The 88148-nt window shown below is 71.6% G+C and carries 88 protein-coding genes and 1 riboswitch (1 of these 89 running past the window's edge); of the genes, 35 read left to right on the top strand and 53 right to left on the bottom strand.

The window, feature by feature from the left end:
- Positions 1-105 precede the first annotated feature (105 nt).
- Both ACFY1P_RS26255 and ACFY1P_RS26250 read right to left on the bottom strand, forming a co-directional pair.
- On the bottom strand, positions 106-2001 hold the full coding sequence (locus tag ACFY1P_RS26255; protein WP_390752021.1) for an ABC transporter ATP-binding protein: 1896 nt from the start codon (positions 1999-2001) through the stop codon (positions 106-108).
- Between the two features lie 110 nt (positions 2002-2111).
- Entirely contained in the window at positions 2112-3845 is a 1734-nt protein-coding gene (locus ACFY1P_RS26250) for an ABC transporter ATP-binding protein (RefSeq protein WP_361534507.1), read from the bottom strand.
- Between the two features lie 146 nt (positions 3846-3991).
- Here ACFY1P_RS26250 and ACFY1P_RS26245 point away from each other — a divergent pair, with 146 nt between their 5' ends.
- From ACFY1P_RS26245 to ACFY1P_RS26220, 6 genes are all read left to right on the top strand, one after another.
- Positions 3992-4267 carry a MoaD/ThiS family protein gene (locus ACFY1P_RS26245; protein WP_361534510.1) on the top strand — a complete coding sequence of 92 codons (276 nt, stop codon included), beginning with the start codon at positions 3992-3994 and terminating at the stop codon, positions 4265-4267.
- A gap of 10 nt (positions 4268-4277) precedes the next feature.
- Positions 4278-5489: a hypothetical protein gene (locus ACFY1P_RS26240; RefSeq protein WP_390752017.1), complete on the top strand. Its 1212-nt coding sequence runs from the start codon at positions 4278-4280 to the stop codon at positions 5487-5489.
- A gap of 102 nt (positions 5490-5591) precedes the next feature.
- Positions 5592-6299, top strand: coding sequence for a DUF2993 domain-containing protein (locus ACFY1P_RS26235; RefSeq protein WP_361534501.1), 708 nt, complete (start codon positions 5592-5594; stop codon positions 6297-6299).
- 675 nt (positions 6300-6974) lie between these two features.
- Positions 6975-7811 (top strand): sulfurtransferase, encoded by an 837-nt coding sequence (locus ACFY1P_RS26230; RefSeq protein WP_361535744.1) that lies wholly within the window; start codon positions 6975-6977, stop codon positions 7809-7811.
- Positions 7812-7839: 28 nt separating this feature from the next.
- Positions 7840-8130, top strand: coding sequence for a DUF1416 domain-containing protein (locus ACFY1P_RS26225; RefSeq protein WP_361535747.1), 291 nt, complete (start codon positions 7840-7842; stop codon positions 8128-8130).
- A 99-nt stretch (positions 8131-8229) separates the two neighbouring features.
- Positions 8230-8487: a DUF3099 domain-containing protein gene (locus tag ACFY1P_RS26220; RefSeq protein WP_361535750.1), complete on the top strand. Its 258-nt coding sequence runs from the start codon at positions 8230-8232 to the stop codon at positions 8485-8487.
- An 826-nt stretch (positions 8488-9313) separates the two neighbouring features.
- Here ACFY1P_RS26220 and ACFY1P_RS26215 read toward each other — a convergent pair.
- Entirely contained in the window at positions 9314-9682 is a 369-nt protein-coding gene (locus ACFY1P_RS26215; RefSeq protein ID WP_361532538.1) for a DsrE family protein, read from the bottom strand.
- Between the two features lie 281 nt (positions 9683-9963).
- On the opposite strand from ACFY1P_RS26215, the gene ACFY1P_RS26210 reads away from it, so the two are divergent.
- The 6 genes from ACFY1P_RS26210 to ACFY1P_RS26185 all read left to right on the top strand — a co-directional run bounded on the left by ACFY1P_RS26210 (position 9964) and on the right by ACFY1P_RS26185 (position 15120).
- On the top strand, positions 9964-10551 hold the full coding sequence (locus tag ACFY1P_RS26210; RefSeq protein WP_361532540.1) for an FABP family protein: 588 nt from the start codon (positions 9964-9966) through the stop codon (positions 10549-10551).
- Between the two features lie 34 nt (positions 10552-10585).
- Positions 10586-10668: riboswitch (cobalamin riboswitch) on the top strand.
- A gap of 117 nt (positions 10669-10785) precedes the next feature.
- Positions 10786-11871, top strand: coding sequence for a FecCD family ABC transporter permease (locus ACFY1P_RS26205; RefSeq protein WP_390752016.1), 1086 nt, complete (start codon positions 10786-10788; stop codon positions 11869-11871).
- Positions 11872-11873: 2 nt separating this feature from the next.
- A complete protein-coding gene (locus ACFY1P_RS26200; protein WP_390752015.1) occupies positions 11874-12647 on the top strand; it encodes an ABC transporter ATP-binding protein in 774 nt (257 codons plus the stop codon).
- Between the two features lie 11 nt (positions 12648-12658).
- A complete protein-coding gene (locus ACFY1P_RS26195; RefSeq protein ID WP_390752014.1) occupies positions 12659-13669 on the top strand; it encodes an ABC transporter substrate-binding protein in 1011 nt (336 codons plus the stop codon).
- A gap of 19 nt (positions 13670-13688) precedes the next feature.
- Complete coding sequence (locus tag ACFY1P_RS26190) at positions 13689-14126, top strand: transcriptional repressor (protein ID WP_361532552.1); 438 nt, start codon at positions 13689-13691, stop codon at positions 14124-14126.
- A gap of 10 nt (positions 14127-14136) precedes the next feature.
- The gene (locus tag ACFY1P_RS26185) at positions 14137-15120 is read left to right on the top strand and encodes a glycine cleavage T C-terminal barrel domain-containing protein (protein ID WP_361532555.1); all 984 of its coding nucleotides are present in this window, start codon (positions 14137-14139) and stop codon (positions 15118-15120) included.
- Positions 15121-15603: 483 nt separating this feature from the next.
- Here ACFY1P_RS26185 and dtd read toward each other — a convergent pair whose 3' ends face one another.
- The gene (dtd, locus tag ACFY1P_RS26180; RefSeq protein WP_361532558.1) at positions 15604-16029 is read right to left on the bottom strand and encodes a D-aminoacyl-tRNA deacylase; all 426 of its coding nucleotides are present in this window, start codon (positions 16027-16029) and stop codon (positions 15604-15606) included.
- A gap of 130 nt (positions 16030-16159) precedes the next feature.
- On the opposite strand from dtd, the gene ACFY1P_RS26175 reads away from it, so the two are divergent.
- Both ACFY1P_RS26175 and ACFY1P_RS26170 read left to right on the top strand, forming a co-directional pair.
- On the top strand, positions 16160-16750 hold the full coding sequence (locus tag ACFY1P_RS26175) for an AmfC protein (RefSeq protein ID WP_361532561.1): 591 nt from the start codon (positions 16160-16162) through the stop codon (positions 16748-16750).
- Positions 16751-16793: 43 nt separating this feature from the next.
- Positions 16794-17780 (top strand): asparaginase, encoded by a 987-nt coding sequence (locus ACFY1P_RS26170; protein ID WP_361532564.1) that lies wholly within the window; start codon positions 16794-16796, stop codon positions 17778-17780.
- A 759-nt stretch (positions 17781-18539) separates the two neighbouring features.
- On the opposite strand, the gene ACFY1P_RS26165 is transcribed toward ACFY1P_RS26170, so the two are convergent.
- Positions 18540-20150, bottom strand: a complete 1611-nt coding sequence (locus ACFY1P_RS26165) for a sigma-70 family RNA polymerase sigma factor (protein WP_390752013.1) — start codon at positions 20148-20150, stop codon at positions 18540-18542.
- A gap of 902 nt (positions 20151-21052) precedes the next feature.
- Between ACFY1P_RS26165 and radA the strand changes: the two genes are divergently transcribed.
- Both radA and disA read left to right on the top strand, forming a co-directional pair.
- A complete protein-coding gene (gene radA, locus ACFY1P_RS26160) occupies positions 21053-22486 on the top strand; it encodes a DNA repair protein RadA (RefSeq protein ID WP_361528705.1) in 1434 nt (477 codons plus the stop codon).
- A 129-nt stretch (positions 22487-22615) separates the two neighbouring features.
- Positions 22616-23740 carry a DNA integrity scanning diadenylate cyclase DisA gene (gene disA / locus ACFY1P_RS26155; RefSeq protein ID WP_116213224.1) on the top strand — a complete coding sequence of 375 codons (1125 nt, stop codon included), beginning with the start codon at positions 22616-22618 and terminating at the stop codon, positions 23738-23740.
- A 76-nt stretch (positions 23741-23816) separates the two neighbouring features.
- Here the strand turns inward: disA and ACFY1P_RS26150 are convergent, their stop codons facing one another.
- The gene (locus ACFY1P_RS26150; RefSeq protein WP_361528702.1) at positions 23817-24647 is read right to left on the bottom strand and encodes a hypothetical protein; all 831 of its coding nucleotides are present in this window, start codon (positions 24645-24647) and stop codon (positions 23817-23819) included.
- A 184-nt stretch (positions 24648-24831) separates the two neighbouring features.
- Here ACFY1P_RS26150 and ACFY1P_RS26145 point away from each other — a divergent pair, with 184 nt between their 5' ends.
- Positions 24832-25413, top strand: a complete 582-nt coding sequence (locus ACFY1P_RS26145; RefSeq protein ID WP_390752012.1) for a phosphatase PAP2 family protein — start codon at positions 24832-24834, stop codon at positions 25411-25413.
- 7 nt (positions 25414-25420) lie between these two features.
- Here the strand turns inward: ACFY1P_RS26145 and ACFY1P_RS26140 are convergent, their stop codons facing one another.
- From ACFY1P_RS26140 to ACFY1P_RS26130, 3 genes are read right to left on the bottom strand one after another with little or no spacing between them, the layout of a single operon-like run.
- Positions 25421-25903 (bottom strand): pyridoxamine 5'-phosphate oxidase, encoded by a 483-nt coding sequence (locus ACFY1P_RS26140; RefSeq protein WP_390752011.1) that lies wholly within the window; start codon positions 25901-25903, stop codon positions 25421-25423.
- Positions 25904-25922: 19 nt separating this feature from the next.
- Complete coding sequence (locus tag ACFY1P_RS26135; RefSeq protein WP_390752020.1) at positions 25923-26546, bottom strand: response regulator; 624 nt, start codon at positions 26544-26546, stop codon at positions 25923-25925.
- Positions 26547-26587: 41 nt separating this feature from the next.
- Positions 26588-28246 (bottom strand): histidine kinase, encoded by a 1659-nt coding sequence (locus tag ACFY1P_RS26130; protein WP_361528694.1) that lies wholly within the window; start codon positions 28244-28246, stop codon positions 26588-26590.
- 106 nt (positions 28247-28352) lie between these two features.
- Here ACFY1P_RS26130 and ACFY1P_RS26125 point away from each other — a divergent pair, with 106 nt between their 5' ends.
- From ACFY1P_RS26125 to cseC, 5 genes are all read left to right on the top strand, one after another.
- Positions 28353-29264, top strand: coding sequence for an A/G-specific adenine glycosylase (locus ACFY1P_RS26125; protein ID WP_361528692.1), 912 nt, complete (start codon positions 28353-28355; stop codon positions 29262-29264).
- A 269-nt stretch (positions 29265-29533) separates the two neighbouring features.
- A complete protein-coding gene (locus tag ACFY1P_RS26120) occupies positions 29534-30082 on the top strand; it encodes a SigE family RNA polymerase sigma factor (protein WP_121801639.1) in 549 nt (182 codons plus the stop codon).
- Entirely contained in the window at positions 30070-30732 is a 663-nt protein-coding gene (locus tag ACFY1P_RS26115) for a hypothetical protein (RefSeq protein WP_361528688.1), read from the top strand. The genes ACFY1P_RS26120 and ACFY1P_RS26115 overlap by 13 nt, the downstream gene beginning before the upstream one ends.
- Positions 30733-30739: 7 nt before the next feature.
- Positions 30740-31441: a two-component system response regulator CseB gene (gene cseB, locus ACFY1P_RS26110; protein WP_361528686.1), complete on the top strand. Its 702-nt coding sequence runs from the start codon at positions 30740-30742 to the stop codon at positions 31439-31441.
- 30 nt (positions 31442-31471) lie between these two features.
- Positions 31472-32773, top strand: a complete 1302-nt coding sequence (gene cseC, locus ACFY1P_RS26105) for a two-component system sensor histidine kinase CseC (protein ID WP_361528684.1) — start codon at positions 31472-31474, stop codon at positions 32771-32773.
- A 94-nt stretch (positions 32774-32867) separates the two neighbouring features.
- Here cseC and ACFY1P_RS26100 read toward each other — a convergent pair whose 3' ends face one another.
- The 3 genes from ACFY1P_RS26100 to ACFY1P_RS26090 form a co-directional block, all read right to left on the bottom strand.
- Complete coding sequence (locus tag ACFY1P_RS26100; protein WP_361528682.1) at positions 32868-33329, bottom strand: VOC family protein; 462 nt, start codon at positions 33327-33329, stop codon at positions 32868-32870.
- Between the two features lie 53 nt (positions 33330-33382).
- Entirely contained in the window at positions 33383-33859 is a 477-nt protein-coding gene (locus ACFY1P_RS26095) for a helix-turn-helix transcriptional regulator (RefSeq protein ID WP_390752010.1), read from the bottom strand.
- Positions 33860-33922: 63 nt separating this feature from the next.
- Positions 33923-34657, bottom strand: a complete 735-nt coding sequence (locus ACFY1P_RS26090) for a M23 family metallopeptidase (RefSeq protein ID WP_361528680.1) — start codon at positions 34655-34657, stop codon at positions 33923-33925.
- Positions 34658-34998: 341 nt separating this feature from the next.
- Between ACFY1P_RS26090 and ACFY1P_RS26085 the strand changes: the two genes are divergently transcribed.
- Positions 34999-35352, top strand: a complete 354-nt coding sequence (locus ACFY1P_RS26085; RefSeq protein ID WP_361528678.1) for a trypco2 family protein — start codon at positions 34999-35001, stop codon at positions 35350-35352.
- Positions 35353-35480: 128 nt separating this feature from the next.
- On the opposite strand, the gene ACFY1P_RS26080 is transcribed toward ACFY1P_RS26085, so the two are convergent.
- The gene (locus tag ACFY1P_RS26080) at positions 35481-38006 is read right to left on the bottom strand and encodes an ATP-dependent Clp protease ATP-binding subunit (protein WP_361528676.1); all 2526 of its coding nucleotides are present in this window, start codon (positions 38004-38006) and stop codon (positions 35481-35483) included.
- Positions 38007-38507: 501 nt separating this feature from the next.
- Here ACFY1P_RS26080 and ACFY1P_RS26075 point away from each other — a divergent pair.
- Positions 38508-39158, top strand: coding sequence for an SCO3374 family protein (locus tag ACFY1P_RS26075; protein WP_361528674.1), 651 nt, complete (start codon positions 38508-38510; stop codon positions 39156-39158).
- Here ACFY1P_RS26075 and ACFY1P_RS26070 read toward each other — a convergent pair.
- The 11 genes from ACFY1P_RS26070 to ACFY1P_RS26020 all read right to left on the bottom strand — a co-directional run bounded on the left by ACFY1P_RS26070 (position 39089) and on the right by ACFY1P_RS26020 (position 47920).
- Entirely contained in the window at positions 39089-39427 is a 339-nt protein-coding gene (locus tag ACFY1P_RS26070; protein ID WP_361528672.1) for an Lsr2 family protein, read from the bottom strand. The genes ACFY1P_RS26075 and ACFY1P_RS26070 overlap by 70 nt on opposite strands.
- Positions 39428-39587: 160 nt before the next feature.
- Positions 39588-40106, bottom strand: a complete 519-nt coding sequence (locus ACFY1P_RS26065) for an amino-acid N-acetyltransferase (protein ID WP_361528670.1) — start codon at positions 40104-40106, stop codon at positions 39588-39590.
- 9 nt (positions 40107-40115) lie between these two features.
- Positions 40116-40511, bottom strand: coding sequence for a BlaI/MecI/CopY family transcriptional regulator (locus ACFY1P_RS26060; RefSeq protein ID WP_361528668.1), 396 nt, complete (start codon positions 40509-40511; stop codon positions 40116-40118).
- 166 nt (positions 40512-40677) lie between these two features.
- Entirely contained in the window at positions 40678-40842 is a 165-nt protein-coding gene (locus ACFY1P_RS26055; protein ID WP_361528666.1) for a hypothetical protein, read from the bottom strand.
- A gap of 67 nt (positions 40843-40909) precedes the next feature.
- Positions 40910-41656 carry a hypothetical protein gene (locus ACFY1P_RS26050; RefSeq protein ID WP_390752009.1) on the bottom strand — a complete coding sequence of 249 codons (747 nt, stop codon included), beginning with the start codon at positions 41654-41656 and terminating at the stop codon, positions 40910-40912.
- 163 nt (positions 41657-41819) lie between these two features.
- A complete protein-coding gene (locus tag ACFY1P_RS26045; RefSeq protein ID WP_361531579.1) occupies positions 41820-42455 on the bottom strand; it encodes a hypothetical protein in 636 nt (211 codons plus the stop codon).
- Between the two features lie 147 nt (positions 42456-42602).
- Entirely contained in the window at positions 42603-43400 is a 798-nt protein-coding gene (locus tag ACFY1P_RS26040; protein WP_361531582.1) for a type III pantothenate kinase, read from the bottom strand.
- Positions 43400-44410: a carboxylating nicotinate-nucleotide diphosphorylase gene (gene nadC / locus ACFY1P_RS26035; RefSeq protein ID WP_390752008.1), complete on the bottom strand. Its 1011-nt coding sequence runs from the start codon at positions 44408-44410 to the stop codon at positions 43400-43402. The genes ACFY1P_RS26040 and nadC overlap by 1 nt, the downstream gene beginning before the upstream one ends.
- A complete protein-coding gene (locus ACFY1P_RS26030) occupies positions 44407-46131 on the bottom strand; it encodes an L-aspartate oxidase (protein WP_361531585.1) in 1725 nt (574 codons plus the stop codon). The genes nadC and ACFY1P_RS26030 overlap by 4 nt, the downstream gene beginning before the upstream one ends.
- Positions 46128-47003 (bottom strand): pantoate--beta-alanine ligase, encoded by an 876-nt coding sequence (panC, locus tag ACFY1P_RS26025; protein ID WP_361531588.1) that lies wholly within the window; start codon positions 47001-47003, stop codon positions 46128-46130. Before panC ends, ACFY1P_RS26030 begins: the two co-directional genes overlap by 4 nt.
- Positions 47000-47920 (bottom strand): DUF2520 domain-containing protein, encoded by a 921-nt coding sequence (locus ACFY1P_RS26020; protein ID WP_361531591.1) that lies wholly within the window; start codon positions 47918-47920, stop codon positions 47000-47002. Before ACFY1P_RS26020 ends, panC begins: the two co-directional genes overlap by 4 nt.
- Positions 47921-48151: 231 nt before the next feature.
- Here ACFY1P_RS26020 and ACFY1P_RS26015 point away from each other — a divergent pair, with 231 nt between their 5' ends.
- Positions 48152-49381 carry a threonine aldolase family protein gene (locus ACFY1P_RS26015; RefSeq protein ID WP_390752019.1) on the top strand — a complete coding sequence of 410 codons (1230 nt, stop codon included), beginning with the start codon at positions 48152-48154 and terminating at the stop codon, positions 49379-49381.
- Here the strand turns inward: ACFY1P_RS26015 and ACFY1P_RS26010 are convergent.
- Complete coding sequence (locus ACFY1P_RS26010; RefSeq protein WP_361531597.1) at positions 49292-49687, bottom strand: hypothetical protein; 396 nt, start codon at positions 49685-49687, stop codon at positions 49292-49294. The genes ACFY1P_RS26015 and ACFY1P_RS26010 overlap by 90 nt on opposite strands.
- Before the next feature lie 98 nt (positions 49688-49785).
- Between ACFY1P_RS26010 and ACFY1P_RS26005 the strand changes: the two genes are divergently transcribed.
- Positions 49786-50871 carry a DUF5937 family protein gene (locus tag ACFY1P_RS26005; RefSeq protein ID WP_361531600.1) on the top strand — a complete coding sequence of 362 codons (1086 nt, stop codon included), beginning with the start codon at positions 49786-49788 and terminating at the stop codon, positions 50869-50871.
- A gap of 75 nt (positions 50872-50946) precedes the next feature.
- On the opposite strand, the gene ACFY1P_RS26000 is transcribed toward ACFY1P_RS26005, so the two are convergent.
- On the bottom strand, positions 50947-51555 hold the full coding sequence (locus ACFY1P_RS26000; RefSeq protein ID WP_390752007.1) for a short chain dehydrogenase: 609 nt from the start codon (positions 51553-51555) through the stop codon (positions 50947-50949).
- Between the two features lie 106 nt (positions 51556-51661).
- Between ACFY1P_RS26000 and ACFY1P_RS25995 the strand changes: the two genes are divergently transcribed.
- Positions 51662-52516, top strand: a complete 855-nt coding sequence (locus tag ACFY1P_RS25995; protein WP_390752006.1) for a LysR family transcriptional regulator — start codon at positions 51662-51664, stop codon at positions 52514-52516.
- 30 nt (positions 52517-52546) lie between these two features.
- Here ACFY1P_RS25995 and ACFY1P_RS25990 read toward each other — a convergent pair whose 3' ends face one another.
- Both ACFY1P_RS25990 and ACFY1P_RS25985 read right to left on the bottom strand, forming a co-directional pair.
- Positions 52547-53224, bottom strand: a complete 678-nt coding sequence (locus ACFY1P_RS25990; RefSeq protein ID WP_361531609.1) for a response regulator transcription factor — start codon at positions 53222-53224, stop codon at positions 52547-52549.
- 106 nt (positions 53225-53330) lie between these two features.
- On the bottom strand, positions 53331-54536 hold the full coding sequence (locus ACFY1P_RS25985) for a sensor histidine kinase (RefSeq protein WP_361531618.1): 1206 nt from the start codon (positions 54534-54536) through the stop codon (positions 53331-53333).
- A 121-nt stretch (positions 54537-54657) separates the two neighbouring features.
- On the opposite strand from ACFY1P_RS25985, the gene ACFY1P_RS25980 reads away from it, so the two are divergent.
- Together ACFY1P_RS25980 and ACFY1P_RS25975 are read left to right on the top strand one after the other, a co-directional pair.
- The gene (locus ACFY1P_RS25980) at positions 54658-55674 is read left to right on the top strand and encodes an SAM-dependent methyltransferase (RefSeq protein ID WP_390752005.1); all 1017 of its coding nucleotides are present in this window, start codon (positions 54658-54660) and stop codon (positions 55672-55674) included.
- A 12-nt stretch (positions 55675-55686) separates the two neighbouring features.
- Positions 55687-56838 (top strand): NADH-quinone oxidoreductase subunit D, encoded by a 1152-nt coding sequence (locus tag ACFY1P_RS25975; protein WP_361535195.1) that lies wholly within the window; start codon positions 55687-55689, stop codon positions 56836-56838.
- 133 nt (positions 56839-56971) lie between these two features.
- On the opposite strand, the gene ACFY1P_RS25970 is transcribed toward ACFY1P_RS25975, so the two are convergent.
- The 4 genes from ACFY1P_RS25970 to ACFY1P_RS25955 all read right to left on the bottom strand — a co-directional run bounded on the left by ACFY1P_RS25970 (position 56972) and on the right by ACFY1P_RS25955 (position 60855).
- The gene (locus ACFY1P_RS25970; RefSeq protein ID WP_390752004.1) at positions 56972-58117 is read right to left on the bottom strand and encodes a hypothetical protein; all 1146 of its coding nucleotides are present in this window, start codon (positions 58115-58117) and stop codon (positions 56972-56974) included.
- A 174-nt stretch (positions 58118-58291) separates the two neighbouring features.
- The gene (locus ACFY1P_RS25965) at positions 58292-59281 is read right to left on the bottom strand and encodes an ABC transporter substrate-binding protein (RefSeq protein WP_390752003.1); all 990 of its coding nucleotides are present in this window, start codon (positions 59279-59281) and stop codon (positions 58292-58294) included.
- A gap of 99 nt (positions 59282-59380) precedes the next feature.
- On the bottom strand, positions 59381-60127 hold the full coding sequence (locus ACFY1P_RS25960) for an ABC transporter permease (RefSeq protein ID WP_390752002.1): 747 nt from the start codon (positions 60125-60127) through the stop codon (positions 59381-59383).
- Positions 60127-60855 carry an ABC transporter permease gene (locus ACFY1P_RS25955; RefSeq protein ID WP_361534570.1) on the bottom strand — a complete coding sequence of 243 codons (729 nt, stop codon included), beginning with the start codon at positions 60853-60855 and terminating at the stop codon, positions 60127-60129. The genes ACFY1P_RS25960 and ACFY1P_RS25955 overlap by 1 nt, the downstream gene beginning before the upstream one ends.
- Before the next feature lie 128 nt (positions 60856-60983).
- Here ACFY1P_RS25955 and ACFY1P_RS25950 point away from each other — a divergent pair, with 128 nt between their 5' ends.
- Complete coding sequence (locus ACFY1P_RS25950) at positions 60984-62156, top strand: ABC transporter ATP-binding protein (RefSeq protein WP_390752001.1); 1173 nt, start codon at positions 60984-60986, stop codon at positions 62154-62156.
- Positions 62157-62295: 139 nt separating this feature from the next.
- Here ACFY1P_RS25950 and ACFY1P_RS25945 read toward each other — a convergent pair whose 3' ends face one another.
- The 6 genes from ACFY1P_RS25945 to ACFY1P_RS25920 all read right to left on the bottom strand — a co-directional run bounded on the left by ACFY1P_RS25945 (position 62296) and on the right by ACFY1P_RS25920 (position 67569).
- Positions 62296-62787 (bottom strand): DUF3180 domain-containing protein, encoded by a 492-nt coding sequence (locus tag ACFY1P_RS25945; protein ID WP_361534576.1) that lies wholly within the window; start codon positions 62785-62787, stop codon positions 62296-62298.
- 82 nt (positions 62788-62869) lie between these two features.
- Positions 62870-63463, bottom strand: coding sequence for a 2-amino-4-hydroxy-6-hydroxymethyldihydropteridine diphosphokinase (gene folK / locus ACFY1P_RS25940; protein ID WP_361534579.1), 594 nt, complete (start codon positions 63461-63463; stop codon positions 62870-62872).
- The gene (gene folB, locus ACFY1P_RS25935) at positions 63460-63819 is read right to left on the bottom strand and encodes a dihydroneopterin aldolase (RefSeq protein WP_301893438.1); all 360 of its coding nucleotides are present in this window, start codon (positions 63817-63819) and stop codon (positions 63460-63462) included. The genes folK and folB overlap by 4 nt, the downstream gene beginning before the upstream one ends.
- A gap of 327 nt (positions 63820-64146) precedes the next feature.
- The gene (locus tag ACFY1P_RS25930) at positions 64147-64638 is read right to left on the bottom strand and encodes a nuclear transport factor 2 family protein (protein WP_361534582.1); all 492 of its coding nucleotides are present in this window, start codon (positions 64636-64638) and stop codon (positions 64147-64149) included.
- Positions 64635-65564, bottom strand: a complete 930-nt coding sequence (gene folP, locus ACFY1P_RS25925; protein WP_390752000.1) for a dihydropteroate synthase — start codon at positions 65562-65564, stop codon at positions 64635-64637. Before folP ends, ACFY1P_RS25930 begins: the two co-directional genes overlap by 4 nt.
- A gap of 154 nt (positions 65565-65718) precedes the next feature.
- A complete protein-coding gene (locus ACFY1P_RS25920) occupies positions 65719-67569 on the bottom strand; it encodes a phosphatidylglycerol lysyltransferase domain-containing protein (RefSeq protein ID WP_361530432.1) in 1851 nt (616 codons plus the stop codon).
- Between the two features lie 168 nt (positions 67570-67737).
- On the opposite strand from ACFY1P_RS25920, the gene ACFY1P_RS25915 reads away from it, so the two are divergent.
- Positions 67738-68847, top strand: a complete 1110-nt coding sequence (locus ACFY1P_RS25915) for an alpha/beta hydrolase-fold protein (RefSeq protein WP_361530429.1) — start codon at positions 67738-67740, stop codon at positions 68845-68847.
- Positions 68848-68951: 104 nt separating this feature from the next.
- Here ACFY1P_RS25915 and folE read toward each other — a convergent pair whose 3' ends face one another.
- From folE to dacB, 6 genes are all read right to left on the bottom strand, one after another.
- Complete coding sequence (gene folE / locus ACFY1P_RS25910) at positions 68952-69560, bottom strand: GTP cyclohydrolase I FolE (RefSeq protein ID WP_361530426.1); 609 nt, start codon at positions 69558-69560, stop codon at positions 68952-68954.
- Positions 69561-69704: 144 nt separating this feature from the next.
- Complete coding sequence (gene ftsH, locus ACFY1P_RS25905; protein WP_361530423.1) at positions 69705-71699, bottom strand: ATP-dependent zinc metalloprotease FtsH; 1995 nt, start codon at positions 71697-71699, stop codon at positions 69705-69707.
- A 247-nt stretch (positions 71700-71946) separates the two neighbouring features.
- Positions 71947-72486 (bottom strand): hypoxanthine phosphoribosyltransferase, encoded by a 540-nt coding sequence (gene hpt, locus ACFY1P_RS25900; protein WP_102918723.1) that lies wholly within the window; start codon positions 72484-72486, stop codon positions 71947-71949.
- Positions 72487-72590: 104 nt separating this feature from the next.
- Positions 72591-73613 carry a tRNA lysidine(34) synthetase TilS gene (gene tilS / locus ACFY1P_RS25895; protein WP_361530420.1) on the bottom strand — a complete coding sequence of 341 codons (1023 nt, stop codon included), beginning with the start codon at positions 73611-73613 and terminating at the stop codon, positions 72591-72593.
- Between the two features lie 187 nt (positions 73614-73800).
- Positions 73801-74934, bottom strand: a complete 1134-nt coding sequence (locus ACFY1P_RS25890; RefSeq protein ID WP_361530417.1) for a zinc-dependent metalloprotease — start codon at positions 74932-74934, stop codon at positions 73801-73803.
- A 448-nt stretch (positions 74935-75382) separates the two neighbouring features.
- Positions 75383-76822 (bottom strand): D-alanyl-D-alanine carboxypeptidase/D-alanyl-D-alanine-endopeptidase, encoded by a 1440-nt coding sequence (gene dacB / locus ACFY1P_RS25885; RefSeq protein ID WP_390751999.1) that lies wholly within the window; start codon positions 76820-76822, stop codon positions 75383-75385.
- Between the two features lie 144 nt (positions 76823-76966).
- On the opposite strand from dacB, the gene ACFY1P_RS25880 reads away from it, so the two are divergent.
- Positions 76967-77464, top strand: coding sequence for an inorganic diphosphatase (locus tag ACFY1P_RS25880; protein WP_045933001.1), 498 nt, complete (start codon positions 76967-76969; stop codon positions 77462-77464).
- An 89-nt stretch (positions 77465-77553) separates the two neighbouring features.
- Here the strand turns inward: ACFY1P_RS25880 and ACFY1P_RS25875 are convergent, their stop codons facing one another.
- Positions 77554-79227, bottom strand: a complete 1674-nt coding sequence (locus ACFY1P_RS25875; RefSeq protein ID WP_390751998.1) for a threonine/serine exporter family protein — start codon at positions 79225-79227, stop codon at positions 77554-77556.
- Positions 79228-79338: 111 nt separating this feature from the next.
- Entirely contained in the window at positions 79339-80097 is a 759-nt protein-coding gene (locus ACFY1P_RS25870) for a VTT domain-containing protein (protein ID WP_361530408.1), read from the bottom strand.
- 225 nt (positions 80098-80322) lie between these two features.
- Here ACFY1P_RS25870 and ACFY1P_RS25865 point away from each other — a divergent pair, with 225 nt between their 5' ends.
- Both ACFY1P_RS25865 and ACFY1P_RS25860 read left to right on the top strand, forming a co-directional pair.
- On the top strand, positions 80323-80688 hold the full coding sequence (locus ACFY1P_RS25865) for a YbjQ family protein (RefSeq protein ID WP_301893448.1): 366 nt from the start codon (positions 80323-80325) through the stop codon (positions 80686-80688).
- A gap of 111 nt (positions 80689-80799) precedes the next feature.
- Positions 80800-82212, top strand: coding sequence for a glutamate decarboxylase (locus ACFY1P_RS25860; RefSeq protein WP_361530405.1), 1413 nt, complete (start codon positions 80800-80802; stop codon positions 82210-82212).
- Between the two features lie 8 nt (positions 82213-82220).
- Here ACFY1P_RS25860 and ACFY1P_RS25855 read toward each other — a convergent pair whose 3' ends face one another.
- From ACFY1P_RS25855 to ACFY1P_RS25840, 4 genes are all read right to left on the bottom strand, one after another.
- Positions 82221-82814: a PadR family transcriptional regulator gene (locus ACFY1P_RS25855; RefSeq protein WP_361530402.1), complete on the bottom strand. Its 594-nt coding sequence runs from the start codon at positions 82812-82814 to the stop codon at positions 82221-82223.
- 565 nt (positions 82815-83379) lie between these two features.
- A complete protein-coding gene (locus tag ACFY1P_RS25850) occupies positions 83380-83916 on the bottom strand; it encodes a DinB family protein (protein ID WP_361528877.1) in 537 nt (178 codons plus the stop codon).
- 77 nt (positions 83917-83993) lie between these two features.
- Positions 83994-85451, bottom strand: coding sequence for an aldehyde dehydrogenase family protein (locus tag ACFY1P_RS25845; RefSeq protein WP_390751997.1), 1458 nt, complete (start codon positions 85449-85451; stop codon positions 83994-83996).
- A gap of 87 nt (positions 85452-85538) precedes the next feature.
- On the bottom strand, positions 85539-86402 hold the full coding sequence (locus ACFY1P_RS25840; RefSeq protein ID WP_361528873.1) for a helix-turn-helix transcriptional regulator: 864 nt from the start codon (positions 86400-86402) through the stop codon (positions 85539-85541).
- Between the two features lie 312 nt (positions 86403-86714).
- Between ACFY1P_RS25840 and ACFY1P_RS25835 the strand changes: the two genes are divergently transcribed.
- On the top strand, positions 86715-87209 hold the full coding sequence (locus ACFY1P_RS25835) for an ATP-binding protein (RefSeq protein ID WP_361528871.1): 495 nt from the start codon (positions 86715-86717) through the stop codon (positions 87207-87209).
- Between the two features lie 19 nt (positions 87210-87228).
- On the opposite strand, the gene ACFY1P_RS25830 is transcribed toward ACFY1P_RS25835, so the two are convergent.
- The 3 genes from ACFY1P_RS25830 to ACFY1P_RS25820 all read right to left on the bottom strand — a co-directional run.
- Positions 87229-87468, bottom strand: a complete 240-nt coding sequence (locus tag ACFY1P_RS25830; protein ID WP_361528869.1) for a DUF397 domain-containing protein — start codon at positions 87466-87468, stop codon at positions 87229-87231.
- Between the two features lie 130 nt (positions 87469-87598).
- On the bottom strand, positions 87599-87841 hold the full coding sequence (gene rpsR / locus ACFY1P_RS25825) for a 30S ribosomal protein S18 (protein WP_361528867.1): 243 nt from the start codon (positions 87839-87841) through the stop codon (positions 87599-87601).
- A 56-nt stretch (positions 87842-87897) separates the two neighbouring features.
- A protein-coding gene (locus ACFY1P_RS25820; RefSeq protein ID WP_390751996.1) for a GTP-binding protein crosses the window boundary here: on the bottom strand, positions 87898-88148 show its 3' portion. 925 nt of this gene lie beyond the right edge of the window; the window shows 251 of its 1176 coding nt (coding positions 926-1176); its start codon lies off the right edge, out of view — the gene reads right to left on this strand; the stop codon is at positions 87898-87900.

Below are 88148 nucleotides of genomic sequence, written 5' to 3'. Positions count from 1 at the left end.
CTCAGCCCGGAGGCCCCACCCCCGGCACCCACCACACACCCAAGCCCGGCCGGCGATTGAGGCCGCCCGCCGCAGGCGCACACAACCCGCACCCGGAAGAGAGGATCAGCCCCCAGCCACCGCCTCCGCGAACTGCGCCGCATACAGCCGCGCGTACGCCCCCTCCGCCTCCAGCAACGCCTCATGCGTGCCCTGCTCCACAATGTGCCCCGACTCCATCACCAAGATCACATCCGCATCGCGAATCGTGGAGAGACGATGCGCGATGACAAAACTCGTACGCCCCGTCCGCAGCTGAGCCATCGCATGCTGGATAAGAACCTCCGTCCGGGTGTCGACAGAGCTCGTCGCCTCGTCCAGGACAAGAATCTCCGGTTCGGCCAGGAACGCACGGGCAATAGTGATCAGCTGCTTCTCGCCGACGCTGACGTTGGAGCCCTCCTCGTCTATGACGGTGTCGTAGCCGTCGGGGAGGGTGCGGACGAAGCGGTCGACGTGGGTCGCCTTCGCGGCCTCGACGATCTTGTCCATGGAGGCCCCCTCCGCACCGTAGGCGATGTTCTCGGCGATGGTGCCGCCGAAGAGCCAGGTGTCCTGGAGGACCATGCCGATGTGGGAGCGCAGTTCCTCGCGCGGCATCTCGGCGATGTCGGCGCCGTCGAGGGTGATGCGGCCTCCGCTCACCTCGTAGAACCGCATGAGCAGATTGACCAGTGTGGTCTTGCCCGCGCCGGTGGGGCCGACGATGGCGACCGTCTGGCCGGGGCTCACGGCCAGCGAGAGGCCGTCGATGAGGGGCTTGTCGGGCTCGTAGCGGAAGGAGACCTCCTCGAAGGCGACCTCGCCGCGCACCGGGCGCGGCTCCGCGGTGGTGGCCGCGTCGGCGGACTGCTCCTCGGCGTCGAGCAGTTCGAAGACGCGCTCGGCGGAGGCGACGCCGGACTGCACGAGGTTGGCCATGGAGGCGACCTGGGTGAGCGGCTGGCTGAACTGCCGCGAATACTGGATGAACGCCTGGACGTCACCGATGGACAGCGAGCCGGAGGCGACGCGCAGCCCGCCGACGACGGCGACGAGCACGTAGTTGATGTTGCCGATGAACATCATCGCGGGCTGGATGATCCCGGAGATGAACTGCGCCTTGAAGCCGGCCGCGTAGAGGTCCTCGTTCTCCTTGCGGAAGATCTCGGCGGACTCCTTCTGCCGGCCGAAGACCTTGACCAGGGAGTGGCCGGTGTACATCTCCTCGATGTGGGCGTTGAGCTTGCCCGTGGTCTTCCACTGCGCGACGAACTGCGGCTGCGCGCGCTTGCCGATGCGGGTCGCCACCATCACGGAGACCGGGACGGTGACCAGCGCGATCAGGGCCAGCAGCCAGGAGATCCAGAACATCATGGCCAGCACGCCCACGATGGTGAGCACGGAGGTGACGATCTGGCTCAGGGTCTGCTGGAAGGTCTGCTGGATGTTGTCGATGTCGTTGGTGGCCCGCGAGAGGACCTCGCCGCGCTGCTGCTTGTCGAAGTAGCTCAGCGGCAGCCGGCCCAGCTTGTCCTCGACCTGCTGGCGCAGCCGGAAGACGGAGCGCTGGACGACGACGGTGGCGATGCGGGCCTGGATGAGCGCGAAGACGGACGCGGCGACGTAGATCAGCAGCACCCAGAGCAGGACGTTGCCGACGGCGTCGAAGTCGATGCCCTTGCCGGGGGTGAAGTCGACGGAGGAGAGCAGGTCGGCGACCTTGCCGTCGCCCTTGCTCCGCATGGCGTCGATGGCCTGGGCCTTGGTCACGTGCTCGGGGAAGCCCCGGCCGACGACGCCGGCGAAGATCAGGTCGGTGGCCCGGCCGAGGATCTTGGGGCCGAGCACGGACAGCGTCACGCTGCCGAGGGTGAGCAGCATGGCCACGGTGATCAGGGCCCGCTCGGGGCGGAGCACGGCCAGCAGCCGCTTGCTGGAGCCGGCGAAGTCCATGGACTTCTCGGTGGGCTGGCCGCCCATGAAGCGGCCGATGCCGGCCGCCGGGGCGGGGCCTCTGCGCGCCGTCCCGCCGGACGGTTCGCCGGGCTGCCCGCCCTTCCCGCCCGGCTGTGCCGGCTTCTCCGGGGACGTCACGCCGCCTCCTCCTCGGTGAGCTGGGAGAGCACGATCTCCCGGTAGGTCTCGTTCGACGCCATCAGTTCGGTGTGGGTGCCGGTGCCGACGACCCGGCCCTCGTCGAGGACGACGATGCGGTCGGCGTCGCGGATGGTGGACACCCGCTGGGCGACGATGACGACGGTGGCGTCCCCGGTCTCGCGGGCCAGCGCGGCGCGCAGCCGCGCGTCGGTGGCGTAGTCGAGCGCGGAGAAGGAGTCGTCGAAGAGATAGATCTCCGGGCGGCGGACCAGGGCGCGGGCGATGGCCAGGCGCTGGCGCTGGCCGCCGGAGACATTGGAGCCGCCCTGGGCGATGGACGCCTCCAGGCCGAGTTCCATGCTCTCGACGAAGTCGCGGGCCTGCGCGGTCTCCAGCGCCTGCCACAGCTCCTCGTCGCTCGCGTCGGGCTTGCCGTAGCGGAGGTTGGAGGCGATGGTCCCGGAGAAGAGATAGGGCTTCTGGGGGACGAATCCGACGGTCTCGGAGATCAACACGGGGTCGATCTCGCGGACGTCCTCGCCGTTGACCAGAACCGTGCCCGCCGTGGCGTCGAAGAGCCGGGGCACCAGGCCCAGCAGCGTGGACTTGCCGCTGCCGGTGGAGCCGATCACGGCGGTGATCTCGCCGGGGCGGGCGACCAGCGAGACGTCCTTGAGCACGGGCTCCTCGGCGCCGGGGTAGCGGAACTCCACGCCGCTGAGCTCCAGGTGGCCCGAGCGGCGCAGCCGGGTGACCGGTGCGGCCGGGGGCACGACGCTGGAGTCGGTGGAGAGGATCTCCTGCACGCGCTCGGCGCAGACCTCGGCGCGCGGCACCATCATGAACATGAAGGTGGCCATCATGACCGACATCAGGATCTGCATGAGATAGCTGAGGAAGGCCGTCAGCGCGCCGATCTCCATGTGGCCGCCGTCGATGCGGTGGCCGCCGAACCACAGGACGGCGATCGAGGAGAGGTTCACGACCAGCATCACCGACGGGAACATCAGCGACATCAGCCGGCCGGCCTTGAGCGAGACGTCCATCAGCTCGGTGTTGGCACCCCCGAAGCGCCGCCGCTCGTGGTTGTCGCGGACGAAGGCGCGGATGACGCGGATGCCGGTGATCTGCTCGCGCAGCACGCGGTTGACCGTGTCGATGCGCTCCTGGACGCCCCGGAAGATCGGCCGCATCCGCCAGATGATCAGCGACACGATGATGCCGAGGACCGGCACGATCACCAGGAGCAGCGCGGACAGCGGCACGTCCTGGTTGAGCGCCATCACGATGCCGCCGACGCACATGATCGGGGCGGAGACCATCAGCGTGAACGCCATCAGGACCAGCATCTGGACCTGCTGGACGTCATTGGTGGTCCGGGTGATCAGCGAGGGCGCGCCGAACTGGCCCACCTCGCGGGAGGAGAAGGACTGCACCCGGTCGAAGACGGCGGCGCGCAGGTCGCGCCCCAGCGCCATGGACGTCCGCGCGCCGAAGTACACGGCGCCCACGGCGCACACGACTTGCACGAGGGTCACACCGAGCATCCAGCCGCCGTAGCGGAGGATGTATCCCGTGTCACCCTTGACGACGCCGCCGTCGATGATGTCCGCGTTGAGGGTGGGCAGGTAGAGCGTGGCGAGCGTCTGGACGAGCTGCAGGAGCACGATCAGCGCGATGGGTTTGGAGTAGGGCCTCAGATACGCCCGCGTAAGTCGTACCAACACACAGGCAGAGTATGTGAGGGGCCCGCCACACGGCCCCTCGTTTTACACGTGGGCGCCGTGACTCCGCATACACCCGTCATCATGGGAGCCGCACATGATGGAAAGGGGTCGCCGTGGCGACGACACAACCGGCGCGGCCGGTGGAGCTGCCGAGGCAGCCGGGGCCGGCGGGCACGATCCGCTACTGGGCCGCGGCGAAGGCCGCCGCGGGCACGGCCGAGGAGCCGTACGCGGCGCGTACGCTCGCGGACGCGCTCGACGCGGCGCGCCGCCGGCACGCCGAGAGCCCCGAATTCGCCCGGGTGCTGCGGCGCTGCTCGTTCCTCGTGGACGGCGACCCGGTCGGCACGCGCGACCACACGACGGTCCAACTGGCCGAGGGCGGCACCGTCGAGGTGCTCCCGCCCTTCGCAGGAGGGTGACCCCGGCACGATGAGCAATCAGCCGCACAACGGATACGGGCAGCGAGAGCCCTACGAACCGTACGAGCCACGTGAGCCGTACGGTCCCTACGACCAGCAGGGCGTACAGCCTCCGGCGCAGCCCGGCTACGACGCCTATCAGCCGTACGACCCGTACGCGCAGCCGCAGCCCCAGCAGCCGCAGAGCCCCGCGGCGTGGCCCACGACGCAGGGCGGGCAACAGGGCTTCGCGCAGCAGGAGCCGGTGACGCAGACCTGGCAGACGCCGACCTGGGACACGCAGACGTGGCAGCAGCCGGTCCCGCCCGTCGCGGACCAGGCCTACGGGGCGTCCTGGCCCGGTGAGCCCGCGCCGGACGGCTCGTACGCGAGCCACGGCGGGCACGTGCCGCAGGGCTCGCCCCTGCCGACGGCCGCGGAGGAACCGGCCGCGCCCGCGGTGCCCGCCGCGCCGGAGCGGCCGATGACCGCCGCCGAGAAGGCGAAGGCGGAGGGCCGTCCGCAGATCCTCGCGCCGGGCTTCCAGCCCGCGGTGCTGACCACCGTCCTCGCGGTCCTGCTGGCGGCGGCCGCGCCGCTCGGGCAGGTCGCGCTGGCCGTGCCGGTGGCACTGCTCCAGGCGGTGACAGCGGCGGGCTGGTTCCGGCTCAACGGCATGTGGCCGGCCCGGCAGGGCATCGCGCTCGCCTTCCTCGGCGGACTGGCCGCCGACATCGGGCTGCTGGCCACCGACGCCGACCAGGCGCCGACCGTGCTCATGGGCACGCTCGGCGTGTGGGTGCTGCTGACACTGGTGCTCCAGCTGCGCAGCCAGGCCTCGCCCGACGAGCGGCTGTACGGCCTGATGGTCGCCGGCGCCTCGGCCGCCCTCACGGTGGTCGCGGCCGGGCACCTGGCCGCGACGACCTCCGACGCCGTCGTGATCGGCGCGGTCGCGGTCGCGGTGACGGCGCTGGCGCGCGCGCTGCCGCTGCCGTCGGTCGCCTCCCCCGTCGTCGCCCTGATCGCGGCCGCGGGCTCGGGCGTAGCCACCGGTCAGCTGACCGGCTTCGGGGCGTCGGCGGCGCTGCTCGCCCTGGCGGCGGGCGTCTGCGCGCTGGCCGGCCTGCGCGCGGCGAGCTACGACTACCCCTCCCGCTTCGTGCACATGACGGCGGGCGTCGCGCTCCCGCTGGCCGCGGCCGCCCCGGCGGTCTACGTGCTCGGCCGGGCCCTCGGCTGATCGTCCACTGATCAGCGGATTCGCCGGTTTTCCGCACCGTCCGGTTAGGCTCCCTGCACAGGCAGGGGGCCTGACCGTGACCCGGGGGAGCGAGAGAAACCGATGCGCGCGCTACGAATAACCCTGATCATCGCCATCGTGCTGGGGGCCCTCTTCGTGGGCGCCGACCGCGTGGCGGTGTACTTCGCCGAGAACCAGGCGGCGGAGAAGATACGCAACTCGCAGAACCTCTCGGGCACCCCCGACGTGTCCATCAAGGGCTTCCCCTTCCTGACCCAGATCGCGAGCTCCTCCCTCGACGAGGTCGACGTGAAGCTCGACGGCGTGACCGCCGGGTCGGGCGACAAGACGGTCCGCGTCACCGGCTTCGACGCCAAGCTCCAGGACGTGAAGATCAACAGCAGCTTCACCTCCGCCGTCGCCGACCGCGCGACGGGCACCGCCCACATCTCCTACGCGGACCTCACCAAGGCCGTGAACGACCCCGCCGTGACGGTCGGCTACGGCGGCACGAACGCGGCGGGCAAGAGCCGGGTGAAGGTGACCGGCAAGGTCTCCGTCATGGGCCAGAGCATGGAGCGCAGCGTCGAGTCGACGGTCTCGATCTCCGGTGGGGACACGATCAGTGTGCGGGCGGAGTCGATTCCCGCGGAGGGGTTTCCTGGTCTGGAGCAGCTGATCCGGCAGAAGATCGATTTTGATCGGAAGATCAGTGGGTTGCCGCGGGGGCTGAAGCTGGATTCTGTTGTGGCGACGGGGGATGGGGTGGATGTGAGGTTGACGGGGGCGCATGTGAATCTGGCGGGGTGAGGGCTGGGGCGCCTGCGGCGGGCTTTGTTCCCCAGCCCCGCCCCTTCCCGGCTGCGTCTGATGTGCGGCTCCGCCGCGTGGGGGGGCTTCGCCCCAGACCCCGCAACACGCTTCGCGCGTTGTCCTCAAACGCCGGACGGGCTGATTTCAGCCCGTCCGGCGTTTGAGGACGCTCCCCCAGACTTCGTCCGGGGGGGACCCCCAAGGGCGCTGGGGTCCGGGGTCTCCCCGGTTTCGGGAAGGGGCGGGGTAGGGGAAAAAATCCAGCCTGCGAGACACACGCGTCCGCACGCCAGGACTCCCTGCACCCCCGACCGCCCTCGCCCTCCCTCCGGACGGCTGACCAACCCCACTCATCCCGCATCCCGGAAGATTCCGTCTCACCATTCAACACACCGGTGACACGCCCGCCCACCCCTCCCTACGATCGACCCATGAAGCGACAGGCGGACCTCACGAAGCGGCGGGCAGTCGACCTGTGCCGCGTCGCCGCCATGCTCTGTCGCCATGTCTGACGGGGGCGCGCACCCGGCACACTTACACCCGCCGCCCGCCCCGCGCTCGTTCCCCCTCGGCCCGTCGAGGCCACCGCACCAACCGCTGCGCGGCACCGCGACGCTCCCCTTCGCCGGAAGCTCACCGCGCACACTTGCAACTGCCCCGGAGGAGAACAGCATGAGCCGCAGTGACGTCCTGGTGGACGCCGACTGGGTACAGGCCCGGATCGACGACCCGAAGACCGTCATCGTCGAGGTCGACGAGGACACCTCGGCCTACGACAAGAACCACATCAAGAACGCGGTCCGGATCGACTGGAAGACCGACCTCCAGGACCCCGTGCGCCGCGACTTCGTCGACCAGGCCGGCTTCGAGAAGCTGCTGTCGGAGAAGGGCATCGCGAACGACGACACCGTCGTCCTCTACGGCGGCAACAACAACTGGTTCGCGGCGTACGCCTATTGGTACTTCAAGCTCTACGGCCACCAGGACGTGAAGCTCCTCGACGGCGGCCGCAAGAAGTGGGAGCTCGACTCCCGCGACCTCGTGGCCGAGGTGCCGCGGCGGGCGCGTACGGACTACCGCGCGCAGCCCCAGGACACCTCGATCCGCGCGTTCCGCGACGACGCGGTGGCGGCCATCGGCACGCTCAACCTCGTCGACGTCCGCTCCCCCGACGAGTTCAGCGGCAAGCTGCTCGCCCCCGCGCACCTCCCGCAGGAGCAGTCGCAGCGCCCCGGCCACATCCCGACCGCGCGCAACATCCCGTGGTCGAAGTCGGCCAACGACGACGGCACGTTCAAGTCGGACGACGAGCTCAAGGCGATCTACGAGGCCGCCGGCGTGGACCTGGCCAAGGACACCATCGCCTACTGCCGCATCGGCGAGCGCTCCGCGCACACGTGGTTCGTACTGCACGAGCTGCTGGGCCAGCCGAACGTGCGCAACTACGACGGCTCCTGGACCGAGTACGGCTCCCTCGTCGGCGTGCCGATCGAGCTCGGCGCCAACTGACCCTTCCCCTCCCCCTCAAGGAACGCTTATGTGTGGAGCAAAGGCCGGCGGCCCCGACGCGACGGCCGTCAAGCCCGGTGAGACCACCATCCAGGGCTCCGTGACCCGCGACGGCGAGCCCGTCACCGGCTACGTCCGACTCCTGGACAGCACCGGCGAGTTCACCGCCGAGGTCCCGACGTCCGCGACCGGACAGTTCCGTTTCTACGCCGCCGAGGGCACCTGGACGCTGCGCGCCCTGGTGTCCGGAGCGACCGCCGACCGCAAGGTCGTCATCGCCGAGAAGGGCGATCTCACGGAGGTCGCCATCGCCGTCTGACGGCACACGTACGGCCGGAGGGCCGCACCCCGGGGTTGGACGCCATGAAGGGGGGTGCGGCCCTTCGCGCCGCCCGCTCCACGGTCGTACGGTGGGTGTATGTACGCGCGGCGGCGCCACTGGTACTTCGCCATGATGGGCACCTGCATCGGCATGTTCGTCCTGGCGTGGGGCGTCGTGCGGCTGTGGTCCGTGCCGGCGGCCGTCGGCATGTGCCTCTTCGCGATGGTCATCCCCCCGGTCGCGGCGATCGTCGCGAACCGGCACGGGCCGGATGATCGCTGGTGGGACGATCCGTCGGGCGATCCCAAGTCGGACGAGTGGTGGGACGAGCTGGACGGTAAGCGGCGGCATTAGGCGGAGCTTGTGTCTTTGACCGCGGGTCTGTCGCGCCTGCGGCGGGCTTGTTCCCCAGCCCCGCCCCTTCCCGGCTGCATCTGATGTGCGGCTCCGCCGCGTGGGGGGCGCTGCCCCAGCCCCCTGGCTGCGGGTAGGTGGACGCCTGCGGCGGGCCTTTTTCCCCTATCCCGCCCCTTCCCGGCTGCGTCTCATTTGCGGCTCCGCCGCGTGGGGGGCGCTGCCCCAGACCCCGAGCTGCGGGCCGGTTCGCCGCCTGCGGCGGGAGCGCCCTGCGGGCGCGTCCTCAGACTCCCCCAGCTACCTCCCCCAGACTCCGTCCGGGGGTGCCCCCAGAGGTGCCCCCAACGGGCTGAAAAACAAAAGCATGGCGCGCCCGGCGAAAAGACAAGACGGCGCACCCGGGCTGGAATGAGCGCCCCGGACGGGCGAAAAGAAGGACACGGCGCACCCCAAAACCTGATCTCGCTCTCCGGCGGGAGGGGGTGGGGTCGGAGGGTGGGGTTCTGGAACGCGGTGCGACTTCAGGGCACCCAATACGTCTTACGGTTCCCGCACCGCGTTCCAGGTTCCCAGCCCGGAGGCCCCACCCCCGACACCCACCACACACCCAGCCCGGCCGGCGTTTGAGGCCGCTCGCCGCAGGCGCAACGGACCCGCACCCAAAAACCGCCCCCGCACCCAGCGGAAAACGCACCGCGTTCCAGGTCCTCAGCCCGGAGGCCCCACCCCCGACACCCACCACACACCCAGCCCGGCCGGCGATTGAGGCCACGCCCGCAAGGGCGTCCAAGCCGCAGGCGCAACCCACCCCCGTCACAACACGTCAGTACACCAACGCCTGCACGTCATCCCCGAGCGCCTCCGCCACAAACACCTGAGCCCCAGCAATCCGCGCCCCCTCGATCAAATCCCGCTCCTCGATATCGCGACGCGCAGCGCACTGCGTGCAGACCGTGATCAGACCCCCACCCACCCGGATCCCCTCGATCAACTCCGGCAGCGGCGCCGCGTGCGGGAGGGAGAACTCCGCCGCCCGCCCCGGCAGCGCGAACCAGGACGCCTCGCCGGTGAGCCACAGGGAGACCTCGACGCCGCTGGCCACGGCGACGGCCGCCACCGTGAACGCCTGGGAGCAGCGCTCGGGCGCGTCCGCGCCCGCCGTGACCTTGAGGACAAGCTTCTTCTTCGCCATGCGATCACTGTAGGGCGGCAGGCGGGGTCCCGGCCGGGGACGCCGACCTCACAGAGCCGCTCCCGACGCGTCCGACTAGACTCGGGGGCGGTCCGTACCCCCTCTCTCCGACCGAGGAGCACGCTCGTGCTTGAGGCAGTCTTCACCACCCTGCTCGTGCTGGTCGCCGTCGGCGTGCTCGCCTTCGCCGGGCTGACCTGGAAGAAGCTCTACCAGGGCCAGCGCTGAACCGAGGCAGCTGACCGTTCTCCCTCACCGTCTCCTACAGATCGTCTGAGCCCATGATCGAGATTCCGTCCGACCTCCACCCGGACCTCGTGCCCCTCGTCTTCCTCCTCGGCAAGTGGGAGGGTGCCGGCGTCGCCGACTTCCCCGGCTCCGAGAAGTGCAACTTCGGGCAGGAAGTCACCTTCACGCACGACGGCCGTGACTTCCTGGAGTACACGTCGCACAGCTGGGTGCTCGACGGCGAGGGCAAGATGGTCCGCCCGCTGGAGACCGAGAGCGGTTACTGGCGGATCGACAAGGACCGCAAGGTCGAGATCGTCATGATCCGCGACCAGGGCGTCGCCGAGGTCTGGTACGGCGAGCTGGCCGACCAGAAGCCGCAGATCGACCTGGCGACGGACGCCGTCGCCCGCACCGCGGCCGCCGGTCCGTACACGGGCGGCAAGCGTCTCTACGGCTACGTCAAGGGCGACCTGATGTGGGTCGGCGAGAAGGCCACCCCCGAGGTGCCGCTGCGCCCCTACATGTCGGCGCACCTGAAGAAGGTCGCCGACCTCAAGGAGTGGGCCGCGAGCCTGCCCGACGACATGCCGGACGGCGTCGCCTTCTTCAACCAGGACGGCACGCCCTACACCGGCTGAGCACGACCCGTACGACTCGAAGAAGCGCCCCGCGGGGGAAGTCCGGTCGAAGTCCGGCGCTGACCCGCAACGGTAGGCGGAAGGTCCCCCCGGGGCCTTCCGCGAGCCCGATCACCCGCGGCGGCGTCAGCTCCTGACAACTCGCCGTGGACTGCGAGGGGACACCCGGGCGCACCGCCGTACCGGGCCGCTCCTTGGTACGTACGGAAGCGGCCCGAGCCGAAGGCGTACCCCGTGGCGACCTCCCTCCAGGCCACCGTGACCACCGGCGCACCGGCGCCACCCCGGCGGCTGCCGCTGCCGCCCCTGCTGGCCGGGCTGGGCGCGGCCCTGCTCGTCTCCCTCGTGTGCGCGGTCGGCCTCGGCGCGGCCGGGGTGAGCTGGGGTGAGACGTTCCGCTTCCTGCGGGCCGGGCTGACCGGCGGGACCATCACACAGGACGAGGTCTCCGCCTACACCATCGTGTGGGAGCTGCGCTTCCCGCGCGCCCTGCTGGCCGCCGTCGTCGGGGCGGGGCTCTCCTCCGTGGGCGTGGCCGTGCAGGCCATGGTCCGCAACGCGCTCGCCGACCCCTTCGTCCTCGGCATCTCCTCGGGCGCGGCCGTCGGCGCCAACGCCGTGCTGCTCTTCGGGGCACTGGGCTCCCTGGGCGTCTGGGCGCTCTCCAGCGCCGCCTTCGCCTCGGCGCTCGCCGCGATGCTGCTCGTCTATCTCGCCGCGCGCACCCCGCAGGGCCTGACGCCGCTGCGGCTGGTGCTGACCGGCTCCGCGATGTACTACGGCTTCTCGGCCGTGACCACCCTGATGGTCTTCAGCGCCGACCGCGGCGAGGCCGCCCGCTCGGCCATGATGTGGCTGCTCGGCAGCCTGGCGGGTGCCACCTGGGCGTCCGTGCCGATCGCCGCCGCGGTCGTGCTGGCCGGGCTCGGGTATCTGCTGTGGACGGCGCGCGGCCTCAACGCCCTGGCCATGGGCGACGAGACGGCCGCGGCGCTCGGCGTCGACCCGGACCGGCTGCGCCGGAAGCTGTTCGTCGTCGCGGCCGCCGTCACCGGTGCCGTGGTCGCCGTCAGCGGCGCGATCGGCTTCGTCGGCCTGATGGTCCCGCACATCACGCGCATGCTCGTCGGCGCCGACCACCGCCGGGTGCTGGCCGTGGCCCCGCTGCTGGGCGCGGTGCTGCTGGTGTGGGTCGACATCGTCTCCCGGCTGCTGCTGGCGCCGGTCGAGCTGCCGGTCGGCGTCATCACCGCGATCATCGGCGTGCCCTGCTTCGTGCTGCTCATGCGCCGCCGCGGCTACACCTTCGGAGGTGCCTGAGCATGCGCGTCGACATCGAGGACCTGTCGGTCGAAATCGCGGGCGCCCGTCTGGTGGAGGACATCGCGCTGCGCGCGGAGTCCGGGCACTTCGTGGGCCTGGTGGGGCCCAACGGCAGCGGCAAGTCCACCCTGCTGCGCTGCGTCTACCGCGCGCTGCGCCCGGCCACCGGCACCGTACGGCTGGACGGCGACGACCTGCACGCGCTGACGTCCCGCGAAGGCGCCCGGCGGCTGGCGGCGCTGCCGCAGGAGTCGGCGAGCGAGTTCGACTTCACCGTCGCGGAGATCGTCGCGATGGGCAGGCTGCCGCACCAGGGCGCCGCCGCGCGGGCCACCGCCGAGGACGGCGCGGTGTGCGCGGCGGCGCTGGAGCGGGTCGGCGCGGGCCACCTCGCCGCGCGCGCCTTCCCCACCCTGTCGGGCGGCGAGAAGCAGCGCGTGCTGATCGCCCGCGCCCTGGCCCAGCAGCCGAAGGTGCTCGTCCTGGACGAGCCCACCAACCACCTGGACATCGCCCAGCAGCTGGAGGTCCTCTCGCTCGTGCGCGGCGCGGGGCTGACGGTCCTGGCCGCGCTGCACGACCTGAACCTGGCCGCCACGCACTGCGACGCGCTGTACGTCATCGCGGGCGGCCGCATCGTCGCCTCCGGCCCGCCGGACACGGTGCTGACCGCCGAGCTGCTGGCCGACGTCTTCGGCGTACGGGCGCACCGCGTGCCGCATCCCGAGTCCGGCGCCACGCGCCTGCTCTTCGACCGCCTCCCGACCCCGTAAGGACCCGCCTCATGCGTGCTCTGCGCACCGCCGTCGCCCTGCTCGCCGCCCTGGCCCTCGCGGGCTGCGGGGCGAAGGTGGCACCGGCCCCCGCCGAGGGAAAGGCTTCCTCGGGCCACTACCCCGTGACCGTGGAGAACTGCGGGGTGCGGACGACGTACGACAACGCCCCGCAGCGGGTGGTCACCAACGACGTCGGCATCGCGGAGATCATGTTCGCGCTCGGCCTGGAGGACCACATGGCGGGCTATGTGGCGCCGGACTACAAGGGCGACCGCCAGTCCGTGCCGTGGAAGGACGGCTACGAGAAGGTGAAGTGGCTGTCCAAGAAGGAGATCACCAAGGAGCTCGTCCTGGACGCCAAGGCCGACCTGGTCTTCGCCGGCTGGAACTACGGCTTCGGCGAGGGCAACGGCTTCACCCCGGCCGCGCTGAAGAAGCTCGGCATCGGCTCGTACGTCCTGACCGAGTCCTGCCACAACGGCACGGGCAGCTCGCGCGGGGTGATGCCGCCGCTGGAGGCGCTCTACGCCGACCTGGCGACGCTGGGCAAGATCTTCGACGTGGAGGACCGGGCCCGCGCGCTGACCGCCGGCTTCAGGAAGCAGGTCGCCGACGCGCGGGCGCGGGTGCCCGCGGACGCCCCGAAGCCCAAGGTCTTCCTCTACGACAGCGGCCAGGACAAGCCCACCACCGCGGGCGCCTACGCGGGCCCGCACGACATCATCACCAAGGCCGGCGGCGACCACGTGATGAAGGACCTCAAGGACTCCTGGACGCAGGTCAGCTGGGAGACGGTCGTGGACCGCGACCCCGACGTCATCGTGATCAACAACTACGGGGACGTGAGCGCGGAGCAGAAGAAGCGCTTCCTGAAGTCCTACGGCCCGCTGGCGAACGTCTCCGCCGTCAAGAACGACCGCATCTTCGTCCTCGACTACGTCGACCTCGTCGAGAGCCCCCGCAACCCCGCGGCCATCGCGGCACTCGCGGGCTTCCTGGAGGGGGTCCGCAGCGCCTGACGCTGCCTAGACTGGTGGGGTGGTGGACACCGACTGGCAGAGCAACCTCCGTAAGCGCGGCTACCGGCTGACGCCGCAGCGCCAGCTCGTCCTGGAAGCGGTCGACCGGCTGGAGCACGCGACGCCGGACGACATCCTCACCGAGGTCCGGCGCACGGCGGGCGGGGTCAACATCTCCACGGTCTACCGGACCCTGGAGCTGCTGGAGGAGCTGGGCCTGGTCAGCCACGCCCACCTCGGGCACGGCGCCCCCACCTACCACCTCGCCGACCGGCACCACCACATACACCTCGTCTGCCGCGACTGCACGACCGTGATCGAGGCCGACCTCTCCGTGGCCGAGCCCTTCACCGCGCGGCTGCGCGAGACCTTCGGCTTCGACACCGACATGAAGCACTTCGCGATCTTCGGCCGGTGCGCCGACTGCTCCTCGAAGGCGGCCGCCGCCGGGTCGTAGGCTTGTGCGCATGCTGCGTCATTCGAAAGCCAGCCCGCTGCTCTCGCTGCCCGGTGCCGTCGCCGCCGAGGCTCCCGACGAGGGCGTCGCCGCGCACTACGGCGACCTCTTCCGCGAGCAGCGCACGCTCGCCGGAGGGTCCGGTCTCGTCGACCTCTCGCACCGCGGCGTCGTCACCGTCACCGGCTCCGACCGGCTGAGCTGGCTGCACCTGCTCATCACCCAGCACGTGAGCGAGCTCCCGGCCGGGCAGGCCACGGAGGCGCTCGTCCTCTCCGCCAACGGCCACATCGAGCACGCGCTCTATCTGGTCGACGACGGCGAGACGACCTGGGCCCACGTCGAGCCCGGCACCCAGGGCGACCTGATCGCCTACCTGGAGAGCATGAAGTTCTTCTACCGCGTCGAGGTCGCCGACCGCACGGACGACTTCGCCGTCGTCCACCTCCCCGCGGGCTCGATCACCGAGGTCCCCGAGGGTGTGCGGGTGCGCGAGACGGCGCACGGCCGCGATCTCTTCCTGCCGCGCGCGCGCCTGGCGGAATTCGCCGCCGCGCACGGCCCGGTGGCGGGCGTGCTCGCGTACGAGGCGCTGCGCGTCGAGGGCCACCGCCCCCGCCTGGGCCTGGAGACCGACCACCGCACCATCCCGCACGAACTGGGCTGGATCGGCACCGCCGTCCACCTCCAGAAGGGCTGCTACCGCGGCCAGGAGACCGTCGCCCGCGTCCACAACCTGGGGAAACCGCCGCGCCGCCTGGTCTTCCTCCACCTGGACGGCAGCGAGGTCTCCCTCCCGCCCCACGGCACGCCGGTCCGCCTGGCCGCGGACGGGCCGGAGGGGCGGCAGATCGGTTTCATCACGACGGCGGCTCGCCATCATGAGCTGGGGCCGATCGCTCTGGCGCTGGTGAAGCGGAATGTCGCGACGGACGCGGGGCTGTTGGTGGGCGAGGCGATGGCTGCTTCGCAGGAGGTGGTGGTGGAGCCGTAGGGTTCGCCGGGGGTTGGGTGCGGGTGCGTTGCGCCTGCGGCGGGCTTTGTTCCCCTACCCCGCCCCTTCCCGGCTGCATCTGAATTTGCGGCTCCGCCGCGTGGGGGGCGCTGCCCCAGACCCCGATGTGCGGGTTCGTCGGCTGACGCGCAGCGCCTGCGGCGCTCGTCTTCAAACTCCCCCAGCTACCTCCCCCAGACTCCGTCCGGGGGTGCCCCCAGAGGTGCCCCCAACGGGCTGAAATTGCGCACCCGCATCAGCCAAATCCAGCCCGTCCGGCGTTTGAGGACACCGCGCGAAGCGCGGTCAAGGGGGTCCGGGGTCTCCCCAGTTCCGGGAAGGGGCGGGGCTGGGGAACAAAGCCCGCCGCAGGCACACTCCAGCCGCACCCGGGCGCGGGTCCGGGGCGGAGCCCCGGCCGCGGCGGAGCCGCGCAACAGATGCTGCGGGAAGGGGCGGGGCTGGGCTGGGGAACAAACCCCCCTACACCTCCACAAGCACCGTGAACGGCCCGTCGTTCGTCAACGACACCTTCATGTCCGCGCCGAAACGCCCCGTCTCCACCCGCGCCCCCAACGCGCGAAGCGCGGAAACCACCGCCCCCACGAGCGGCTCGGCCACAGAACCCGGCGCCGCCCCGTTCCACGTGGGCCGCCGCCCCTTCCGCGCGTCACCGTAGAGAGTGAACTGGGAGATCACCAGCAGCGGCGCCCCCACGTCCGAACAGGACTTCTCGTCCGACAGGATCCGCAGCGACCACAGCTTGCGGGCGAGCTGCGCCGCCTTCTCCTCCGTGTCCTCATGCGTCACTCCGACAAGCACGCACAGGCCCTGTCCGATGATCTCGCCGACGGTCTCGCCGTCCACGGCGACGCTCGCCCCGTCCACCCTCTGCACCACTGCACGCATACGGACCATGATGCCCTGCGTCCATCCAGGGCCGTTCGGGTGGAGAGACCCTGCGCCCGGGCATCACACAGTGGCACGATGCGTGCAGGCGGTGCGTACGCGCACACCGCCCGAGGGGAACGGAAAGCGCATGACCACACCCATTGAGGACGGTCCCATGCTCAAGACAGCGGACAGCCTGCACCCCAGGCCCCCGAGCCAGCGCGCCGGGCGGCTGGCGGACGTCCCCGCGCGGGAGCTGGGCGAGCTGAGCCTGGCGGAGCTGCGCGTGCTGCGCAGGGACGCACAGCGGGACGAGGCGGATCTCAGCTACGTACGCCGCCTCCTCCAGGGCCGCATCGACATCCTGCGGGCCGAGCTGGCACGGCGCGCCGCGCCGGGCGCCCCGGTCATGGCCCGGCTCGTCGTGGAGCGGCTGTCGGAGATCCTCGCGGACGGGCCCTCCACCCAGCGCTCCTCCGCCCGGCACGTGACGCTGGGGACCCCGCACAGCGAGGAGTCCCGGCGGCTCGCCGAGGACATGCTGGCCGAGGTGGAGCTCTCCGACCTCGGTGCCCGCACCGACCCCGAGCTGCTGAGCGGCATGCGCCGCCTGGAGGCGTACGAGCGCCAGGTGTCCGTGCGCCGCCAGGCACTTCAGCGCACGGCCGACGATTGCAGTGCGGAGATCGCCCGCAGGTACCGTGAAGGGGAAGCACAAGTCGACGACCTCCTCTCGTGACCCACCGGGGGCGGTCCGCACCACCTCCCCCGGAAGGCCGACGATGACCTCCTCGACCCTTGAGTCCCCCGCCACGGCCGGCGTCCCCGGCATATCGCCGGTCCTCGCCGAGGTCGTCCGTTCCGGCTTCGTCGAGGGCCACCACCGCGGCTCGCTCGTCATCCTGGCCGCCGACGGCAGCGTAGAGCTGGCGCTGGGCGACGTGACCGCGCCCGTCTACCCGCGCTCCGCGAACAAGCCGATGCAGGCGGCCGCCGTGCTGCGGGCCGGTCTGGAGCTCTCCGGTGAGCGGCTGGCACTGGCCGCGGCCAGCCACTCCGGCGAACCCTTCCATCTCGAGCTGGCGCGGACGATGCTCACGGAGTTCGGCCTCCCCGAGGACGCCCTGCAGACCCCGCCCGACCTGCCCCTCGACCCCGTCGAGGCGGAGGCGTACCTCGCGGCCGGCCACGGCCGCGACCGCGTCACCATGAACTGCTCCGGCAAGCACGCCGCCATGATCGCCGCGTGCGCCGTCAACGGCTGGGACACCGGCTCCTATCTCGCCCCCGACCACCCGCTCCAGCGGCTCGCCCTCCAGGTCGTGGAGGAGACGAGCGGCGAGCGCGTCGCCCACGTCGGTACGGACGGCTGTGGCGCGCCGCTGATGGCGATCTCCCTCACCGGCCTCGCGCGGGCCTTCCGCACCTTCGTCCTCGCCGAGCCGGGCACCCCCGAGCGCCGGGTCGCCGACGCCATGCGCGCCCACCCCGAGTACGTCGCCGGCACGCGCCGCGCCGACACGTGGCTGATGCGCGAGCTCCCCGGCGCCCTCTCCAAGATGGGCGCCGAGGCCGTCCAGGCCGTGGCCCTCCCCGACGGCCGCGCCCTCGCCTTCAAGATCGACGACGGCGCGCTGCGGGCTACTGGGCCGGTGCTGGGGCGGGCGCTGACGTTGCTGGGGGTTGATGTGCCGGCGGTGGAGCGGATGTCTTCGGTTCCGCTTCTGGGTGGGGCGGGGCGGGTGGGGGCTGTGCGGGCGGCTTTCTGATCTTTTGGGTGCGGGTTGTTCGTGCCTGGGGTGGGGTGGGTGCGCTTTCCGCTGGGTGCGGGGGCGGTTCTGGGTGCGGGTCCGATGTCTTGTGCGGGTTGTGTGCGCCTGCGGCGAGCGGCCTCAAACGCCGGCCGGGCTGGGTTTGTGGTGGGTGCCGGGGGTGGCGCCTCCGGGCTGGGAACCTGGAACGCGGTGCGCTTTCCGCTGGGTGCGGGGGCGCTTTTTGGGTGCGGGTTGTGTGCGCCTGCGGCGAGCGGCCTCAAACGCCGGCCGGGCTGGGTTTGTGGTGGGTGCCGGGGGTGGGGCCTCCGGGCTGGGAACCTGGAACGCGGTGCGGGAACCGTAAGACGTATTGGGTGCCCTGAAGTCGCACCGCGTTCCAGAACCCCACCCTCCGACCCCACCCCCTCCCACCGGAGAGCAAGTGCGGGTTGCGGGGTGAGCCTTTCTTTCCGCCCGTCCGGGGCGCTCAGTGCAGCCCGGGCGCGCCACCTTTTCTTTCAGCCCGTTGGGGGCACCTCTGGGGGCACCCCCGGACGGAGTCTGGGGGAGGTAGCTGGGGGAGTTTGAGGACGCGCCCGCAGGGCGCTCCCGCCGCAGGCGCCAACCAGCCCGTAGCCAAGGGGGGCAGCGCCCCCCACGCGGCGGAGCCGCACATCAGACGCAGCCGGGAAGGGGCGGGGTGGGGAACAAGCCCGCCGCAGGCGCCAACAGGCCCGCAGACGGGGGCCTGGGGCACGAGCCCCTCGCGGGGCGTCAGCCCGGCGGCGAGCCGGGAGGTGTCGGTTGGGGGGACGGCTGAGGCGACGGCGAAAGCCGAGGTGTCGGTATCGGCACCGGCCCCCGCCCCTCGATCGTCACCGCCGTACCACCCGGCGCCACAGCCACCCGCGCACTCCACCGCCCAGCCGGCTCGTTCGCCGCGTCGACCTCGACGACGACAGTGATGGACTGCCCGGGCCAGAGCACCCCACCGGTCCGGCTCAACCGCAGCCACGGCGCCTTGGTGGTCATCGACCAGGGAACCGGTTCCCCGCCGCTCGCGGTGAGAGTGATGAGCGTGGTCTTGCCGCTCGGCTGCGCGGTGATCGTGAGCCGCCCGGGGCCCCGCGCGGGTGCCGACGGGGGGCCCGGCAGGGGGACCGCGCTGCCGGAGGGTGAGGGCGGCACCCCGCCGGGCTGTTCCTCGGGTACGGGCACCGGTCTGCCGTCCGGCCCGATCACCGAGACCGACACACCCGGCACCGCGTTTCCGGTCGCCGCACGCGAGCCGATCCGCTTGTCGGCCGGGTCCTCCCCAGGCGGGTAGACGGCAGGGGAGGCGGCCTCCTCGGCGGTGACGGAAGTGGGGTTCTGGGCCTCCCCCGTCGACGGAGCGCCGCGGTAGGCGGCCCACAGGGCGAGCACGGGGGCGGCGACGACGGTGGCGACGACCGTGGTCGTGATCGCGCGGCTGCGAAGGCGGCCGCGGCGCGCGACGCGGTCCTTGGGATCCACGGGAAAGCCCCGACGATCGAAGCGGGGGTACGGGGGCGCGGCGGCCCCCCGCTGCGTACGCGCGCTCACAGCGGCCGACACGGCCGCGTGCACGGCGTCCCGCGGGGCCTCGATGACGGGCAGGGCGGCCGACGAGGCGGAGGTACCGGGCCAGGGTTCGCCCGCGGTGGCCCGCTCGGCCGTACGGCGGCAGTCGGCGCATTCGTCCACGTGCCGGACCAGTTCGCGGCGGAGCGCCGTACCCAGCAGCACCCGGGTGTCGCCCGCGAACCGTGCCACGACCGGGCAGCGGCCCGACTCCACGACGGCCAGCGCGGTCCGGGTGCGCTCGACCTCGCAGGCGGCGCTGGACAGCAGGGTGCGGGCGGCGTCACCTTCCAGCCGGAGCACGGCGGCGACCTCGTGCGCGGAGAGGCCGTGGCGTACGGCCAGTTCGAGCGCTTCGCGCTGCTCGGCGGTGGTCCCGGCAGCCTCGGGCCAGGCGAGCAGGGCGAGCTCCCTGCGGCGGTGCTCGTCGGCGGCCGCGCCCTCACGCTCCCCGGGCTTGCCGCCCGGCTCCGCGAGCCGCCGCAGACAGGCCCAGCGGGCGAGGGCGTAGAGCCAGGAGCGGCGCACGTCGTCCCCGGCGGGCGCCCGGTCGGCGCGCCGCTCCGCGATCGCGAGCACTTCGCCGAGGGCGGCGGTCGCGCTGTCGTGCTCGCACAGCACGGACAGGCAGTAGGTGAACAGGCCGTCGAGGTGGGGGTCGTACTGAAGAGGCGGCCGCTGCACGAGCGTTTCCTGCTCCGTACGGGCCGCGCGCGGCGCCCCGCGGCCTGCGCGGTGCGCGCCGGTGGCGTGCGTGGGGGGCTCGGGCCTCCTGGTCATCATCCCGGCGACGGTAGGCGCGTGGCGGTCCCTCGTTCTCGCTGCCGACGCAGGATTAACCCATTCGGGTGAGCTTCTCGCTCGAAGGGGGTGGCTCCGTGGTCGTGCCGCCGCCTGCGGCGGGCTTGTTCCCGGGCGTACTCACGCACTGGGGCGAGTGCCCCAGCCCCCGGGCGCCGACCGGTGGGCGCCTGCGGCGGTTCCCCCACCCCGCCCTTTCCCGGCTGCGTCTGATGTGCGGCTCCGTCGCGTGGGGGGGCGCTGCCCCCCTTGGCTACGGGCTGGTTGGCGCCTGCGGCGGGCTTCTTCCCCTACCCCCGCCCCTTCCCGAAACTGGGGGCAAGCCCCCAGACCCCCGCAACACGCTTCGCGCGTTGTCCTCAAACTCCCCCAGCTACCTCCCCCAGACTCCGTCCGGGGGTGCCCCCAGAGGTGCCCCCAACGGGCTGAAAAGAACGGCGCGCCCCGAAACAGGGGCGCTGCCCCAGACCCCGAACCTGCACGCCCGTTGCCGCCTACGGCGGGAGCGCACTGCGTGCGCGGGCTGAAAGAAAAGGTGGCGCGCCCGGGCTGCACTGAGCGCCCCGGACGGGCGGAAAGAAAGGCTCACCCCACAACCCGATGTCGCCCTCCGGCGGGAGGGGGTGGGGTCGGAGGGTGGGGTTCTGGAACGCGGTGCGTTCGGCACGGCACTCAATACGCCTTACGGTGCCCGCACCGCGTTCCAGGTTCCCAGCCCGGAGGCCCCCACCCCCGGCACCCACCACAACCCAAGCCCGGCCGGCGATTGAGGCCACGCCCGAAGGGCGTCCCGCCGCAGGCGCGAACCGAGCCGCACCCGACAACGGCGAACCCCACCCCCACCCCGGCCCCCAATGTCAGCACCCCCCGCTACGGTTACCGACATGGCTGCCCGCACCGCACGATCCCCCAAGGACCGCCCCTCCTACCGATGCACGGAATGCGGCTGGACCACCGCGAAGTGGCTCGGGCGGTGCCCCGAGTGTCAGGCGTGGGGGACCGTGGAGGAGTTCGGCGCGCCCGCCGTGCGGACGACCGCGCCGGGGCGGGTGACTTCCGCCGCGTTGCCGATCGGTCAGGTGGACGGCAGGCAGGCCACGGCCCGGAGCACAGGGGTCGACGAGCTGGACCGGGTGCTCGGTGGCGGGCTCGTGCCCGGCGCCGTCGTGCTGCTGGCGGGCGAGCCCGGTGTCGGCAAGTCGACCCTGCTGCTCGATGTCGCGGCCAAGGCCGCCTCCGAGGAGCACCGCACGCTCTATGTGACCGGTGAGGAGTCCGCGAGCCAGGTCCGGCTGCGTGCCGACCGGATCGGCGCGCTCTCGGACCACCTCTATCTGGCGGCCGAGACGGATCTGTCGGCGGTCCTGGGGCACCTCGACACCGTCAAGCCGTCGCTCCTGATCATGGACTCCGTGCAGACGGTGGCCTCGCCGGAGATCGACGGAGCGCCGGGCGGCATGGCGCAGGTGCGCGAGGTGGCGGGCGCGCTGATCCGGGCGTCGAAGGAGCGGGGGATGTCGACGCTGCTGGTCGGCCACGTCACCAAGGACGGCGCGATCGCCGGGCCCCGCCTGCTGGAGCACCTGGTGGACGTGGTGCTGAGCTTCGAGGGCGACCGGCACGCCCGGCTGCGCCTGGTGCGCGGGGTGAAGAACCGCTACGGCGCGACGGACGAGGTCGGCTGTTTCGAGCTGCACGACGAGGGCATCACGGGGCTCGCCGACCCCAGTGGGCTTTTCCTGACCCGGCGCGCCGAGCCCGTGCCGGGCACCTGTCTGACGGTGACGCTGGAGGGCCGCCGCCCCCTGGTCGCCGAGGTGCAGGCGCTGACGGTCGATTCGCAGATCCCCTCGCCCCGCCGCACGACGTCCGGCCTGGAGACGTCCCGGGTGTCGATGATGCTGGCCGTGCTGGAACAGCGCGGGCGCATCAGCGCTCTCGGCAAGCGGGACATCTACAGCGCCACGGTGGGCGGGGTGAAGCTCTCCGAGCCGGCCGCCGACCTCGCCGTCGCGCTCGCGCTCGCCAGCGCCGCGAGCGACACCCCGCTGCCGAAGAACCTGGTGGCCATCGGCGAGGTGGGGCTGGCGGGCGAGGTCCGCCGGGTCACGGGTGTGCAGCGGCGGCTGGCGGAGGCGGCCCGGCTGGGGTTCACCCACGCGCTGGTGCCGGGCGACCCCGGGAAGATCCCCAGCGGGATGCGGGTCCTGGAGGTCGCGGACATAGGCGAGGCGCTTCGAGTGCTGCCCAAGCGGGTACCCCGGGAGAACCGGCGCAAAGCCGGAGCGGACGCCCCGTCGGAACAGAGCCCTGTCTGAACCGGAGGAGAGGCCTCTTTAATAGGCTGGGTGCCGGAATACGCCAGTAGACTTTGCCCTGGTCTCGCCCGTACGTACGGACGGCAGGGCGGCCTGCGGCACCGTTGACCTTGCGACCGGAGGAGTGCAGTGGCAGCCAACGACCGGGCATCGGGCCCCGGCAAGGCCGGGGGTTCCTCCGGTGCCGACGGTCTGATGCGCGCCTCGCTGAGCGCCGTCGCGCCCGGCACGGCCTTGCGCGACGGACTCGAGCGCATTCTTCGTGGCAACACCGGCGGTCTGATCGTCCTGGGCATGGACAAGACCGTCGAGTCGATGTGCACGGGCGGTTTCGTCCTCGATGTGGAGTTCACGGCCACCCGGCTGCGTGAGCTGTGCAAGCTGGACGGCGCGCTGATCCTCGACAAGGACATCACCAAGATCGTGCGGGCGGGCGTCCAGCTCCTGCCGGACGCCTCCATCCCCACGGAGGAGACCGGCACGCGGCACCGCACCGCGCAGCGCGTCTCCATCCAGTGCGGGTTCCCGGTCGTCTCGGTGAGCCAGTCCATGCGGCTGATCGCGCTGTACGTGGGCGGTGAGCGGCGCGTGCTGGAGGAGTCCGGCGCGATCCTCTCCCGCGCCAACCAGGCGCTCGCCACCCTGGAGCGCTACAAGCTCCGGCTGGACGAGGTCGCGGGCACGCTCTCCGCCCTGGAGATCGAGGATCTGGTGACCGTCCGGGACGTCACCGCGGTGTCCCAGCGGCTGGAGATGGTCCGCCGGATCGCCACGGAGATCGCGGAGTACGTGGTCGAGCTGGGCACCGACGGCCGTCTTCTCTCGCTCCAGCTGGACGAGTTGATCGCCGGCGTCGAGCCGGAGCGCGATCTGGTCGTGCGGGACTACGTCCCCGAGCCGACCGCCAAGCGCACGCGTACGGTTCCCGAGGCGCTCTCCGAGCTGGACTCCCTCACCCACGCCGAACTGCTCGAACTCCCCATCGTGGCCCGCGCCCTGGGTTACAGCGGATCGCCGGAGACGCTGGACTCCGCGGTCTCCCCGCGCGGCTACCGCCTGCTGGCGAAGGTGCCGCGGCTGCCGGGAGCGATCATCGAGCGCCTGGTCGACCACTTCGGCGGCCTTCAGAAGCTGCTCGCCGCCAGTGTCGACGATCTCCAGACCGTCGACGGCGTCGGCGAGGCCCGCGCCCGCTCGGTCCGCGAGGGCCTCTCGCGCCTGGCGGAGTCGTCGATCCTGGAGCGTTACGTCTGACGCGGCGCTGCCGCCGCATGCGTGAAGAAGGGCTGTACGGGCCGGAGGAGCCGGCTCGTACAGCCCTTCTTCGATGTCAGCCCTTGTCGAGGGTGAATTCGAACTTCTCGGTGACTCCGGCCACCTTGACCTCCACCCGGTACGTCCCCGCACCCGCCGACGAATCGCCGGACGGTGACGCGCACTGCGGAGCGCTCTTCTTACGGTCCCACTCCAGCGTCCGCTTGGTCTCGCCCGAGCCGGGCAGTTCGATCAGGACGGCGCTCTTGCCCCGGGGGCAGTCGTCGGAGGACCAGACGTGGTCGTCGCCGCCGACGTCGGTGATCTTCAGTACGGCCGCCGTGGACCCGAAGTCGACCTTGCACGCGGAGCCGCCGGAGTTCTTCACGACGATCTCGAACTTCGGCTTCTCGTCCGGACGGTAGGAGTCCTTGACGCTGCGCACCGTCAGGCGCACGGATCCTGACGTGCAGTCGGGCAGCGAGGAGCCGGCCGGGACGACCTTGCCGTCGCCGGTGCCCAGCACGCCGCTGCCGCCGCCGGAGCCCCCGGACCCGGAACCGCCCGCGCCGCCACCGGAGCCCCCCGAGCCACCGACGTCACCGTGGTCGTTCGCGACGCCGCCGCTGCCACTGCCGCTGCCGCCCGAGTCGCCACGGCCGCCCGGCCGTTGGCTGTTGAACGTGCCGGAGGGCACGGGGCCGGGCGTGATGGTCGTCTCCGACGGGCCCTTTCCGTCCGATGGGCCCTTGCCCTGGTCCTTGCCGGAGCCGCCGCCGTCACCTCCGAGGCTGACGATCCACAACCCCAGCAGTACGAGAAGGCCGAGCAGGCCAAGCGCAACTGCCCTCCGCCGCCAATAGATGGAGGAGGGAAGCGGCCCGATCGGATTGCGCAGAGATCCCACGCGAAGACTCTACGAGAGATCGGGCAGGGCACCAGCCCATACCCGCCGGGCGGGTGCCTACTTTTCGCATCATCAGCCCGCAGAAGGACGGCATTCCGTTGTCGATACCTGACGAAAGTCATGCTCGCCGCATGCCCATCGCCCGATGTGCCGCGGGGGTGACATTCCGTACTCTCCATTGATCATGGACGACGATCTCTACCGTGACATCACGGATTACGCGCACTCCACACCGGGCTGGGTGCACAGTCTCGCGGAAATCGGCACCCAGGCCGGTCTGTTGCTGCTGGCGGCGATGGCCGTCGTGATCTGGTGGCTGGCCCGGCGACGGGGCGCGCGCGAGGTCGCCCTCGCCCTGCTGGTGCCGGCCGGCACGGCGGTGGCGTACGCGATCAGCGAGGTCGTAAAGAGCCTGGTCGACGAGGCGCGGCCGTGCCGGGCGGTGGCGCACGCGGTCACCTCGATCGCCCCGTGCCCGCCGGCGAACGACTATTCCTTCCCCAGCAACCACGCGACGCTGGCCGCCGTCATGGCGACCGGCATCATCCTGGCGCGCCCCGTGGCGGCGTGGCTGGTGGTGCCCATGGCGCTGCTGGTGGCCTTCTCCCGGGTCTTCCTCGGCGTGCACTACCCCCACGACGTGGCCGCGGGCCTGGTGCTCGGTGCCGTCGTCGCGCTGCTCGCCGCCCGGCTGTTCGCGCGCCCCGTCACCAGGCTGGTGGAGCGGTGGAGCGGCGGCCGGTGGAGCGTACTCGTCAAGGCATGACGGGAGTTCACACGTTGGGGTGGTGAGTCCACTCCGTCTTGTGACCGAAGCCCTGGCCGTTGTCGACAAGCCGCAGCCATTCGGGGCGCAGCTCCCACAGATCGGTGCGTTCCATCGCCTGCCGGAGCTTCTCGTTGCGGTCCACGTAGGGATAGCGCGTGCCGTACGTGCGCCATCCCGCCTCGCGGTCCGCGCCCTCCAGGCGGCGGCAGGCGCCCCGTCCTTGAATGCCCGTCAGGGCGGTCCACACCTGGCCGTCGCGCTGCGCGGTGAAGGCGACGGGCGCCCCGCCGAGGAGCGCCCGGCCGTGGCGGGTGGTGACCGAGGTGACGAAGAGGAGGGCGGGGCCGCCGTCGGCGGTCTCCGCCCGCGCGTAGAGGACGGCGCACGCCTGGGGGCCGTCCTCGTCGGCGTAGGCCAGGGTCATGGTCGTGTGGGCGTCGAGGGCCGCCCGGATCTCGTTCGGGGGCCGCTGCCCGGTCTCGCTCATGATCCCCATTCCACCCCGGTCAGTCGCCGGTGACCAGCCCGGCCTCGTACGCGATGATCGCGGCCTGCACCCGGTTGCCGACCTCCAGCCGGTCCAGGACCGCGCTCACGTAGCCCTTGACCGTGCCCTCCACGAGGTGCAGCCGGCGGGCGATCCCGGCGTTGGAGAGCCCCTCCCCCAGCAGGGCCAGCACCTCGCGCTCGCGGGCCGTCAGCCCGGCGGTGCGGGCGCGGGCGGCGGCGCCGCGCATCAGCCGTTCGCCGCCCAGCTCGGCGATGACGTGCCGGGCGACCTTGGGCGAGAGGTAGGCGCCGCCGTCGGCGACCGCGCGCACGCCGGCCATCAGCTCGTAGGGGTCGCCGGACTTGAGGAGGAAGCCGGTGGCGCCGCCGCCGAGGGCGCGGGAGATGTAGGCGTCCTCGGAGAAGGTGGTGAGGATGGCGACGGCCGTGCCGGGTGTGGTGCGGCGGATCTCCTCGCACGCGGCGAGGCCGTCCAGCCGGGGCATGCGGATGTCCAGCAGCGCGACGTCCGGGCGGTGCGCCTGTGCCGCCTCCACGGCCTCCCGGCCGTCCGCTGCCTCGGCGACCACCTCGATGCCGGGGTCGGCGCCGAGGATGGCCCGGACGCCCGCCCGGATCATCGCCTCGTCGTCCGCCAGCAGGACCCTGATGGCCGCTCCTGTCACCGCACCCACTCCTTCTCTTCCTGTTCGACGACTTCGGCCGTGCCGACGCGGGGGATGCGGCTCTTCGCGACCAGCAGGCCGTCGCGGAAACAGAGCCGGAAGTGGTCGACGCTGACGAAGAGCTCGCCGCTGGCCCGGTAGTAGCGGCACTGCGCCCCGGCGGGCGGTGCCGCCACGGTCCGCCGGACCGGTGGTTCGGCCACGCGGCGGTCCGGCAGCAGGGGCTCGACCGCGGCGTAGGGAGCGCCGACGCGCAGCTGCGCGTAGTCGGCGGGCCTCAGCACGGAGTGCGCCTTAATGTAGGCGTACCACCCGAAGGCGGCCGCGACGAAGACGGCGGCGCACCCTCCGACGACGGCGAAGGGCACGACGACGCGGCGCCGTGACACGCGCCGGGCGCGGGCGAACGCGTCGAGGTCCCCGGCCGCCGAGGCGACGGTGAGGGCCTCGGCCTCACCGGTGTGCGGTGGTTCCGGTTCTCCGGCGGGCGCGGGAGGCGTGTGGGGCAGCCGGGCGCGGACGCGGAAGCCGCCGTCGTACGGCCCGGCGGAGAGGGTCCCGCCGGCCAGGGCGGCCCGCTCGCGCAGCCCGAGCAGCCCGGTGCCGCCGCCCGGCGTGGTGAGGGGCGGGGTGTGCGTGGCGGGTGCGGGCCCGTTGGTGACGGTGACGTCGGTGGTGTCCGCGGTGTGCTCGACGGTCACGGTGACCTCGGCGCCGGGCGCGTGCTTGGCCGCGTTCGTCAAGGCTTCCTGGACGACGCGGTGGGCGGCGCGCTCGACCATGGGCGGCACGCCGGCGGCGGGCCCGTCGCAGCGCAGGCTCACGGTCATGCCGGAGGCGGCCGCGCGCTGCACCAGGGCCGGAATGGTCTCGTCCGCCGGGGTCAGCGGGGGCGCGGGTGCCGTCTGGGTGGTCGTGGGGTCGCGGAGGATGCCGATGATGTCGCGGAGGCGGTCGGTGGCGTCCGCCGCCGCGCCGCGCAGGTCCGCGGCGGCCGCGCGCTGTTCCGCGTCGAGGCCGGGTGCCACCTGGAGGGCGCCCGCCCGGAGCGCGATCAGGCTCAGTTCGTGGCCAAGGGAGTCGTGCATGTCCTGGGCGATACGGGCGCGCTCGCGCAGCCGGGCGCGGTCGGCGACGATCACCTGCTCGCGTTCCAGCTGCGCGGCCCGGCTCCACCCGGCGGCCACCAGCTCGCGGTCCTGGCGGCGGTAGCGGCCGACCAGCCACGGGAAGACCGCCCCGAAGAGCAGCGTGCCGATCAGAACCAGCCATTCGACGACCGGGTCGAAACCCCGGCCGACGACGAGCAGCGTGCCCGCGGCGGCGATCGCCGCGAAGGCGTACAGCGCGGGCCGGGCCCCGGCCGAGCGACGGCCGAGCAGATAGGCGAGGACGGCGAGCGCGGGTCCGTAGGAGAGCGTGAAGAGCGACGGCGAGGCCGCGAGGCTCAGGCCCGCGACGAGCAGCAGCCCGAGCACCGGCCGCGTACGGGAGGCCACGACGGCGACGGCGAGGAAGACGACGGCGCACACCGACTGCCACCAGGGGCGCGGCGCGTTCAGCCCCAGCCCGGTCGCGGCGAAGCCGGGCGCGGCCAGCGCCACCCAGAGCAGGGTGTCCGGAAGCACCGTGGTCAGGGCGGGTCTGCGGCTCACCGCTCGAACGTACCGGGGCGACCGGGCCGTGCGCCCCTGCCGAAAGTCACATATGCGGCTCCGCCCGGCGACGGAACGCCTCCCGGAACGTGTCAGGATCGTGGTGATGACTATCTCGCCACCCTCCGCAGACGTGCCGGGGACGCGGGCCGCTCTGCACGGCCCCGTGCTCGCCTGGTTCGACGCGCACGCCCGTGACCTGCCCTGGCGCCGCCCCGAGGCGGGGCCGTGGGGGGTGATGGTCAGCGAGTTCATGCTCCAGCAGACGCCGGTCAGCCGGGTGCTGCCGGTGTACGAGCAGTGGCTCGCCCGCTGGCCGCGCCCCGCGGCCCTCGCGGCGGAGCCGCCCGGCGAGGCCGTACGGGCCTGGGGCCGGCTCGGCTATCCGCGGCGCGCGCTGCGGCTGCACGCGGCGGCGACGGCGATCACGGAGCTGCACGGCGGCGAGGTGCCGAGCGACCACGACGGGCTGCTGGCGCTGCCGGGCGTCGGTGAGTACACCGCGGCGGCGGTCGCCTCGTTCGCGTACGGGCAGCGGCACGCGGTCCTGGACACCAACGTCCGCCGGGTCTTCGCGCGCGCCGTGAGCGGTGCGCAGTACCCGCCGAACGCGACCACCGCCGCCGAGCGGAAGCTGGCGCGCGAGCTGCTGCCCGCTGAGGAGCCGGTGGCCGCCCGCTGGGCGGCGGCGACGATGGAGCTGGGGGCGCTCGTCTGTACGGCGCGCACCCCCGACTGCGCCCGTTGCCCGATCGCCGCGCGGTGTGCCTGGCGGGCGGCCGGTTCCCCGGCGCACGACGGCCCGCCGCGCCGCGGCCAGACCTACGCCGGTACGGACCGTCAGGTCCGGGGCAAGCTCCTGGCCGTACTGCGCGAGGCCCTGGAGCCCGTGCCGCAGCGGGCCCTGGACGCGGTCTGGGACGAGCCGGTGCAGCGGGCGCGCGCCCTCGACGGGCTGGTCGCGGACGGCCTGGTCGAACCCCTGCCCGACGGCCTCTACCGGCTGCCGCTCACATAGCCGTGCCGGGCGCGGCTCCCCCGCGCCGGCTCCGGCGACCGATCCGGCGGTCCGTGACCGCGTCACGGCAACAAAGCAAAGGCCGAGAGCCCCCTTTGCGCCCCATTTCTTCGGCTTTCCCTCGGTGCTGTTACACAACCTATGGATAGCTGTGCACCAGCCGCAGGGCTGCTGCACATCGCGCCGCAACAGCTCCTCCGTAGCGTCCTACTCGTGCTGGGGGACCGCCAGCGTGACGCGGGGAATGCAAGCGGAATGGAGGCTGCAAGATGGCCAGCAGCGGCAAGGTTCTGGACTTCGAAGAGTACGTGCGCAACCGTCAGGACGCCCTCCTGCGCAGCGCCCGCCGCCTCGTGCCGGACCCCATCGACGCGCAGGACCTCCTCCAGACCGCCCTGGTGCGCACCTACGGCCGCTGGGAAGGCATAGCGGACAAGTCGCTTGCCGACGCCTACCTCCGCCGTGTCATGATCAACACTCGTACGGAGTGGTGGCGCGCCCGCAAGCTCGACGAGGTGCCCACCGAGCAGCTCCCCGACGCCTGCGTCGAGGACGGCACGGAGCAGCACGCCGACCGCGCTCTGCTGATGGACATCCTCGGAGTCCTGGCACCCAAGCAGCGCAGCGTGGTCGTGTTGCGACACTGGGAGCAGATGAGCACCGAGGAGACCGCGGAGGCGCTCGGCATGTCGACCGGCACGGTCAAGAGCACGCTGCACCGGGCGCTGGCCCGGCTGCGTCAGGAACTGGAGAGCCGCGACCTGGACTTCCACGCCCTTGAGCGCAACGAGCGGGGGCAGGAACGGTGCGCAGCCTGAAAAAGGCGGCTCCCACCAAGCCGGCACTGATCACCGGCGGCACGGTCACAGCATTGGCCGCAGCCGCCGGTCTTCTGCTTGCCGGATGCGAGGCGGGCAGTGAGGGCGTGCGGAAGGAGGGCACCGCGCAGACCCAGTCCGCGGCGAAGCCCACCCGCGTGCCCGCGGCCTCGGCGGCCCCCACCCAGGGGAAGATCGACGCCGTGAAGCTGATCAGGTCCGACCCCAAGGTCAGTGACCAGGTCAAGAAGAACCTCAAGCCGTGCGAGAAGAACCAGTACCCCGTCGACGTGATCTACGGGCAGGTGACCGAGGGCTCCCGCAACGACGTCGTCGTCAACATCCTGACCTGCGGGGATTCCCTGGGGGTCGCCTCCTATGTGTACCGTGCCAAGGGCGACTCGTACGAGAATGTGTTCGCGGCCGAGCAGCCGCCCGTCTACGCCGAGATAGACCGCCGCGACCTGCGGGTCACCAAGCAGGTCTACGGTCCCGGTGACGCGGCGTGCTGCGCTTCGGGCGAGGACGTCATGACGTACCACTGGTCGGGGAACGAGTTCCGCGAGGCCAGTCGCACGCACACCGACTTCAGCAAGGTCGGCGGCAACAACGACAAGGGTGAACTCCCGAGCGTGGGAACGGAGGGCTGAGAGCAGCGTGGCCGATACGCATGTGCTCTTCGTCGAGGACGACGACGTCATCCGCGAGGCGACCCAGCTGGCGCTCGAGCGCGACGGCTTCGAGGTCACCGCGGTGCCCGACGGGCTGCTGGGGCTGGAGCGCTTCCGCGCCCGCAGGCCCGACATCGCCCTGCTCGACGTCATGGTGCCGGGCCTGGACGGGGTCAGCCTGTGCCGCCGGATCCGTGACGAGTCGACCGTTCCCGTGATCATGCTGTCGGCGCGCGCGGACTCCATCGACGTCGTGCTCGGCCTGGAGGCCGGGGCGGACGACTATGTGACCAAGCCCTTCGACGGCGCCGTGCTCGTGGCCCGGATACGGGCGGTGCTGCGGCGCTTCGGGCACGCCGGCGGGGCGGGCTCCGCCTCCGACGAGCCCGAGCCGATCGAGGGCGGTGTGCTGCGCTTCGGCGACCTGGAGGTCGACACGGAGGGCATGGAGGTGCACAAGGCCGGCGAGCCGGTGGCCCTGACCCCGACGGAGATGCGGCTGCTGCTGGAGTTCTCCGCGGCGCCGGGCACCGTGCTCTCCCGCGACCGGCTGCTGGAGCGGGTCTGGGACTACGGCTGGGGCGGCGACACCCGCGTCGTGGACGTCCATGTGCAGCGGCTCCGGGGCAAGATCGGCCAGGACCGCATCGAGACGGTCCGTGGCTTCGGCTACAAGCTCAGAGGCTGACCACCCGATGGTGAACCACCGGGGCCTCCCGTGGTGAAGCTCAACCTCCGCTCCGGCCTGCGCTGGAAGGTCAGCCTCGCGATCGCCGGCGTCAGCGCGCTGGTGGCCGTGGCGCTGAGCCTGGTCGTGCACAACGCGGCGCGGCTCTCCATGCTCGACAACGCCCGCGACGTGATGGACTCGCGGGTGCAGATCGCCCAGGGCTACTACGAGAGCACCCACCGGCTGATGCTCCACGCGAAGCTGGACGACCCGGCGCTGCCCAAGCAGCTCAAGGACGCCGCCGCCGTGGGCCTGCGCGCCACCTATCTCCAGGACTCCGACGGCAAGGGCGCCCCCGAGGTCTGGGCCTCGACCCCGCTGCGGAACGGCAAGATCCTCTCGATCCACACCCGCTTCCAGGACCGCTTCTCCATCCTCGACGCCCTCGACCGGGCGCTGATCATCGGCTCGGTCGCGGTGGTGCTCGGCGGCTGCGCCCTGGGCATCCTCATCGGCGGCCAGCTCTCCCGGCGGCTGCGCAAGGCCGCCACCGCCGCCCGCAAGCTCGCCGACGGCGACGCCGAGGTGCGCGTCCGCGAAGCCATCGGGGGGCGGGTGCGGGACGAGACCGACGATCTGGCGCGCGCCGTCGACGGCATGGCCGAGGCGCTCCAGCAGCGGCTGGAGGCGGAGCGGCGGGTCACCGCTGACATCGCCCACGAGCTGCGCACCCCCGTCACCGGCCTGCTGACCGCCGCCGAGCTGCTGCCTCCCGGCCGCCCCACCGAACTCGTCCGCGACCGGGCCCAGGCCATGCGCACCCTGGTCGAGGACGTCCTCGAGGTCGCCCGGCTGGACGGCTTCGCGGAGCGGGCCGAGATGCAGGACATCCGGCTCGGCGAATTCGTCCTCCGCAGGGTCCGGCTCGCCGAGCCCCAGGCGCAGGTCAAGGTCGTGCGCGACGCCTATGTCTCCACCGACCCGCGCCGGCTGGAGCGCATCCTCGGCAATCTGCTGGCCAATGCCGCCAAGCACGGCAAGGGGCCGTTCGAGGTGACCGTGGAGGGGCGCGTGCTGCGCGTGCGCGACCACGGCCCCGGCTTCCCGGAGGAGCTGCTGAAGGAGGGCCCGAGCCGCTTCCGCACCGGCAGCTCGGACCGCGCGGGCAAGGGGCACGGCCTGGGTCTGACCATCGCGGCGGGCCAGGCTCGGGTGCTCGGAGCGCGGCTCACCTTCCGCAACGCGGATCCTGAGGTGGGAGAGGGCCACGGGGCGATCGCCGTGCTCTGGCTGCCCGAGTCCGCTCCGACGAACACGGGCAGCTTCCCGATCATCCAGGTGCCGGACTGAGGGGCGGGCGGCGCTTCCGGGTCGGCGGCGTGGTGGCAGGCGACGGCCGGGCGTTGCGGCGAGTGTCCATCCGCTGGGCCGCGGGCCGCGGTCACTACATCGGCTCCACGCACTCACCCCAGTCCTTGTCCAGGTCCAGCTGATCGCGGCGCTGCGTGAGCGAGAACCAGTTGCCCGAGTCGTCCCGGAAGATCGCCTCCGTGCCGTACGGCCGCTCCTGCGGCTCCTGGAGGAACTCCACGCCCTTGGCCTTGAGCGTCTCGTAATCGCGGTGTATGTCGTCGGTGCTCAGCACCCCGGCGCCGAGCGCCCCCTTCGCGACCAGCTTCTTCATGGCCTCGGCGGACTCGGGGTCCAGGCCGGGCGAGCCGGGCACCATCAGGGTGAGCTCGACGTCCGGCTGGGACTTCGCGCCGACCGTCAGCCAGCGCATACCCTGCTCGCCGCCCATCGTCATGTCAGTGCGGACCTCGAGGCCGAGCTTCTCGGTGTAGAACTCCTTCGCCCGGTCCTGGTCGAGGACCCAGACGGTGGTGATGGCGATGCCCTTGATCATGGCGTGCTCCCGGGGTTTCGGCTGCTTCATGACCACCGTAGGCCCGCCCGGGTTCAGCTGGCTTCTCCAGAATTGCGGTCCTCGCGGGCCGCGTCGAGCGTGGGGAAACCGCCGCTCCAGAGCAGGGCGTAGCACCCCGGTATGTGCCCGGCGCCCTGGCTCGCGTGGCGGGCGCGGTAGGCGCTGGGCGTCAGTCCCGTCTGCTTCTTGAAGCTCGCGCAGAAGGTGCCGAGGCTGCTGAACCCGACCAGGGTGCAGATCTCGGTGACCGACAGATTCGCCGTGCGCAGCAGCTCCTGCGCGCGCTCTATGCGCCGCCGGCTCAGATACTGGCCGGGCGTGCGTCCGTACACCGCCTTGAAGGCGCGGACGAAGTGGAATCTCGAATATCCGGCGTGGGCGGCCACCACGTCCAGGTCGAGCGGCTCGGCCCAGTCGCGGTCCATGACGTCCTTGGCGAGGCGGAGCCGGCGCGTCTGCGCCAGTCGGTGCGCCTGGTCAGGAGCCGCCTTCAGTTGCGTCGGCTGCATACGACGATGCTGGCACGGGGGTCTGACAATGACCCCCGTGCCAGCATCTGACCTGCGGTTTCGTCAGAGGTTCTCGCCGTGGGCGCTCAGGAAGGCGCGGGGCTCGACGGCGGTGCCGTAGTCCGGGGTGGTGCGGATCTCGAAGTGCAGGTGGGGGCCGGAGGAGTTGCCGGTGGAGCCGGAGAGGCCGATCTCCTGGCCGGTCGTGACGGCCTGCCCGACGTGCACCTTGACCTGCGACAGGTGGGCGTACTGCGAGTAGGTGTTGTCGTCGTGCTTGATCACGATGGCGTTGCCGTACGCCGGGCCGTCGCCGCCGCCGTTGGGGCCCGCCTTCACGACGGTGCCGCCGTGCACGGCCTTCACGGACGTGCCGCTGTTCACGACGAGGTCCTGGCCACTGTGCTTGCTGGCCCACATGTTGCCCGCGATGCCGAAGGGCTGGCCGATCTGGTAGCCGTCCACGGGCGCGACCCAGGCGTCGGCGCGCTTGCGCGATGCCTCGGCGGCCTTGCGGGCGTCCTCGGCGCGCTTCTCGGCGTCCTGCTTGGCCTTGGCCTGGGCGGCCTGGTCCTTGGCGGCCGCCTTCAGCTGGGTCTCGGCCTGGGCGTGCAGGGCGCCGCCCAGCGCCACCACGGACGCGAACGCCGGGACGTGTTCCTGGGTGGTGGAGGTGTCCGCCGCGAGCGCCACACCGGTTCCGAGGGCGAGCGAGGCGCCGAGCCCGGCTGCCACGACGGCGGCGCGGGAGCGCAGGGCGGAAGTGCTCGCATTACGGAAAGTGGTGTGCTTCGACATGAAGAAATACCTCCAGGCATGAATGGGTCCCGGCTGCGGACCGGGATCGCCATACCTTGGTAACCCGCAATTGCCGGTCCGCCAAGGGCGCCCACTACTAGTGGATTTCGTATCCGGGGCAAAGGCATTTGGTCCCTACCCCTGGGCCTCCCCGGGGAAAATCACGCTTTTGTGGTGCCTGGCCGGCCGCTAACGCGGGTAGTAGCCGGAATTCGCCCTGTGCGGCTTGTCACCGCGCCGGGACCTACGACCTCCGCCGTTCCGGGACCAAGGCCCGCGCCCCGGCGGTACGCTCCCGTACGCCAGCAGACGACGAGCGGCAGACGCCGGGGGGCGCCACCATGCGCAGCGATTCGCACTACTCCGAGATCGACGACATCGAGCTGGCGGACGCCGTCCAGGCCGTCCGCGACGGCCTCACCACGGCCGCGGCGCGCGGCACGGGGCAGGACATCGTCTTCGACGTCGGCCCGATCGCCATGGAATTCAGCGTGGAGATCCGCAGGGACCTCAAGGGTTCGGGCGGTGTGAAGGCATGGGTCGTCAGCGTGGACGCGGAGGCGTCCCGCGGCTCGACGCGCACGCACCGGGTCTCGTTCACCCTCACGCCGAAGGATGCCCGTACGGGCGGGAATCTGCGGGTGGGCAATGAGCGCCCCGGAGGCATGTCCCGATTCGGCTCCACGGAACCGTGATCGTCAATTCCCGGGCGCGGATTTCACCGGGAGAAGGCCCGGATTTCGCCGGAGGAAACGGGAAAAGGGTCGGCCCCGGAACCGTACGGTTCCGGGGCCGGCCCTTTTCCGGCTGTTACCAGGGCGCCTCAGGCGTCCTTGGAGAGGTTCGGGCCCGCGCCACCGGCGGCGGACTCGATCGGCGGGGTGTCGGGCAGCGCCGACTTCTCCTCGCCGCGGAAGGTGAACTTCTTCTCCTCACCCTCGCCCTCGGTGCCGACGACCACGATGTGGCCGGGGCGGAGCTCGCCGAAGAGGATCTTCTCCGAGAGGATGTCCTCGATCTCGCGCTGGATCGTGCGGCGCAGCGGGCGGGCACCCAGGATCGGGTCGTAGCCCTTCTTCGCCAGCAGCGACTTGGCCTCCGAGCTGAGCTCGATGCCCATGTCGCGGTCCTTGAGCCGCTCGTCCACCTTGGCGATCATGAGGTCGACGATCTGGATGATGTCTTCCTCGGTGAGCTGGTGGAAGACGACCGTGTCGTCGACGCGGTTGAGGAACTCGGGCCGGAAGTGCTGCTTGAGCTCTTCGTTGACCTTCGCCTTCATCCGCTCGTACCCGGTCTTGACGTCGCCCTGGGCGGCGAAGCCCAGGTTGAAGCCCTTGGAGATGTCCCGGGTACCAAGGTTGGTCGTCATGATGATGACGGTGTTCTTGAAATCGACCACGCGGCCCTGGGAATCGGTCAGGCGACCGTCCTCCAGGATCTGGAGCAGCGAGTTGAAGATATCCGGGTGGGCCTTCTCGACCTCGTCGAAGAGGACCACGGAGAACGGCTTGCGGCGCACCTTCTCGGTGAGCTGGCCGCCCTCTTCGTAACCCACGTATCCGGGCGGGGAACCGAAGAGCCGGGAAACGGTGTGCTTCTCGCTGAACTCCGACATGTCGAGGGAGATCAGCGCGTCCTCGTCGCCGAAGAGGAATTCGGCGAGCGTCTTGGACAGCTCCGTCTTACCGACACCGGACGGGCCCGCGAAGATGAACGAGCCGCCGGGGCGCTTCGGGTCCTTGAGGCCCGCACGCGTGCGCCGGATGGCCTGGGAGAGCGCCTTGATGGCGTCCTTCTGGCCGATGACGCGCTTGTGCAGCTCGTCCTCCATGCGCAGCAGGCGGGAGGACTCCTCCTCCGTCAGCTTGAAGACCGGGATGCCGGTGGCCGTGGCCAGGACCTCGGCGATCAGATCGCCGTCGACCTCGGCGACGACGTCCATGTCGCCGGCCTTCCACTCCTTCTCCCGCTTGGTCTTCGCGGCGAGGAGCTGCTTCTCCTTGTCGCGCAGGGAGGCGGCCTTCTCGAAGTCCTGCGAGTCGATCGCGGACTCCTTGTCCCGGCGCACGTCGGCGATCTTCTCGTCGAACTCGCGGAGGTCCGGCGGCGCGGTCATCCGGCGGATGCGCATCCGGGATCCAGCCTCGTCGATCAGGTCGATCGCCTTGTCCGGCAGGAAGCGGTCGGAGATGTAGCGGTCGGCCAGGGTGGCGGCCTGGACCAGCGCCTCGTCCGTGATGGAGACCCGGTGGTGGGCCTCGTAGCGGTCGCGCAGGCCCTTGAGGATCTCGATGGTGTGCGGCAGCGACGGCTCCGCGACCTGGATGGGCTGGAAGCGGCGCTCGAGGGCCGCGTCCTTCTCCAGGTGCTTGCGGTACTCGTCGAGCGTGGTGGCACCGATGGTCTGGAGCTCACCGCGGGCCAGCATCGGCTTGAGGATGCTGGCGGCGTCGATCGCGCCCTCGGCGGCACCCGCACCCACGAGGGTGTGGAGCTCGTCGATGAACAGGATGATGTCGCCGCGGGTGCGGATTTCCTTGAGGACCTTCTTCAGGCGCTCCTCGAAGTCACCGCGGTAGCGGGAGCCGGCGACCAGGGCGCCGAGGTCGAGGGTGTAGAGGTGCTTGTCCTTGAGGGTCTCGGGCACCTCGCCCTTGACGATGGCCTGGGCCAGGCCCTCGACGACCGCCGTCTTGCCGACGCCGGGCTCGCCGATGAGGACCGGGTTGTTCTTCGTACGGCGGGAGAGCACCTGCATGACCCGCTCGATCTCCTTCTCGCGCCCGATGACCGGGTCGAGCTTGGATTCGCGCGCTGCCTGCGTCAGGTTGCGGCCGAACTGGTCCAGGACGAGCGAGGTCGAGGGGGTGCCCTCGGCCGGGCCGCCGGCGGTGGCGGCCTCCTTGCCCTGGTAGCCCGAGAGCAGCTGGATGACCTGCTGCCGGACCCGGTTCAGGTCGGCACCCAGCTTGACCAGGACCTGGGCGGCGACTCCCTCGCCCTCCCGGATCAGGCCGAGCAGGATGTGCTCCGTACCGATGTAGTTGTGGCCGAGCTGAAGGGCCTCGCGGAGCGACAGCTCCAGGACCTTCTTGGCACGGGGAGTGAAGGGGATGTGCCCGGACGGGGCCTGCTGCCCCTGCCCGATGATCTCCTCCACCTGCTGGCGGACCGCCTCGAGCGAAATCCCGAGGCTCTCCAGGGCCTTAGCGGCGACACCCTCACCCTCGTGGATCAGGCCCAGGAGGATGTGCTCGGTGCCGATGTAGTTGTGGTTGAGCATCCGGGCTTCTTCCTGAGCCAGGACGACAACCCGCCGCGCGCGGTCGGTGAACCTCTCGAACATCGTTAATCGCTCCTCAGAGCGGTCAGGCAGTTAGGGGTCGGTCCCCTCCCTGTCCTTCCGCATGCTAGTCCCGCGGGACGGGACAGCTCATTCCAACTGCCGACATCCGTCCGGATCACCCCCGCGTCGGCGGGGAAACCTGCTGCCGAACAGCCGACAACTCCTCCAACCCGATGGTGGGAGACGATGTTCCCGCAGGCCAGGCATATACGCTCACCACCACTACGCCCATGGCGAACGCACCCTTGGCCCGACACGCCCGCTCGGCACACCCTCACCGCCCCGGTGACGGGCCCCGACCGCTGCTGTACCGCCTCTTTCCCACTGGGAATGTCTTACCCGTACGCACCGCGGGTCCATGCGGCGCGGCCCCCACCCCTCAGCTACGGGCGAACAACCTCGCGCCTTCGGGAGCCTCCGTGCGCCCCTTGCCCCTTATACGGAGCGTGCCCAACTACCAACCCTGCGTAACCTCTTGGGCGCTTCTCAGTTGCACCACGTATGACCGTTGCCCTCCCGCACCCCTGCGGCCCCGCATCTCCATGGTGCCAGGCGCGCCGCTGGTACGAGCGCGAGCTGCGCTGGCCCACCACCGGTGCGGAGCCCCTGGAGCTGCTGACCGGGGTGCGCTTCGACGTCCTCGAGCTGCCGCTGGACGCGGGCCGCGCGGTGCTCGCCCGGGTGGGCCGGACCGGGCCCGTCGCGCTCGACGAGCGAGCGCGGAGGCTGCGGTTCCTGATCGCCGCCGGCAGCGCGGAAGAGCTGCCGGGGCTGCTCGACTGGCTGGAGTGGGGCGGGGTGGCCCTGGATCTGACCGCGCTGGGGTCGGGCGGCCGGATGGTCGCACCCGTGCCCGCCGGCGAGGGCCGCGGGCACATCGGGGCGCTCGGCACGGGGAAGGCCGTATGGGTACGGCCTCCCGAGCCGGGGAGCGAGGTGGAGCCGACGCTGCCGGTGACCGGCCTCGGGGGCGATGGGGGCGCCCCCGATCTCGTGCGGCTCGTGAGCGCGGCGGCGACGGAGTGCCACCGGGCCCGGTTGCTGCGCGCCGGGGCGGCGCGCACGCGTCGGCCGACGGGAGATCAGCCGTTGGCCTTCTCGTACGCCTCACGGATGTCGGCGGGGACGCGGCCGCGGTCGTTGACGCTGTAGCCGTTCTTCTTGGCCCACGCGCGGATCTTCGCGGTGTCGGGGCTGCCACCGGTGGCGGCTGCACGCGCCTTGCCACGGGCACCCGCGGCGCGGCCGCCGGTGCGACGGGCGGACTTCACGTAGTCCGCGAGCGCCCCGCGCAGCTTGTCCGCGTTGGCGGCGGTGAGGTCGATCTCGTAGGACTTGCCATCGAGCGCGAACGTCACGGTCTCGTCCGCCTCGCCACCGTCGAGGTCATCAACAAGAAGGACCTGAACCTTCTGTGCCACGGGGAATCCTTTCAGTGGAAAATGGGATTACGGAGGAATAGCAAACCGCCTTTCTCTGAAAAACACAAACCCCCCGGGAAGGTTCAGCCCGCCTTCCACGTGGGAACGATGCCTTCCGGAGGTCTGGGATAGGGGCGCGATCCGGACATAGGGACCGCGATCACAGATGCAGAAGCATCCGGCTGTTGCCAAGGGTGTTCGGCTTCACCCGTTCGAGACCCAGGAACTCGGCAACGCCCTCGTCATAGGACCGCAGCAGCTCGCTGTAGACATCCCCGTCGACCGGTGTCTCACCGATCTCCACGAAGCCGTGCTTCGCGAAGAAGTCCACTTCGAAGGTGAGACAGAAAATGCGCCGGACGCCGAGCCAGCGGGCCGTCTGGAGGAGCTTGCCCAGTACCGCGTGGCCCACTCCACCGCCCTTGACGGCCGGGTCCACGGCGAGAGTGCGCACCTCCGCGAGGTCTTCCCACATCACGTGGAGCGCGCCGCAGCCGACGACCTCGCCGTCCTCGTCCCGCTCCGCCACCCAGAACTCCTGGATGTCCTCGTAAAGCGTGACCGTGGCTTTGTCGAGCAGGATCCGCTCACGAACGTACGTGTTGATGAGGCGGCGCACCGCCGGGACATCGCTGGTCCGGGCGCGGCGGACGGTGACGACTTTTGATTGTGCGGGCATGACCGGACGCTATCGCTCGGGAGCCCCCGTGCCCTCGGCGGGCCCGTCGAGTTGGACGATGCGGATGGCGTCGCGCAGGGCTTCGCGTTGTTCGGCCGACATCATCCCGAAGAAGGCGACGAGTGCGGCCGCCGGGTTGTCACTGACGGACCACGCTTCGTTCATCAGTGCGGCCGAGTAGGCGGCCCGGTTGGAGACCGCCTCATATCGATAGGCGCGGCCTTCCGCTTCACGCCGGACCCAGCCCTTCTGATACAGGTTGTCCATTACGGTCATGACCGTTGTGTAGGCGATCGACCGTTCCTGCTGAAGGTCTTCCAGCACTTCTCGAACAGTGACCGGTCGGTTCCAGTCCCACACGCGCGTCATCACGGCGTCTTCCAGATCACCCAGGCGTCGAACCACACGCGAATAATAGTGGGAGATGTCTAGAATGCCGGTTTATCAGGGCAGGAAAAAGGGCGTACGACCGAGAAATGCAGTCTCGGACCGTACGCCCTCGGGGACGCGCTGCGCCCAAACGGCGGACCGGCTTCGGCGGGAAGTCGGGGGGTGCCGTCGGGGTGCCGCTCTATGAGGCCTGCTCGGCGCTCCCGGAGCGGGCCATGGCGGCATCGACGATGGCGTCTTCCTTCGCCTTGTTCTCGCCACCCTGACTCTTGACGATCGTCACGATCAGCGCGATGAATGCGACCGCCATCACCACGGGCGGGACCAGCGCGGCGACATAGTCCATGGCCGTCGGCTCCTTCTGGTTCTGGATTCTGCGATTGGCTGAGCGACCCGTCCAGATTACGCGCGTATCAGGCGGGCCGGGCCCGGGGGTCGGAAACCTCCGACCCCGGCGGCGGGGCGGGCTTGCGGCGCGGCGGAAAGACCTCGCCGGGAGTGGGAATGGGGCGGTCGGGCCGCGGGGCCTTCGGCGCGGGCGCCGCGGGGACGGGCTTCTGCTCCGGTTTCGGCGCGGGCTTCGGGTCGGGCCGGGCCTCCGGCGCGCCGGGGGCCGCCGCGATCGCCGTCGTGCCCGCCGCCCGGCCGCCCGCGAGGGCGAGCAGCCGCGCGCGGTGCGGTTCCGGCCGGGACATGGGCACCGCGCCGGTGGCCACGCGGCCGGCCAGCCTCGCCCGTACCCCGAGCTCGGCGAGGTGCTCGCAGCGGTGCAGCAGCGCGCGGCGGCGGTCGGCCTCGGCGCCCCCGGACGGCCCGGCGCAGAGCTTGCGCAGCGCCGAGAGGTCCTCGGCGTCGGGCTGGTAGCCCGCCGAGAGGGCGTTCTGGAGCCGTTCGGTGTATCCGGCGGCGGTCCCGGGCAGCGCGGCGCGGTAGCGGATGAGGTCGGCGAGGAGGAAGGCGCGCAGCCGGCCGCCTTCGTGGGCCGCCTCGTCCACGGCTTCCGCGAGCCGGAGGCACTCCCGCACCTCGTCGTCGCGCTCGGGGCCGGGGCTCCTGTGCACGGACTGGGGGTCGAGGGCGATGGCGAGGGCTCGGCGCAGCACGCGCAGTTCGTCCGCGCTGAACGCCATGCCGCCGCGTGTTCCATAGGGCGTGGGCATGGGCTGACTTTAAGTGCTAAGCGGACAAAATTGTATGATCTGTGAGCTTTGGGCGTGGCATGGGGCTTTTGCACCATTCTGCTTCGTCAGGTGCGACCGCTCACGCGTGCCACCGGCCTTCAGGCTCCCGACGGGCCGGGGCGGGAGCGTTCTTGAGGGCGTTTCAGCGCTGGCGGCGGCGGGAGACGCCCACCGCTATCGCTCCCGCCGAGAGCGCCGTGCCCGACGTGGTGGCGATGAGCAGGGTGCCGTTGGTGCCGGGGTCCTCGGGGCGGTCCGGGGACGGGGCCGGGTCCAGGATCTCGACGTGGATCGGGGCCGAGTCGTTGGCCGGGTCCGGGTCGGACGCCGGCTCCCCGTCGTGGCCGAGGACCTGGACCCGGCCCTCCGCTCCGGTGACCTTCCTGTCGATGCGCACCTGGAAGCTCAGCGTCCTCAGGTCTCCCGCGGGGAAGTCCTCGCCGATCGCGCAGACGTACGCGGCGGGGCCGGTGGGCGCCGCCTTCGCCACACACGGCTGCCGGCCGCCGCCCTGCGGCGGGCGCGCGGCGGTGATGGTGGTGCCGGCGGGCGGGATCACCTCGTACGTCCCGGCGCCGTGGCCGCCTCGGGCCGGGGCGGGGCCGGGGCCGCCGTTCCTGACGCCCAGTTCGACCTCGACGGTCTGGCCGACGCGGCCCACGACGGGATGGGCGACCGCTTGGTAGTCGGCGCGCGGCCGCTCGTCGGCGCACGCCGGAACGGCGGCCGGGCCCAGCCCCGCCGCCGCGACCGCGGCGGCGGCCGCGAGCCGTCGCATTGTCCGCTTCCTGCGCATACGCTCCACGCCCATCTTGTGCACGATGATGTCCCGCAGCTGACAGGACAGTTGGAGCGGTCCCCCGGTTGCGCCCGCGGGAGCATTCCCTACGAACGCGCCGCGGCCCCGACCGTACCGGCCCGGGGACTATGCGCGGGCGACATTGCGTTCGTAGACCAGGCGCAGGCCGATGAGCGTGAGCCAGGGCTCGTGCTCGTCGATGACCGACGCCTCGCCGAGCACCAGCGGCGAGAGGCCGCCGGTGGCGATGACGGTGACGTCCTCGGGGTCGTCGGCGAGCTCCCGGGCCATCCGGGCGACGACGCCGTCGACCTGGCCCGCGAAGCCGTAGAGGATGCCGGACTGCATGGCCTCGACGGTGTTCTTGCCGATGACGCTGCGCGGGCGGGCCAGCTCGATCTTGCGGAGCTGGGCGCCCTTGACGCCCAGCGCCTCCACGGAGATCTCGATCCCGGGGGCGATCACCCCGCCCGCGTACTCCCCGCGGGCGCTGACCGCGTCGAAGGTGGTGGCGGTGCCGAAGTCGACGACGACGCACGGGCCGCCGTACAGCTCGACGGCCGCCACGGCGTTGACGATGCGGTCGGCGCCGACCTCCTTGGGGTTGTCCATCAGGATCGGCACGCCGGTCTTGACGCCCGGCTCGACCAGGACCGCGGGCACGTCGCCGTAATAGCGGCGGGTGACCTCGCGGAGCTCGTGCAGGACGGCGGGGACCGTGGAACAGATCGCGATGCCGTCGATGCCGTCACCCAGCTCCTCGCCCAGCAGCGGGTGCATGCCCATCAGGCCCTGGAGCAGGACGGCCAGTTCGTCGGCGGTGCGGCGGGCGTCGGTCGAGACCCGCCAGTGCTCGACGATGTCCTCGCCGTCGAACAGGCCGAGGACGGTGTGGGTGTTGCCGACATCGATGGTGAGCAGCATCAGGCGGTCTCCTCCTGGAGGTCCAGGCCGATGTCGAGGATCGGGGAGGAGTGGGTGAGCGCGCCGACCGCGAGATAGTCGACCCCGGTCTCGGCGTAGGCGCGGGCGTTGACGAGGGTGAGGCGGCCGGAGGACTCCAGCATGGCGCGGCCCGCGACGAGTTCGACCGCCTCGCGGGTCTGCTCGACGGTGAAGTTGTCGAGCAAGATCAGGTCGGCGCCCTCGGCGAGGACCGGCGGGATCTGGTCGAGCCGGTCGACCTCGACCTCGATCGGCACCTCGGGGAAGCGGTCGCGGACGGCCCGGAAGGCGGCGGCGACGCCACCGGCGGCGACCACGTGGTTGTCCTTGATGAGCGCGGCGTCGGACAGCGACATGCGGTGGTTGACGCCGTCGCCGCAGCGCACCGCGTACTTCTCCAGGGCGCGCAGGCCGACCGTGGTCTTGCGGGTGTCGCGGACGGCGGCCTTGGTGCCCTTGAGGATGTCGGCCCACTCGCGGGTGACGGTGGCGATGCCGGACAGCCGGCACAGGAGGTTGAGCGCGCTGCGCTCGGCGGTGAGCAGGTCGCGGGTGCGGGTGCGCACGGTCAGCAGCTTCTGCCCGGCCGACACCCGGTCGCCGTCCTCGACGTGCCGCTCGACCTCGAACTCGTCGGTGCAGACGACCGAGAGGATGGCCTCGGCGATGCGCAGGCCGGCGACGGTGCCGTCCTCGCGGGCGGTGAAGTCGCCGGTGGCGACGGCGTCCTCGGGGATGGTCGCCACCGTGGTGATGTCCTCGCCGCCGTCGAGGTCCTCCTCGATGGCGAGGTGGGCGATGTCCTCGACCTGGAGCGGGTCGAGGCCGGCGCCCGCGAGCAGCTCGGCGAGCGCGGGGTCGAGGCCGCACTCCATGGCGTCCGCCTCGAAGGTCTCGCCGCAGCCACAGCCGTCGCCGCAGTCTCCGGCCACGGCTTCCTCCTCGGACAGCCCGATCTGGTGCAGGGGAAGGTCGTCGGTGGTGCTCACGGTGTCTCCTTGGGAACGGCGGGAGTGACGGGCGGGACGGACGCGGCGGACACGGCGGGGAAGGCCGCGGAGTCCGTGCGGGAGACCGCAAGCGTACGGTCGGGGCGCATGGTGACCAGGAGGTGGCGGCGCCAGGTGGTGTCGGCGCGGTCGGGGAAGTCCTCGCGCCAGTGGCAGCCGCGGGTCTCCTCGCGGCGCAGGGCGGCGGCGACCAGGACGCGGGAGACGAGCAGGAGGTTGGTGGCCTCCCAGCTCTCGGTGCCCGGCTCGGCGGTCTTCCCGTCCGTCTCCAGCGCGGTGACCGCCTCGGCGAGCAGCCGGTCCAGGCCGGCGGCCGCCCCCTCCAGGCTCTCGGCGGAACGCAGGACTCCGGCGCCCGCGGTCATGATGCGCTGGATCGCGAAGCGGGCCTCGGGGGCGAGGAGGGGCGTGGCCGGCCGGTCGTCGGCGGTGGGCTCGCCGGGGGCGGCGGTGGCATCCGAGGTGATGTCCGCGGCGATGCGCTCGGCGAAGACCAGGCCCTCCAGAAGGGAGTTGGACGCGAGGCGGTTGGCGCCGTGGACGCCGGTGCAGGCGACCTCGCCGCAGGCGTAGAGCCCGGGCACCGTCGTACGGCCGCGCAGGTCGGTGCGGACGCCGCCGGAGGCGTAGTGCGCGGCGGGCGCGACCGGGATGGGCTCGGTCACGGGGTCGATGCCGTGGGCGCGGCAGGCGGCGAGGATGGTGGGGAAGCGGTGTGCCCACATCTCGGCGCCGAAGTGCCGGGCGTCGAGGTACATGTGCTCGGCGCCGAGCTCCTGCATGCGGCGCGTGATGCCCTTGGCGACGATGTCGCGCGGGGCCAGCTCGGCCAGCTCGTGGGCGCCGACCATGAAGCGGTGGCCGTCGGCGTCGACGAGGTGGGCGCCCTCGCCGCGGACCGCCTCGGACACCAGGGGCTGCTGTCCCTCCGCGTCGGGGCCGAGCCACAGGACGGTCGGGTGGAACTGGACGAACTCCAGGTCGGAGACCTCCGCCCCGGCGCGCAGGGCGAGGGCGACGCCGTCGCCGGTGGAGACGGCGGGGTTGGTGGTCGCGGAGAAGACCTGGCCCATGCCGCCGGTGGCCAGCACGACCGCCTTGGCGCGTACGGCGCCGACGCCGTCGTGGCAGCCCTCGCCCATGACGTGCAGGGTGACCCCGGCGGCGCGGCCGTCGGCGTCCTTGAGGAGGTCGAGGACGAGGGCGTTCTCCACGGTCCTGATGCCGGCGGCGCGGACGGCCTCGACCAGGGCGCGGGAGATCTCGGCGCCGGTGGCGTCGCCGCCGGCGTGCGCGATGCGGCTGCGGTGGTGGCCGCCCTCGCGGGTCAGCAGGATCTCGCCGGTGGTGCCGTCGGTGTCGAAGAGGGCGCCGGTGGCGATGAGGCGGCGCACCGCGTCGGGGCCCTCGGTGACCAGCGTGCGGACGGCCTCCTCGGAGCACAGTCCGGCGCCGGCGACGAGGGTGTCGTCGAGGTGCTGCTCGGGGGTGTCGCCGTCACCGAGCGCGGCGGCGATGCCGCCCTGCGCCCAGCGGGTGGAGCCGTCGTCGAGGCGTGCCTTGGTGACGACGGTGACGTCGGCACCGGCGGCGGCGCAGCGCAGCGCGACGGTGAGCCCGGCGACGCCGGATCCGACGACGACCACATCGGCGTCGACGGACCAGCCGGGCCGGGGTGCGTGCAGCCGTATGCCGGTCATCGCTGTGCTCCGGTTCCCGTGAAGGTCAGGGTGATGTTGTCGATGAGGCGGGTGGTGCCCACCTTGGCGGCGACGGCCAGGACGGCTTCGCCGCTGTGGCCGTCGGGGACCTCGGTGAAGTCCGCGGGGTCGACGAGCGCCAGATAGTCGAGGACGACCGGTGGCTCCATCCGTGCCGCGTCGTCGAGGACGGCGCGGGCGGCGCGGCGGACGGCCGCGGGGCCCTCGGCGACGGCTGCCTCCGCGGTGAGCAGGGCGCGCGATATCTCCAGGGCGGAGGCGCGGTCGGCCGCGGAGAGATAGCGGTTGCGGCTGGAGAGAGCGAGGTTGTCGCCCTCGCGGACGGTGGGGACGCCCACGATCTCTACGGGGAAATTGAGGTCGCGGACCATGCGGCGGATGAGCGCGAGCTGCTGCGCGTCCTTCTGCCCGTAGAGCGCGACGTCGGGGCGGGTGAGGTGGAGCAGCTTGCCCACGACGGTGAGCATGCCGTCGAAGTGGCCGGGGCGGGAGGCGCCTTCGAGGCGCTCACCCATGGGCCCGGCGGTGATCCGCACCTGGGGCTCGCCGCCGGGGTAGACCTCGTCGACGGCCGGGGCGAAGACGGCGTCGGCGCCGGCCTTCTCGGCGACGACGATGTCGGCGTCGAGGGTGCGCGGATAACGGTCGAGATCTTCACCCGCTCCGAACTGGAGAGGGTTGACGAAGACGGTGACGACGACCTGGCCGTCCGGGCCCACGAGCTCGCGGGCGGTGCGGACCAGGGTGGCGTGGCCCTCGTGGAGCGCGCCCATCGTCATCACGACGGCTCGGCGGCCCGTGCGGGGCAGAGCGTGCAGCTCCGCTGCCGTACGGGTGAGCTGGATGGTCATTCGTTGCCTCCGTCCGCGAGGACGCCGAGCAGGTCCTCCGCCAGTTCCGGCTTGAGCAGGCCGTGCGCGAGAGCGCGGTCGGCGGTGGTGCGGGCCATGGCCAGATATCCGGCGACGGCCTGGGGCGCGTGGGTGCGCAGCTCCGCGATGTGGGCGGCGACGGTGCCCGCGTCACCGCGGGCCACCGGGCCGGTGAGGGCGGCGTCGCCGCTGCGCAGGACATTGTCGAGCGCGGCGCCGAGCAGGGGGCCGAGCATGCGGTCGGGGGCGGCGACGCCCGCGGTGCGCAGCAGCTCCATGGCCTGGGCGACCAGGGTGACCAGGTGGTTCGAGCCCATGGCGAGGGCCGCGTGGTAGAGCGGACGGGCGCTCTCCGCTATCCACTCGGGCTCGCCGCCCATCTCGATGACCAGGGCCTCCGCGGCGAGCCGCAGCTCGTCGGGCGCGGTGACGCCGAAGGAGCAGCCCGCGAGGCGCTCGACGTCGACCTGGGTGCCGGTGAAGGTCATGGCGGGGTGCAGGGCGAGCGGCAGGGCTCCGGCCCGGCGCGCCGGGTCGAGGACGGCCGTGCCGTGGCGGCCCGAGGTGTGCACGACGAGCTGGCCGGGGCGGATGGCGCCGGTCTCGGCGAGCCCGGCGACCAGCCCGGGGAGGGCGTCGTCGGGCACGGTGAGCAGCACCAGCTCCGCCCGTGCGAGCACCTCGGTGGGCGGGACGAGGGGCACCCCGGGGAGCAGCTCGGCGGCTCGGCGCACGGAGGCGTCCGAGACTCCGGAGGCGGCGACCGGGCGGTGCCCGGCGAGCCGCAGCGCGGCGGCCAGCGACGGGCCGACACGGCCCGCGCCGACGACGCCGACGGTGAGCCGGGCGGGCCGGTCCTGTGGGCTCGGGTGCTGCGGGATGGATTGTGCGTTCACGCGGCGATGGCCTTCCGTTCCAGTCCTGGGGTCCCCCATGCCGCAGGCCAGGGGCGGGTACCGGACGATTCCTTCGTCATGCTACGCGAGTGTGGGCGGCCCCTTCCGAACGTCCTCAGCCCTGTGGACAACCGGCCTGTGGATAACTCGGGCCGTGCTCCGGAAGTGGGTCATCATCGGGTCATGGCCCGGGACATCGCCCGGGTCGCGGCTCGGGTCACGGCCCGGGGCATGGCCGACGGCGGGACCGAGGAGGGGGCCGAGTTGACGGGACGGAAGCCGGTGACGGGGCCGGAGGAGAGACGGGCCCGCGGCGAGGGTGTGGACCGTGCGCGCAGGGTCGCGGCCGTGCGGGGATCCGAGCGGGTCCTCTCGTCGGGCCTGCCGGTGCTGACGGTCGGCGAGCGGCTGGCGGCGCTGGCCGCGGAGGCTCCCGCGGGGTGCGGCCTGGACGGGCCGGTGGATGTGTACGGCGACGGGATCGTCGGCGAGCTGGAGCGCAGGGTCGCGGAGCTGCTGGGCACGGAAGCGGCGGCGTTCTTCCCGACGGGCACGATGGCGCAGCAGGTGGCCCTGCGCTGCTGGGCCGGACGCACCGGCAGCCCGGTGGTGGCGCTGCACCCGATGTCCCACCTGGAAAAGTCGGAGCGCGGGGCGTACGCGCAGGTCAGCGGCCTGCGCGCGGTGCGTCTGGCGAGCGGCCCCCGGCCGCCGACGGCCGCGGACGTCCATGATCTCGACGAACCGTTCGGGACGCTGGTCCTCGAACTGCCCCTGCGGGAGGCGGGCTTCCTCCTGCCCACGTGGGAGGAGCTCACGGCCGTGGTCGAGGCGGCCCGCGAGCGGGACGCGGTGGTCCACTTCGACGGCGCGCGGCTGTGGGAGTGCGCGAGCCACTTCGGTGTGGGACCGGCCGAGGTGGCGGCCCTGGCGGACTCGGTCTACGTGTCCTTCTACAAGTCGCTCGGCGGCATATCGGGGGCGGCGCTGGCCGGGCCCGCCGAGCTGGTGGAGGAGGCGAGGGCGTGGCGGCACCGGTACGGCGGGGAGGTCTTCCAGCAGTGGCCCGCGGCGCTCGCGGCGCTGACCGGGCTGGAGCGTGAGCTGCCCCGGCTTCCGTCGTACGTGGCGCACGCCGCGGTCGTGGCGGCGGCGCTGGAGGAGGGCTTCCGGGCGGCCGGGCTGCCGTGGTTCCGGGTCAATCCCCGGGTGCCGCACACCCACCAGTTCCAGGTGTGGCTGCCGTATCCGGCCGGGGTGCTGGACGAGGCCGGGGTGTCGCTGGCGGAGGAGACGCTCACGAGCGTGTTCGGCGGCTGGTCGCCCTCCGAGGTGCCCGGTCTGTCGTTCACCGAGGTCACCGTCGGCTCGTCAGCACTGAGCTGGACGCCCGAGGCGGTCGTCGAGGCGGTCGGGGCCTTCCTGGCACGGGTTCCGGCGGGCGCCGGAGGCGCAGGGTGAGGCGGGCTCGGCGGTGCGGGCCTCCGCCGCCGGGCGGGCGGTGACGGGGGCAGTGGCACGGGCGGCCGGCTGTACGGAGGCGCGCGGCGCTCCCGGGCGGAGGAAGGAGAGGCGGAGGAAGGAGAGCAGGGCGTTCCAGCGGGCACGGCGGGCGGCGGCGCGCTCGTCGACGACGGCCCGGAAGTCCCTCCAGGTGCGGAATTCACGGAGGGCCTGGAGCTGGCCCTCGCCCGGGGTGGAGGGGGCGGGCTCCTGATGCTGAGCAGTGCGGTAGAGGTCGAGCATGTGCTGCTGAGTGGCGTTCATGACCCCACCCTGCGCCGGTGGTGAAGCGACTGGCGCGTCGATTGACGAGGACCGTCAATCGACGGCCCGACCTGCGAAAAGAGAGGCACGATGAGCACATGAGCGTGGACATCGACATCACCGGGCTGCCGCTCGAGCGGATCCAGTTCTGCCCGTCGCCCCTTGCCGAGCTGGGCGCGATGCTGCACGCGCTGGCCGAGCCCGGTCACCACCCGGGGCTGCACGCCTGGGCCACCACCACCGCCGCCTCGCTCAAGCCGGACCTCGCCGACCGGCTGACCGAAGCGGACTTCCTCTGGCGCTCCACGCGCTCGGACATCCTGCTCCCGGCCGTCCCCCGGGCCACGCTCGCCGAGGAGCTCGACGACCTCGACCGGATGGACGACGAGACGTTCACCTCGGCGGCCTTCGAGGTCACCTGCACCTCCGGCTACGAGAAGGGCTGGCCCTCGCCGCTGGTGGACCCGCGGCAGCGGGCGCGGGTCCTCGAGCTCTCGGCCGCCCGCGGGCCGCGGCAGGCGGCCTTCGCGGAACGGATGCTGGAGACCCCCGACGTCCTGCGCGCCTGGCTGCGGCGCCTCTTCGAGGACTGCGAGCAGGCGTTCTTCGGTGACAACTGGCAGCGGGTGCGGGTGCAGCTCGCCACCGACGCCCGGCACAAGGCCGACCTCCTCCAGCACAAGGGCCTCGCCGAGGCCCTCACCGCGGTCTCCCCCGCCGTCTCGCTCAGCGAGGACCGGACGCGCATCGTCGTCGACAAGCTGGCGAGCGGCCGGACGACCGCCGCGTACGGGCAGGGGGTCACGTTCCTGCCGACGGCCTTCGGCTGGCCGCATCTCTTCGCCGTCCACCGGGCCGGCTGGCGGCCGGTCATCCAGTATCCGGTGACCGCCGCCGAGCTTCCGCAGCCCACCGCCCCGCACCTGGTGCAGCAGCGGCTGGAGGCCCTCGCGCACCCGGTCCGGATGCGGCTGTGCCGCACCCTCGCACGCGGCCCCCACACCACGGGCGAGCTGTCCGCCGCGTACAACCTGACGCCGCCCGAGGTGTCGCGGCACATAGCCGTGATGAAGAAGGCGGGGCTGCTGAGCACGCGGCGGCGTGGCAGATACGTCCTGCACCAGCTGGATCTGACGACGGTGGCGCGCCTGGGAAGCGACTTCCTGGAGACGGTGCTCCGGTGACGGCGGGGCGGTGAGAGGTACGGCCCCAGGAGACCCGACGGGCACCGGCACCCGCGTCCGCGTCCGCGTCAAGGCCTACACCACCTCGTAGACCTGCCCCGTCTGGCGGCCCTCGACCGAGCGAATGTACGCGTTCGCGACGCGGCTGAGCGGCGCGGACTCCATGCCGGGGAAGAACGCGCCGTACGCGTCGAGGGACTCGGTGACCACGGTCGGGCTGACGGCGTTGATCCGCTGCGGCGGCAGCTCGATCGCGGCGGCGCGGACGAACGCCTCCACCGCGCCGTTCGCCGCGGAGGCGGCGGCCCCCGCGAGGATGGGCTCGTGCGTCAGGACGCCACTGATCAGGGTGAAGGACCCGGTCGGTGACAGATGCCGGGAGCCCTGCCGGACCAGCTCGATCTGGCTCAGCGCCTTGCCCCGGAAGGAGGCGGTCACGTCGTCGGCGGTCAGCTCGGCCAGCGGCTTGAAGACGGCGTCGCCCGCCGCGCACACCACCGCGTCCAGCCCGCTCCCGGCCGCCACTCGCTCGTACAGCCGGCCCACGGCCTCGGGGTCGGTGATGTCGCAGAGCACGTCGCCGCCCGTACGGCCGACGGTGATCACGTCGTGGCCGCGCCCGGCCAGCGCCGTGCGCACCGCGCCGCCCAGAGTGCCGGAGGCTCCGACGAGGAGAATCTTCATGCTGACCGTCCAGGAAATCGCGAGAAGCAACAGGAACGGCTCCGACGCTAGACAGCCCTTCTCTCATCCGGAAATGCCTTCTGCGCAGCGACTATGCTCCGCACGCATGGATGTGGAACTGCGTCACCTCAAGGCCCTGGTCGCCATCGCCGACGAGGGCACCGTCACCGCGGCGGCGGCGCGCCTGCATCTGACCCAGCCCGCTCTCTCCCGCACCCTCGCCCAGCTCGAACAGCGGGTCGGGGTCCGGCTCGTCGACCGCTCGTCCCGTCACCTGGAGGTCACCCCGGCCGGCCGGACCCTGCTGGAGCACGGCCGGGCGATCCTCTCCCACATGGACGCCGCCCTCGCCGACGCGGCGGCCGTCTCCCGTCCCCTGCGGCTGGGTTACAACTGCGCGGTCCTCGGTGAGCTCACCGTGCCGCTGCTGCGCTCCTGGCGCCGCGAGCATCCGCACACCCCGCTGGAGCTGCGCCGGATGGACAACCGCACCGCCGGGCTCGCCACCCGCGAGGTCGACGTGGCGATCCTGCGGGTGCTGCCCACCGACCCGCGCATCCACGCCGAGGCGCTCTTTCTGGAGGAGCGCGTCGCCGCGCTGCCCGACGACCACCCGCTCGCGGGCGAGGCCGCCATCACCCTGGCCGGGCTCCGTGCCGAGACGCTCGTGGTCTGTCCGGAGACGGGCACCGCCGGTGCCGAGCTCTGGCCGGCCGCGCTGCGCCCGCGCCGCACGACGGAGGTCCGCAACGTCGACGAGTGGCTGACCGCCGTCGCCGCCGGGGAGGCGGTCGGCCTCGCGGCGGCGGGCACGCGGGAGAGCCACGCGCACCCGGGCCTGCGCTACGTCCCCGTCACCGACGCCCCCGCGGCCACGGTCTACCTCGCCCGGCCCGCCCAGCCCACGCATCCGGGCACGGACGACTTCCGCCAGGCGGTGCGTGCCGTCGTCTGCGCATGAGCGGCCGCGTCATGAGCGGCTCCAGGGGCCTTACTGCGCGGCTCCCCCGCCCGCCCGCACGAGCCCGCTCTCGTAGGCGAGCACCACGACCTGGACCCGGTCGCGCAGTCCCAGCTTGGTGAGGATCCGGCCCACGTGGGTCTTCACGGTGGCCTCGGAGAGCACCAGCCGCCCCGCGATCTCGCCGTTGGACAGTCCCTGCGCCACCAGCAGCATCACCTCGCGCTCCCGCTCGGTGAGCCGGCTCAGCTCGGCGCTCGTGGGTTCGTTGCCCGTGCCGGGCAGCATGGGGGTGAAACGGTCCAGCAGCCGGCGGGTCGTGCTGGGCGCGACGACCGCGTCACCGCTGTGCACGGCCCGGATCGCGCCCAGGAGTTCGGCCGGGGGCACGTCCTTGAGCATGAAGCCGCTCGCGCCGACCTTCAGCGCGGAGAAGGCGTATTCGTCCAGGTCGAAGGTGGTCAGGATGAGCACCTTCGGCGGGTTCTCCTGCGCGCAGATGCGGCGGGTCGCCTCCACGCCGTCCAGGCGGGGCATGCGCACGTCCATCAGGACGACGTCGACCTCGGTCCCGGCCAGCACCTCCAGGGCCTCCGCGCCGTCCCCGGCCTCGGCGACGACGTCCATGTCGGGCTGGGCCGCCAGCACCATGCGGAAGCCGGTGCGCAGGAGCACCTGGTCGTCGACGAGCATCACGCGGATCGACATGCGTGGTCCCTTTCCTCGGTGTTCATCAAGTCTGCCAGTGCTGACGGTTTTCGATCATTTTTGATCAGCATGTGATCACAGGGCGACCTGCACCACACCGGGCGGGTCAGCGGCCGCCGGGCTTGATCGGCAGCAGCACGCTGATCCGGAAGCCCCCGCCCGGCCGCGGCCCGGCGTCCAGGGTGCCGCCGACCATCCCGACCCGCTCGCGCATGCCGATCAGCCCGTGCCCCATGCCGTCGGCCCCGCCCGCCTCGTACAGCTCCTGCTGCGCGCCCCGGCCGTCGTCCTCGACCAGCAGACCGAGCCCGTCGTCGAAGTACGTCAGGCGCACGCTCGCGCCCGCGTCCGGACCGCCGTGCTTGCGGGTGTTGGTGAGCGCTTCCTGCACGATGCGGTAGGCCGTCAGCTCCACACCGCTCGGCAGCGGCCGCGGCGCGCCCTCGACCTGGAACTCCACCGGCAGCCCCGCGCCGCGCACCTGCTCCACCAGGTCGCCGATCTGCTCCACGTCGGGCTGCGGTACGTACTCGCCGCCCTCGCCGCCCTCCTCCGTGCGCAGCACACCCAGCAGCCGGCGCATCTCGGCGAGCGCCTGGCGCCCGGTGCCGGAGATCGTCTCCAGCGCCTGCTTGGCCTGCTCGGGCGAGGCGTCCAGGACGTACGCGGCGCCGTCGGCCTGAACCACCATCACCGAGACGTTGTGCGCGACCACGTCGTGCAGCTCACGCGCGATCCGCGCCCGCTCCGCGACCACCGCCATCCGCGACTGCTGCTCGCGCTCCTTCTCCAGCCGCGTGGCCCGCTCCTCCAGCTGCGCCCAGTACGCCCGGCGGGTGCGCATCGAGTCGCCGAGCACCCAGGCCAGGACGAACGGAACGGTGATGAAGACCGTCCCTATGACGCTGGTGGTCATCGTCTGGTCGGGGTCGGCCCAGCGCAGATTCGCGAGCGTCGGCGCGAGCAGGCCGCCGATCAGCGCGTAGCGGGACGCCCAGCGGGTGTTGCCGGACGCCACCGTGTAGATGATCACGAGCAGCGCGAAGTCGGCGAGATTCTGCCCGGTGTCGAAGACGAGCTGGGCCACCCCGACCGCCGTCGCCAGCAGCAGCATCTTCTCCGGCCAGCGTCTGCGCAGCGCGATCACCGCGCACAGCGCGGCCGCCACGACCGCCTTGACCAGGCCCGACGCGTGCCCGGCCCCGGTCGACCCCTCGGCGATGGTGATGAGGCTGAGGCCGAGCAGCAGGACGGCCCAGAAGCTGTCCACACCCGTCGGGTGCCTGCGGAGAAAGTCGTAGAGGCGCTGCACGTCACCCAGCGTAGGCATGCCGCGTACGTGCCGGGGTCAACCGGACGATCGATCCGACGACGCCCCGCCTACTCCCCAAGGTGGAGGCGGTGCGCTGACCAAGGGCGCATAGCGTGTGCGTATGGCAAGCGGAACAACAACGTGGCGGGCCGCCACCGAGGCCGCCCTCTACGGCCCGAGCGGCTTCTACCTGCGCCCCGAGGGCCCCGCCGGGCACTTCCGTACCTCGGTGCACGCCTCGCCACTCTTCGCCGGGGCGGTTGCGGAACTGCTGCGGCGCGTCGACGAGGCGCTGGGGCACCCGGCGGAGCTGGCGTTCACGGACGTCGGTGCGGGCCGGGGCGAGCTGCTCACCGCGGTGCTCGCGCGCACCGCGCCCGAGCTGGGCGCGCGACTGCGCCCGTACGCCGTGGAGCGCGCCGAGCGCCCTTCGGGGCTCGACGAGCGCGTCACCTGGCTGGGTGAACTCCCCGAGGGCGTGGACGGGCTGCTTTTCGCCAATGAATGGCTGGACAACGTGCCGGTCGACGTCGCCGAGACGGACGCGGAGGGCATCGCGCGCCAGGTGCTCGTCCAGCAGGACGGCGAGGAGCTCCTCGGCGAGCCGGTGACCGGCGCCGAAGCCGACTGGCTCGCCCGCTGGTGGCCGCTCGACGGCGCGCCGCCCGGCAGCCGGGCCGAGATCGGCCTGCCGCGCGACGCCGCCTGGGCGCGGGCGGTGGGCAGCCTGCGCTCCGGGCTGGCGGTCGCCGTGGACTACGCGCACCAGCGCGCCGCCCGGCCGCCGTTCGGGACACTGGCCGGCTTCCGGGAGGGGCGCGAGGTGCGGCCGGTGCCGGACGGCTCGTGCGACATCACCGCGCACGTCGCCCTGGACGCGTGCGCGGGCCCCGGGAGTTCGCTGCTGACCCAGCGCGAGGCCCTGCGCGCCCTCGGCGTCGACGGCGGCCGTCCCCCGCTGTCGCTCGCGTCGTCCGACCCGGCCGGCTACGTACGGGCGCTGGGCGCGGCCGGCGAGGCGGCGGAGCTGCTGGCGCCGGCCGGGCTGGGCGGCTTCGGCTGGCTGGTGCAGCCGGTCGGCGACGCGTGCGCGGGGCTGCTGGAGGCCGCCGGAGACCACCCGGACGGGGAAGGCTGACAAACTACTCCCATGGCCCCTACCACTGAGACGACTGTCGGCATCGGCGGCGCGGCGGAGAGCACCGACATGGTGCTCAACATCGGGCCGCAGCACCCGTCCACCCACGGTGTGCTGCGGCTGCGGCTCGTCCTGGACGGGGAGCGGATCCAGCACGCCGAGCCGGTCGTCGGCTATATGCACCGGGGCGCGGAGAAGCTGTTCGAGGCGCGCGACTACCGGCAGATCATCATGCTCGCCAACCGCCACGACTGGCTGTCGGCCTTCTCCAACGAGCTCGGGGTCGTGCTCGCGGTGGAGCGGATGCTGGGCATGGAGGTCCCCGAGCGCGCCGTGTGGACGCGCACGCTGCTCGCCGAGCTGAACCGGGTCCTCAACCACCTGATGTTCCTCGGCTCGTATCCCCTCGAACTGGGCGGGATCACGCCCGTCTTCCACGCCTTCCACGAGCGCGAGCAGCTCCAGACGGTGATGGAGGAGGTCTCCGGCGGCCGGATGCACTACATGTTCAACCGCGTCGGCGGCCTCAAGGAGGACCTGCCCGCGGGCTGGCTCGCCCGCGCCCGGCACGCGGTGGCCGACGTCCGCTCGCGGATGGACGTCTACGACCGGCTCGTGCTCGGCAACGAGATCTTCCGCGGGCGCACGCGCGGCGTCGGCGTGCTCTCCCGCGAGGCGGTGCACGCGTACGGCGTCAGCGGGCCGATCGCCCGTGCCTCCGGCGTGGACTTCGACCTGCGCCGCGACGAGCCGTATCTCGCGTACGGCGAGCTGCGTGACACCCTGAAGGTGGTCACGCGCGAGGACGGCGACTGCCTGGCCCGCTTCGAGTGCCTGCTGGAGCAGACGCACAACTCCCTGGAGCTGGCGGAGGCGTGCCTGGACCGGATCGCGCAGCTGGCGCCCGGACCGATCAACCAGCGGCTGCCCAAGGTCCTCAAGGCACCGGAGGGCGCGACCTACGCCTGGACGGAGAACCCGCTCGGCCTCAACGGCTACTACCTGGTCTCCAAGGGCGAGAAGACGCCGTACCGGCTCAAGCTGCGGTCGGCGTCCTTCAACAACATCCAGGCGCTGACCGAGCTGCTGCCGGGCACGCTGGTGGCCGACATGGTGGCGATCCTGGGTTCGCTGTTCTTCGTCGTCGGCGACATCGACAAGTAGACGGCACCGACAAGTAGACGGCATCGACAAGCAGACGGCATCGACAAGCAGGCGACGTCGGCAAGCAGCAGTACGAAAACGCGTGACCCCCGGTGGCCCTGCCACCGGGGGTCACGCGTTTTCGCGGCGCCCGTCACGAAATGGCGCTGCGCAGCTCCACGACGTCTATCTGCTCGGTCTCGTCGTGCGCGGTCAGGTCGATGACGTCCCCTTTGGAGTCGTCGCCCTGCTCCGCCGCCTCGGCCTCGGCGAGCGCCTCCTCGCCGACGACGTCCGCGAGGTCGGTCTCCTCGACGGGCCGCGCGGCGGACGGCGTCCGCTGGGTGCCGAAGAAGTCGAAGCCGCCCTGCGTGCGCGGCGCGGGGCGCCGGGCGGGGTGCTGCTGCGGCACGACGGCGGAGGCGGGCCGGGCCGCGGGGGGCATGCGCTTCTCCGCGGGAGCCTCATCGGTCGCGTCGGCGGCGCGGTCCTCGGCTTCCTCACCGGCATTCGAAGCCCTCGGAGCCACCGGAGCCGTCGCGCCCTCTGCGGCCTCCGGAGCCACCGGAGCCGTCTGAGTCTTCGCGTCCTTCGCCGCCTTCGCGGCCTGAAGGTCCTGGGCGCCCTCGGTGTCGCGAGCGGTCCCGGTCTCCTCGGCGGCCTTCGCGCCCGTACGCCGCTTGGCGGCACGCGCCGCGTCCGCGGCGCTCAGGGTCTCGCCGGTGCCGGGGGCCCGCAGCCCGCTCGGCGGCACGACGTCCGTCAGCGCCGGGGGCGCGTCCTGGCCGGATTCCGTGGCCGTGGCTTCCGCGTCCCGCTGGATCGCCCCGTTCCGCTCCAGGTCGCGCAGTGCCTCGGCGGCCTTGCGATACGCGGACGCGGCGACGGCGGACCCCGCCGTACCGGCCGAAGCCGCGGCGGACTCCAGCGCCTTCGCGCTCCGGGGCGCGCTGCCCTGGGCCTGGCGGCGGCCCTCCAGCGCGCTGGCGCGCCCGGTCTCGGCCGCGGCGTAGCGGCGCAGCAGGTCGGCGTGTTCGGTACGGAGCCGGGCGATCTCGGCGCGTTTGCCGCGCAGCTTGGTCTCCGCCTTGGCGCGGCCCGCACGGGCCTCATCCAGCTCCGTCTCGAGCTCGGCGATGCGCTCGTCGGTCTTCCACTCGTCGCGCACCCGGGCGGCGTTGAGCTGGGCGACCCGCTTCCCGGCGGCGCGGTCCCAACGGCGCATCAGCACGGCACCGACCACCGCGGCGGCGGCAGCGGCCGCGGCGAGGCCCCGGATGACGACCGTTTCACCTACCACCCAAGCACCGGCGGCAGCGGCGACCGATGTCGCGGCGACCGTCGCCGGGGGAAGAAGCCTGTGCAGGGGCGGTGAATGGCGGTGGCGTCCTCGTGGCATGGCCTGAAACTTACCGTGCGTCGCCTCAGGAGTGTGACTCCACCACCAAACTCTTCCCTTGATCTTACTTCTCTCCTACTGCTTCTCCTTCGTCAGCAACCCATTGTCCTTGAGGTAGCGCGCCGCCACATCCGCGGGCTTGAGCCGCTGCGCGTCGACCTTCTTGTTGAGTTCGGTGAGATCGGCCGTGGTCAGCACCCTGTTGAGCTTGCCGAGAGCATCGGCGATCTTCTGCGAGCCGGCCTTCTTCGCATTCACGACGGGCAACACGTTGTCGGAGTTCTGAAGCTTCTTGTCGTCCTCCAGCAGAACGAGTCCGAACTGTTCGAGCGTGGCGTCCGTGGTGGTGGTCAGCATCATCTGGTCCTTGCCGGACTTGACCGCCTGCTTGGCCTGCGTGCTGCCGACCTCCAGCGGGTCGATGCCGGTGATGCCGATGCCGTACGTCTTCTCCAGACCGGGCTGGCAGAAGGGCCGCTGGGGGCATTCGTCGCCCGCCGCGAGCTTGACCCTCTCCTTTGCCGCACCCAGGTCGGAAAGCGTCTTGAGCTGGTGTTTCGCCGCGAAGTCCTTGGTCACCGCGAAGGCGTTCTGGTCGACGGCCCGGCCCGCGTCCAGCACCTTGAGGCCGCGCGGTCCGGCGAGTTTACGGAGCGCCTTCACCGTGGCGTCGGCATCGGCCGAGGCGACCGTCGGAGCGTCCTTGCCGTTCTGCTTCTTGTTCAGGAATTCGGCGAGCGTCGCGGCATACTCCGGGACGATGTCGATCTTGCCGTTCTCCAGCTCCGGTTCATAGAGCTCGCGGGCGTCGACGGTCTTGATCGTCGTCGAATAGCCGGCGTCCTTCAGCAGGCCCGCGTATATCTCGGCGAGCACCTTGGACTCGGTGAACGAGGCCGATCCGATGACCAGCGAACCCTCGCCGGGACGCCCGGACGCGTCCTGTCCGCCGGACTTCTCCAGGCTGTCGCCGCCGCACGCGGCGAGGCCGGCCGTCAGGGTGGCGACGCCCGCCGCCGCCAGCAGCGCGCGCGTGGTCCGCGCTCGACGCGGGGTCCTGCTCATGGGGAACTCCATCCATGTCGGTCGGCGTCCGGCGCACCCGGACGCCCCTTGATCGGTCGTCATCTCCGCGGCCGCGCGAGGACGGACGGAGCTCGGGTCTCACACGGCGCCGCCCGCGGGAACGGCCTCGGCGGGCGCCGCCGGTCCGTCGCCGCCCGGCGCACGGCCGGCCGTGCGCTTCACGCGGCGGCGCACCGGGTCCAGCAGCCGCTCCAGGACCACCAGCAATCCTTCGACCAGCAGCGCGAGCAGGGCCACCAGCAGCGCCCCGGACACCACTTGGGCGGTGTCCGTGAGCCGGAAGCCCGCCGTGATGATCCGGCCGAGGCCACCGCCGCCGGGCAGCGCGGCGAGCGTGGTCGTGGCCACGACCTGGACCGCCGCGGTCCGTACCCCGGTCGCTATCAGCGGGAAGGCGAGCGGCAGCTCCACCCGGCCGATCAGCTGACGGCCGGTCATGCCCATGCCCCGCGCGGCCTCGACCACGTCCCGGTCCACCTCGCGCATCCCGACGTAGGCGTTGGTGAGCAGCGGCGGGATCGCGAACAGCACCAGCGCGATGACGGTCGGCCATGAACCATGCGTACCCAGCGGGCTGAGCAGCAACAGCACCAGCACCGCGAACGTCGGCACGGCGCGCCCCGCGTTGGAGATGTTCACCGCGAGGGCACCGCCGCGGCCCACGTGCCCGAGCACCACGGCGACGGGCAGCGCGATGGCGCAGGAGATCGCCAGGCAGACGAGCGTCAGGAACAGGTGCTCGCCCAGCCGGTGCCACACGCCGTCGGTGCCGGACCAGTGCGAGCCGGTGGCCAGCCACGTCCAGGTGCGGTCGATGACGCCCATCACACAGCCTCCTCGGCGCTCAGCCGCCCGCGCGCGCCCCTGCCGCGGCGCTTCGCCTTCCCGCCCGCCCGCGTCCACGGCGTCAGCAGCCGCTGCACGAGCAGCAGCAGGAGGTCCGCCACGATCGCGAGCACCACGCACAGCACCGAGGCGGTGAGCACCTGCGCCTTGAAGTAGCTGTGCATGCCCTCGTAGATGAGGTTGCCCAGGCCGCCGTAGCCGATGATGGCGCCCACCGTGGTGAGCGAGACGGTGGAGACCGTGGCGATCCGCAGGCCCGCCATCAGGGCGGGCAGCGCCAGCGGGAGCTCCACCGCGAAGAGCAGGCGCAGCGGGCCGTAGCCCATGCCGCGCGCCGCCTCGCGGGCCTCCTCGGGCACCGAGGCCAGCCCGGCCAGGATGTTCCGCACGAGGACCGTCAGCGAATAGAGCACGAGCCCGGTGACCACGACCGACACCGACAGCCCGAAGACGGGCACCAGCAGCGAGAACATGGCCAGCGAGGGCACCGTGTAGAGCACGGTGGTCAGGCCGAGCACCGGGCCCGCCGCGGCCCGCCACCGGCGGGCCAGCAGCGCGAGCGGAAAGGCGACGAGCACGCCGATGGCGACCGAAGCCAGTGTGATCCCGATGTGCTGGAGCGTGGCGTCCGTCAGCTCGTGGCCGCGCGTCCGCAGATACTCGCCGCAGATCCACTCGTTGGAGACCAGGCAGTTCTGCCCCGCCATACGCTCTCACCTCCCCCTGGGCCTTGACCGTCGGTTACTGGCGACCCTAACCCCGGGCACTGACATTCGAGTCCGGCGGCACACAACGGCAACAATGTCGGGAGCGAGTACGGCCAGAATGGGGAACCATGATCCGCTTCGAGCATGTCACCAAGCGCTACGCCGATGGCACCACCGCCGTGGACGACCTGTCCTTCGAGGTGGCGGAGGGCGAGCTGGTCACGCTTGTCGGACCGTCCGGCTGCGGCAAGACCACCACCATGAAGATGGTCAACCGGCTGATCGAGCCGACCGGTGGCCGGATCCTCCTCGACGGGGAGGACATCGCGAAGGTCGACCCCGTCGAGCTGCGCCGCCGGATCGGCTACGTCATCCAGCAGGTCGGCCTCTTCCCGCACAAGACCGTGCTCGACAACACCGCGACGGTCCCGCACCTGCTCGGCTGGCAGCGCAAGAAGGCCCGCGCCCGCGCCGCCGAGCTGCTCGACCTCGTCGGGCTCGACCCGTCCGTCTACGGCGACCGCTATCCCGAGCAGCTCTCCGGCGGACAACGCCAGCGCGTCGGCGTGGCCCGCGCGCTGGCCGCCGACCCGCCCGTCCTGCTGATGGACGAACCCTTCGGCGCGGTCGACCCGGTGGTCCGCGAGCACCTCCAGACCGAGTTCCTGCGACTCCAGTCGCAGGTGCGCAAGACGGTCCTCTTCGTCACCCACGACATAGAGGAGGCGGTCCGGCTCGGCGACCGCATCGCCGTCTACGGCAACGGACGCATCGAACAGTTCGACCCGCCGGCGGCCGTCCTCGGCGCGCCCGCGACGCCGTACGTGGCCGACTTCGTCGGCGCCGACCGGGGCCTGAAGCGGCTGTCCGTCACCCCCATCGAGTCCGGTGACCTCGAACAGCCGCCGGTCGTCCACCTCGACGACCCGGTGGGCGAAGCGGCGGCCCGGCTGGCGGCGGAGGGGGCGCGCTGGGCGGTGGTCCTGGATCACGCGGACGGGCTGCACGGCTGGGTATCGGCGGAGGCGCTGTCCGGCGCGGCCGAGAGCGGCAAGGTCCGCGGCCACTCCCGCCGCATGGACGCGTGGCTGCCGGTGGGGGCGTCGCTCAAGCAGGCGTTCAGCACGATGCTCCAGCACGACGCGGGCTGGATCGCCGTCCTCGACGGCGAGCAGGCGGACCGCTTCGTGGGCGTCCTGACCCCGGCCCGCCTGCACGAGGCCCTGCGGCGGTCGACGGCGGCGGACGCGCTGGGCGCTGCGCGCGCGGAGGTGTCGGTGGAGACGGTGGCGGACGCGTAGCCCTTGTCAATCGCCGGACGGTCTGAAATCAGCCCGTCCGGCGATTGAGGACAGCGCGCGAAGCGTGCTTCGGGGTCTGGGGCGAAGCCCCACTTCGGGAAGGGGCGGGGTGGGGAACAAGCCCGCCGCAGGCGAACAGCTAAGCCCGAGCCGCCCCTGGGCCCTCCTCGTCGTCGTCCTCCGGCAGCTTGCAGACCCGCTCCAGGAAGAACGCCGCCACTATGACGCAGACGGCGGCGAGGACCGACGCCCCGGCGTAGATCGTCTGGTCGCGGCGGGCCGGGTTGTTGTCCAGGCCGGCCAGCAGCAGGAACGCGCCCACACCGCCGTACATCCCTCCGACCAGAGCCGCCACCAGCGCGCTCGCCTGGCCGAAGACCACCGCGCGGGCGGCCACCAGGGGGTCGACGCCCTTCGCGCCGGGGCGCCGCTCGCGCTGCGCCCGCAGCCGGGCGCGCAGCGAGAACGCCGTCGCGGCCAGCACGACGGCGATGACGGCCAGCACGATGGGGGCCGCCACGGGCACGCTCGGCAGTGTGCCGTAGGCGTCCCACAGCCGGGCACCCGCCCAGGACACCACCCCGGCCACGACGAACAGCCCGGCCAGCACCCTGACCCGCAGTTGCTTCACCGGTCAGCTCCTCCGTGAGCAGATCGCGGAGCGGACCGCACCGCGACCTCGCCCCTCATCTCGTACGTACCTCGCCGGGCGCCTATTCGGGCAGCCGGAGTTCCAGGTCGACCCGGGGGGCGACCCCTTCGAGCCCGACCTGGGCCAGCAGCTCGACGACCGCGCCGCGCCCCGGGACCACGGCCTCAGGATCCACGTCGTGCCACGGCGCCAGCACGAAGGCGCGCTCGTGGACGCGCGGGTGCGGCAGCGTGAGGACCGGGTCGTCGGAGAGGACGTCCTGATAGCTGACGATGTCGACGTCGAGCGTCCGCGGGCCCCAGCGCTCGTCCCGCACCCGCTCGAAGGCTTCCTCGATCGCGTGCCCGCGCTCCAGCAGGGAGTCCGGCGGCAGCGTGGTCCGCACCAGGACGACGGCGTTGAAATACGCGGGCTGGGTGCCCGGCTCGACGCCCCACGGCTCCGTCTCGTAGACCGGGGAGACCGCTTTGACCCGCAGGCCGGGCGTGTCCTCCAGCGCGTCGATCGCGCCCTGGAGGGTCTCCAGGCGGTTGCCGAGATTGCTGCCCAGCGAGATCACGGCCCGCTTGGGATTGCTCAAGGTCACGTCTGCGGCGTCCACCTGCTCCACCACGGAGGCGGGCACCGGCTGCACGGTCGGGTCGCTGCTGCTCATACTCGGCTCCGCGTAATAGTGATCGTCACATCGTCAAAAGGCACGGTGATGGGGGCGTCGGGCTTGTGCACCACGACCTCCACCTCCCGCACCGCTTCGTGCTTCAGACACACCTGGGCGATCCGCTCGGCCAGGGTCTCGATCAGATCGACGGGTTCGCCCTGGACGACGTCGACGACCTCCTCCGCCACCACGCCGTAATGCACGGTCTTCGCGAGGTCATCGGTGGCCGCGGCGGGCCGGGTGTCCAGACTCAGCACCAGGTCCACGATGAAGGTCTGACCCTCCTCGCGTTCCCGGGGGAAAACCCCGTGGTGCCCGCGGGCCTTCAGGCCGCGCAGCGCGACACGATCCACACGAATCACTCCTGCTGGTCGTCGGTATGGCGAGTGCGCGCCGGACCCGCCGGCACGTCGCCCGTCCCCCCGTCGGCCGGGGTACCCACTTCGAATCTACCTGCGAGCACCGACAGCGCTCGCACCCGGACGTGGCGGTGCGCTGCCGAAATGCGACGACATGTACGGATGTTTACGGATGCCAAAGAACTTTACGGACAGGGAATCAGGATGCCGCCGACCGGTCGCGCCGCGCTTACCCCCGGCACCGTGCCTCACCCCTACCCGACCGCCGGGCGCCCTGAACGGGTGGCTCGGCGCACGCCCGTGCTGACGCCCGGCCGGCCGTCACGCCCCTTCCGGGCCGTTCGTGCCCTCCCTGTCCTCCGGGCCTTCCTCGTCCTCGTCCTCCCGCCCCGCGAGCACCGGCGAGCCGTGGTGGGACCACACCTTCCACTCGTCACCCACCCGGCGGAAGGTGTTGGTCGCCACGACCAGCTGGCCCACCAGCGGCCCCAGCTCGCCCTCCGTCTCCGCCGGGCCACCGCTGAGGATGTTCTCGGTGCAGGTCACCAGCGCCGTGTCACCGGCCACCGCGACCTCGACGTCCGTCAGGAAGAACTGGATGTAGTCGGTGCTCGCCATGATCAGCGCATACGAACGGAGCACCTCGCTCCGCCCGCGCAGCACCGGCCAGCCCGGGTGCACGCAGGAGACCTCGGTCCCGGCCTCGTCCAGCCACAGCTGCCCCATGGCCACCGTGTCCCCGCGCTCCACCGCCTCGTACAGCGCGGTGTTCGCCAGCTCGACCCGCTCGCTGTCCGTACGGGCCGTGCTCACTCGGCCCCCTCGGCGCCCGGGGCGCCCGCCGCGTCCGCCACCATCGCCACCCCTGCCGTCTCCGCCGCCTGGTCCACGGCGCGCACCACCCGCACCGCGTCGGCGCTGGCCCGTACCTCGTGCACCCGCACCGCCCACGCGCCCTCGCGCGCGGCGATCGTCGACACCGCGGCCGTCGCCGCGTCCCGCTCGCGCGCCGGGGGCGGGCTGCCGCCCTCGTCGCCGGCCAGCACCCGGCCGAGGAAGCGCTTCCGGGAGGCGGCCACCAGCATCGGCAGCCCCAGCTCCCGGCGGAGCCTGGCCAGCTGGGCGACCAGCGCCAGGTCGTGGTCCGCGGTCTTCGCGAAGCCCAGACCGGGGTCGACCACCAGCCGCTCCGGGGCCACCCCCGCGGCGACCACGGCGTCCAGCCGCTGCCGCAGCTCGCCGAGCACCTCGCCGACCACGTCGCCGTAGACCGCCCGGCTGTTCATGTCCTCGCTGAAGCCGCGCCAGTGCATCACCACGAACGGCACCCCGGCGGTGGCCACCACCGGCACCATCGCCGGGTCCGCCAGGCCGCCGCTCACGTCGTTGACCAGGACCGCGCCCGCCTCGACGGCCGCCTCCGCGACCGAGGCGCGCATGGTGTCCACGGAGACCACCACCCCCTCGGCCGCCAGCCCGCGGACCACCGGGACCACCCGGCGCAGCTCCTCGCGCTCGTCCACCCGGGCCGCGCCCGGGCGGGTCGACTCACCGCCCACGTCGACCAGGTCGGCCCCCTGTGCGGCCAGGTCCAGACCCCGCTTGACCGCCCCTTCGGTGTCGAACCAACGGCCGCCGTCGGAGAACGAATCGGGCGTGACGTTGACCACGCCCATCACCGCACAGCGGTCCCACTCCGGCAGACCGACCGGCCCGAATCGACCACGCAACGCACTCATGCCACCAGCCTAGGGCGTGCGGTGAAGGCCGCGCCGCCTGCCCGTTCGCCGCGCTGCGCGTCGCCGCCGGGCGCGGCACCGCCGCCGCGTACGGCAGGGGCCCCGCCCGGCAGCTCTTCGCTGCCGGACGGGGCCCCGGGCCTTTGCCGTACGGTCACGCGGCGCGCGTGACCTCCGCGGCCGAGACCTTCTCGTCGTCCATGAACTCCTTGGGCTCCGCCGGGCGGCGGCGCAGCAGGCGCGGCAGCTCCAGGAAGCCCTCCGCCTGCATCATCGCGAAGCCGATGCGCGGCAGGTCGCGGTTGTTCGGGAAGACGATGAAGCGGGGCTCCCAGCGGGGGCGGAACTTCTCGTTGAACTTGTACAGCGACTCGATCTGGAACCAGCGCGAGAGGAAGACCAGCACCGCGCGCTGGACGCGCACGACCGGCCCGGCTCCGAGCTTCCCGCCGCGCTCCAGGGCGGAGCGGAAGAACGCGAAGTTCAGCGACAGGCGCTTGATCTTCAGGTCGGGCGCGGCCTGGAGGAAGGCGACGATGAGGAGCTCGTTCATGCCGGGGTCGGCGCTGCGGTCGCGGCGCATGAGCTCCAGCGACTGGCCGTCCGGGCCCCAGGGCACGAAGTGCTGCATGGCCTTGAGGTCGCCGAAGGGGCTGGGCGCCTCGCCCTCCTCGGGGGCCTTGTGGGCCGTGGCGATGACGGCGTCGAGGTCCTTGGGGTCGCCGATGCGGCCCAGGGCCATCGAGAAGCCGCGCTCGTCCTCGGTGTCGCGCCATGCCTCGGCGGCCTGCTGGACGGCGGTCAGCTCCTCGGGGCTGAGCTCGCCGACGCGGCGCACCTTGGTCTCGTAGCCGTTGCGCTCGATGCGCTTGACCATCTGGCGGACGTTGCGCATGGCGCGTCCGGTGAGGGAGAAGTCGGCGACGTCGACGATGGCCTCGTCGCCCATCTCCAGCGCGTCCAGCCCGGTCTCGCGGGTCCAGACCTCGCCACCGGTCTCGCTGCAGCCGGCGACGGCCGGGGTCCAGGAGTGGCGCTTGGCGAGCTCCATGAACTTCTCGATCGCGCCCGGCCACGCCTCGACGTCACCGATCGGGTCACCGCTGGCGAGCATCACGCCGGAGACGACGCGGTAGGAGACGGCGGCCTTGCCCGACGGGGAGAACACGACGCTCTTGTCGCGGCGCAGCGCGAAGTGGCCGAGCGAGTCGCGCGCGCCGTGCTTGGCGAGCAGCTCGCGCAGCCGGTCCTCGTCCTCCTCGGTGAGGACCGCGGCCGGGTACGCCGGGCGGAAGGCGAGGTAGGCGGTGGAGGCGACGGTCAGCAGGCCGAGGGCGCCGAGGGAGTAGCCGACGGTGTAGTCGACGTGGTCGGTGTAGCGGATCGAGCCCTCGAAGCCGAAGAGGCCCCAGATCACGTGCTCGATCTGCTCGACGACGGAGGGGTCGCCGACCATGTGCTTGTACTGCGAGCCGACGATGATCCAGCCCAGGGTGAAGCTGACGCCACCCATGATGATGAAGTTCGCGACCGCCTTCCAGCGGCTGCGCGGGTCGGGCAGGGCCGTGAAGGAGGGCTTGTGCCAGACCAGGTACGCGAAGAGTGCCAGCGAGCAGATCGTGCCGATGATCGAGTGGCGGTAGATCAGCTGGGCGGCCGCACCGATCGGCAGGACGCACACGGCGGCGATCCAGGCCCGCCGCTTGGCCCGCTTGAGTCCGTGGGCCAGCATCAGCATCAGGATGCCGACGACGATGGAGCCGGCCGCGGCGAGCTGGGTCACCGTGCCGGGCAGGACCTCGGCCCAGGTGTGGAATTTGCTCCAGCGGACCCGAGGGAAGACACCGGCCACGATGTTGAGCAGGCCGATGACGATGCCGACCCATCCCACCACGGTCGGCACGCTCTCGGGCCGCGGCCCCTTGGCGATACGCGCAAGCCCCGACAGTCGCTTGGTTCCCTCGGGAACCCCATCGGACTTTTTGCCATCTACCCTGACAGACATCTCTTCCCGTCGTCCTGTCGAGTGGTCCTGCGCCTTCTGGCGGCAGCGCCCGGACAATGTGCGCCCTGTAGGACGACGGTTTCGGGGTTGAGGTTCCGCCGGGGGCCGAGCCCGGAAAGAAGTAACCATTCCGCGGCCCGCGGCGGGCCGCTCGGCAGAAAGCACCTCATGGGTCTCACCAGCATGGCGGTTCTGCTGCTTGCCATAGCGGCGGCGGTAGTGCTCTTCGCGTTGACCATTTGGCTCTGGCCCCGCCTGGGCAAGAAGAGCGTCGGATCGGTCCTGGGCCGGTTCGGCATGATGCTCGCCACTCAGCTGACGCTGTTCGCCGCGATCGGCCTCTGGGCGAACCAGTCCTTCGGCTTCTTCGCCTCGTGGGCGGACCTCTTCGGCCTGGAGAAGGGCCAGGGCGTGGTCGTCGACCACAGCGCCGGCAGCAAGCCGGTCGAGGTCGTCGGCATCCAGCAGGTGAAGGGCCACGGCTCGGTGCCCTCGATCGCGGGCAAGGTCGAGAAGGTCAACATCAAAGGGTCCCAGTCCAAGATCGTGAGCCCGGCGTACGTCTACCTGCCGCCGGAGTACTTCCAGCCGCAGTACGCCAACAAGACCTTTCCCGCCTCGGTCGTCCTGACCGGCTTCCCCGGCACCGCCGAGGCCCTGATCAAGGGCCTGCACTACCCGCAGGAGGCGCAGAAGCTCGCCAAGGCGAAGAAGATGCAGCCCACCATCCTGGTGATGATGCGCCCGACGGTCGCCCCGCCCCGTGACACCGAGTGCATAGACATACCCGGCGGCCCGCAGACCGAGACCTTCTTCACCAAGGACCTGCGCAAGGGGCTCTCCGAGCAGTACCGCATCGGCACCAAGGCCGCGAACTGGGGCATGATCGGCGACTCCACCGGCGGCTACTGCGCGCTGAAGTTCGCCATGCGTCACCCCGACTCCTACGGCGCCGCCGCCGCCCTGTCCGGCTACTACAAGGCCGCCCAGGACGCCACGACCGGTTCCCTCTTCGGCGGCAGCAAGCAGCTGGAGAAGGAGAACGACCTGATGTGGCGCCTGAAGAACAAGCCGCTGCCGCCCGTCTCCCTCCTGGTGACCAGCAGCAAGCAGGGTGAGCACAACTACGAGGACACCCTGAAGTTCATCGACGCGGCCAAGAAGCACCCCACCCGCGTCTCCTCGATGATCCTGGACACCGGCGGCCACAACTTCAACACCTGGCGCCGCGAGATCCCCGGCACCCTCCAGTGGATGGGCAGCCGCCTCAGCGCCTGATCCCCGCCGCATACAGCGAAGCCGCCCCTCACGACCTCGGTCGTGGCGGGCGGCTTCGCTTTGTGCGGTCCGCGTTTTCGCTGTGTACGGTCCGCGTCCCCGCGTCAGCGGGCGGCCATGATCAGGCTCATGGCCTCGGCACGGGTGGCGGGGTCGCGCAGCTGGCCGCGTACGGCCGAGGTCAGCGTCTTGGCGCCGGGCTTGCGGATGCCCCGCATCGACATGCACATGTGCTCGCACTCGACGACCACGATCGCGCCGCGCGGCTCCAGGATCTCCATCAGCGAGTCCGCGATCTGGGTGGTGAGCCGCTCCTGGACCTGCGGGCGGCGGGCGTAGACGTCCACCAGGCGGGCCAGCTTCGACAGGCCCGTGATCTTGCCGGTGGTCGCGGGGATGTAGCCGACGTGCGCCACACCGTGGAACGGCACCAGGTGGTGCTCACAGGTGCTGTAGACCTCGATGTCGCGGACGAGCACCATCTCGTCGTGCCCGAGGTCGAAGGTCGTGGTCAGCACCGACTCCGGCTGCTGCCACAGGCCGGCGAATATCTCCTTGTACGCACGGGCCACCCGCGCCGGTGTCTCGCGGAGCCCCTCGCGGTCGGGGTCCTCGCCCACCGCGATCAGCAGCTCACGGACGGCGTTCTCGGCCCGCTTCTCGTCGAATGCGCCGATGGAGCTCTCGGCGTCCAGCGTCACCGGGTCGGTCATGGAGTTGCCTCGTTCTCTCATGCGTGCGTTCAGGCCGACGGCGGCCACGATGCGGAAAGCCGCGCCTCCCAGGCTAATAACCTGGGGGACGCGGCATCCATTCCGGGCCTGGTGAGGGGCCCGGGTACAGCTGTTCTTCCCGGCTCAGAGCTCCGGGCGGGTGTCGTCCGGGAGCTCGGCCTGCTCCACGGGCTGGCCACCATTGCTCGGTGCGAGCTCCTTGGGGGAGAGCACCGGCGGGCGGGTGGAGGGCGTACGGCGCGAGGAGCCGGTCCACGCCGGGCGGGCCGGGCGCTTCACGATGTGCTTGAAGACCTCGGCGATCTCCTCCTTGTTCAGCGTCTCCTTCTCCAGGAGGGCCAGAACGAGGTTGTCGAGGACGTCGCGGTTCTCGACGAGGATCTCCCACGCCTCGTTGTGCGCGGTCTCGATGAGCTTCTTGACCTCTTCGTCGACCAGGGCCGCGACCTCTTCGGAGTAGTCGCGCTGGTGCGACATCTCACGGCCCAGGAACGGCTCGCTGTTGTCCGAGCCGAACTTGATCGCACCGAGCCGCTCGGTCATGCCGTACTGCGTGACCATCGCGCGGGCCGTGGCCGTGGCCTTCTCGATGTCGTTGGCCGCACCGGTGGTCGGGTCGTGGAAGACGAGCTCCTCGGCAGCGCGGCCGCCCAGCATGTACGCCAGCTGGTCGAGCATCTCGTTGCGCGTGGTGGAGTACTTGTCCTCGTCGGGCAGGACCATGGTGTAGCCGAGCGCGCGGCCGCGGGACAGGATCGTGATCTTGTGCACCGGGTCGGAGTTCGGGGACGCCGCCGCGACCAGGGCGTGACCGCCCTCGTGGTAGGCGGTGATCTTCTTCTCCTTGTCGCTCATGATCCGGGTCCGCTTCTGCGGTCCGGCCACGACACGGTCGATCGCCTCGTCCAGCATGTGGTTGTCGATCAGCTTCTTGTCACTGCGGGCCGTCAGCAGGGCGGCCTCGTTCAGCACGTTGGAGAGATCGGCACCGGTGAAGCCGGGGGTGCGGCGGGCGACGGCCGAGAGGTCGACGTCCGGAGCGACCGGCTTGCCCTTCTGGTGAACCTTGAGGATCTCCAGACGGCCCTGCATGTCCGGGCGGTCGACGGCGATCTGCCGGTCGAAGCGGCCCGGGCGCAGCAGCGCCGGGTCGAGGATGTCCGGGCGGTTCGTGGCGGCGATCAGGATGACGCCGCCCTTCACGTCGAAGCCGTCCATCTCGACGAGCAGCTGGTTGAGGGTCTGCTCGCGCTCGTCGTGACCGCCGCCGAGGCCCGCGCCACGGTGCCGGCCGACGGCGTCGATCTCGTCGACGAAGACGATGGCCGGGGCGTTGGCCTTGGCCTGCTCGAAGAGGTCACGGACGCGCGAGGCGCCGACACCCACGAACATCTCGACGAAGTCGGAGCCCGAGATCGAGTAGAAGGGGACGCCCGCCTCGCCGGCGACGGCGCGCGCGAGCAGGGTCTTGCCCGTGCCGGGCGGGCCGTAGAGCAGGACACCCTTGGGGATCTTGGCCCCGACGGCCTGGAACTTCGCCGGCTCCTGGAGGAACTCCTTGATCTCGTGGAGCTCCTCGACCGCCTCGTCCGACCCGGCCACGTCGGCGAAGGTCGTCTTCGGGGTGTCCTTGGTGATCAGCTTGGCCTTGGACTTCCCGAAGTTCATCACTCGGGAGCCGCCGCCCTGCATCTGATTCATCAGGAACAGGAAGACCACGACGATCAGGACGAACGGCAGCAGCGAGAGCAGCACCCCGATGAAGGGGTTCTGCTTCGACGTCGAGATGTTGTAGCCGTCGGAGATCTGCTTGGAGTCGGCCTTGGCCTGCAAGGTCTTGGCGAGGTCGACGCCCTGGTCGCCGATGTAGTTCGCCTGGATCTTGCCGCTGCCCTTGACCTTCTGGCCGTCCTTGAGCTCGACCTTGATCTTGTTCTCGTCGCCGGTGGTCAGCTCGGCCGATTTCACCAGGTCCTTGTTGATCGCGTTGACGACCTGGCTGGTGTCCACCGACTTGTAGCCGCCGGACGAGCCGACGACCTGCATCAACACGACCACGGCGAGGACGGCCAGCACGATCCACATGACCGGCCCACGGAAGTAGCGCTTCACGTCCATCCATACGGGGCGCGAGCGCCCCGTCCCTCCTGCCACAGTGAGGCACGGCCGCCCCTGTCAGGGGGTGCGTGCGTACGGTGTTCTGCTCGACCTTGAAAAAGATTGAAAAGACTGACCTTCGGACGGTACCCCAGCATTGTCACCCGACGCCGCCGCAGGCGGTCAACCAACCCGCCTTCCCATGCTCCAACGGCGGAAACCGCCAGTCGGTTCCCGCACGCGAGAGGGTCCCGTCCGGGCCGGGGCCCTAGCCGCCGTAGACGTGCGGCGCGAGCGTGCCCACGAAGGGCAGATTGCGGTACTTCTCGGCGAAGTCGAGGCCGTAACCGACGACGAACTCGTTCGGGATGTCGAAGCCGACCCACTTCACGTCGATGGCGACCTTGGCCGCCTCCGGCTTGCGCAGGAGGGTGACGACGTTGAGCGAGGCGGGCTCCCGCGAGCCGAGGTTCGACAGCAGCCAGGACAGCGTCAGACCGGAGTCGATGATGTCCTCGACGATCAGGACGTCCTTGCCCTTGATGTCGGTGTCGAGGTCCTTGAGGATCCGGACCACGCCGGAGGACTGGGTGCCCGCGCCGTACGACGACACGGCCATCCAGTCCATCGTGAGGGGGGTGGACAGCGCGCGCGCCAGGTCCGCCATCACCATCACGGCGCCCTTGAGGACACCGACGATGAGCAGGTCCTTGCCCGCGTACTCCGCGTCGATCTTCGCGGCCAGCTCCGCCAGCTTCGCGTCGATCTCTTCCTTGGTGATGAGCACCGACTTGAGGTCGGTGCCCATGTCCTTCTCGTCCACCCGCGCCACTCTCGTTCGTTGAAGGCTCGTCCGGCTCTGTCTCGTCCGGCCTTTTCGAGGCGAGCCGTGCTCGTTCGCACTCGTTCGAATCAGCCCTGCCGAAGGACCAGTCTGCCACCCTGCCTGCGGACCGCGACGCGCCCGGGCAGATTGATGGCCCCCTGACCGCGCCAGCCGGTGATCAGCCGGTCGACTTCCTCGATGTGCCGGGCGAAGAGCGAACCGGCCGGTGCGCCCGCCGAGATGACCGCGCGGCGCAGCACCCGGCGGCGGACGGCGGGGGGCAGGGCGAACAGCTTCGCGGCCTCCAGGGCGCCGCTGTCGTCCCGCACGGAGGGCTCGACGGCGGCGGCCCAGCCGTCGAGCGCGTCGGCGTCGTCCCGCGAGAGCTGGGCGGTGCGGGCGAGGGCCTCGACCACGCCCTTGCCGAGCGCCTTCTCCAGGACGGGCAGTGCTTCGTGGCGGACCCGGGAGCGGGTGTAGGCCGGGTCGGCGTTGTGCGGGTCGTCCCAGACGGGGAGCGACTGGACCATGCACGCCTTGCGGGCCGTCTGGCGGTCCAGTCCGAGGAAGGGCCTGCGGTAGCGGCCGCCGACGCCGGACGCGACGGCCATGCCGGACAGCGAGCGGATGCCGGAGCCGCGGGCGAGCCCGAGGAGCACGGTCTCCGCCTGGTCGTCGCGGGTGTGGCCGAGCAGGATCGCGGCGGCTCCGTGCCGCTCGGCGGCGGCGTCCAGGGCGGCGTAGCGGGCGTCGCGGGCGGCGGCCTCCGGACCGCCTTCCCTGCCGACGGACACGGTGACGGCCTCGACGGGGTCGAGGTGGAGGGCCGTCAGCCGGCTGACGACCTCGGCGGCGCGGATGTCGGAGCCGTGCTGGAGACCGTGGTCGACGGTGACTCCCCCGGCCCTGATGCCGAGCCTGGGCGCCTCGAAGGCCAGTGCGGAGGCCAGGGCCATGGAGTCGGCGCCACCGGAGCAGGCGACCAGGACGAGCGGGGGCCGGTCGGCCGGGGTGGGGGGTACGGATGCGGGTGTGGTGGGGGTGAGGACGTCGTGAAGTACGCGGCGGACCGCCAGGCGTATCGCGGCGACCGCGGGATGTGGACCCATGTCCGTGTGTCCAATCGTTCCATATGGAGATGGTCGGAGCTGCGCGAGCTTCGAGCCTCAGTCACGCTGTGTGCGTCGATGGTGACAGAAGCGAGCCATTACCCGAGCATCGCACGCCCACCCCTGGCTCACGGTCCCTCGGACGGGTGATTACGGAAGCGTTCTACCCGGAGGTGGAGCGTCCGCTTCAGGATTCCGGCTTTCCGTGCACCCGCGCGACCCAGTCCGCCGGTTTGGCGATCTCCGCCTTGGTCGGGAGGGTGTTCGGGGACGTCCAGACCCGGTTGAATCCGTCCATACCGACCTGGTCGACCACCGCCCGTACGAACCGCTCGCCATCACGGTACTGCCGCAGCTTGGCGTCCAGCCCCAGCAGCTTGCGCAGTGCCGCGTCCAGCCGCCCCGCGCCGGTCGCGCGGCGCTGCTGGAACTTCTCCCGGATCTCCGTCACCGACGGCACGACGGACGGGCCCACGCCGTCCATCACATAATCCGCGTGGCCCTCCAGCAAGGACATCACCGCCGTCAGCCGGCCGAGGATCTCGCGCTGCGCGGGCGTCTGGACCAGGTCGACGATGCTGCGCCCGCCCTCTTCCTCGTCCTGCGGCGGCCGCCCGCCCGCCAGCGACTGCGCCGCCTCCCGCACCCGCTCCAGCAGCGTCGCCGGGTCGACCTCCGTCTCGCCCAGGAACGCCTGGATCTCGCCCTCGATGTGGTCGCGCAGCCAGGGCACGCCCGTGAACTGCGTGCGGTGCGTCTCCTCGTGGAGGCACACCCACAGCCGGAAGTCGTGCGGATCCACGTCCAGTTCGCGCTCGACGTGGACGATGTTCGGCGCGACCAGCAGCAGCCGTCCGCCCCCTGCCGCGCCGGGCAGGTCACGGGTGGCGGGCGCGAACGTCTCGTACTGCCCGAGCACCCTCGACGCCAGGAACGACAGGAGCATGCCCAGCTCCACGCCGGTCACCTTGCCGCCGACCGCGCCGAGCACCGCGCCGCCGGGGACGTTGGCCCGGCGGTCCGACATCTTCTCCAGCAGCGGGCCGAGCAGGGCCCGGAAGCCGGCGACGTTCGCCTTGATCCAGCCCGCCCGGTCCACGATGAGCACCGGGGTGTCGTGCTCCTCGCCCTCCGGCGCCGGCGGGGTCATCCGGGTGAACGCCCGGACGTGCTCCTCCGAGGTCTTCGCGTGCCGCCTCAGCTCCGCCACTACCTCGCGGGCCGCGTCCCGGCCGATCTCCGGGCCCGGCCGCACGAGCCTCGTCGCGGTCGCGACCGCGAGCTTCCAGTCGACCATCTCCGCACCACCGATGCTCGTCATGGCTTCACCGTACGTGCTGCGCACGGCTGGCGGTTAGGGGTTCCTGCGGTGGGGTTCCTGTGCGGTTGCGCCTGCGGCGGGCTTTTTCCCCTACCCGCCCCTTCCCGAAACTGGGGGGCAAGCCCCCAGACCCCCGGACCGCGCTCCGCGCGGTGTCCTCAAACGCCGGACGGGCTGAATTTCACGGACCGTGGCTCGTCATCTGCGGGCCGCAGGCTACGGACCACGGTCCGCACATCCAGCCCGTCCGGCGTTTGAGGACGCGCCCGCAGGGCGCCCCCGCCGCTGGGGGCACCTCTGGGGGCACCCCCGGACGGAGTCTGGGGGAGGTAGCTGGGGGAGGCAACGGACCCGCACATCGGGGTCTGGGGCACGCGCCCCCCACGCGGCGGAGCCGCACATCAGATGCAGCCGGGAAGGGGCGGGGCTGAGGAAAAGCACCCTGCCATCACCCCCCGCAGCCGCAGCCCGCCACCGTCGTCGCCATGCGGTCCAGGACCCGCTGCGCCGCGTCGGCGTCATTCGTGCCGGAGGACATGAAGGCGAACGTCAGGAGGCGGCCGTCTGCCGAGACCGCCGTGCCGGCGAGGGTGTTCACGCCGGTCAGGGTGCCCGTCTTCGCGCGGACCGTGCCGCGGCCCGTCTCCTCGTCCGCGTACCGGCCGCTCAACGTGCCGGTGAAACCGGCGACCGGCAGGCCCGTCAGGACCGGGCGCAGCTCGGGGTGGGCGGGGTCGGCGGCGCGTACGAGCAGCTGGGCAAGGAAGGCCGCCGAGACCTGGTCCGCGCGGTCGAGGCCGCTGCCGTCGGCGATGCGGGCACCCTGGAGGCCGAGCTTGTCGAGGCGTTCGGTGACCGCCTTCGCCGCGCCCTCGAAGCTCGCGGGCTGCCCGGAGGCGAGGGCGGTCTGCCGGGCGAGGGCCTCGGCGATGTCGTTGTCGCTGTTGGTGAGGGCGCGTTCGACCAGCGCGGCCAGCGGCGGGGAGGAGACGGCGGCGAGGCGTTCCGCCTTCGCACCGGCCGCGCCCTGGGTCACGTCACCGTCGACCTTGACGCCCCGCTCGCCCAGCAGCTCCGCGAACTTCCGGGCCGCGTCGCCGGCCGGGTCGGCGGAGCGGCCCGCGGGCCCGTGGTCAGAGTCGTCGAGGCGGCCCTCGTCGGTCATCAGGGCGCTGACGGGTGCGATGTTCTCGTTGGGGCCGATGACGTGCAGGGGCGGCCCGGAGTAGAGCGAGGCGTCGTACGCGAGCTTCGTGTGGTCGGTGCCGCGCTCCTTCAGCTTGCGCGCGGTGGCCTCCGCGAGGTCCTGGAGGCTCGCCGGCTGCTGCGGTCCCGCCGCCTTGGCCGGGTGGGCGGTGAGCGTGGGATCGCCGCCGCCCACGAGCACGATGCCGTCGCCGCCCGCCACGACCGTGGTGTCGATCCGGTGGTCGGGCCCGAGCGCGGCGAGCGCGGCCGCGGCGGTGGCCGGTTTGATCGTCGACGCGGGGGTGTACGCGGTGTCGGGCGCGGAACCGTAGAGCTGCTGCCCGGTGGCGGCGTCGTAGACCGCCGCCGAACGGTCCGTGCCGAGCGCCGCGTCCTTCAGCAGCGGTTCGAGGACGGCGGCGAGGCCGTCCCGGGTGGGCTCCTGCGCGGTGGCCCGGCCGCCGAGGGCGGCGAGGACGGGCGGCGCGGTGGGCACCCGCGGTCCGGCGTGACGGCCGTCGGCGTGGGCCGCGCCCGCGGCGGCGCGGTCGAGCTCGGCCTTGCGCTGGCCGCCCTCCCAGGGCCCGGCGGCCCCCACCGCGCCCGCCGCCGCGACGAGGCCGGCCAGGGCCGACACCGCGACGAGCCGTACGGTCCCGCGCCGCTCCAGCGGGCTGTTCCGCCACCACTCACGCACCACGGACCAGCCCCTTTCGCCACCACACACCTGCGTGAGAGACACTTAATCACTGCGCCTTGCCGCGAGCATGGCACCCGCTGTAGCCACCCGCCCGGGAGGACACAGCATCATCGGACGTATGTGTTGATCATGGAGGAGCCACCCGTGGAGTTCGACGTCACCATCGAGATCCCGAAGGGTTCGCGTAACAAGTACGAGGTGGACCACGAGACCGGTCGCATCCGTCTGGACCGCCGACTCTTCACCTCGACCAGCTACCCGGCCGACTACGGCTTCGTGGAGAACACCCTGGGTGAGGACGGCGACCCGCTGGACGCGCTCGTCATCCTCGACGAGCCCACCTTCCCGGGCTGCCTCATCAAGTGCCGCGCCATCGGCATGTTCCGCATGACGGACGAGGCCGGCGGCGACGACAAGCTGCTGTGCGTCCCGGCGAACGACCCGCGCGTCGAGCACCTGCGCGACATCCACCACGTGTCGGAGTTCGACCGCCTGGAGATCCAGCACTTCTTCGAGGTCTACAAGGACCTGGAGCCGGGCAAGTCCGTCGAGGGCGCCGACTGGGTCGGCCGCGCCGAGGCCGAGGCCGAGATCGAGGCGTCCTACAAGCGCCTGGAGGCCGCGGGCGGCTCGCACCACTGAGTGGTGCCGACGTTCGACTGACGTACGCGCGGTCCCGAGTGCCTTGAGGGCACCGGGGCCGCGCGTTCGTCGTTCCAGGGGCCGCCGTCCTAGAAGCCGCGGGTCCGCTTCGCCGCGCGGCGGGACGTCGCCGCTCCCGGGACCTTGATGAACAGGCGGGCCGTCTCCGAGCCCAGGTTCACCCCGATGGCGATGGCCAGCGCCAGCGCCGCCGCCTTGGTCAGGCTGGAGATGCCGGCGCTCATCTCGTTCTTCGCGAAGTTCAGCAGCGCGAAATACGTCGCGCTACCCGGCAGCAGCGGCCCGATGGCCGCCGTGACGTACGGCAGGGCGGACGCGTAGCGGTAGCGGGACAGCAGCTGGCCGAAGAGGCCGACGAGCCCGGCGGCGATGGCCGTGGCGGGCACCGGGTCGATCTTGGCGGTGTCGGCGAGCGCCGCGTAGATCACCCAGGCCACGCCGCCGTTGAGGGTGGCGGCCAGCACGGTGTGCCGCTCCTGCTGGAGCAGCACCGCGAAGGAGAAGGCCAGCAGCATCGCGGCGATGATCTGGATCAGCGGCCGCTCCTGGTGCTCCAGCGCCGCCTCGGGGTTCAGCGTTCTGCCGCCGATGTGCACGCCGCCGTAGAGGACGACCAGGACGCCGCAGACGATGCCGACGATGAGATAGCCGACTTCGAGCAGCCGGGCCGCGGCGGTGATGTAGTAGCCCGTCAGGCCGTCCTGTACGCCCGCCACGAGCGCCCGTCCGGGGATGAGGGCGAACAGCCCACCCGTGATGACCGCCGACGCCTGTACGTGCGCGTGGGTGGCGCTGAGGGCCACGCCCATCGCGGCGGGCGGCATGGCCGCGGCGACGAACTGATAGAACTCCGGCAGCCCGCGCCCGGACGCCAGCCACGCCAGCCGGTCGCCCAGCATCGCGCCCACCGCCGCCGCCAGGAAGACCAGGGCCCCGCCGCCCACCAGCATGCTCGCCGCGCCGGCGAGCAGCCCGGAGGCGGCCGTGAGCGCCCAGCCCGGGTAGGGGTGGCGGTTGCGGCGGATCTCGGCGAGGCCGCGGTAAGCCTCCTCCAGGGTCAGCCCGCGCGAGGTGATCTCGTGGACGAGCCGGAAGACGGCGGAGAGCCGGTTGTAGTCGGTGCCGCGGCGGCGCACGGTGCGACTGGCCGTGACGGGGTCGTCTATCAGGGACGGCTGGTAGCTGACCGACAGCAGGGTGAAGGTGACGGTGGGCTCGCAGCGCCCGAGGCCGTAGGCGTGCGCGACGCCGAACATCGCCGCTTCCACGTCCTCGGCGCCCTCGCCGCCCGCGAGCAGCAGCTCGCCGATGCGCAGGGTGAGGTCGAGCACGCGGGGTACGGGCGGGCCGGGCTCGTCGGGCTTCTCCGCGCGCTCGGGCACGGGCCGCTCGCCGACCGGCATGCGCAGCATCGTGCGCATCCGGTCCTGCCAGGGCGCCTCCTTGGTGAGGCTGACCTTGGGTATGCCGTACGGCGGGGTGAAGGCGGCGAAGGGCGTGCCCTGGGTGGTGCTGGGGCTCACGGCACCCGCGGGGAGGGTGAAGGCCGAGCCTTCGGGCTCGCTCTCCGGCTCCGGGGCCACGCCCTCCGGAACGGCGAATTCCGATGTGGGGTGCTCGTCCTCGGGCGGACCGGGCAGCGGTACGCCCGGGGGTGGGGCGAAGGCGCTGCGCGCCTCGTCGGACTGCGGCTTCCGGTCCTCGACCGGGTCCGCACCACCCCGCTGCCGATCAGCCACCACACGCTCCTCGTACGCCTCCTGCCGCCTGCTACGGCCACCATGCCTGATGGGTGTCCCGCGTGCCCAGTGGGGCCCCGGTCATGCGTGCGGCGGCAGGGGGAGTACGGGGTGTCAGCGCTTGGCGTGACGGCCGCGCGGGGCCGGGCGGCCGTCGTAGGGAGGCATGGGCGCGGCGGGGGCACCAGGAGCGCCCGGGGCCCCGGGGGCGCCGGGCATGCCGACGGGGCCGGGGAGGGGGGCGGGCTCCTTCTTCGCCTTGGAGCGCGCGCGCAGCAGCTCGATGGCGACCGGGACCACCGAGATCAGCACGATGGCGACGAGGATCAGCTCGATGTGCTTGTTGACGAACTGGACCTTGCCGAGAGCCGCGCCCAGCAGGGTGACGCCGGCGCCCCAGAGGCAGCCGCCGATGACGTTGAAGATCAGGAAGGAGCGGTAGTTCATCCGGCTCACACCGGCGATGATCGGCGTGAACGTCCGGATGATGGGCACGAAACGAGCCAGGACCAGCGACTTCGGGCCGTATTTCTCGAAGAACTCGTGCGCCTTCTCCACGTTCTCCTGCTTGAAGAGGCGGGAGTCGGGGCGCTTGAAGAGCGCGGGGCCGACCTTGCGGCCGAAGAGATAGCCCGCCTGGTCACCGAGGACGGCGGCGAGCACGACGAGCAGGGCGACCAGCCACAGGGGCTTGTCGATCTGGTTCGTGGTGACGAGCAGGCCGGTGGTGAAGAGCAGTGAGTCACCCGGCAGGAAGAACCCGATGAGGAGGCCGGACTCCGCGAAGACGATGGCCAGGACGCCGATCAGACCGAACTGGTCGATCAGATAGTTCGCGTCGAGCCACTGCGGACCGAGCGCGAGTGTGGTCATGGGGGACACGGTGACAGGCTCCTGGGTCAAGGGCGCAGGCTCGTGCGAGGCCCGGGCACAGGCGGGGTGACGGGGAAGTGCGGCCCCAAAAGTACAACGTGACCGGAGGGCCCTCGGTTCCAGAGTGCCACGAAGCACGACGGTCCCCGGCCGGACTCAACCTCTCCGTCCCGGCATGCGTCCGGGCCGTTGTACGGCAAAACTGCACACACGGAGGTGGATGCGATGGGCATCGAGGAGTACGGCGGCGGGCAGTCCCAGACCGATGTGCTGGTGGTCACGACGAACGACGTGCCGGGCTACAAGGTCGACCGGGTCATCGGCGAGGTCTTCGGCCTCACGGTGCGCTCCCGGCACGTCGGCAGCCAGATCGGCGCCGGGCTGAAGTCCTTGATCGGCGGCGAGCTCAAGGGGCTGACCAAGACCCTCGTGGAGACCCGCAACCAGGCGATGGACCGCCTCGTGGAGCAGGCGCGGGCGCGCGGCGCGAACGCTGTCCTGATGTTCCGCTTCGACGTGACGGAGGCGGCGGACGTCGGCACGGAGGTCTGCGCGTACGGCACCGCGGTCGTCATCTCCCCGCGGGCGTGACGCCGGGGGCGCCGTTCCCCGGTTCCCCGGGGCGGTGCGGTGCCCCCCTCACCCTCGCGGGCGGCACCGTCCCCGCGTGGCGCGCCCGCGCCGGTGGTAGGCATCAACGCCATGGCACTGCACAAAGGCGCCCGGGAGGCGACGGAACGCGGCTATTCGGTCAATCCCTTCTACGGTGAGGCCGACCCCGTCGGCGGGATGGCCGCCGAGCCGCCGCGGGACGCGCTGCCCGAGGGGCCGATGACGCCGGACGTGGCGTACCGGTTCGTCCACGACGAGCTGATGCTGGACGGCAATTCCCGGCTCAACCTGGCCACCTTCGTCACCACCTGGATGGAGCCGCAGGCGGGGGTGCTGATGGCCGAGTGCCGGGACAAGAACATGATCGACAAGGACGAGTACCCGCGCACCGCCGAGCTGGAGAAGCGCTGCGTGCGGATGCTCGCCGGCCTCTGGCACGCGCCCGACCCCGCCGCCGTCATCGGCTGCTCGACCACCGGGTCCAGCGAGGCGTGCATGCTCGCCGGGCTGGCCTTCAAGCGGCGCTGGTCGCTCGCGAACGCCGGGCGCTACCCCTCGGCCGGCGCCCGGCCCAATCTGGTGATGGGCGCGAACGTGCAGGTCTGCTGGGACAAGTTCTGCTCCTTCTGGGAGGTCGAGGCGCGCCAGGTGCCGATGGAGGGCGAGCGCTTCCACCTGGACCCCGAGGCGGCCGCCGCGCTCTGCGACGAGAACACGATCGGCGTCGTCGCCGTCCTGGGGTCGACGTTCGACGGGTCGTACGAGCCGGTGGCCGACCTGTGCGCGGCGCTGGACGCGCTCCAGGAGCGTACGGGCCTCGACATCCCCGTCCACGTGGACGGGGCGTCCGGGGCGATGGTGGCGCCCTTCCTGGACCCCGGTCTCGTGTGGGACTTCCGGCTGCCGCGCGTCGCGTCCGTGAACACCTCGGGGCACAAGTACGGGCTGGTCTATCCGGGCGTCGGGTGGGCGCTGTGGCGGGACGCCTCCGCGCTGCCGGAGGAGCTCGTCTTCCGGGTCAACTATCTGGGCGGCGACATGCCCACCTTCGCGCTGAACTTCTCCCGTCCGGGCGCGCAGGTGGCCGCGCAGTACTACACCTTCCTGCGCCTGGGGCGCGAGGGATACCGCGCCGTGCAGCAGAACGCGCGTGACGTCGCCTGCCGTCTCGCCCGGCGCGTCGAGGAGCTCGGCGACTTCCGCCTGCTGACGCGCGGCGACGAGCTGCCCGTATTCGCTTTCACGACGACCGACAGCGTCACGCGATACGACGTCTTCGACGTGTCACGGCGTATGCGGGAGCGGGGCTGGCTGGTGCCCGCCTACAGCTTCCCGCCGAACCGGGAGGACCTGTCGGTCCTGCGCATCGTCTGCCGCAACGGCTTCTCGCACGACCTGGCCGACCTCTTCCTGGACGACCTGTGCTCGCTCCTGCCCGAACTGCGCCGCCAGCCCGGCCCGTTGGACCGCCCGGAGGCCGTCGCCACGGCGTTCCACCACTGACGCGCGCGTCAGCCGCCGGAGGGGTTCATGCCCGCCCAGGGGTCGCCCTCGTCGGCCATCACATAGGCGCCTGCCTCCAGGCGCTCGATCAGCCCCAGGGCCCACTGTTCGCCGCTCTCGGCGGTGTGGACCCACATGCTCCTGATCTCACCGATGTGGCCCCAGTCCTCGCCCTCCCCCGGTGTCCAGTGCCGCCGGATCTCCTCGCGCCAGGCGCGCAGCGACTCGACCCGCCGCTTCAGCAGGGCGATGGCCTCGGCGCGCGGCAGGTCGACCATGAAGCCGATGCCCGCGGTCACGAGGTCGACCTTCTGACCGGGCGAGGAGAGCGCTTCCCGCAGCAGCCGGAAATACTCCCGCTCGCCCTCCTCCGTCAGCTCGTACTCCGTACGGGGCGGGCCGCCGGCCTCGCTCGGCGCGGTGTCGTGCGCGATCATCAGCCCTTGCGTGGCCATGGACTTGAGCGCGTGATAGATCGACCCGGGCTTGGCGTTCGACCACTCGTGGGCGCCCCAGAACTCCAGGTCACTGCGGACCTGATAGCCGTGGGCCCGTCCGTGCTGCCGGACGGCGCCCAGCGTCAGTAGCCGGATGGCCGACATGGTTCCTCATTCCGGGGTATGCCTTGTTCACTGCCCAGCCTAGGGTGCGGGTTGCTTGCGCCTGCGGCGGGCTTTGTTCCCCTACCCCGCCCCTTCCCGAAACCTGGGAGACCCCGGACCCCCTGACCGCGCTTCGCGCGGTGTCCTCAAACTCCCCCAGCTACCTCCCCCAGACTCCGTCCGGGGGTGCCCCCAGAGGTGCCCCCAACGGGCTGGTTTTGGCTGATGTGGGTACGCAATTTCAGCCCGTTGGGGGCACCTCCCAGCGGTAGCTGGGGGAGTTTGAGGACGAGCGCCGCAGGCGCTGCGCGTCAGCCGACGTACCCGCATATCGGGGTCTGGGGCAGCGCCCCCCCCACGCGGCGGAGCCGCAAATTCAGATGCAGCCGGGAAGGGGCGGGGTAGGGGAACAAAGCCCGCCGCTGGGGGCACCTCCCAGCGTTAGCTGGGGGAGCACTCAAGCCGCACCCGGGCACGGGTCCGGGGCGGAGCCCCGGCTGCGGCGGAGCCGCACATCAGATGCGGCGGGAAGGGGCGGGGCTGGGGAAAAAGAACCCGCCGCCCCTCACCCCTCCCGCGCCTCCGCCACAAGCTCAAGCGCCTTCCGCCCGTCCAGCGACTCACGGATCACATCCGCGTGCCCCGCATGCCGCGCGAACTCCTCCACCAAGTGCAGCAACAGCCACCGCATCGACACGGAAGAACCCGGCGGGAACCACGGCGCGTCCGGCAAGGGGAACGTTTCCGTGAGGCTCGGCAGGGAGTGGATGAAGCGCGCGGTCTCCTCCGCCACCTCGTCCCACCGGGCGAGCACGTCCGCCAGGCTCTCGCTGTCGGACAGCCGGAAGCTGTCCGCCCACGTCTCCGGCTTGCGGTGGTGCTCCGGCAGGCCCTTCGCCCGGCGCACCCATTCCTCCTCGACCTCCACGACATGCTTGAGGAGTCCGGCGGGCGACAGCTCGCTCGCGCTGGGCTTGCGCGCCGCCTGTTCCTCGGTCAGGCCGAGGACCGACCGGCGCAGCGCGCCCCGCTGGGCCTCCACGAACGCCAGCAGCGTGGCGCGTTCGTCGGCCGGGTCCTTCTCGATCACCAGCGTCACCATGGGGTCCACCCTCTCGTCGTCGTCGATGAACCACCGTAGAAGGCAAGGCGGACAGCACAGGTCCTACATGCCGCGCGTCAGAACGGGAATCTGCTGCGCCCGTGCTGGATCGAGATCCACTTGGTGGTCGTGAAGGCGTCGACCATCGAGTCGCCGTTCAGCCGCCCCACCCCCGACTGCTTCTCCCCGCCGAAGGGCACGATCGCCTCGTCGTGGACCGTCCCGTCGTTGACGTGGATCATCCCGGTGTCGATGCGCTTGGCGACGCGTACGCCCCGCTCGATGTCCCGCGTGTGCACCGCGCCGCTCAGCCCGTACGGCGTGGCGTTCGCGATCCGGACGGCCTCCTCCTCACCGTCGAAGGGGATGAGGAGGGCGACCGGCCCGAAGATCTCCTGCGCCAGGACCGGCGAGTCGGCCGCGAGCCCCGTGAGCACGGAGGGCGCGACCAGCGTGCCGTTGATCTCGCCCCGCAGGAGCGCGGTCGCGCCGTCCGCGACGGTCTGGTCCAGCAGGGTGTTGACGGCCTCGGCCTGGCCGGCGTTGATCAGCGGGCCGATGTGGGTGGCCGGGTCGCCCGGGTCGCCGACCTTCAGGGACTTGACCTTGGCGACGAACTTCTCGGTGAACTCCGCCTCCACGGACCGGTCCACGAGCACCCGGTTGGCCGCCATGCAGACCTGCCCCTGGTGGATGAAGCGGCTGAAGACGGCCGCGTCCACGGCGTAGTCCACGTCCGCGTCGTCGAGGACGATCAGGGCGCTGTTGCCGCCGAGCTCCAGCACGGTCCGCTTGAAGTGCGAGGCGGCGACGGTGGCGACGTGCCGGCCGACCTTGTCGGAGCCGGTGAAGGAGATCACGCGGGGCACCGGGTGCTCGATCAGGGCGTCCCCGATCTCCGCGATGTCGGTGACCACGACGTTGAGCACTCCGGCGGGCAGCCCCGCCTCCTCGAAGACCTTGGCCACCAGTCCGCCACCGCATATAGGCGTGTTCTGGTGCGGCTTGAGGACGACGGCGTTGCCGAGGGCGATCGCGGGCGCGACGGACTTGATGGACAGCAGGAAGGGGAAGTTGAAGGGGCTGATCACCCCGACGACCCCGACCGGCAGCCGGTAGAGGCGGTTCTCCTTGGTGTCGTCCGGCGACGGCAGGATGCGGCCCTCGGCGCGCAGCGCGAGGTGCAGTGCCTCGCGCAGGAACTCCCGCACCAGGTGCAGCTCGAAGGCCGCCTTCACGGCCGTGCCGCCGCACTCCGCGGTGATCGCGGCGGCCAGCTCCGGCTCCCGCTCGTCGATCACCCGCAGCGCCCGCTCGAAGACGAGCCGCCGGGTGTACGGATTGATGGCGCCCCACTCCTTCTGGGCGCGCTCGGCGGCGCGATAGGCCTGGTCGATCTCGTCCACACCGGCCACGGTGATGGAGGCGAGCTTCTCCCCGTCGTAGGGGTTGAAGTCGACAATGTCCCAGGAGCCGGTGCCGGCCCGCCACTCGCCGTCGATGTACTGGAAAGCCAACTCGTCGAAGTAGGACATGCGCCATCCCTGCCTGGAGGTACGGGGGCGCTCACGGCGCCCGAACCGGAATGCAGACTCCTGATGGGACGTCATCGTACTGATGTGTCACAGCAGTTGAAGCAGTCGCCTCAACAGATCACGGCTGAGCTCCGGCGAGAGGCTGTCCTCGTGCAGGCGCTCCATCACCCTGCCGTACTGCGCGACCTCGTCGGGCTTGTCCAGATACAGCGCACTGGTCAGCTGCTCCAGATAGACGACGTCGGACAGGTCGGACTCGGGGAAGCGCAGCATGGTGAAGGCGCCGCTCTCCCCCGCGTGCCCGCCGTGCGCGAACGGCATCACCTGGAGCGTGACATTGGCCTGTTCCGAGATGTCGATGAGGTGCTCCAGCTGGCCGCGCATGACGGCCTCGCCGCCGTAGGGGCGGTGCAGCGCCGCCTCGTCCAGCACGGCGTGGAAGTGCGGGGCGCGCTCGGAGAACAGCAGCTTCTGGCGCTCCATGCGCAGCGAGACGCGGCGCTCGACCTCCGCCTCGCAGGCGGTCGGCTGCCCGCGGACGACGACGGCCTGGGCGTAGCCCTCGGTCTGGAGCAGGCCGTGCACGAACTGCACTTCGTAGATGTTGATGTGGGACGCGGCGCCCTCCAGTCCCACATAGGTCTGGAACCAGCCAGGCAGCACATCGCCGTAACTGTGCCACCAGCCCGCGACGTTCGCCTCGCGGGCCAGCCCCAGCAGCGCCTCGCGCTCCAGCTCGTCGGTGACGCCGTAGAGCGTGAGGAGGTCCTCGACGTCCCGCGCCTTGAAGCTCACCCGGCCCAGCTCCATGCGGCTGATCTTCGACTCCGACGCCCGGATCGAGTAGCCGGCCGCCTCGCGGGTGATCCCGCGCGATTCCCGCAGCCTCCTGAGCTGTGAGCCCAGAAGTATGCGGCGCACCACAGAACCGCTCGACTCGCTCGTGGCCATCTTCGCGACTCCTCCTTTTCCGGTCCCTACCCGGTCGTGCCGCTTCCGCACCCTCCCGGGGCGACCCCCGCTACCCCCGGCGCCGAAGTCTGCCACCTCCGGGCTCCGTTGAGTGTGCATCCGATTACGGAGGCAGTGGCAGTCCGGACACCGTACGCAGGAGGGCGTAGGAAGAATTGCGCCCTTACCGGATCGCGCGCCCCCAAAACCCCCACGTGCACGTGCATCTGCCCTTGCATCCACCATCCGCATTGGGAACCATGGGGAACGCACACGTGCATGTCACGTCCACGATTGCCAGGAGTGCCTCAGATGGGTACCGAAGGATCGACTGTGCTCTCCCCCCTGTGGCGAGGGCTGCCACCGATCGCCCCATCGGCCGTCTCCAGCTCCGCTTCCTGTGCGCTGCCGCCCCGGTTCGAGGCGGTCAGGACGGCGCGGCGGTTCACGAGGACCACGCTCCAGCAATGGGATCTGCCCGGCCTCTTCGACGATGTGGCGCTCGTCGTCTCGGAGTTGGTGACCAACTCCATGCGCTACGCCCTTCCGGCCGAGCTCGTCGGCACGGAGTACGAGCCGCCCGTACGGCTGCACCTGATGCGATGGACGTCGCGTCTGGTGTGTGCGGTGCGGGACCCCAGCGAGGAGAGCCCCGTCGCGGGCGAGGCAGACGCGTCCGCCGAGTGCGGGCGCGGGCTCCTCCTGGTGGACTCCTTCAGCGACACCTGGGGCTGGCATCCGCTGGCCGGGGCGCTGAGGGGGAAAGTGGTCTGGGCTCTGTTCAGACTGCCGCGGGATCGCGACTGAGCGCTGTCACGGGGGGCGCTCAGTCTGCGATCAAATAGTCGAATTCGCCGTCCTTGACGCCCAGCAGCATGGCCTCGATCTCCGCCGTCGTGTAGATGAGCGCCGGGCCGTCCGGATGGCGGGAATTACGCATCGCGATCTCACCGCCCGGCAGCTTCGCGAACTCCACGCACGATCCCTGCGAGTTGGAGTGCCGGCTCTTGCGCCAGACGACGCCGTCGAGATCCGTGGCAGCCATGCCGTTGTAAGCGTGAGGCACAGGTCTCTCCCGGAGTATTCGCAGGGGGCACCCCGGCACGAATGGTGGGGATGACAACTACTCCGGATCATAGCTCCGTTCATGTGCCTATGCATGGGCGGATGCACGTGCACTTACGGTACGGACACCACTACTTCCCGGTGCCGGAATACGGGAGCAGCCCCATCTCCCGGGCGTTTTTGATCGCCCGTGAGAGTTGTCGCTGCTGCTGGGCGGTGACCCGGGTCACGCGCCTGCTGCGGATCTTCCCGCGGTCCGAAATGAACTTCCGCAGCAGATCGGTGTCTTTGTAGTCGATGTATGTGATGCCCGCTGTTTCCAGGGGATTGGGACGGGGTTTGAGGTTCTTGCGGTGATCGGGGCGACGGGGCATGGACATTGCCTTTTCTGGTGGTCGCCCGGCCGCCGGAGGCGGTGGCCGGGCGGTGATCAGGAAACGGGATCGAGGAGTTCGTCGAATGCGGCGGACAGACAGCGCCAGGTGTCCGGGCCCGCCGCGAATTCGGCGTCGGTCAGCAGGCACGACTCCAGCAGCGAGGACAGCGCCTCCGCGTCGAGGCCGGGCGAGGTGAAGGTGAGGTACTGCGCGCGGTCGCCGTGCTCGGGGTGCCAGTCCAGGGCGGCGGCCACGCGGCGGGTCGCGGGCACCAACTCCCAGGCGGCGTCCGGCAGCGAGGCCA

It is taken from the genome of Streptomyces sp. NPDC001407 (assembly GCF_042895325.1).
In the GTDB taxonomy this organism is placed as follows: Bacteria; Actinomycetota; Actinomycetes; order Streptomycetales; family Streptomycetaceae; genus Streptomyces.
The sequence above is the reverse complement of the archived record's forward strand: the minus strand, read 5'-3'. Positions and strand labels throughout refer to the sequence as shown.

What these genes read in the sequence shown, in the direction of transcription:
- ACFY1P_RS26255 (WP_390752021.1), bottom strand. Translation starts at nt 2,001, where the DNA reads ATGGGCGGCCAGCCCACCGAGAAGTCCATGGACTTCGCCGGCTCCAGC.
- ACFY1P_RS26240 (WP_390752017.1), top strand. Translation starts at nt 4,278, where the DNA reads ATGAGCAATCAGCCGCACAACGGATACGGGCAGCGAGAGCCCTACGAA.
- ACFY1P_RS26235 (WP_361534501.1), top strand. Translation starts at nt 5,592, where the DNA reads ATGCGCGCGCTACGAATAACCCTGATCATCGCCATCGTGCTGGGGGCC.
- ACFY1P_RS26230 (WP_361535744.1), top strand. Translation starts at nt 6,975, where the DNA reads ATGAGCCGCAGTGACGTCCTGGTGGACGCCGACTGGGTACAGGCCCGG.
- ACFY1P_RS26225 (WP_361535747.1), top strand. Translation starts at nt 7,840, where the DNA reads ATGTGTGGAGCAAAGGCCGGCGGCCCCGACGCGACGGCCGTCAAGCCC.
- ACFY1P_RS26220 (WP_361535750.1), top strand. Translation starts at nt 8,230, where the DNA reads ATGTACGCGCGGCGGCGCCACTGGTACTTCGCCATGATGGGCACCTGC.
- ACFY1P_RS26215 (WP_361532538.1), bottom strand. Translation starts at nt 9,682, where the DNA reads ATGGCGAAGAAGAAGCTTGTCCTCAAGGTCACGGCGGGCGCGGACGCG.
- ACFY1P_RS26210 (WP_361532540.1), top strand. Translation starts at nt 9,964, where the DNA reads ATGATCGAGATTCCGTCCGACCTCCACCCGGACCTCGTGCCCCTCGTC.
- ACFY1P_RS26200 (WP_390752015.1), top strand. Translation starts at nt 11,874, where the DNA reads ATGCGCGTCGACATCGAGGACCTGTCGGTCGAAATCGCGGGCGCCCGT.
- ACFY1P_RS26195 (WP_390752014.1), top strand. Translation starts at nt 12,659, where the DNA reads ATGCGTGCTCTGCGCACCGCCGTCGCCCTGCTCGCCGCCCTGGCCCTC.
- ACFY1P_RS26185 (WP_361532555.1), top strand. Translation starts at nt 14,137, where the DNA reads ATGCTGCGTCATTCGAAAGCCAGCCCGCTGCTCTCGCTGCCCGGTGCC.
- dtd (WP_361532558.1), bottom strand. Translation starts at nt 16,029, where the DNA reads ATGCGTGCAGTGGTGCAGAGGGTGGACGGGGCGAGCGTCGCCGTGGAC.
- ACFY1P_RS26175 (WP_361532561.1), top strand. Translation starts at nt 16,160, where the DNA reads ATGACCACACCCATTGAGGACGGTCCCATGCTCAAGACAGCGGACAGC.
- ACFY1P_RS26170 (WP_361532564.1), top strand. Translation starts at nt 16,794, where the DNA reads ATGACCTCCTCGACCCTTGAGTCCCCCGCCACGGCCGGCGTCCCCGGC.
- ACFY1P_RS26165 (WP_390752013.1), bottom strand. Translation starts at nt 20,150, where the DNA reads ATGATGACCAGGAGGCCCGAGCCCCCCACGCACGCCACCGGCGCGCAC.
- radA (WP_361528705.1), top strand. Translation starts at nt 21,053, where the DNA reads ATGGCTGCCCGCACCGCACGATCCCCCAAGGACCGCCCCTCCTACCGA.
- ACFY1P_RS26145 (WP_390752012.1), top strand. Translation starts at nt 24,832, where the DNA reads ATGGACGACGATCTCTACCGTGACATCACGGATTACGCGCACTCCACA.
- ACFY1P_RS26140 (WP_390752011.1), bottom strand. Translation starts at nt 25,903, where the DNA reads ATGAGCGAGACCGGGCAGCGGCCCCCGAACGAGATCCGGGCGGCCCTC.
- ACFY1P_RS26135 (WP_390752020.1), bottom strand. Translation starts at nt 26,546, where the DNA reads ATGATCCGGGCGGGCGTCCGGGCCATCCTCGGCGCCGACCCCGGCATC.
- ACFY1P_RS26125 (WP_361528692.1), top strand. Translation starts at nt 28,353, where the DNA reads ATGACTATCTCGCCACCCTCCGCAGACGTGCCGGGGACGCGGGCCGCT.
- ACFY1P_RS26120 (WP_121801639.1), top strand. Translation starts at nt 29,534, where the DNA reads ATGGCCAGCAGCGGCAAGGTTCTGGACTTCGAAGAGTACGTGCGCAAC.
- ACFY1P_RS26100 (WP_361528682.1), bottom strand. Translation starts at nt 33,329, where the DNA reads ATGATCAAGGGCATCGCCATCACCACCGTCTGGGTCCTCGACCAGGAC.
- ACFY1P_RS26095 (WP_390752010.1), bottom strand. Translation starts at nt 33,859, where the DNA reads ATGCAGCCGACGCAACTGAAGGCGGCTCCTGACCAGGCGCACCGACTG.
- ACFY1P_RS26090 (WP_361528680.1), bottom strand. Translation starts at nt 34,657, where the DNA reads ATGTCGAAGCACACCACTTTCCGTAATGCGAGCACTTCCGCCCTGCGC.
- ACFY1P_RS26085 (WP_361528678.1), top strand. Translation starts at nt 34,999, where the DNA reads ATGCGCAGCGATTCGCACTACTCCGAGATCGACGACATCGAGCTGGCG.
- ACFY1P_RS26080 (WP_361528676.1), bottom strand. Translation starts at nt 38,006, where the DNA reads ATGTTCGAGAGGTTCACCGACCGCGCGCGGCGGGTTGTCGTCCTGGCT.
- ACFY1P_RS26075 (WP_361528674.1), top strand. Translation starts at nt 38,508, where the DNA reads ATGACCGTTGCCCTCCCGCACCCCTGCGGCCCCGCATCTCCATGGTGC.
- ACFY1P_RS26065 (WP_361528670.1), bottom strand. Translation starts at nt 40,106, where the DNA reads ATGCCCGCACAATCAAAAGTCGTCACCGTCCGCCGCGCCCGGACCAGC.
- ACFY1P_RS26055 (WP_361528666.1), bottom strand. Translation starts at nt 40,842, where the DNA reads ATGGACTATGTCGCCGCGCTGGTCCCGCCCGTGGTGATGGCGGTCGCA.
- ACFY1P_RS26050 (WP_390752009.1), bottom strand. Translation starts at nt 41,656, where the DNA reads ATGCCCACGCCCTATGGAACACGCGGCGGCATGGCGTTCAGCGCGGAC.
- ACFY1P_RS26045 (WP_361531579.1), bottom strand. Translation starts at nt 42,455, where the DNA reads ATGCGACGGCTCGCGGCCGCCGCCGCGGTCGCGGCGGCGGGGCTGGGC.
- ACFY1P_RS26040 (WP_361531582.1), bottom strand. Translation starts at nt 43,400, where the DNA reads ATGCTGCTCACCATCGATGTCGGCAACACCCACACCGTCCTCGGCCTG.
- ACFY1P_RS26030 (WP_361531585.1), bottom strand. Translation starts at nt 46,131, where the DNA reads ATGACCGGCATACGGCTGCACGCACCCCGGCCCGGCTGGTCCGTCGAC.
- panC (WP_361531588.1), bottom strand. Translation starts at nt 47,003, where the DNA reads ATGACCATCCAGCTCACCCGTACGGCAGCGGAGCTGCACGCTCTGCCC.
- ACFY1P_RS26015 (WP_390752019.1), top strand. Translation starts at nt 48,152, where the DNA reads ATGGCCGACGGCGGGACCGAGGAGGGGGCCGAGTTGACGGGACGGAAG.
- ACFY1P_RS26010 (WP_361531597.1), bottom strand. Translation starts at nt 49,687, where the DNA reads ATGAACGCCACTCAGCAGCACATGCTCGACCTCTACCGCACTGCTCAG.
- ACFY1P_RS26005 (WP_361531600.1), top strand. Translation starts at nt 49,786, where the DNA reads ATGAGCGTGGACATCGACATCACCGGGCTGCCGCTCGAGCGGATCCAG.
- ACFY1P_RS26000 (WP_390752007.1), bottom strand. Translation starts at nt 51,555, where the DNA reads ATGAAGATTCTCCTCGTCGGAGCCTCCGGCACTCTGGGCGGCGCGGTG.
- ACFY1P_RS25995 (WP_390752006.1), top strand. Translation starts at nt 51,662, where the DNA reads ATGGATGTGGAACTGCGTCACCTCAAGGCCCTGGTCGCCATCGCCGAC.
- ACFY1P_RS25990 (WP_361531609.1), bottom strand. Translation starts at nt 53,224, where the DNA reads ATGTCGATCCGCGTGATGCTCGTCGACGACCAGGTGCTCCTGCGCACC.
- ACFY1P_RS25980 (WP_390752005.1), top strand. Translation starts at nt 54,658, where the DNA reads ATGGCAAGCGGAACAACAACGTGGCGGGCCGCCACCGAGGCCGCCCTC.
- ACFY1P_RS25975 (WP_361535195.1), top strand. Translation starts at nt 55,687, where the DNA reads ATGGCCCCTACCACTGAGACGACTGTCGGCATCGGCGGCGCGGCGGAG.
- ACFY1P_RS25965 (WP_390752003.1), bottom strand. Translation starts at nt 59,281, where the DNA reads ATGAGCAGGACCCCGCGTCGAGCGCGGACCACGCGCGCGCTGCTGGCG.
- ACFY1P_RS25960 (WP_390752002.1), bottom strand. Translation starts at nt 60,127, where the DNA reads ATGGGCGTCATCGACCGCACCTGGACGTGGCTGGCCACCGGCTCGCAC.
- ACFY1P_RS25955 (WP_361534570.1), bottom strand. Translation starts at nt 60,855, where the DNA reads ATGGCGGGGCAGAACTGCCTGGTCTCCAACGAGTGGATCTGCGGCGAG.
- ACFY1P_RS25950 (WP_390752001.1), top strand. Translation starts at nt 60,984, where the DNA reads ATGATCCGCTTCGAGCATGTCACCAAGCGCTACGCCGATGGCACCACC.
- folK (WP_361534579.1), bottom strand. Translation starts at nt 63,463, where the DNA reads ATGAGCAGCAGCGACCCGACCGTGCAGCCGGTGCCCGCCTCCGTGGTG.
- folP (WP_390752000.1), bottom strand. Translation starts at nt 65,564, where the DNA reads ATGAGTGCGTTGCGTGGTCGATTCGGGCCGGTCGGTCTGCCGGAGTGG.
- ACFY1P_RS25920 (WP_361530432.1), bottom strand. Translation starts at nt 67,569, where the DNA reads ATGTCTGTCAGGGTAGATGGCAAAAAGTCCGATGGGGTTCCCGAGGGA.
- ACFY1P_RS25915 (WP_361530429.1), top strand. Translation starts at nt 67,738, where the DNA reads ATGGGTCTCACCAGCATGGCGGTTCTGCTGCTTGCCATAGCGGCGGCG.
- folE (WP_361530426.1), bottom strand. Translation starts at nt 69,560, where the DNA reads ATGACCGACCCGGTGACGCTGGACGCCGAGAGCTCCATCGGCGCATTC.
- ftsH (WP_361530423.1), bottom strand. Translation starts at nt 71,699, where the DNA reads ATGGACGTGAAGCGCTACTTCCGTGGGCCGGTCATGTGGATCGTGCTG.
- hpt (WP_102918723.1), bottom strand. Translation starts at nt 72,486, where the DNA reads ATGGGCACCGACCTCAAGTCGGTGCTCATCACCAAGGAAGAGATCGAC.
- tilS (WP_361530420.1), bottom strand. Translation starts at nt 73,613, where the DNA reads ATGGGTCCACATCCCGCGGTCGCCGCGATACGCCTGGCGGTCCGCCGC.
- ACFY1P_RS25890 (WP_361530417.1), bottom strand. Translation starts at nt 74,934, where the DNA reads ATGACGAGCATCGGTGGTGCGGAGATGGTCGACTGGAAGCTCGCGGTC.
- ACFY1P_RS25870 (WP_361530408.1), bottom strand. Translation starts at nt 80,097, where the DNA reads ATGACCACACTCGCGCTCGGTCCGCAGTGGCTCGACGCGAACTATCTG.
- ACFY1P_RS25865 (WP_301893448.1), top strand. Translation starts at nt 80,323, where the DNA reads ATGGGCATCGAGGAGTACGGCGGCGGGCAGTCCCAGACCGATGTGCTG.
- ACFY1P_RS25860 (WP_361530405.1), top strand. Translation starts at nt 80,800, where the DNA reads ATGGCACTGCACAAAGGCGCCCGGGAGGCGACGGAACGCGGCTATTCG.
- ACFY1P_RS25855 (WP_361530402.1), bottom strand. Translation starts at nt 82,814, where the DNA reads ATGTCGGCCATCCGGCTACTGACGCTGGGCGCCGTCCGGCAGCACGGA.
- ACFY1P_RS25850 (WP_361528877.1), bottom strand. Translation starts at nt 83,916, where the DNA reads ATGGTGACGCTGGTGATCGAGAAGGACCCGGCCGACGAACGCGCCACG.
- ACFY1P_RS25845 (WP_390751997.1), bottom strand. Translation starts at nt 85,451, where the DNA reads ATGTCCTACTTCGACGAGTTGGCTTTCCAGTACATCGACGGCGAGTGG.
- ACFY1P_RS25840 (WP_361528873.1), bottom strand. Translation starts at nt 86,402, where the DNA reads ATGGCCACGAGCGAGTCGAGCGGTTCTGTGGTGCGCCGCATACTTCTG.
- ACFY1P_RS25835 (WP_361528871.1), top strand. Translation starts at nt 86,715, where the DNA reads ATGGGTACCGAAGGATCGACTGTGCTCTCCCCCCTGTGGCGAGGGCTG.
- rpsR (WP_361528867.1), bottom strand. Translation starts at nt 87,841, where the DNA reads ATGCCCCGTCGCCCCGATCACCGCAAGAACCTCAAACCCCGTCCCAAT.